The following is a 115,343-nucleotide window of genomic DNA, read 5'->3' as shown; positions in this document are numbered from 1 at the left end:
GTATCTACAATCGTGAATGCGATGCGATTAATCTTCCGTACCAGCACACGTGTTTTGCCATTGAGCTGATGCGGGCTATTGAAGTAGGAACCGACTCTATTGCGCAGATCTTTGGCCTTGCGACATAAATCAGTTGCTCGTCTTTATCAAAATACTGATAAACACCAGGCTTATGCGGTATGCGCGTTAATTCCTGCTTATAATCAAACACTCTAACACTCCTCTTTCTTAAAACCCTAATCGATCATCCTGCAAAGGAGTCTCTTCTGGCACACCAAAAAACTCAGTGTGCCTAGCACAATCTATTTCAAACCGGTGAATACCTCCTGGAGGCAATGGGAAATCCTCTTGCGAATAGTTCAATGCTTTATCGGCATACACTTTTCGCATAAATTTGCCGAATACCGGCATAGCCGATCGTGCACCTTGACCTAAGGCCGTACTGCTGAAGCTGATTCCACGATCTTCGGCACCGGTCCATACGCCTGTAACCAAGTCGGGTGTAATTCCCATAAACCAAGCATCCGCATTGTTATTAGTGGTACCGGTCTTTCCTCCAATCGGATTTTTGAGACCGCCAAAATCTGGATCCCAACGCAATCGGCTGGCTGTACCTCCATCGACCACACCTTTTAGGATATCTACCATTGCATAAGCCGTTTCACTATTAATGGCTTTCACTACTTGCGGTGCTTTCTCATATATCGGTGTACCATTTTTATCTTCTACGCGCAAGATCATCGTTGGTTCGATCCAAGTACCGTGATTTACAAATGCTGCATAGGCGCCCACCATATCAAAGATCGATGCATCGTAGGAACCTAAAGCAATCGAAAGATTATTAGGAATGTCAGAAGTGATACCCATTTTGTGGGTGAAAGATGCGACATTATTTGCACCGATCTCGTTGATGAGGTAAGCAGAAGCTTGATTTTGCGAATATTTGACCGCATTTTTTAAAGTAATTGGATCACCACCTCGTATTTCACCGCGCGGGCTCCATCCGCCAATGTTTTGTTGGTGATTTGGAATTGTGTTGCATGGTGTATAACCATTGTCGATAGCACATGCATACACAAAAGGTTTGGCTGTGGAACCAACTTGCCGGGTTCCTAACTTCACTTGATCGTATTTGAAATGTTCAAAATTAATCCCGCCTACCCATGCTTTGATATGACCTGTCTTGGGCTCCATAGACATCATCGCATTGCGGAGAATCAATTTCGTATAGCGAATAGAATCTAACGGGGTCATCACCGTATCGATATTTCCGTCCCAACTGAATAAGGTCATGGGCACTGGCTTATCAAACTCTTTCTCGATGTTGCTTTCTGACATTCCTTCGTCTTTTAGCATTCGATAGCGGTCAGATCGTTTCATTCCTCTGGCCAATATTTTTGCATTTTCGCCGGAGAAAGCATCTCGGCGACGCCATTCTTTGCTAAACTCGTTTTGCAACTTGCTCATCCATTCTTTCTGTGCATCTTCAGCATGCTGCTGCATTTGATAATTGATCGGCGTATAGACGCGCAATCCATCACGATCCAGATCATACGGCGTACCATCTGGCTTGGTAATGGCAAGTCGCTTGAATTCTTGGCGAATCTGTTCTTTGAGAACAGCACGAAAATATGGACCTATTCCTTCGGAGTAGCTAGAGATGCGAAGCTGTAGATCAAGCCCTTCTTGTTTGAAGGCGTCATAATCATTTTTTGAAAGATAGCCTTGCTCCACCATATTATACATTACCAGATTTCTCCTTTTGAGTGCATTTTCTGGATAGCGTACGGGCGAATAGATGCCAGGACCTTTAAGCATTCCTACTAGTAGTGCAGCTTGCGGTGGCGTAAGCTGATCGGGAGTGGTGTTGAAATACGTGCGCGCCGCAGACTTAATACCGAAGGTGTTGTATGCACCAAAATCTACGGTATTGAAATACATCATGATGATTTCGTCTTTCGTATAGTTTCGTTCCAATCGAACGGCGGTGATCCATTCTTGGAATTTCTGCATTACGCGTTTCAAGAAACTTTTCTCGCGTTTTTCTGAAAAGAGATTTAAAGCTAGCTGCTGAGTAATGGTACTTCCGCCCTGCTTGTTGCCAGCTAACGTGTGGAAGATCACACTGATGGTACGCGAATAATCGATTCCTGAGTGCTTGTAAAAGCGTTTGTCTTCTGTAGAAACTAAGGCATGCACCAGCGCGGGCGATAACTCGCTAAAGCGCACATTGGATCTATTATGTACGTAATAGGTTCCTAACACCCGATTATCGTCCGTAATGATTTCAGAAGCTAAATTGCTGTTGGGATTTTCTAAATCTTCGAAAGATGGCAACTGACCAAAGACTCCTATTCGTACACTGACCATAAACAGTATCGCAAAAAGAACAAGCCCGATGATAACCTTCCAAAAAAGGCTTGTATAGCTCTTTACGTCTTCGGGTGTAAGTTTGCTATTTTTCGATTCTCTCTTCATAAAACAATTTTATCAATACAGGCGGCTTTCGAATACACCTAAAGCATATCGACACTACCTATGTTTTTCATTTACAAAAATATCATAATTTTCGGGACGATTTGACATAATTTGCATAGTTCGCAATACAAATCAGCTCCTGCATAAAGCTACGCAAAATAGGAAAGATATAATGGGATGGATTTTTGCTAAATGGCAGTGCTAGCGGATCGAAATTCTTTTTATTACTGTTTCGCTACCCGTTGTTACGCGCACAAAATAAAAGCCTGCAGGCAGCTTACTGTTTGTATCAAAACTCAAGCTTTGTATACCTCCATCTAATTCTCCATTAAGAAGATTCATCGCTTCATTTCCAAGAGCATCCATCACACGAATGGAGACATGACTCAATTTCGCAAGCTTGAATGATACAGCGATTTGCTCGGCTACTGGATTATAAAAAACTTTTACATTGGTAATTGCCTTATCACTCGTTTCTGGATTAAACGTGTTTTTGCTCACCTCGATCGGCGATAAAGAAACATGATGTGATGAAAACGAAAAGGTATTAGCAGTACTCAATTTAGATAAAACAGACACAGTTGCATGAGACGTATTGGCACTCATCACCAGCACTACAGCGCTGATAATAAACCAATTACAAATATGCCGATGAAGTTTTATCATTAATTTCTATATGTATTAAATCTGGCGCTTAGGCTCAAAAAGTATTGTTAATTGGATGTTTTCCTTTGTACAAATATAACCTTTAATGTCTTATATTGTTTATGGCTAAGGGAATTTTTTTACCTCTTTAACAATTTTTAACCAAGATCATCGTTGCGCCGCATTGCTGCTACTAAAATCGTACATTTTGAGTAGTACATATTACCTTTCATTCTGCGCGCTATCAGCCCCAGCAGTGTCTTTGCTACTATTTAATTTTGAGTGCTTGTATCCATATGTAAAATAGAAAACTAAACCGATCAATAGCCATGCAATAAAAATAATCCAGTTACTTGCTCCTAATTCACTCATCAAGTAAAGGTTTATAAGAATACCAATAACTGGGAGCAGAGAAAAATTGTGTTTGAAGCTTAAGATACTCAGCACCAACCAAACTACCCAGAACACGACCAACAACGAATTGTGGAGCAAGGCTGTGCCCAAAACTTCACTCTTTTCTGTGCCTAAAGGAGCTCCATAAAAGAACACAAGCACAAGACCAATCACAAAACTCAGCCCTACAATATATTTACCATTAATGTACGGCACGCGAAATTTTGCTTTGGCGGTCAAGCCTGCGTAATCCATATATAATACACCGCCACAGACCATAATAAAGGCGAAGAAAGTTCCAACGCTGGTAAGATCTACAAAAAAATCCATCTTAAAGAACAGGGCCGGTACAGCTACTACCACACCTGTAACTATCGTCGCGAAGGAAGGGGTTTTGTATTTGGGATGAATGGTAGCAAACTTCTTCCATAGTAAACCATCTCGACTCATCGTCATCCAAATTCTTGGCTGAGCTAGTTGAAATACTAATAGTGCGCTCGTAATTGCAATAACAGAAGTGACAGATACTATGCCAGCCATATGATCAAAGCCAACATAAGAAAATACATACGCCAAAGGATCTTTTACATTCAAGGCACTGTAATTTACCATCCCTGTCAATACTAGCGTTATACACACATACAATATTGCGCAAATGAGTAAACAGTATATCATCGCGCGAGGTAAATCACGCTGGGGATTTTTGCTTTCTTCGGCAGTGGTAGAAATAGAATCGAACCCAATAAATGCAAAAAAAACGGCAGCTACGCCGCTAAGCACCCCTTCCATACCGTTGGGGGCAAAAGGAGTCCAATTTTCTGGTTTTATAAAAAACATTCCGCCGAAGATCACCGCTAGAATAACGCCGATCTTTACCAACACCATAAAATTACTGGCTCGACGTGATTCTTTGATCCCGATGTAGACGAGCCACGTAACAAACACGGTGATCAAACCAGCAGGCAAATCGAATATAATCGGAAAATCGCCGAAACGTGGTGCAGTTTCATACGCTTGCAAAGCGATACGATCTATGCCTTCCAAATTTTCGACGCCAACTGCCAACATTTTATTGTGCGCATCATAAGCATAAGCCGGAGCCATGGTCAACCATTTGGGCACTAAAATCCCGAAACCTTCTAACATTGACACAAAATACTGCGACCACGATATGGCTACAACCATATTTGAAACAGCGTATTCTAATACTAAAGCCCAGCCTATAATCCAGGCAAATAATTCTCCGAACGACACATAGGCATACGTATACGCGCTTCCTGACACAGGTACCGCACTTGCAAATTGTGCGTAAGACAATGCGGTAAATACACAGGCAAATGCGACAAACAAAAACAATAAAGATATTGCAGGTCCGCCGTTGTAACTGGCCAAGCCGATCGTACTAAAGATTCCCGCTCCTACTATTGCAGCGATTCCTAGGGAAACTAAATCTCGAACACCAAGGACGCGCGATAGACCAGAACTGCCCTTTTGTGAGTCGAGCATAATCTGATCGATACTTTTCTTACGGAAAAGCTTATTAATACTCATATAAAACTGTTATTCAACTTACGATCACTACCAACAATTGGCCTTAATTTGACTACAAATGTCTAAAAATAATCCTGTAATCAGGTATAATTATTTTCTTAAGCATCTTGGGCGAGGGGGATGTACTGAACAAACCTCTTTTAATTTTCAATATTCTCCCAAGACATTGGAAAATCGCGTGAACATCATTCAGGGAGCTAACTAATCGTCAGCTTATCGTTTACAAAGCGAAATATATCGCGAAAATCTGTCAATGAATCGGCCGCATATTCTTCCAGTGCATCGCTAAGCGCCTGGCGATCTAATGCTGACTCCTGAAAACTCCAGACACGTTTGGAAATATTGAATAACGGCTCGGACAAGCTCCGTAGATCGGCATATTCGTGAATATACTTCCACGATATAAATTGATCATAGAAATGGAAAAACTTATCTGTATTGGTTAAACCAATAATCTCCAAAAATTTCTTCAACATCGATCTGTTGACCTGAGTTAAGTGCTCATACAAACGGCTTACATTCGCCATTTCGTGCTGTATCAGCAGATGATCTAGTAACAGTTCTAAAGAAATATGCCCCATGAAGGAGGCGCGAATGGGTAAATGACTGAGTATGGGATCTAGCTTTTTGCGAAGCTGGTGGTTGTGCTCCAAAAAGAATGGACTACTATGAAATATTTTATCTACCTCAACATGCCGATACCAGCCTTGATAAATAGCGATCAATTGCGGATGCGCGAATAATTGCTCTTCAAAACGATTTGGGTGAAAGACATAATCCTTGTCGGCATTTTTTAATAAATCGGGCAATAAACATCCTACCACCCGAGCAGACTCAGAGGCATATCGTTCAAAATAAAAGTGTGACAGAAAGTTCACCGTGAGAATAGATTTATCTAACCGAATATAATAACTGTAAGATACACTTTAAGTTTTATCTTTGCAATCTTAGAATATATGTTAACAAAACGGTAGCTTATTAAACCATGAAGCGTAGCTAAATAAGCAAACGCGCACAGGAAACACATAACTGCCTAACAATCAAATCATTTTAAAGATGAATTTTGTAGAAGAATTGCGTTGGCGTGGCATGTTGCAGGATATTATGCCCGGTACAGAGGAGTTATTGAGTGACGAAAAAGTTGCTGGATATATTGGCTTCGATCCTACTGGAGATTCTCTGCATGTTGGGCATCTTACGCAGATCATGACGTTGATCCACTTTCAATCGGCTGGGCACAAACCGTTTGCATTGGTTGGTGGCGCAACTGGCATGATCGGAGATCCATCATTCAAGTCCGCAGAACGTAATCTACTGGACGAAAACACCTTGCAGCACAATCTCAATGGCTTAAAAGCACAGCTTTCTAAGTTCCTGTCTTTCGGAGATGGTGAGACAGATGCAAAAATGGTCAACAATTATGACTGGTTTAAGGAATTCAGTTTTTTGGATTTCATCCGTGACGTCGGTAAGTTAATTACCGTCAATTACATGATGTCCAAAGATTCTGTCAAAAAGAGATTAGAAGGCGAAAACGGTCTTTCGTTTACCGAATTCACCTACCAACTTATACAAGGTTACGATTTCTACTACTTGTGGAAACACCATAATTGTAAAATACAAATGGGTGGTTCAGATCAGTGGGGCAATATCGTGACTGGTAGCGAGATGATCCGCCGTATAGAACAAGGAAGTGCACATGCGCTGACTACGCAATTGATTAAGAAATCGGACGGACAGAAATTTGGGAAAACAGAATCTGGAGCGATATGGCTTGATCCGAAGAAAACCTCGCCCTACAAATACTACCAATTTTGGTTGAATGCGACTGACGATGATGCTAAAAGCTGGATCAAAATCTTCACTCTAAAAACCAAAGAAGAGATCGAGTCGATCATTGCAGAGCACGATCAGGCGCCGCACTTACGAGTTGTACAAAAAGCTTTGGCACAAGATATCACCATTCGTACACACTCAGTACATGCGTACGAGACGGCCATTAAAACTTCGGATTTCTTATTTAACAATGGTTCTTTGGACTTTTTATCTTCGCTCAGTGAAGAAGAGGTTCGCGAAGTGTTTGAAGGGCTGCCGCAATACGAGCTTAGCCGCACAACTTTGGAACAAGGTGTTCATATCTTAGATTTCCTTGCTGTAAATACGCAAATATTTCCGTCAAAAGGTGAAGCGCGCAAAATGCTTCAAGGTGGTGGTGTGTCGATCAACCGAGAAAAAATTTCCGATGGCGAACTTAGTGTATCACTTAGCCATCTGATCAACGATCAATATATCATTGCCCAGCGAGGCAAGAAAAACTATTACTTAATTATTGTTACTGATTAATTAAGGATGCTTGATCACCGCGTATAGCGTTGGTTGATCCGCCTTATCTTTATTTAGTAAAGAACCTGTCAGCCAAATGGTATAAACACCTTGGTTGGCAGGATTTAAATCAAAAGCATGATTAACAGCAGCACTGTTCTGCCCGGCGAATAGTAAAGAATACTCGTCTATATCTAATGTGGCGAAAGCCGACATCTTACCCGCTGCCAACGGCGGGAAAACATTGCTAGCTGTTGGGTTATTCCCAATCGATACCGCTAAGCCATCCGTATTAGTATTTAAAAACCGTACTTTAAACTGACCATTCCGAGGTAACAGCAAATCATCTTCTACTAAAGCTGTCTGCACCGGATTACCATTAGTCAATAGTAAGGAATAATTTCGACCAGCAGATAGATTAAGACTTTCTGCTGCGGTGGAGAGCGTTCGACTTCCAAAGCGAATATTCATCGAAAGCGTTCTGTTGCCTGGATATACTGTTCGATGACGCATAAACTCTCCATAACGCAACATTTCTAAATTAGTGTTTAGCCGTTCTCCGTTTAACAACACGTCTACTTGATCCGTATTAGATACAGCATTGAAAACCGCCAATACGGCCATTTGGTTTTCAGGCAAATTGACAAATTGGTCCGACAGCAAATCTTTGTTAGAACATGAGGCGAAAAGTAATGCTGTGGCGACTAAAATGGATATGAATTTTCTCATAATATTTTTTTTGAATGCCTACGTTCTGGCACTCATGTTATAACAAACGCAAAAAGAAATATACTCGCTACAATATACAACTTCAGCGCTTGCCAAAACTGTAGTTTTGTCTATTTTTAGTAAGTTTGTAAAAGGCATAAATTGTCATCTACATGGCTAAAGGAAATACATTTAAAAGTGGAAGTGCATCTGGCAGTGGAGTTAGGGGCTCGAAGAGCACTTCCTCGTACACACCTAAGAAGACCACTCGCGCTTTCCGTAAAATAAACTTTACGGAAGGGCAGCAAAAGGTGATGAAGGTATTGGGATTATTCTTACTGATCACCTCCGGACTTTTTGCGGTAGCTTTTTTTTCATACCTGTTTACATGGAAGGCAGATCAGAGCTACATATATATTACTAATGGCGGTTGGAGTACATTATTCAGCACGTCGGAAGAGGTAATGGATGATGCACTAGAAATACCAATTATCGAGAATAAACTTGGAAAGTTTGGTGCATTATTAGCCAATCAGTTTATTTTCGAATGGTTTGGTATTGCCTCATTTCTGTTTATTCTCATTTTGTTTATAGTTGGATACCGGCTACTGTATCTTCGGGCTTTATTGCCCGTCGGCAAGACAATCTTGTATTCGCTTATTGCGATCATTTTCACCTCTCTTACACTTGGTTTCTTGCAGGACTTCATCACAGATACGCCACATATTCTAGAAGGCAAATTTGGCTATTGGACCAATCAAATTCTTGCTTTACAGATCGGAACGGCCGGAGTTGCGGGTATTTTGCTCTTTGTACTATTAGCCGCACTCATCCTGATTTATAACTACGATCTTAAAATTTCTTTTCAAAGCACTCGATCTACCGAAGATGAAGAATATGAAGAAGCAAATGAGGAAGACGAATACGCTACTGGCGACCGGCTAGAGCGACCATCAGCCAGCAATAGCTTTATGGAAGATCGGGCAATGCCCAAGGAGCGAATTGTACAACAGCCCAATCGTGATACCGCTACAAAGAATAACTTAGAACAACACCAACAGGAAAACCCGACATGGGAACCCGACACAAGCGCACCGAAGGAGAAAAATACCTTACGATCTGATGAAGGGCGCACCGCGATTTCTTTTGATGTGGTTGACACGCATACGCCAGAGCCGCACATTCCAGCGGTTAGCGAAGACGAAGCAATTACTCTTTCTGTAGAACCTGATCTGTCGGTAGAAACCGAGGAACCTGCTGAAGAGGAGCTTGCACTTACTGTAGAAGCCGTCAAAGAAGAGAAGGCGGTAGAGGCTAGTGATCTGGTTAAGCAATTTGGCGAGTACGACCCAAAGCTGGATCTATCAGGCTACCAACATCCTCCACTCGATTTGTTGAAAGATTATGGCACCGGAAAGATTACAATTAATCAGCAGGAGCTAGAAGCTAATAAAAACAAAATCGTAGACACTCTTCGCAATTATAGTATTGAGATTGAGCATATTAAGGCAACTATCGGACCGACAGTCACGCTGTACGAAATCATCCCGAAACCCGGAGTTAGAATTTCGCGGATCAAAAATCTGGAAGACGATATCGCGCTAAGCTTGGCGGCTTTAGGAATTCGAATCATTGCTCCAATGCCAGGGAAAGGTACGATTGGTATTGAAGTGCCAAATAGTAATCCAGAAATGGTGTCCATGAGATCCGTGATTGCTACCGAAAAATTCCAAAAAACAGACATGGATCTGCCCATAGCATTGGGAAAAACCATTTCTAATGAGGTGTACATTGCCGATCTGGCAAAAATGCCACACTTACTAGTCGCAGGAGCTACCGGACAAGGTAAATCGGTCGGGATCAATGCAATTTTGACCTCTCTACTATACAAACGTCATCCAGCAGAGCTAAAATTTGTATTGGTGGATCCCAAAAAGGTAGAACTTTCGTTGTTCAAGAAGATTGAACGCCATTTCTTAGCCAAATTACCGGGCGAGGATGATGCCATCATCACCGATACAAAAAAGGTAATCAATACCTTGAACTCCTTGTGTATCGAAATGGATCAACGCTACGACTTGTTGAAAAATGCGCATGTCCGCAATCTAAAAGAATATAATGCAAAGTTTGTAGGACGGCGATTAAACCCTGAAGAGGGTCACCGATTCTTACCATTTATAGTACTCATTGTGGATGAGTTTGCGGATTTGATGATGACAGCCGGCAAAGAGGTAGAAACGCCCATTGCACGATTAGCACAGTTGGCCCGTGCCGTAGGAATACATTTGGTAATCGCTACGCAACGCCCTTCAGTGAATATCATTACAGGTACCATCAAAGCCAACTTTCCGGCGCGTCTGGCATTCCGCGTATTATCTAAGGTGGATTCCAGAACGATTCTGGATTCGGGCGGTGCTGATCAGTTAATCGGGCGTGGAGATATGTTGCTGGCTACAGGGAGTGAGCTGATTCGTATTCAGTGTGCATTTGTAGACACACCTGAGGTAGATCAAGTATCGGATTTTATTGGTGGACAGCGTGGCTATCCTTCGGCGCATTACTTGCCAGAATACGTGGATGAAAATGGTGAAGGAAGTGGGTTAGCCGATTTTGATCTTTCGGATCGCGATGCACTTTTTGAAGATGCAGCACGATTAATTGTTATGCACCAACAAGGTTCAACATCGCTGATCCAGCGCAAGCTGAAGCTGGGCTATAATCGAGCTGGGCGAATCATCGATCAGCTAGAGGCAGCAGGCATCGTCGGTCAATTTGAAGGTAGCAAAGCACGTGAAGTGCTGTACCCGGATGAGTACTCCTTAGAACAGTATTTGGAGACTTTAAGATAAGATAGCGAGTATGAAAATCACATTTATTGCACGAATCATAGTTTTAGCACTGCTGTGCCTACCAATGATCGTTACCAAAGCGCAGACTAAAACGACCGCAGCCAAAACTATTTTGGATCAGGTGTCGAAAAAATACGATAGCTATCGCACTATCATGGCCGACTTCTCCTTTGAAGCGGCACAAGCGGATGGGCAGAAATACAATGATGCAGGATCATTGAAATTGGACAAAGCGGGTAATAAATATCGCATTCAACTCAATGCGCAAGAGATCATTAGTGATGGCAAATCGGTCTGGTCTATCTTGCCGGAAGACAAGGAAGTGCAAGTCAGCGAGGTGGACAACAGTGCGGAAACACTCGGCCCGCAAAACTTGTTTACATTTTACCGTACAGGCTACGATTATACAGCATTGGCCGATGAGCGAGTTGGCAAACAAGCGCTAAAAGCTATTCAGCTTACGCCGACCGACAAATCATCAAGCTATGCTAAAATAAAGCTGCGCATCAACGCTAACAATCATATACATGACATTAAGGTATTTGACAAGGCTGGTTCCAGCTATACCTATACAGTAAACGCATTGTATGTTAATCAGGCCATTCCGACAAATATCTTTACTTTCCAAAAAAATCAATTTAAAGACTTTGAGTTGGTAGATTTACGTTGATCTATAGCTGCAAAATAAGAGTTCTACTAAAGGAAAAACATGGGCAATATCACGTTAAAAGAGTTGGCAAAGATGCTAGGGCTATCCGTCTCATCGGTATCGAAAGCCCTCAATGATAGCCATGAAATCAGTGTAGAAACCAAACGAAAGGTGCAAGAACTGGCAGCTGCGCACCATTACCGTCCTAATATGTTTGGCAAGAGCCTGAAGACGGGCCGCACCAATACGGTAGCGATCATCATCCCGTATTTGGCCAACCCATTTCAGGCTCAGATTTTGGAAGGCGCCCATCAAGCAGCTTATAGCAATAATTATAAGTTGCTATTTATGCAAAGCCGAGAGGATGCTGACAAAGAGATCGAACTATTACAGTCGCTCTTGAGTCAGAATATTGATGGTATACTCATATCGCCTTCTGCCAATACGAGTGTCGAATTTTTGCAGGAAGTACATCAAGAGGTACCTATTGTATTGATTGATCGTATTGATTTTGATCTGGAAACTCACAAGATCGGCATAGACAACGAAAGAGGAGCCTTTGCAGCTACGCAACATCTAATCGACATGGGTCGAAACAAGATATTAGTACTAAATGGAAAAGATTTGGGTGTGACTCAAAAACGTACTGCCGGGCATAGAAGTGCTTTGATGGCTAATCAGATCCCTTTTTCGGACGATAATATCATCGAAGTCGATTATCAATTGCCACGCCCAGTGCTCGTGAGCAGTTTAAGAGATGCGCTACAAACCAAACTGGGATCTACACCACGACCTTTAGGAATATTGGGCAATACCGACATGCTCACACTAAGTACGCTCGGTATTCTATCCGATATGGGTATTCGTGTGCCCGAGGAAGTCGCCGTCATTGGTTTCTCCAATACAGAAGCTGCTGATTCTCTCAATCCGGCTCTTTCTACTGTGGTACAGCCGGCACTGGAAATGGGAAAACTAGGAATAGAGAAATTAGTAGAGATTATCCAGTGTAAAAACCGTTTTCAATTAGCAATGACGACAACCAAACTCGACCCAACGTTGGTTTTTCGGAAATCAACTATAATTCAACCTGCTTCATCCTAGGCACTAAGGTTTTCATGACAACCCATGCCAGTAAATAAGCCACTGCGCAAAACGAAAAGATAATCAGGTAACCGGTATTGATACCATTGCTAACTGCATTACCCGTAGATGCCAATTGACCCAGAAACTCTTCGATACTGATCACGCCATGTTGTTCCAAAAAGATTTTTTCTGTTTCCGTATTCTGAAATTGTGGAAACGCTTCCTGTAGCGAAGTCCCGTTGATGGTACTCCAATGTCTTTCCGAATAATCGAAGAGCATTCCGGAAGCCTTATTGATTAGGAAAGCTCCGATACCACCTGCCAAACCGCCAATACCGGTAACCGTAGCGATTGCGCGCTTAGGAAACATATCGCCGACGACGGAATAAAGATTTGCAGACCAAGATTGATGTGCTGCTGCTCCAATACCAATCAGTACTACAGGATACCAAAACGAAAGTTCGCCTAATGGCTGAGCAAAAAGTACGACCAAAGGAAAGAAAGCAAAGATCAGCATCGCTCGCATACGACCTGCGTAAGGATCCAACCCTAACCTATCTACGAAATACGTAGGTAACCATCCGCCTATGATCGATAACATCGTAATACTGTACAATACAAAAAGTGCTATTTGCCCGATGAAATCGGAAGATTTAATACCGTACACCGAACTAAGATACGCCGGCATCCAGAATAATAAGAACCACCATACACCGTCCGTCATGAATTTGCCTAGCGCATAAGCCCATGTTTGCCGATGTTTAAGACAGTTTGTAATCGTTACCTTTCGCTCTTCTACGATGACTTCTGGTTGCAAAACGCGTGTATCAGGTATTTCGTCTTGTTGAATATATGCCAACTCTTCGGCACTCACGTGGATATTATTCTCAGGTTTGTCATACATAAATATCCAGAAGCCCATCCATATAAATCCTAACGCTCCAATTATAATAAAGGCCATCTCCCAACCCAATATCTTGGCGATGTAAGGAATGGTTAGCGGAGCAGCCAAAGCGCCGATAGTGGTACCCGCATTGAATATACTGGTGGACAATGCCCGATCTTTCTTTGGGAAATATTCGGCCACTGTCTTTATGGCAGCGGGAAAGTTACCGGCTTCTCCGACCGCTAATACAAAGCGTGCAAAAATAAATAGAACAACACTGACGTTGACGACCCGGGAAAAATCGTGCACACGGCCAATAGCTTCCTTCGCGCCTTCGAACCCCACAAACCACTCGCCTGCCGTAATCCCAGCGGTAGCGATGCCACAAAATGCATGTAATATCGCTCCTACCGACCATACACCGATGGCCCAAAGAAATCCTTTTTTTGTACCAACCAGATCGACAAATCTGCCAGCTACCAACATACTTATAGCATAAAAGATGGCGAACAAGGCGGTAATATTGCCATAATCATTATTCGTCCAGTGAAATTCGGGAGCAATGAAATCCTTCCAAGTCAGAGACAGTACTTGCCTATCCAAATAATTGATAGTCGTTGCAAAAAATAATAATCCGCAAATAACCCATCTGTAGTTTCCTTTTACTTTGCTCCCCATTTTTTGTATTTGGTTTATGTATTGGTGTTTTTCTGTAATCTGCCGTAAATCAGGCCTTCTTCGAGCCCGCGTAACTCAGCCAGTCCGCGCAATCGACCGATCGCGGAATAACCAGGATTCGTTACCTTATGTAGATCATCTAACATCTGATGACCATGGTCTGGTCGAAAAGGGATAGGATTTGATCGTAGCTGGTTTTCTTCGATAAAAATAGCTAGAACCTGCGCCATATCGACATCTCCGCCAAGATGATCTGCTTCGTAAAAATTCCCTATTTCATCCTTCTTGACATTGCGGAAGTGTGCAAAATGTACACGATGTTTGATAGCTCTTGCTATCGCGGGCACATCGTTTGTCATTCCTGCGCCAAGCGATCCTGTACAAAAGCACACGCCATTGAATTCTTCATTTACGCCTTCAATAATCTTGACATAATCTTCTAGTCCAGAAGCAATTCGTGGTAATCCTAAGATGGGATACGGTGGATCATCCGGATGGATGGCCATTTTAATCCCCTCTTCTTCGCATACAGACTGTATTTCGCGCAAAAACCAAAGTAGGTTGTGTAATAGACCTTCGCGTCCGATCTCTTTGTACCGTATTAGGCTGTTTTGCAAATCTTCCAGCGTGATATCTTTCTCACTAGGAATACCCATAAGGATTACCCTTTTCAATGCCTCAACATCTTCGCTGCTATAGCTGGCAAACCGTTGCTTTGCTTCTGAGATCACCTCTGCGGGATAATCACGCTCTGCATCTTCGCGTTGGAAGATATGTAAATCGAAAGCTGCCAAATCAGCCCAATCAAAATACAACGCTTTTGCACCATTGGGCAATTCTAGATCTAACTTGGTGCGTGTCCAGTCCAGCACGGGCATAAAATTGTACGTCACCACGCGGATATCACAGGCTGCCAGATGGCGCAGTGTTTGTTTATAATTTTCGATAAAGCGGGCTGCATCATCACGCTTGGTTTTGATCGCTTCATGTACGGGTACACTTTCTACCACAGACCAAACGAGTCCAGAAGCTTCAATAATTCGTTTACGTTCTTGAATATCTGCTAATGGCCATACCTCACCGTGCGCGATATGATGTAAAGCGGTGACAATACCTGTGGCACCAGCTTGTTTCACATCTTGTAAACTTACTGGATCTTGCGGGCCATACCAGCGCCATGTTTGTTCAAATTTTTGCATATTATTCTTCTAATTATACACCAGACCACGCATTGAAACCTCCATCTACATATACAGTTTCACCATTTACAAATGCCGAAGCATCACTTAAAAGATACACCAACGTGCCATTCAGCTCGTCGGGATCTCCAAGTCTAGAAAATGGGGTTCCATTCACAAATTTTTGTGCACGCTCGGTGTAAGATCCATCCGCATTAGTCAGCAATGTTCTATTCTGTTCGGTCAAAAATACGCCGGGTGCAATCGCATTGACACGCAGCTGATCACCATAACGCAGAGCCAATTCAGAAGCCATCCATTTGGTGTAGCCTACTACGCCATTTTTGGCGACAGTATACCCTAAAACTCGACTAATGGCTTGACTGGAAGACAATGAAGCAATGTTGATAATACTTCCTCGACCCTGCGCGGCCATTACTTTTCCAAACACGTGTGTAGGAATGATTGTACCAAAGAGATTTAGCTCCACGGCCTTCAGTGTGTCTTGTATATTTGCTTCGAAGATATCCTGATCAGGGCCAATGGTAGCTCCGGGAATGTTGCCACCTGCAGCATTAACTAATCCATCAATGGTATCCCACTGCTCCAAGATCGCGTCTTTGGCATGCTGCATAGATTTTTCGTCGAGCACGTCTGCTACGATCATCATGCCTTCGGCCCCAAAGCTTTTTACCAGCGCTACGCGCTCTGTAGCACGTGCTTCATTGCGGCCAATAATCACTACTTTGGCTCCGGCCTGAGCCAGTGCCGAAACAAAACTTTTCCCGAGAACTCCGGTCGCACCGGTTACGACAATAACTTTGCCCGCGAGGGAAAACTTATCCAATATGCTCATGTGGTTTATTTAGCGTTTATAACAAATTCAATATTATCAAATTAAGTCGGCTCTCGAAAGGATTAGTTACGCTAACGTTTGCGAGAAAATCCAATAACAATTCTGGCCTTTCTTAAAAAAGAAACTGTACATTAGAAGGATTACTACATAACCAATAAAGTAATTACTATTTCAATGAAGAAAGTGCTATGTTTTGGAGAGATTCTCTTACGCCTGCAAGCCGTAGGCAATAGTTTCTTTGAAAAAGACAATAATCAACTACAGGTATTTCCTGGTGGATCAGAAGCCAATGTAGCAAGCGGTTTATCGCAAATGGGTACACCTACAGCCTATTGTAGCGCATTTCCAGACCATTTACTAAGTCAGGAAATTCAAGAGCAGTTACAAGGATTGGGAATTGACACAAGCAAAAGTCTGCGCTTTGGCGATAGAATCGGCACTTACATCTTACTTTCAGCGAATGGATTGAGTAAAGGTGAGGTCATTTATGATCGACGCTACTCGAGCTTCAGTCAGCTCACCTTAGAAGATATCGATTTCGATCAGTTGTTTGAGGATATTGATTGGTTTCACTGGACGGCCTTGTCCCCAGCGCTAAATGAAAATGTAGCCGAACTTATCGAACCGATCCTTAAAGAAGCTAAAAAACGAAATATCATTATTTCCGTAGATCTTAACTATCGGAACAAACTGTGGCAGTATGGGAAAGATCCGATCGAGATCATGCCTGACTTGGTGGCTCACTGTGATGTGGTCATGGGCAATATCTGGGCAGCCAATAAAATGTTGGGAACGAGTGTAGATGATCAACTGGATAGGCAAACCTCTTCTGCTACATATTTCGAAGCCGCAAAACAATCTGCTTCTGAAATTTTCGCGCTATTCCCTTCAGTAAAGCATGTCGCCAATACTTTCCGCTTTATGGACAATCCGCAGCACAATCTTTTCTATGGTACGTATCACACGCGCACAGAAAATGTAGTATCGACGATCTATGAAACCAATGAGGTAGTAGATCGTATTGGTAGTGGCGATGCATTTATGGCTGGATTCATTCACGGCCTGAAAAGCCAATCCCCTGCTCAGCAAGTAGTGGATATAGCTACGGGAGCTGGTTATCATAAGTTGTTTGTATCTGGTGATCTTGGAAACGGAAAATATTAATTTTTACTACTTTATAAAATGAATAAGTTACTTACTCGTATACAACAGTCTCCTGCTATTCCAGTTTATTATCATGATGATGTACAGACTTGTATAGCGGTTTTGACCGCTTGTTATCAAGGTGGTATTCGCGTATTTGAATTTGTGAATCGTGGTACACAGGCAAAAGCAAACTTTGAAGAGATGCTAGCCTACAAGCAAGCGCATTTCCCAGATATGGCACTGGGTATTGGTACCATTAAGACAGCACAAGAAGCAAAAACTTTTTTGGCATTGGGCGCCGAATTTATTGTAAGTCCTATCGTATCGCCAGAGATCGCGCAAGAAACGATTGCCAAAGGTTATCCATGGATACCTGGTTGTATGACTCCCTCTGAGATTGCGTTAGCAGAGTCTTTGGGTGCTTCGCTCGTTAAACTTTTCCCGGGAGATGTGCTCGGTGCAAAATTCGTAAAAGCAATAAAACCATTATTCCCTAAATTGCATTTCATGCCGACCGGTGGTGTGGATGTGAGCCAAGAGAACATTGAAAATTGGTTTAATGCAGGCGTATTTTCGGTCGGCTTAGGTTCCAAACTATTTCAAAAACCTGATACGGATGAGGTAGGTTATCAATGGCTGACTGACCGCGTTCAAACTTTGATGACCTTTGTAAAAAGGTAGTAAGCTATCCGCCTATGAGCTGGCGAAAGGCTTGTTTAAAAAATAAAGGCCGTGCGAAGATTTCGCACGGCCTTACTAATTTATAATTACAAAATTCTAAAGAAGAAGACTAGTCTTCTTCTTTAGATGCTAATAGCTGATCGTATTCTTCGCGAGAACCGACGATGATATTGCTGTACTGACGTAAACCTGTACCGGAAGGGATTAAGTGACCTACGATAACATTTTCTTTCAATCCTAACAAATCATCGCGTTTACCTGCGATAGCTGCCTCATTCAACACTTTCGTAGTTTCCTGGAAGGAAGCTGCTGAGATGAATGATTTAGTACCCAAGGATGCACGCGTAATACCTTGCAACAATGGACTCGAAGTTGCTGGAATAGCGTCGCGCACTTCTACCAACTTCATATCCTGACGTTTCAATGATGAGTTTTCTTCACGTAGCTTACGCAACGTAACGATCTGCCCCGGACGTAAGCTCTTAGAATCACCAGCCTCAACGACTACCTTTTTATCATATAAGGAGTCATTTTCTTCCATGAAATCCCATTTGCTAACGGCTTCTTTTTCTAAGAAACGAGTATCTCCTGGATCTTCTATATTGACCTTCTGCATCATCTGGTGAACGATTGTCTCAAAGTGCTTATCGTTGATCTTCACCCCTTGCAAGCGGTAAACTTCTTGTATACCATTCACTATGTACTCTTGCACTGCAGATGGACCTTTGATTGACAAGATATCTCCAGGAGAGATCTGTCCATCAGAAAGTGGCATACCTGCTTTGATAAAGTCATTATCCTGTACCAAGATATGTTTAGACAATGGTACTAGATATTTCTTCACTTGACCGTCGCGTGATTCGATAGACACCTCGCGGTTACCACGTTTCACACCGCCCAATGTAACGACACCGTCGATCTCTGTTACAACAGCTGGATTAGATGGATTACGTGCTTCGAAAAGCTCAGTAACACGTGGAAGACCACCTGTAATATCTCGTGTTTTTCCGGTCGAACGAGGTATCTTTACTAAGATTGCTCCATCTTTCACTTTCTGTCCATTAGATACAGAAACGTGTGCGCCTACTGGAATGTTGTACGAACGAATGATTTCGCCTTTGGTATCTAAGATCTTGATCGTCGGGTTTTTCGTTTTATCACGAGTTTCGATGATCACTTTCTCTTTGTGTCCAGTTTGCTCGTCCGACTCTTCACGGAAAGTAACACCTTCTATGATTGCATCAAACTCTACTTTACCAGCAAACTCGGAGATAATAACCGCATTATATGGATCCCAGTCAACTAATTTCTGACCTTTCTCTACCGTGTCTCCTTCTTTTACAAATAAGCTAGATCCGTAAGGGATAACTTGTTGGTATACGACACGTCTTTCGGCATTCAAGATTTTAATCTCTCCTGAACGACCTAGTACGACATCGTATTTACCATCATCACCTTCTTTTTCAACGGTACGTAAGTTTTCAAATTCAACAATACCTTCGTACTTAGCTATGATTGCAGAGTCAGAAGCAATGTTGGAAGCTGTACCACCCACGTGGAATGTACGAAGTGTCAACTGTGTACCCGGCTCACCGATAGACTGCGCAGCAATAACTCCGACAGCTTCACCTTTTTGAACACGTTTACCAGAAGCCAAGTTACGACCATAACAACAAGCACAAACACCACGCTTAGCTTCACAAGTCAATACCGAACGGATTTCGATGCCTTCAATTCCAGCATTTTCAATCTCTTCTGCAATTTCTTCAGTGATATCCTCATTAGCGGCCACAATCACTTGATTCGTTTCAGGATGTATCACATCGTTTAATGGAGTACGACCTAAAATACGATCGAATAATGGCTCGATGATATCATCATTGTCTTTCAATGCTGTGGTATAGATACCGCGTAACGTTCCACAATCCTGATCTACGACGATCATATCTTGTGCTACGTCATGCAGACGACGTGTTAAGTAACCCGCATCGGCCGTTTTAAGGGCCGTATCCGCCAAACCTTTACGCGCACCGTGGGTAGAGATAAAGTATTCGAGTACGGATAGTCCTTCTTTGAAGTTAGACAAAATTGGGTTTTCGATGATTTCTCCTCCTGAAGTACCCGACTTCTGAGGTTTGGCCATCAAACCACGCATACCACATAACTGACGAATTTGCTCTTTGGAACCACGTGCACCAGAATCCAACATCATGTAAACAGAGTTGAAGCCTTGATTATCGTTAGACAAGATGTCCATCACGTGTGCCGTCAAGCGATTGTTGATACGAGTCCAAATATCAATGATTTGGTTATAACGTTCGTTGTTTGTAATGAAACCCATATTATAGTTGTTCATTACTTCTTCAACTTCATTAGTAGCTTGATCGATCAAATCGGTTTTCGCAGCAGGAATATTCAAATCCTGCAAGTTAAACGAAAGACCTCCTTTGAAGGCGGTTTGGAAACCGAGCTCCTTCATATCATCTAAGAATTTCGCAGCGCGAGCCATACCGGTGTTCTTTACGATTTCACCGATGACATTACGCAACGATTTCTTAGTCAACAAATCGTTGATATAACCTACTTCTTCTGGTACGATCTGGTTAAAGATGACACGACCAACTGTAGTTTCAATGACTTGTTGCTCGAAGTTTCCTTCTTTAGTTTTAACTTGTGTTTTCACCTTAATGAAAGAGTGCAAGTCAACCTGCTGCTCGTTCAAGGCAATGATCACCTCTTCAGCAGAATAGAATACGCTTCCCTCCCCTTTCATACGACGAGATTCGTCTGTTTTACGGCCTTTAGTAATGTAGTAAAGACCCAATACCATATCCTGAGATGGAACCGTCACCGGTGAACCATTCGCAGGGTTTAAGATATTGTGTGCTGCCAACATCAAGATTTGGGCTTCCAAAATTGCCGCATTACCTAGTGGTAAATGGACTGCCATCTGGTCACCATCAAAATCGGCGTTGAAAGCCGTACATACTAATGGGTGTAATTGAATCGCTTTACCTTCTACCAACGTTGGTTGGAATGCTTGGATACCCAAACGGTGAAGCGTAGGTGCACGGTTTAATAATACTGGGTGACCTTTCAATACATTCTCCAAGATATCCCAAACGACTGGATCTTTACGATCAACAATTTTCTTCGCAGATTTAACTGTTTTCACGATACCGCGCTCGATCATCTTACGGATGATAAACGGCTTGTATAGCTCCGCAGCCATGTCTTTAGGAAGACCACATTCGTGTAATTTCAAGTGTGGACCTACGACGATAACCGAACGAGCCGAATAATCCACACGCTTACCTAGTAAGTTTTGACGGAAACGACCTTGCTTACCTTTCAAGATATCTGAAAGAGATTTCAAGGCACGGTTACCTTCGGTTTTTACCGCGTTTACTTTACGAGAGTTATCGAACAAGGAATCTACCGCTTCTTGAAGCATACGCTTTTCGTTACGCAAGATCACCTCTGGCGCTTTGATCTCGATCAAGCGTTTCAAACGGTTGTTACGGATGATTACACGACGGTACAAGTCATTCAAATCGGAAGTCGCGAAACGACCTCCATCCAAAGGCACTAATGGGCGCAACTCTGGCGGAATGATAGGTACGATTTTCACGATCATCCATTCTGGACGATTTTCGATGCGTGTGTTTGCACCACGGAAAGCTTCTACTACGTGAAGGCGTTTCAAGGCCTCATTTTTACGTTGTTGAGAAGTTTCGTTAGCAGCTTGGTGACGTAAATCGTATGACAATTGATCAAGGTCAAGACGTTTTAGTAATTCTTCTAAAGCGTCAGCACCCATTTTAGCCACAAATTTTTGTGGATCATTGTCATCTAAATATTGGTTTTCTTTTGGTAAAGTATCTAGGATATCTAGGTACTCTTCTTCTGTTAAGAAATCCATGTAAGACAGACCATCATCTTCTTTGATACCGGCTTGGATCACCACATATCTTTCGTAGTAGATGATCATATCCAATTTCTTGGTTGGAAGACCTAATAGGTAACCGATTTTGTTTGGCAAAGAGCGGAAGTACCAAATGTGTGCCACAGGAACCACCAAGTTGATGTGGCCCATACGCTCACGACGTACTTTTTTCTCCGTTACTTCTACACCACAACGGTCACACACGATACCTTTGTAACGGATACGCTTGTACTTACCACAGTGACATTCGTAATCCTTTACCGGACCGAAGATACGCTCACAGAATAATCCATCGCGTTCCGGCTTGTAGGTACGATAGTTAATCGTTTCCGGCTTAGTTACTTCACCGCTAGAACGCTCCAAGATAGTTTCTGGAGAAGCTAAGCTGATCGTAATCGACGTGAAGTTACTTTTGATTTTATTATCTTTTTTATAAGACATACGTTGTATAACTTAAAAGCTGTATGTAAAGTTTGGGAAGCTCGCACCTCCCAAACTCAAATTACTTGATTAATCTAATGTGATATCCAAACCTAAACCACGTAGCTCATGAACCAATACGTTGAATGATTCTGGCACAGATGGTGTTGGTAAGTTGTTACCTTTTACGATCGCCTCATAGGTTTTCGCACGGCCAATCACATCATCGGATTTCACGGTTAAGATCTCTTGTAGGATATTAGATGCACCAAATGCCTCTAGTGCCCAAACCTCCATCTCACCAAAACGCTGACCACCGAACTGGGCTTTACCACCCAAAGGTTGTTGTGTAATCAACGAGTAAGGTCCGATCGAACGTGCGTGCATCTTATCGTCTACCATGTGACCTAATTTCAACATGTAAATCACACCTACCGTTGTTGGTTGGTCAAAGCGCTCACCTGTAAGACCGTTGTACAAGTACGTACGACCCGATGCAGGAAGATCTGCTTTTTGTACCCACTCTTCTACTTGTCCCATTTCGGCACCATCAAAGATTGGCGTGGCGAACTTCATGCCCAGTTTCTGACCTGCCCATCCAAGAACAGTTTCATAAATCTGACCCAAGTTCATACGAGAAGGTACACCTAATGGATTCAATACGATATCCACTGGAGTTCCGTCTGCCAAGAAAGGCATATCCTCATCACGTACGATACGTGCTACGATACCTTTGTTACCGTGACGACCAGCCATCTTATCACCGACTTTCAACTTACGTTTTTTAGCGACATAAACTTTGGCCATTTGAACGATACCTGATGGTAACTCATCACCAACAGATACGGCAAACTTATCGCGTTTGAACGCACCTAACTCTTCATTGAACTTGATGCCGTAGTTGTGCAATGCAATTTTGATCGCATCGTTTTTATCCTCATCAGTAGTCCAACCAGCTGGATTTACGTTTGCGTAATCCAGGTCGGTCAGGATTTTCTGCGTGAACTTCGCTCCTTTAGCAACTAATAGTTCCTTGTACACGTTGTAGATTCCTTGGCTAGTTTTACCATTCACGATTGTGAACAATTTATCGACCAAACGCTCTTTCAATACGCGAAGGTTTTTCTCGTGCGTCGTTTCCAATTTCTCCAATGCTTTTCTTTCCACGTCTTTCGACATTTTCTTCGCACGGGAGAACAACTTCGTATCAATTACCACACCTTTGATTGATGGTGGCGTTTTCAATGAAGCATCTTTCACGTCGCCAGCTTTATCACCGAAGATTGCACGAAGCAATTTCTCCTCAGGTGAAGGATCAGATTCTCCTTTTGGTGTAATCTTACCGATCAAGATATCGCCTTCTACTACTTCAGCACCGATACGGATGATACCGTTTTCGTCCAAATCTTTAGTAGCTTCTTCGGATACGTTAGGGATGTCTGAAGTTAATTCTTCTTCACCACGCTTGGTATCACGAACTTCTAATTCAAACTCTTCGATATGCAATGAGGTAAAGATATCCTGAGATACTACACGCTCTGAAATTACGATCGCATCCTCAAAGTTGTATCCCTGCCAAGGCATGAATGCTACTTTCAAGTTACGTCCTAATGCCAACTCACCATCTTCTGTTGCATAACCTTCACACAATACCTGTCCTTTTACGACTTTCTCGCCTTTAATAACGATAGGTTTTAAGTTGATACACGTATTTTGGTTGGTTTTCTTGAATTTGATTAATTTATATGTTTTGACATCGTCATCGAATGATACCAAACGATCTGCATCCGTACGTTCGTAACGGATCTGGATCTCTTGTGCATCTACGTATTCTACGACACCATTTCCTTCTGCATTGATCAATGTACGAGAATCAGAAGCCACACGGCCTTCTAGTCCTGTACCTACAATCGGTGCTTGCGGACGCAACAATGGCACCGCTTGGCGTTGCATGTTGGATCCCATTAAGGCACGGTTGGCATCATCATGCTCTAAGAAAGGAATCAAGGAAGCTGCAATCGATGTAATCTGATTTGGCGCAACGTCCATATAATCTAATTTCTCAGGCTCGATAATCGGGAAGTCACCCTCGTATCTTGCTTTTACTTTAGCATCTTCGAAGTTACCTTTATCGTCATAGATGGCATTCGCTTGTGCGATGGTTTTACCATCTTCATCTTCTGCAGATAAATAAACTACTGGTTTGTCAACAACGACTTTACCATCATCTACCTTACGATAAGGTGTTTCGATAAAACCAAGGTTATTGATTTTCGCGTGTACTGCTAAAGATGAAATCAAACCAATGTTTGGTCCCTCTGGAGTTTCGATTGTACACAGACGACCGTAGTGCGTATAGTGAACGTCACGAACCTCGAAACCTGCACGTTCACGAGATAGACCACCTGGACCTAACGCTGATAAACGACGCTTGTGTGTGATCTCTGCTAATGGATTGGTTTGATCCATGAACTGAGATAACTGGTTGGTTCCGAAGAAAGAATTGATTACGGACGATAAAGTACGTGCATTAATCAAATCTGTCGGTGTAAACACCTCGTTATCACGAATGTTCATACGCTCACGAATAGTACGTGCCATACGAGCCAAACCTACTCCAAATTGTGCGTACAATTGCTCACCGACGGTACGAACACGACGGTTAGACAAGTGGTCAATATCATCGACTTCTGCTTTGGAGTTGATCAAGTTGATCAAGTATTTAACGATCGCGATGATATCTTCGCGCGTCAATACTTTGGTATCTGATTCAGTAGATAAGCCTAACTTACGATTAATACGGTAGCGACCTACATCTCCTAAGTCATAACGCTTGTCTGAGAAGAATAAGCGATCGATAATACCACGCGCTGTTTCCTCATCAGGTGGTTCTGCGTTACGCAATTGGCGATAGATGTGCTCCACCGCTTCCTTCTCGGAGTTAGAGGTATCTTTCTGTAATGTGTTATATATAATAGAATAATCCGCATTGTTGGATTCATCGTCTTTCGCTAAGATAATCGACTTAACGCCAGCATCGATGATCATCTCAATGTGATCCTCTTCTAGTACGGTTTCACGTTCAAGGATGATTTCGTTACGATCGATAGATACTACTTCACCAGTATCTTCATCTACGAAATCTTCTATCCATTTCTTCAATACCCTAGCCGCCAAACGACGACCGACGTATTTTTTAAGACCCGACTTACTTACTTTAACTTCATCAGCCAAGTCGAACAATTCAAGGATATCTTTATCCGAATCGAATCCGATGGCCCGTAATAAAGTGGTAACCGGGAATTTTTTCTTCCGATCGATATAAGCATACATGACGTTGTTTACGTCCGTTGCGAATTCGATCCAAGATCCTTTAAAAGGAATTACCCTAGCAGAATAAAGTTTTGTTCCATTTGTGTGTCTACTCTGACCGAAGAATACGCCAGGTGAGCGGTGTAGTTGGGATACAATAACCCGTTCCGCACCATTGATTACGAAAGTACCTTTTGGTGTCATGTACGGAATAGTACCTAAGTACACGTCCTGTACAATTGTCTCGAAATCTTCGTGCTCTTCGTCGTTACAAGATAACTTTAGCTTTGCTTTTAGAGGTACACTGTACGTTAAGCCACGCTCGATACACTCTTGGATATCGTAACGCGGTGGATCTATGAAATAGTCCAAAAACTCTAGCACAAAAATGTTTCTTGAATCAGAAATAGGGAAGTTTTCGGCGAAAACCTGATAAAGCCCTTCCTGATGGCGGTCGTCAGAAGTAGTTTCTAGTTGAAAAAACTCCCTGAAAGATTCTAATTGCACGTCCAAGAAATCAGGATAATCAATTACCTTCTTACTTGTAGCAAAATTCACTCTTTCTTTTTGAATATTGTTGTTTGCCAAGGGAATAAGATTTTAGTTTTAATAAACTGCGCTAACATGCTTGTTGAAAACCTGAAAATCGATGCGTCAACAACACCACATCGAGGGGTAAATAGTATAAACAGGGAAAGACTCTGATAGAAAATCCATCAGAGTCTATACCTTAAAGGTGCTTTACGCAGGAGAGATTACTTAACCTCAACTACTGCTCCAGCTTCTTCTAATTGTTTTTTCAAAGCTTCAGCTTCGTCTTTAGAAACACCAGTTTTCAATTCTTTAGGTGCACCGTCAACTAGATCTTTTGCTTCTTTCAAACCTAGACCAGCTAAGTCTTTTACCAATTTAACTACTGCCAATTTTTGACCACCAGCTTCTTTCAAGATAACATCAAAAGATGTTTTCTCTTCAGCAGCAGCAGCACCACCGTCAGCAGAACCCGCAGCAACAGCAACTGCAGCAGCAGCTGGTTCGATACCGTACTCGTCTTTTAAGATATCAGCTAGTTCTTTAACTTCTTTTACCGTTAAGTTTACTAGTTGTTCAGCAAGTTGTTTTAAATCTGCCATTTTATTTTGATTTTTTGAATGTACTAAATGAATATTGTTAATTTAAATTTTAACGAACGTTTATTAGAGGGTTCGTTAGCCTCTTTCTTCTAAAGCTTTAAGCAATCCTGAAACTGTATTCCCGCCAGATTGTAGTGCAGAAATAACGTTTTTCGCTGGAGATTGAAGTAGAGCAATAACGTCTGCGATCAACTCGTCTTTCGATTTTAGGTTCACCAAAGCATCTAGCTGAGAGTCGCCAATGAAAGCTGTTTCTTGAATGTAAGCCGCTTTCAACAAGGGCTTATCACCTTCTTTACGCAATTGTTTGATCAATTTCGCAGGACCGTTACCAGTCTCTGAGAACATCATAGTAGATGCTCCTTTTAATACGCTAAAGATCTCTTCTGAATCTACTCCTGCTTCTAATAACGCTTTCTTGATCAAAGTATTTTTCACTACTTGAACCTCGATACCGCTTTCGAAACATTTGCGACGGATTTTACTCACTTTTTCTACAGACAAATCAGCTGTGTCAGCAATGTAAAAATTGCCGTAGGATTTAATCTGCTCTGCCAAAGCTTGAACAATTTCTTGTTTTTCTTCTTTTCTCATGATTAAATACCCGCTACTGATTTAGTCTCGATATGAATACCAGGACTCATAGTCGATGAAATGTGAATACTTTTGAAGTATGTACCTTTCGCTGCAGATGGTTTAAGGCGTGAAAGTGTTTGCAACACTTCTAACGCGTTATCATAAATCTTGTCTGCATCGAATGACACTTTTCCAACTGAAGTGTGGATAATACCTGTTTTGTCGACTTTGAAATCAATCTTACCGCCTTTTACGTCAGTTACTGCTTTACCTACTTCTGTAGTAACAGTACCTGTCTTAGGGTTAGGCATCAAGTTTCTCGGACCTAAAATACGGCCCAATTTACCCACTTTTGCCATTACACTAGGCATAGTAATAATGATGTCAACGTCTGTCCATCCACCTTCGATCTTGCTGATGTAATCATCAAGACCTACATAGTCTGCACCTGCTGCTTTAGCTTCTTCTTCCTTATCAGGAGTACACAATACTAAAACGCGAACAGTTTTACCTGTTCCGTGAGGTAACGTTGCAATACCACGAACCATTTGATTCGCTTTACGAGGATCTACGCCCAAACGAACGTCGATATCCACAGAAGCATCAAACTTAGTCGTTGTAATTTCTTTTACCAAAGCCGCAGCTTCTTTCAAAGAATACGCTTTACCAGCTTCAATTTTGGATAGTGCCGCTTTTTGATTTTTTGTTAATCTAGCCACTTTCTTAAACTGATTTCGTTAATTAATTGTTCCAAGGAGCGTCACCTGATACAGTGATACCCATACTGCGCGCCGTACCTGCAACCATTCTCATAGCTGACTCTACAGTAAACGCATTCAAATCTGGCATTTTATCTTCTGCAATCTGCTTTACCTGATCCCAAGTAACCGAAGCTACTTTTTTACGGTTAGGCTCACCAGATCCACTCTTGATTTTGGTAGCGTCTTTCAACTGTACCGCAACCGGAGGAGTTTTGATGATAAAATCAAAAGATTTGTCCGTGTAAACTGTAATGACAACTGGTAGAACTTGACCAGGCTTGTCTTGCGTACGAGCATTGAACTGCTTACAGAAATCCATAATGTTCACCCCTTTAGCACCTAAAGCAGGTCCTACTGGAGGTGATGGATTAGCCGCACCGCCCTTTACTTGTAATTTTACTAACGCACCGACTTCTTTTGCCATTTCGTTATAAATTTAATATTTGTAAATGTTTGTTAGTAAGTGGAAGCTATACTGTAACATTTATTCGTAAGGCACAAAACAAGTCTTGCAACCAAACGAGGTGCAAAGATATATAATATACCAACACAAACAAAATGAATTGTAAAAAATTGATTTGTAACCTATTGATTTAGAACTGCACTTCGACCTGATCGTCCCACTCTTCATTAATATCGATCTGAAAACCGGTATCAAAAGGCAGTGACCCGAGTAACTCTCCTCTAAAAACTATTTGTACATTATTTCTAGCGAGTGCCGCAACATCCAAAGTCCGTAACAATTCACCAGATGCCCCATAAATAAGTAACTGATAATCTAGATTCACAGGATTATCTACCCGACCTATAAATTGATTAAAATGCAACTCTTTGCTTAGACCAAAGTTGGGGTGCAGTTCAATTTCTGATTGATCTAGTACAGGATTCATCATTTGTAGATTAAAAGGCGCATAGAAAAATGGCTCACCTTTGCGAACTACAACTACACGATCTACGATAGATAAATCCTGAGCATCTGTGAATTGAAATTTTATTTGACTGAAATACCGATCAAGCCGCACAGATTCTTGCATATTCTGATTAATGAAAATAGAGCGCTCTGCACCAAAGACCTCGCCTTTGTAAGCAGAAAAACGATTACTCATAAAATAAGTACTGGCCGAAGACACAAGTGGGGGCAATATTAAATTAGAGTGAGTATTATTTCTGACGAATGAAAATTGGTATGTACCATGCGGTAAATCCATAGAAGCAACCAGCATGCCTGCACTATAATCTTGCACAACCGACGACACCAGATTACCATTTTCTTGATCAAAAGCATAAATGCGTAATTGTTCGCCTTCAGATGGTTCCGCATTTCTCAGTACTCCACGAAGTCGAAAATTATCTAATCTTAAAGCACCCGTATTTTCATTGTACGCACTACCCGACCCTCGCTCACCAGCAGCCATCTCTAAACGCAAACGGATATGCTCATGCCCATCCAATACCATGTCACTCAAATCATATGTAAAGGTATTACGAGCTTGACTTGTAAGAAAATTTGAAAATTGATTACCCATTTGCAGCACACGCCAATCCTCATTATCAAAGCTATAGTACAGATCAAAGGCTTTGGGTCCAGTGGCTGACGAGCTGACATCAAACCCCAACATTTCAAAGGAAGCAACTACTTGGACAGGCAATTCAAATACTATATCCTTAGCGCCTACAATTGATAATGCACGGCCACCAATATAATCGCCATACGGCCATCCTGCAGCAAAACCAGATGGAACTAGCCCGTCATTGTACGTGATCTGGGCACTAGGCTGAACGGCAATATCAGCTTGGAGCGTTTCATTGTTAAATGACCAAAAATAGAGATACTGCACATCAGCATTCAATTTTTGAATTTTCGTTGGCAAAACCGCGGCGGCGCCATTGGGTAGCGAGTTAGCCCACGCTGGATCTTGAACATTAAAATTGACCGTGAACACTTCACCGCTATCATCTCCATGCTGGCGCGGATCCTTCTGGCAGCAGGTAAGTAATAAAACCGTAAAAACGAAACTCCAATACCTAATTGAATGCAAAATTGACCTATAGTACATAATGTATAAGATTAATACGTATGCAAAATAGCCATCAATTTTCGTTAAAAGAAAATTGATGGCTATTTAAGTAAACAACGGTCTACAGAAGTAGGATATTATTTTATAAATCCTATTTCGCTAGCTGTAAAACCTTCACCCGCAGCCTCTACTGCTTCAAAGCGAATCTGTTGGTATTGCACATTCTTACTAAATCTAACGACTTGCTCAATTGGGTTTGACTTAATGTTCGAAAACTCTCCTTCATAAAAGATTTCCCAATTTTTATTGTCTTGACTACCAGCAAATCGATAACGCGTGACCATTCCATCCTTTTGGCCATCTTGCCTTGGCAAATAGAAGAAGCCAGCAACGGTTTTATCACCTAGTTCGAAAACCAAATTCTTCTCTTTCACCTGTACCCAAGTTTTTGGATCATTATCGGTTGCAGCCGATAAATCAGCTGTAGATACGATTTTATAATCAGCAGCTTTCAGACGGTCGATTTTCTTTGCCTCATCACTCACCTGATAATCTACATACGCTTCTTTGTACAGACCAAAATCACTGAGCGTAGGCGCTACTGGCGCAAACAGCTCAATACGCAATTTGGTCGCTTTCACGGGTTCGCTCAATTTAATGATACGATTAGCTCCGATGATAGTAGCCGATGCGATCTTTTGCCAATTTTGTCCATCCCAAGTAAAGATGCGTACACTATCCAAACGCTGTCCTAGCTTAATATTTTCACGCAAGCGAATCAAATCAAATTCTTGTTCACCGCTCAAATCTAATTCCAACCAAGGATCTAAAACATCATCATCAGAAGCGAAGTACGAATAGCGATCATCGTCCAAAATCTGCTCTGCCGCATAAGCTTTGTGATCGCCACGTGTATTAGAAGCTTTCAGTTTCGCCTTGCGCGCCAAATTGGTCGCAAAGGTTTTTTCTAATTTCTCTCCAAACCCTTTCAATGAAGCGACATCATTCGCATGTAACAAACCACTAGGCATAGGTGCCAATCCTAGATTCATGTTCGCTCCGCGACCTACAGATTTTAAATAAATATCAAATAAGGCATCCGGGCTTTTCACCTGCCCATCTTGCTCTGGATGGTAAAACCAACCTGACCGATGCGGCACATCACATTCGGCCGGAATCCAAGATTCTCCTCCGCGTGTTCCGGTTGATAAATTGCTGTCATCCATAAATCCAGGCATTGGCTCTTTCCCTTCTTTTCCTTTCAACGTGATCGTTGCCCAACTCGTTTCTGCTGCATGGCCATGTTCGTTACCGACCCAGCGCATATCAAGACCGATATCCGAAAAAATCATCGCCATCGGTTGATGCTTACGTACAATCGGCCAAGTTTTTTCTTTCCAACTATAATACGTGGTGCGATCGATCGTGCGCTTTTCATTTCTACCGCCGTAGTAACCATCACCACCATTTGCACCATCGTGCCAAGAAGTAAACAAATCTCCATATCCTGTCATCAACTCGGTCAATTGCTGACGATAAGCCTCGGGGTACGCGTCCGATCCGTACCGTTCATCATTGCGGTCCCAAGCCGACAGGTACACCCCGAACTTTAGATTATTATTTTTGGCCGCTTCCATAAATTCTTTGACCATATCGCCTTTACCGTCTCTCCAAGGAGAACTTGCTACGCTATATTTGGTCGTAGCAGTTGGCCACAGACAGAAACCGTCATGATGCTTGGCCACCGAAATTAATCCTTTAAATCCACCTGCGGCAGCGGCTTCTGCAATTTGGTTTGCATCGAATTCTGTTGGGTTAAAAATAGCCGGATCGGCATCGCCAAATCCCCATTCTTTATTCTGATAAGTAGTTGGAGTAAAATGGATCAATGCATAGGTTTCCATTTCATGCCAGCGAAGCTGACGTTCGGAAGGTAGTGCGCCATAAGGTTCTGGTGCTGGTGGAGTTTCCGTGTTACAAGCAGTCAACGTAGTTGCTAACATCCCTAACGCTACACCTATTTTTTTGGTAAATATCATCGGTAGTTTGTATTTGAGTGATGAATATACGCTTTTTATCACAAAAACAATCCCTACAGTGTTTAAAACCGGTAATCTGGAAGCCTAGTAGTCAATATTGACTTTCACATGAACGATATCTAACCCGAAATGGATAAATTCGCACATCAAAACAAAATTTTAGATGGCGAAGGTAGAAAAGGATATTTCTAGAGAAAAATCAGGTCAATTATTCGAAGAAGCAAAAGGTTATTTCCCAGGCGGCGTAAACTCACCGGTGCGCGCTTTCAAATCCGTGTATGGCACGCCCCTATTTATTGAACGTGGCGACAAAGCACATTTGTGGGATGCCGATGGCAATGAGTTTATTGATTATTGCTGCTCTTGGGGGCCGCTTATTTTGGGTCACAACAATGATGCTGTCCGTGAAGCTGTCACTGCGCAATTGCACAAAGGATTGAGCTTTGGCGCTCCTACAGCATTAGAGAATAAGTTAGCCAGCCTCATCATCAACAATAACAGATATCTCGATAAAATTCGTTTTGTAAGCTCAGGTACAGAAGCTGTGATGTCAGCGATTCGCTTGGCGAGAGGATATACAAAACGGGATAAAATCGTCAAGTTTGAAGGCTGCTACCATGGCCACTCCGATGCACTTCTGGTAAAAGCAGGATCTGGTTTGGTCACTTTCGGAGAAACATCTTCTGCCGGCGTACCAAAAGCATTTGCTGATGAAACGATTGTGATCGCGCTTAATGATTATGAAGCATTGAAACAGGTTTTCGTAGATTTTAAAGATCAAATCGCCACGGTAATTATAGAAGGTATTCCTGCCAACAATGGTTTGCTGATGCAAGACCGCGAATACATACAATTCTTGCGCGAGATCACGCAGGAGAACGGTGCTCTTTTGATCTTTGATGAAGTAATCACCGGATTCCGTCTGGGATTTGAAGGTGCAGCTCGCTATTACGATGTCAAACCGGATATCATCACTTACGGCAAAATCATTGGCGGCGGCATGCCTGTGGGCGCTTATGGTGCATCCAATGAATTGATGAGTCATATATCGCCAGATGGCGGTGTGTATCAAGCCGGCACATTATCAGGAAATCCGGTGGCCATGTCCGCAGGTATAGCCGCACTAAGCATCTTGGCGCAAGACGGATTTTACGAAAATCTGGAAGGAGTTACGCAAAAATTTGTACAGGAAATTCAGGCGCATATTGCGCAAAAAGAATATCGCGTCAAAATATTTACTATCGGATCGATATTTTGGTTCGCGTTCACCGATCAAGATAAAATTCAGCGTGCAGATGAGATCGTGCACGAATCAATGGAGCAGTACAAGGTAATGCACCGCGAATTGCTAAATCGCGGCATCTACTTCGGCCCTTCAGGTTACGAAGTTGGTTTTATTTCTGCAGCGCATACAAAAGATGATTTAAGCAAAACCATTGTCGCACTCCAAGAATCGCTAGATGTGGTTTTTGCCTCATAAAAGGTTTTAAATAGACATAAAATGGGCTGCGTTATTCGACGCAGCCCATTTTGTGTTTTAAGATCGCTATGCTTGCCCTTGAGCCGGGCGGGCATGATACTTTGATCGCAAAAGTATCCAAAACTCGCCGCTGACCGTATTGGCACAACGTTAGTGCATCCCACTGCTATTGCCAATCCGCTAAGGCGGCATTTGATGAATTAGAAGGATCGTGCTTAAGATGTTAATTAGTATGGAGTAGTTAGTATTAAGATAGTAGTATGTATATAGATATAAGTATTTAGATGACTTTCTGGCTTCTAATTAGCAACACTTGATTAATCCATAAGGTTTACAAGATGGACAAGTGTAGCTTTTGCTTCATCCGACCTAGCGTTCCGACTGCGTCAAGCCGTCCGAAAGTAAATCCGTGAATAACAAAAATCTGTTTGAGCGCAGCGAGTTTATTTTTGTTTAGGATTTCTGAGGTCGGATAGCAGAAAGGAATGCAGTCTTGATTTTTGCCAAGCTTTTTATCAAGAAAAAGTTTGAAGAAACTCTTGATTAAGGTGTTATTTAGTAATTCCCTCGATCGACACGTCTTTGCGAAGCCGAGGCCACGAGGCTGCGGCAATCTAAACTTAATTTGGAACTATGGCTATCAACTTTCTGAACTTTATTAACCTTATCAACTTAAAAAAAAACAGATCGCTTCGTGCCTCGCGATGACGCATAAAAAATGGCAGCAAGCTTCAACTCACTGCCATTTTCATATAATACTTTTATAGATCTAAAAACCAGCCGGTTTTAGATTCAAGCCCGCACGCTCGTCCAAGCCAAACATGAGGTTCATGTTCTGTACCGCTTGCCCAGAAGCTCCTTTTAACAAGTTATCTGTAGCATTCAGAATCAATAATTTATCGCCATGCTTTTCTAAGTGCATAATACTTTTATTGGTATTTACCACTTGCTTCAAATCGATATTTTCGTCACTTACGAAGGTAAATGGATGCGATTGATAATAATCTTCGTACAAAGCATATGCATCAGCCACTGAAATATCCGTATCCACATAGATCGCTGAGAAAATGCCACGTGCAAAATCACCGCGTTGCGGAATGAAATTGATCCGTTGCTGCGCACGAGCTAATAAGGATTCATCGCCCGTTGGCAAATAACCGTTTTGCAATTGATCTAACGATTCGGATATTTCTTGCAAATGCTGGTGCTCGAAAGATTTGTAAGCCGACAGGTTATTGTTGCGCCACGAGAAATGTGTCGTCGCACTAGGTTTTTGTCCTGCGCCAGTAGATCCTGTGGTAGCGTTGACATGAATCTGATTAGGCAATAATCCAGCCTTGGCCAGCGGCAACAGCGCCAATTGAATATTGGTTGCAAAACAGCCTGGATTCGCCACATAATGCGCTTGCTTAATCGCTTCCCTGTTCAGCTCCGGTAATCCATAAACAAATTGACCACTTGCAAACGCTTGATGATCGCGTAAACGGTAATCTTGCGATAGATCGATGATTTTGACTTTAGCATCTACTGGATTTTGATCCAGAAATTTGCGCGCATCGCCATGACCTAAGCAAAGAAAAAGCACATCGATATTAGCATGGAAGTCGGTAGAAAATTCGAGTTCGGTATCGCCCAGCAAGTCATTATGCACCGCATATACCTTTTTGCCGGCATTGGATCCGCTATTTGCAAACACAATCTCCACCTCAGGATGGTAGATCAACACTCTCAACAATTCACCTCCGGTATAGCCGGCTGAGCCTACTATTCCTGCTTTTATCTTCGTCATGTACTTTCTTATTAGTTGGCTGTCGCTGATTACGACTGCCCGTTCACTTTAAACCAGATTCCTACTTGATTACCAAATATTTTAGAAAATCCTTTCACATCGTCGCCGGTGTAGCCTTCATTCATTTCGCCGTAGCTTCCGAATTTGTTGTTCATCAAATCATGATCCGACTCCACGCCGATAATTACAAAACGGTGCGGATGTAGCTCTACAATTACACGACCAGTTACCGTAGCTTGCGCACTACTCAAAAACGCTTCGATATCGCGCATCACGGGATCGTGCATTTGCCCTTCGTGCATATAGTTTCCGTAGAAAGCAGCGATTTGGTCTTTCCAAGACAGTTGCCATTTCGTCAACGTATGTTTTTCCAACATGTGGTGCGCTTTGACCAAAATGATTGGCCCAGCAGCTTCAAAACCAACACGACCTTTGATACCGATGATGGTATCGCCCACATGAATATCACGACCAATGCCATAAGGTTGTGCCAACTCTTGCAATTGTTGGATCACTTTCACCGCTCCAATTTTCTCGCCATTCAAACCAACTGGTTCGCCTTTTTCAAAGTCGATCGTGATCTGACGCGGTTGATCTTGTGTAATTGGCGTTGGCCAAGCCGATTCGGGCAGGTATTGATTCGAAGTTAACGTTTCTGCGCCACCGACGGAAGTTCCCCAAAGGCCTTTGTTGATCGAGTATTTGGCTTTTTCTGCCGAATATTCTACACCGTGCTTGTTCAAGTATTCGATCTCTGCTTCGCGAGATAATTTAAGATCGCGTATTGGAGTAATGATTTCGATTCCTGGAATTAAGGTCTGAAAAATCATGTCAAAACGTACTTGATCATTTCCAGCACCAGTAGAACCGTGAGCTACACAAGTGGCCCCAATTTTCTTCGCATAATTCGCAATCGCAGTCGCCTGCGTTACACGTTCTGCTGATACCGATAATGGATAAGTGGCATTCTTGAGCACATTACCAAAGATCAAGTACTTGATCGTATCGCTATAATAATCTTCGGTTTCGTCGATTGTGGTATGCGATTTTACACCCAATTCGTACGCGCGCTTTTCTACTGTCTGCAATTCTTCGGCTGAGAAACCACCGGTATTGACTATAACCGAGTGTACTTCCAAACCCAAATCCTTGGACAGGTATATACAGCAAAACGAGGTATCCAAACCACCACTGAATGCTAAAACGACTTTCTTCATCTTATTGTTGTGATATATAAATTAAAATCCTTTGGCTGGCTTGACACCAACCGGGAATACAAAAGTGACCATTTTTTTTGTGGATTTCCAGAGTTTCGCTTCGATGCGCTTGAGTAGTGATTGCTTTTTAGCAATACGATTTAGCCTCAATTTGGCTTCTGCTTTGCGTTGGATCTTTTCTTTCAGCTCCCGTTCTTTCTCGACAGGATCCCAAAGCATAGCAGTACACATACAATTTTTTCGTTCTTTGGCCGTCAGAATGTCGAAATTAACGCAAGATTGGCATCCTTTCCAGAATTCTTCATCTTGGGTAAGCTCGCCATAAGTTACGGGTTCGTAACCAAGATCAGAGTTGATCTTCATCACGGCCAAACCGGTAGTCAATCCAAATATTTTGGCCTTGGGATACCGCTCTCTGGACAATTCGAAAACCTCCTTTTTGATGGCTTTTGCTAAGCCTTCTTTACGAAATACCGGATTCACGATCAAGCCTGAGTTGGCCACATAATCGCCGTGGCTCCAGGTTTCGATATAACAAAAACCAGCCCACCGACCATCTTTGTGCAAGGCAATCACGGCTTTACCTTCCTCCATTTTCTTGGCAATGTATTCGGGTTGCGACGGGCAATACCTGTTCCTCGCGCTTTGGCAGACTCAAACATTTCGTCACAAATCTGCTGAGCATAATCTTTATGCGAGGCATTAGCAGGAATAATCAAAAAATCTGAAAGTATCATTCTGAGACTTCGACCTAAAAAACACTCCACTCAACGTGGAATCTAAACATGAATTAACGATTGTAATAGCAGCACACGTCTGAGCGCTAAATAGCGGCTGCCTATCTGGAAATTTCCTGCCCCTTTATCAAGCCCGAGGCAGTATTGGTCGTCGAAATCGCAGAACGGGACAACAAAACGCATAACTATGACTCATAGCACGTACTGCTAGCATGCAATTTGCTCGCAAAACGACTTCCTTATTATAGTTATGACAGTGCATCCTTCTTTCTTCTTAAAATTCTGACAGACAAAAGTATAAAATATTTCCGTGTCAACAATGGTATTCAATTATTTTTACGAATACCTTAATAGTAACTGCAAAAACGTGACCAATTAGCAACATGGGTGCGGCCTATTCACATTAAATCATAGTTAAGAAATAAAACACAAGGACTTTGCTCGAAAAATAACGCCTTTTAACAGAAATCTTAATATTTCTAAATAATATAATATATATCTTAGGAGTAAAGTAAAAACAGCATACTAACCAAATTAATTATTAGAGTATTAGACCAAATTATGCCTTTAAAGATAGTTTCCAGCCCACTACTTCATGGCTTTCGGCTTGCTATGATACTTTTTTACGGAACACTAATAGCAATTCCAACAACTGCACAAACACAAACTAACACACTAAAGGGTACAGTCGTTACTTCAGAAGGCGAAGTTATTTCATTTGCCACAGTAACACTCAAACAAAATGGCAGCGAAGAAACGTTCACCAAATTCACGGACGAATCGGGGTTCTTTGGATTTGAAAGCTTACCCAAGGGTAAATATAATATCTTGATTGAGATCGTCGGCTATCAGACGCTAACGCAAGCGTTATCAATCGCAGAAAACACCAGTCTGGGTCAGCTAAAACTGGATCGAGATCAGAATGTATTGGAAGAAGTTTCGGTAACCGCTCGAAAACCTATGATCTCGCGCAAGCGCGATCGTTTGGTGCTGAATGTAGAGAATATGGTGTCAGCAGCCGGAAGATCATCCATGGAATTGCTAAGCATGGCTCCAGGTGTATTTATCATGCAGGGAAATATATCGATCAATGGCGTGTCAGGCACACGAGTCATGGTTGATGGACGCATGCTTAACATCAGCGGCGACGATTTGAGAGATTATCTCCGCAATCTCAAGGCTGAAGACATCGCTTCGATTGAAGTGATCGCTCGCCCGCCAGCAGAATATGAAGCTGCTGGCTCGGGCGGATTGATCAACATTATCATGAAAAAGCGCAGAGAAAGTGGTTTGCAAGCAAAAGTAGGACATGATTATTCTAAAGGATTGGGTAGATACTCTTCTTTTCGTCCCTTCGCTGGGGTTAATTATAATGCTGGTAAACTTACACTTTCTGCAGACTATTCATACTCAGCAGCTAAAGAATTTGAAGACATTACACAATCGCGCACATTGTCTGATCAAGGCAGATATACCGCAGCCAATAACAGCGTACAGCGTGATCAAAATCATCGTATTCGTCTTTCGGGTTTTTACGACATCTCAACAAATCACACCCTGTCAATAGATTACACCGGAAGGTTTACAAAATCGGTCGATAGTGTTTTTTCACACACAGAGATTAGTTATCTAAATCCTTCCAAAAATACAGTTTCTACAGGCCGCTTTCCTATGAACAGACCCGTTGATTATCACAACATCGGATTAAATTATCATTGGAAAACCGACACACTAGGATCTAATTTTCGGTTAGTAGCGGATTACACGAATAGCGATAAATCATTTAATAGCAGCACATTTAGTAACACATTCGATGTACAAGGTCAATTCCTTCAGGATACCTCTTTTATTTTTCGCTTTCCTAGTATATCGAAGATCACGACAGCCGAAGCAAAATATCAAAAAAAATGGATCAATGGTTGGGACGTACAAGCGGGTGCAAAACTATCTAACACGGATATTACGAATGAAAACGCTTATGATATAATGCGGCAAAATATTTGGTTCAATGATGAGCGAGCATTTGACTACCTCTACAAGGAGCAAATCGCGGCAGGTTTTGTAAGCTTAAGTGGAGAATTGTATGGAGCAGAATTTACCTTGGGGTTGCGAGGTGAAAACAGTCGTATCAGAGGTGAAGTCATCGGTGATGGACAGGACACTTTGATCCGTGCAGATTATTTTAATCTTTTCCCTTCATTACATCTACAAAAAAGCCTGGATCAAGAAGGCAAACACATCATGACACTCACCGCAAACAGACGGATACAAAGACCATCTTATAATGAGCTAAATCCTTATCGTTATTTTCTAGATAATTTTTCAGTGATTGCTGGCAATCCGTTACTCCGCCCACAAATCACAACTGGTAGCGAACTCTCCTATCTATTCCAACAAAAGTATTACTTAGGTTTCAGCTACAACAATACCAAAGACGTCATCTATCAGATCATCGAGACCGATCCGCAGTCAGACATGTTGTTGATATGGCGCAAGAACACGGGAAGAGAGGAAGTATACACGGCTACTATTAGTGCGCCGATACAATTTCGCCCTTGGTGGACTTCTACTAATAATCTATTACTCACATCCACCAGTTCTGTCGCGCCAGAGTTCGATCTGCATTTAACCTCATTTATCCTCCAGTCGGAGCATGAATTTTCCTTCAAAAAAGGGTGGACAGCTAGTCTGAGTGCTTTGTATACTCCACGAGTGCTACAAGGCAATATCATCACGGGTTTTATATCTAATGTAGATTTGGGGCTTCGCAAACGTTTTTTCAACGACCAGCTTACGACAGCTATATCAGTTAGTGATATCTTTTATCACACGAACTTTAATGCAAAAAGTTATTATAATGATGATGTTATTGCTGTGTCTACACGTCAACAAACCCGTGTCTTTACGCTTTCGGCGACATATAATATCAACGTAGGCAAGGCCTTTAAGATGAAATCTCTGTTCAAGAGTAATACGGAAGAGAGTGGGCGCTTGTAAAGCGGAACACGCGAGCTTTTGTTTATTGTAGAACTGTATAAGATTTCAAACTACAGCATTTAAAATCTCGACGATCAATTTTATGACGTTAAAATTTTAAACTATTATCGGCAAAAGCATACTTTTGCAGAATAAAATTTAGCATCATTATGGTTACTCCAAGTATCGTTTTCTATCTGTTTTTTGCGATTCCCTATATTGGAATCATGTATTGGCTTGTAAAGCAAGACAAGAAAAAGCATGCTTGGGGCGTTACAGTAATTACGGCGATCGCTATTGCTGGTTTTTTCGTTTCGCAAAGAGCAAGCAGAATTGCCGTGCAAAACTATAAACAGCACCAGATCGATGCCCGACAACAAGAATTGGAAGCCGACAGCATTTTGCGCACATTAAATCGGGATACTGCAGAATAGTTTTTGATCAATACAGAGACACTGAGATTAAGCGCTTCAGTCGACCTTCACAAGTCATAAAAAAGGAGTTTTCATGTACATGAAAACTCCTTTTTTATGACTGTTATTATGGTAGACAGTTTGGCTGTCTACGTATTTACTAATCTTCTCCTAAAAACGGGTAACGGTAATCCGTATCTGGGTTGAAGGTTTCTTTAATTGTTCTTGGTGATACCCAACGTAGCAAGTTGATCATTGATCCAGCTTTATCATTTGTGCCCGATCCGCGCGCACCGCCAAATGGCTGCTGGCCTACAACTGCACCTGTACATTTATCGTTGATATAAAAGTTACCAGCCGAATGACGCAAAGCATGACTTGCCTCTTCGATCGCGTAGCGATCTTGCGAAATCACAGCACCTGTCAATGCATAGATGGACGTCTGATCTATCGTTTTCAAAGTTTCAGACCATTTCTCATCTTCGTAGACAAAAATCGTCAGCACCGGACCGAACAATTCTTCTTGCATGGTCTCGTAGTCAGCATTTTTTGCAACGATAACGGTCGGACGGATAAAATATCCCGTCGACTTATCATAATGTCCTCCGAAAACTACTTCAGCATCTGCTGATTCTTTTGCACGATCAATGTATTTAGTGATTTTGTCGAATGCTTTTTCATCTATCACCGCATTGATGAAGTTGGTAAAATCTTCTGTACCACCCATTTTCAACGTATCCAAATCTTTACCTATAAGCTCTTTAACCGCTGGCCAAAGTGATTTTGGAATATACGCACGAGATGCTGCGGAACATTTTTGACCTTGGAATTCAAATGCACCACGTACTAGTGCTGTGCTCACGACTTTCGCTTCTGCGGTAGCATGTGCTAAAATGAAATCTTTACCACCAGTCTCCCCCACAATGCGTGGGTAAGTTTTATACACGTGAATATTTTCGCCAATTGTTTTCCAAATCTCTTGGAATACACCTGTAGATCCTGTGAAGTGGATACCGGCAAAATCTGGGTGTTTAAAAATAACATCACCTGCATCTGGGCCATGCACATATACTAAGTTGATCACGCCATCTGGAACGCCTGCTTCGCGGAAGACTTCCATCAGCACGTTGGCCGAATAAATCTGCGTTTCGGACGGTTTCCACACCACAACATTTCCCATCATTGCTACTGAAGTCGGTAAGTTACCCGCAATCGCCGTGAAATTAAATGGTGTCAATGCAAACACAAAGCCTTCTAAAGGACGTTGCTCCACACGATTCCACACGCCTTTTGGTGATACTGGCGGTTGCTGAGAATAAATCTCAGTCATGTATTTCACATTGAAGCGCAAGAAATCAGCAATTTCACATGCCGAGTCGATCTCCGCTTGAAATGCATTTTTTGATTGACCAAGCATGGTCGCAGCATTCAGCTTATAACGATATTTGGTCGAGATTAATTCGGCTGCTTTCAAAAAGATCGCTGCGCGATGCTCCCATGGCAAGTTTTCCCACGCATCTTTTGCAGAAAGCGCTGCATTGATAGCAGCGGTTACATGCTCTTTGGTGCCTTGGTGAAAATGACCTAAGATGTGCTTGTGATCGTGTGGAGGAGTGAGTGGTAATTTATTTCCAGTACGCACTTCTTCTGATCCGATGTACATCGGTATATCTACTTCCTGCGCCCGAGCTGTAGCAATCGCCTCTTGCAGCAGTGTTCTTTCTTTGGTTCCTGGCGCATACGAATTAATTGGTTCGTTTACTGGGTCTGGAACATTAAAAAATCCTTTAAGCATATTTTCCTTTTTATCTAATTCTTATCAGTAAAGATACGGCACTCTGTGCGTAACTCATAAACACTGATTGTCTGAATATAAACATATATTGTCATTATAAGAGTTAACGAAAAAAGGATAGAAATAGTATAATTATTATCATTATCAGTAGTATATAGCGACAATAAGAAAAATAGCAAAAGATATCAGCGGCAGGAATTTCGACAAATTTCGTCTATCTACTATATCCCATACTGTTGTAGATAATGGCGGGGTGATAGGCGCATGATCTGTTTGAAAACCCGATTGAAATGTACCGTGTTTTTGAAGCCAACCTGAAAGGCCGCCTCAGCGATAGATTCTGTACTGCGGTTTACTAACAGCTGACAAGCTTTCTCTATTCGGACTTCATTTAAAAAACCTACATATGTTTTGGTAGTATGTTTCTTAAAAAATTTGCAAAATGAACTGGGCGTCATATGCACCAAACTAGCCACATCTGCAATAGCCACATCATCCTGCAAGTGATCGAAGGTGTATTTATAGACCGCACTTATGCGAGCGCCGTCTTTATCAGAATAGCTGATCTTCCTTGCACCTGAATATAGCGACTCTGCATCGCGAGCATGCTGTGTGAGTGCGTGCAACAAACTGATGAATTCTATAAATTTTGGAATGCCGTTTTTTTCAGAAAGTGCTCGAAAATAAGATTGCAGGCTTTGAGCACGATCAGCTTGTACTTTCTTACTTGCATCTAATCCTATCAAATACGATCCCACTTGATCAAATTCTGGAATAACGAAAAGTTTTTCCATTCGCTCCAAATGCACGAATACGTGAACCAAATGCACAATTTCGCCGGATGACCCGCACTCTTCATATTCGGTGAACATATGAGGTTCATTGGGCCGAAGTACAAAAATGTCGCCCTGTTGGAAAGATTGCGCAATATTACCTACCACTATGGTACCATTGCCTTGCAAGACGCACGTAACTTGCAATTCGGAATGGCGGTGATAGTAATCATACAGCTTACCGGCTCTGTTTTCGAGGGTAGCAAATACACCTTCACCATAAACTGGCACAGTAAACTGAATGGGCTCCATTACTAGAGAACTATTTTAATTTATCTTCGAATACTTTTTTAAACTTCTCTAATTTGGGTTGCACAACGAATTGGCAATAGCTATTACTCGGGTTTTTATTGAAATAATCCTGATGATAATCTTCGGCCGGATAAAATACATCTGACTTTTCGATCGTCGTTACGATCGGTTTGTCATAGACTTTCTCTGCATTAAGTTGCGCGATATAATACGCTGCTTTTTCCTCTTGCTCAGCATTTAAAGGAAATAAGGCAGATCGGTATTGAGTACCGACGTCGTTACCTTGCCGATTAAGTTGCGTAGGATCGTGCAATTGGAAAAATGCCTTCAGCAGTTCATCATATGAAATTATCTTTGGATCATAAGTTATTTTAACCGCTTCAGCATATCCAGTTTGCCCTGTCGTCACTTGTTCATAAGTCGGATTAGCACCTTTGCCGCCAATATAGCCAGAAATCACCGTGTCCACTCCTTCTAGCAATCCTAAAGATGTCTCGATACACCAGAAACATCCTGCCGCCATAATGGCTTCTTGACGATCATCACTCACGGGCAAGGTTGCTAAAGAAACTGGTTTTGAAGTATTAGATGTTGCTTGGCAAGACGCCAAAACTAGCGTACACAAAGCGAATAAATACATTATTTTGTTGTTCATAATTCCTCCTATTATATATTACAAAATACGAAAGAAGCTGCCTTTTGGATTTCACCAAGGCAGCTTCTTAACATATTTAACACTATAGCGTCAGGATTAAAATTATCCTTTTGCTGCTGCGTATCTTTTTGCGACAGCATCCCAGTTTACTACCTCAAAGATAGCTTCTAAGTATGCGGGGCGCTTGTTTTGATATTTTAAATAGTAAGCGTGCTCCCATACATCGATACCAAAGATAGGTGTGCCTTTCACTTCTGCCACATCCATCAAAGGATTATCTTGGTTTGGTGTAGAAGTTACCGCTAATTTACCATCTTGACCAACAATTAACCAAGACCAACCTGAACCAAAGCGCGTAGCGCCTGCTTCTTGCAATTTCTTTTTCAGGTCAGCGAATGAACCAAATGTTTCGTTGATCGCGTCAGCCAACTCACCTGTCGGCTCGCCACCCGCATTCGGCCCTAATACAGACCAGAATAAATCGTGGTTGAAATGCCCACCTCCGTTATTGCGAACAGCTGCAGGATATTTGCTGATATTTTTGATCAACTCTTCTAAAGATGCTCCAGCGGCATCTGTATCTGCGATAGCTTTATTCAAGTTATCCACGTAAGCCTGATGGTGACGATCGTGATGGATTTCCATCGTATCTTTATCAATGTGTGGTTCTAATGCGTCGTTAGCGTATGGTAACGCTGCTAATTCGAATGCCATAATTATATAATTTTAGTATAAATTAATGCTGCTTATGCTGCGTCACGAATATAACAAATGTTTAGTTTTTATGTTTGAAAACATGCCATTCTGTGTGATCTTAATTTCTTTTATTACGAAAAAATGATTGTATCAAGTCACTACAATCAGTTTCTAACACACCTCCTTTAATTTCTGTCTTTGGGTGTATGATTCGATCATGAAAAGCGCTATATCCGCGCTTATCGTCTTTAGCTCCGTACACAATACGATCCACTTGTACCCAGTACGCCGCTCCAGCACACATCACACAAGGTTCTATTGTGACATATAATGTACAACCCTTAAGATATTTGCCTCCCAAATGATTGGCCGCCGCTGTGAATGCTTGCATCTCTGCATGCGCCGTGACGTCGTGAAGGCGTTCGGTTAAGTTATATCCTTTCGCAATGACTTGTCCGTTTGCGACGATCACTGCACCAATTGGTATTTCATCTGCTTCGTAAGCTATTTTGGCCAAGCGCAGTGCCTCCCGCATAAATAGTTCGTCTACAGATTCTGACGTATCACCCTCCGCACTAAAATATTTCATCTATTTTTTTTAATCCTTCCTTACATTAACCGTGTCCCGTTAGGAACTTCTTTATCCACAGCTGTCAGTACGATATCTCCATTTGCATCAGCGAAACCTGTCACCAAACATTCGGAAAAAAAATTTGCAATTTGCTTTCGCGGAAAATTTACCACAGCTACTACTTGCTTCCCGATTAGCTCATCGCGAGTATAATGCACAGTAATCTGCGCACTCGATTTGCGAATACCTATCTTCGCACCAAAATCGATCTGCAACTGGTAAGCTGGTTTTTTCACTTTCGGAAAGTCTTGCGCGTCTGTAATGGTTCCGACGCATAGCACTATCCGCTCAAAATCTGTCCAAGTGATCTCCTCCATCAGGTTATAGCCGGTTACTATTAAGATCCTGCAACTCCTTACCTAAGGTAAATCGTACGTAGTCGGTATTTCGTCTAATTCTCTTCGCTAAGCGCGCTATAAGCTCTTCTTCCTGTCCTTCCACATATGCTAGATCCTCGCTACGTAAAGTATTGTATTTTCTGGTCAACTTGAACCGAACAACTTCCCAGTCTTTCGATGATATTTTTAGGTTGGTCATGATTTATTCTGTTTCGTGGCTTAATTTTTGATATTCTCTCGTATCTTCGAAAAAGTTAAAATTAAAATAATAGTATGAAAAAACGAATACTTACATTAATCGTAGCAATTACCACCATTTTCTCTGCACAAGCACAGCTCTTCCCTTCATTTGATTTGGGTCTGAAAGCAGGTATGAACTTTTCTAGCTTACGTTCTGGCGGAAATTATTTTGATTCTAGTACTAGAGCAGGATTTTTGGCGGGTGCTTGGGGTCGTATCGGCGTCTTAGGCCTTCACCTTCAGCCTGAGGTGTATTATTCCATGAAAAACACCACCCTTACGTCGGAGGAAGGTCAATCTCAGGAACTACGCTTTTCAACCATTGATGTTCCGGTTTTGCTAGGCACTAAAATCGGTCTTGGCCCTGTGGGAGCACGTATTCAGGCCGGCCCCATCTTTTCGTTTATATTTGATAAAGATAATTTTAACAGACCGAATGCGAGTCAAACTACAAACTTTCGCGACAACTTTGCAGCGATCGCATTTGGAGCTGGGGTAGATATTTCTAAGCTTTCATTGGATTTACGTTATGAGCATGGTTTGGGCGATTTAAATCGTGGAGCCGGTGATAGACAACGACTAAATCTTTGGACACTAGCTTTAGGATTTAATTTCTTATAGAAGCTCACAGCTTAACAATCTTCAATTACCGCCTTTTTAAAGGCCAAAAAAATAGGGCTACCAAAAGATGGTAACCCTATTTTTTTTAGAATAATTCTAAATTGTTCTTTTTAGTCCTACCTGAAGGACTTCTTATTGTTTATATGATAAATTTGTGACTAAATTATATTAATTCAGAAGACTAATGAGTAAATCAAAGCCGGTGTTAACTTCTTCGCTTGGGAAGAAACTCGTGATGAGCTTAACAGGCCTATTCCTGTGTACATTTTTAATAGTCCATTTGATCGGTAACCTACAGCTATTTAGCGACGACCTTGGCTATTCATTCAACAACTATGCATACTTCATGACGCACTTTACCCCGATCAAAGTAGTGTCTTATTTGTTATATGCATCCATCATTATCCATGCTGTATATGCGTTGATCTTGACGATCAAAAACAAAGCTGCCCGCCCTATTGAATATAATAAAACGGATGGCAAAGCAAATAGCACTTGGAATTCCAGAAATATGGGTATCCTAGGTACTGTACTTTTAGTATTTATAGCTACCCACATGCAAAATTTTTGGTTTCAGTATAAGTTTGGAACCACGCCTTATGTGGAGTACCGTACTGATATTGCTACTGGTGATCGCCAGACTGACCAATTCGATAATGTTCCAGAAACGTACACGGGTTACCGTAGTTTTGTAGATAATGGTGTGGAGACAGTTCAATCTAAAGATCTTTATACGCAGGTGGCAGTTACTTTCAAAAATCCATTGATTGTACTGTTTTATGTGATAGCCATGGGTGCACTTTCTTTTCACTTGATCCACGGATTCCAGTCGGCCTTTCAAACCCTAGGGTTCAATCACCGTCGCTATATCGGCGTGATTCGTGCGATTGGCGTTTGGGGATTTGGCGTTATTATTCCGGTTCTGTTCGCTTTAATGCCTTTGTATTTTTACTTTTTAAAATAATGTTATTTACAGATGTTGCTCCGCAGCATCTTTTAAATATATAGATCGTTAACTATGTTAGATTCTAAAGTACCTGCTGGCCCATTAGCCGAAAAATGGTCCAAACATAAATTCAATATGAAGCTGGTAAACCCAGCCAACAAACGAAAATTCACTATCATCGTAGTGGGTACGGGTTTGGCGGGCGCTTCGGCAGCTGCTTCTTTAGCAGAACTGGGCTACAATGTGAAAACATTTTGCTACCAGGATTCACCTCGTCGTGCGCACTCTATCGCAGCACAAGGTGGTATCAATGCGGCAAAAAACTATCAGAATGATGGTGACTCGGTTTACCGTTTATTCTATGACACCATCAAAGGTGGAGATTACCGTGCTCGTGAAGCCAACGTACATCGCTTGGCAGAAGTATCGGTCAACATCATCGATCAATGTGTGGCGCAAGGCGTTCCATTTGCACGTGAATATGGTGGTCTTTTAGATAACCGCTCTTTTGGTGGTGCGCAGGTTTCACGTACGTTTTACGCACGTGGTCAAACTGGACAACAATTATTATTAGGTGCGTACTCGGCGCTTAACCGCCAAATCCAAAAAGGAAAAGTAACATCTTACACCCGTCATGAAATGCTTGACTTGGTGAAGATCGACGGACATGCGCGTGGTATCGTTACCCGTGATATGATTTCCGGAAAAATAGAAACACACGAAGGACATGCCGTATTGTTGTGTACTGGAGGTTATGGAAACGTATTCTTCTTGTCTACCAATGCAATGGGCTGTAACGTGACGGCAGCATGGCGTGCGCACAAACGTGGCGCATACTTTGCCAACCCTTGTTATACACAAATCCACCCAACTTGTATTCCAGTAACGGGCGATCACCAATCGAAACTGACTTTGATGTCGGAATCATTGCGTAACGATGGACGTGTATGGGTTCCTAAAACAAAAGAAACTGCTGCAAAATTGCGTAAAGGCGAATTGCACCCTGCCGATATCAAAGAAGAAGACAGAGATTACTTCTTAGAGCGTAAATATCCATCTTTTGGTAACTTGGTACCACGTGACGTAGCTTCTCGTAACGCCAAAGAAGCAGTAGATGATGAGCGCGGTGTTGGTAAATCTGGTGTGGCGGTATTCTTAGATTTCGCAGATGCGATTGCTCGTTTGGGCGAGGATACCGTACGTGCTAAATATGGTAACTTGTTTGACATGTACCATAAAATCACCGACGAAAACCCATACAAGCAACCAATGCGTATCTATCCGGCAGTTCACTACACCATGGGCGGTATTTGGGTAGATTACAACTTGATGACTACCGTACCAGGCTTGTATGCTTTGGGAGAATGTAATTTCTCGGATCACGGTGCTAATCGCCTAGGGGCATCTGCTTTAATGCAAGGTTTGTCAGACGGTTACTTCGTTATTCCTTTTACCGTGGGTGATTATTTGGCCAACTTAGGCTCATTTGCACCAGTAGACAAAAATCATCCTGCTTTCGAACAAACACGTAAAGAAGTGGAAGATAAGGTAACTGCATTACTGGCATTGCGCGGCACAAAAACAGTAGATGACATCCATAAAGAATTGGGTAAAATCATGTGGGAATACTGTGGAATGGCTCGTACGGCAGAGGGATTGACCAAAGCGAAAGGCATGATTCAGGAATTGCGCAAAGACTTCTGGACAAATGCTAATGTATTGGGTAATAATGACGAACTTAATATGTCTTTGGAGAAAGCTGGACGTGTAGCCGACTTCTTAGAACTGGGTGAACTGATGGTGGACGATGCGTTGAATCGCAACGAATCATGTGGTGGTCACTTCCGTTTGGAATCTCAGACAGAAGAAGGCGAAGCGCTACGTAATGACGAAGATTATACGTACGTAGCTGCATGGCAATATACTGCCGACAATCAGCCAGAAGTTCTTCACAAAGAAGACTTAGTGTTCGAGAATGTTAAATTAACCCAAAGAAGTTATAAATAAGATCCATTGAGCTTCGGCTCAATGTGTTACTCTATATAGAAGTTATGAGTGGACAGATGAATTTAACGCTAAAAGTTTGGCGTCAAACAAATATAAATGACAAGGGGCAATTTGTCACTTATCAAGCGAAAGATATCGCAGATGACATGTCTTTCTTAGAGATGTTGGATATCGTAAATGATGACCTTACGCGTAAAGGTGAAGATCCTATATATTTTGATCACGACTGTCGTGAAGGTATTTGTGGAATGTGCTCTTTGGTGATCAATGGTCGACCGCACGGACCAGAATATGGCACGACAACCTGTCAACTACATATGCGTTCGTTTCACGACGGGCAGACGATTGTCATCGAACCTTGGAGAGCTGCTGCTTTCCCTGTTTTGAAAGATTTAGCCGTAGATCGTACTTCATTCGAGCGCATACAACAAGCTGGTGGTTATGTAAACGTAAATACGGGTGGTGTACCTGATGCAAACGCTATCGCAATTCCTAAGCGTATTGCTGATGAAGCATTTGAATCGGCCACATGTATTGGTTGTGGCGCTTGTGTTGCCGCGTGTAAAAATGCATCGGCAATGCTATTCGTATCGGCCAAAATCTCTCAATTTGCCTTGTTGCCACAAGGACAAACAGAGCGCTACGAACGTGCGCAAAGCATGGTAGATCAAATGGATGCAGAAGGCTTTGGTAACTGTACCAATACTGGTGCATGCGAAGCAGAGTGTCCAGTTGGCATCAAGATGACGAACATTGCGCGAATGAACAGAGAATACTTTACCGCAAAATTGTTCCGCGAAGAAGACGTACACAACTAATATTATTCTTTTATATACGGTAAAGAGTCCGCGCTATTTAATTAGCGCGGACTTTTTTGTTTATATTTAAACTTCTTAACAATCTTCCGCATGGGAAATAGAGTGCTCCTTTTGTTGTCAATAATCATGTTCTTACTGTTTGCTACAGCATTGATTATCCACAACACGATTACTGAAGCAGATATGCTATCGATTAATACCGAAACGATCTCTAGTAATATTCATAAAAAGGAGAAAGTGGTAGAAGATTTATTTACGGATTCGTTAGCTTTAAAAACCTTTGCAAACGTCGAGCGCTACCCTACTCAAGCTTTACAACTGACAAAAAATCTGTCAAGCGATGATCAATTAACCTATTTCTACGTTTACAAAAACAATAAACCAATATTTTGGAGTTCTAATCTGCTTGTGCCACCAAGTGACAAAACATTTGTTCAAGAAACCACCTTTGTAGATGGTGAGCCGAGATCCTACATAGTGAAGAAGAAAAAGATAGATAGCGAGATGTCAGTCATCGCTGTAATTTTGATTCGGCGCGCATTTAACCACTCCAATAGCTACTTATCCAACCGATTTTACAAGAACATCATTCCTTCAGATAATCTAGAAATTGCACGTTATAGCGATGATGATATTGTTCGAAATGTTTATAGTAGATCTGGGACCTATCTATTCTCCGTCAAGTTCAAACAGGGTAAGTACCACAATGTGTACCTAACTATGCAACTTCTTGCTTGGGTATTAGGATCCATTATTTTGCTTTCTATTATCAATCGCGGTTGTTTCATGTTGGCAAAAAAAGGATATGCGTGGTCGTCTATCTTGGCAATGATTGCCGTGTTGGCCATCATAAAATGGATTTCTCTACATGCGGATTGGCTTTCTGCAACATCAAGTATGGAATTGTTCAATCCTCGTTATTATGCCTACAATCCACTACTGCCCAATCTTTGGGAATTTATTGTAACAACCGTAAGTGCGACCTGGTTGATCTTTTACATACGCAGTATTCAAATATTTCTGGCTGCTCAAAATCCTTTTAATCGTAACATCCAGGGAATCATTCTGTCAGGAATTGTCTTGTCGAGCATTTATCTGCTTAGTAACCTTTTGCTAGAGCATCTCAGCACCTTAATAACACATACGCCTAGTGTGAACATGGACTTCACGAATATATTAGGTTTTAGCACCTATAGTTGGGTAAATGTCACTCTATTTTGTGTGAATATTGTACTTCTACTATTGTACATAGATTTTGCCATAGGCCAGGTACGAACTATGCTACAGAATATGACGATTGAGATTAACATGCAATTAATCACGCTGATTCTCTTTTTGCTCATTAGCGCACTATTCTTCGAGCAGGCCGTCTACTACAATCTGTTGGTAGGTATAGTTTTGTTAGTTCGATCATATACTCGACATAAAAATACACAGCATTCTTTTTTCAATATTGTTATTGTACTGCTATCCATCTCACTTCTGTCATCTTTTATCTACCATAAAAGCATAAGGGCAGTCAAACAAAAGCAGATGGATCTGACACTCAAATACCTTGAAGCCGAAAACGACATGAATGCCATCTCCATATTTGCTGAGATGGAAAAGAATTTTAATGCTGACTCTGTACTTATCAGAGAAATGCTGACAGATGCCGAGCTGAATAAGCAGCCAAAAATGCTCAACAACTACATAAAAACAAAATATTTAGAAGGATATCTATCTCGGTATGAGCATCAATTTTATTATTACATAGACGACGTAGCTATTGAAAATTATGGTAACGACAAGATGGCTGAATACCGCGAGAAGGTGATAAACCAAGCCGTACGAGTTCCCAATACCGATCACTTTTACCGTGTGCGTAGTGAGCTTGGTACCCACGAATATTTTTTTCAAATAGATGTAGCAATTGATGATACTCGGACTGGGCAGATTTTCGTGAATCTACGAAATTATGCCTATAGCCCGTCCCTGCCATATCCAGAATTTCTGGTTGATAGTAAAGTCGATATCATTCGAGAACACTATGCCAGCGACGCAGCATTTGCACTTTATAAGGATAGAATATTGCTAACTCAGAATGGTAATTATGTATATCCGGCGCAGGATACAGAATTTCCGATGGACTTAAACAAAACAATTGAACTGCCTGATGATAAAGGTTTTTATCATATGTTGTTTCGTCCGGATGTGCATACGACTATCATCGTGAGTAAACCTAAATTTGACATTTGGCAATCTTTGGCCATCGTTTCATTTTTGTTTATATCCTTATTTATTGTGTACCTACTTGCCCTAATGATACAGTACCTCACGACGGTGATATTTCAAAGATCATTTACATGGCGCACGTTACAGTATCAATTTATTTTATTGCAGAACAAATTTCGCTACAGCACAAGAATACAAACGATCGTAATATGTACTGTAATCCTTGCAATTTTCATTTCAGGTACTATCGCATTTTTCACCATCCGAAAGCAATTAGAAACGAGCAACCTGGCCTTACAAGAAAGCTATAGCAAAGAAGTCTCGCACAAACTTGAAAATCTGTTGTCCAATTCGGAAAAAAAAGCATGGAATGATGATGCCTTACAGCGCATCAGGGAGATAAATGAGTTTTCAAATCTAGATGCAAATATATATGACAAGCGCGGCATTTTGATTTACTCTTCTCAGCCTCGCATCTTTGAGACAAGATTAGTATCTCAATACATTAACCCGGACGCATATAATGAACTGAACGTCATTAAGAAAACGAACGTAACGCTGACAGAGCGAATTGGCGATTTTGATTTTAATTCCAGTTATTCGACCATAAAAAATGAGGATAGCAGCTCCGCAGCTTTCGTAAATATTCCGAATTATGCTGCTAAGAAAGAAGAAATAAGAAATAGCAATTTGCTACTCAATTCTTTGTTGAATATCTACACGGTGATCATCCTAATCGCAGGGTTTATTGCAGTATGGGTATCGCGTCTTATAACCAAACCGCTACTGATGATTGGCGAAAAGATGGTAGAAACAACCATCAGTGGCAAAGATAATGAACCACTTTATTGGGAGCGAGACGATGAGATTGGCGCGTTAGTGAAGGCTTATAATCTGATGCTCGTCAAGATGGAGCACAACACCAAACAGTTGATGAATGCAGAGCGTGAATACGCTTGGCGCGAAATGGCGAGACAGGTAGCGCACGAAATCAAAAATCCGCTTACTCCTATGAAGCTAGGTATACAGCAGCTCATGCGTTCATTCAACGAAAATGACCCTAGGTTTGAAGATCGTTTTAAGAAGTTTTCGGACTCGTTTATCGAGCAGATTGATAGTTTATCCAAGATTGCGGTTGAGTTTTCCAATTTTGCCAAATTACCTAACACTGAATTGGTAACTATTGATCTATTAGATAAGATTCGAGAAGTAGTTACATTTTTTAATAGTTCGCTAAATACAAACATTCTCATCGCAAATAAAACTGGCCGAGATAAACTTTTTGTTTTAAGTGATAAAGATCAAATTTTGCGCAGCTTTAATAACTTGATTAAAAATGCCATAGAAGCATCCAGAGGTCGTCGAAAAAATACAATCAAAATTACTATGTCTTTAGTAGAAGAGGGCATGTTGCAAATAGACATTGCCGACAAAGGATTGGGCATAGCTGCGGAAGTTATACCAAAAATTTTCCAACCTAATTTTACCACCAAAAGCTCTGGTACTGGATTGGGATTGGCATTTGTAAAGAAAACTGTGGAATCTATGCAAGGACAGATCACTTTTACCACCGCTGAAAACTTAGGGACTACGTTTACTTTGATACTGCCTATGACTGACGCTCCAGCGAATACGTAGTACTTAGCGATTCAATAATTATATACCATCAGATCGATTGATTACCTGCAGTTCTATGCTTTGCGTCTTCGCACCAGAAATTTTTTTCGAACTTGGTAACGGGTAACTTTGGGAGGCAATATTTATTTTAAAACGACACTTGCACGACCCATTATAGCATTATCCGCATACAAGAGTACGGTATATGCACCCTTCTTGAATCCTGAATCTTCGTCAGACCAGAAAAACTGATACTCTTCTCCGTTATTAGTGAATGAAATTGCTTCTTTAAATGTGTATTGCAACTTCTCGCCGTGTACGTAAAAAAGATCATCCGAATTGGCAATAAGATTTCCGCTGGGATTGATTATCCTTACGAATATATCTTTCTTACCTATTTCGGCAATAGGGTTATCGGCAATTGTGAAAGCGATCTGAAGCTGATCGACTCTTTTTGCCCGGGTGTTGGTCGTGTTAGAACCGTCCCGCTTAGTGCTAATTCCATTAATGGTTACATTGGATACTTTGACAGATGATGCTTTAGACATTTTGGTTGTCATCGCAGATTGTCGCTCTCTCAAAGTTGCAATTTGACGCTCGTTTTCATCCAATTCACTTTGCAGAATACTATTTTCCTGAGCCAGTAATTCAGTCTTGACGCGAAGACCTACGACCTCATCGCGAAATTGCGAAACTCTATCCTTAAGGCCCAGTACCTCATTACGAACATTTTTAAGATCAGATTCTGAAATATTATTATTACTCAAATCTTGACGCAAATTGCTGATCACCATTCGAGCTTCACTCTCCGTAACTTCTAAATCGTCTGTAAATACGATACCTTGATTGCTGGCATTATCTAGTTCAGCTTCTATCCGATCTATATCAGTTTGTAGGTTTTCACGTTGTAACGTGACTGTATATAATTTCTCTCCGGATGATTTAAATTTTATATAAAAATAGACATTAGTTGCTATTAAAGCAGCTATGGCTATGATAAAGAAGTATATATTTTTGCTGACACCAGATTGCGCTGTCTTTTTTTCTTCTTCTTCCCTTTTTAATTCCACTCGATCAACATTCATCGTTTGTATATCCAAAAGCCGATAAAATTAAAACTATGCGATGTTCAAATTTTAACGCTTATTTATTAAGTAAACAAAAACTATTCCAAGGTAGATCTATTCGAAATAGTTCAAAGTATCGAAACCGCCAGCTTTGAGGTATGCATCTTTTCGCATCAATTGCAAATCGGCTCGTACCATCTCATTTATTAGATCGTTCAGCTCGTATTTAGGTTGCCAATTTAGTTGCTGCTTTGCTTTACTCGGATCGCCAACCAGTAAATCTACCTCCGTCGGACGGAAATATGACGCATCTACCTTAACGACTGTTTGCCCCAATTTGACCGTGTTGGGATCGATTCCTAGTTCGTTCATTCGATCTTGATCACGATCGATCACGACTCCCTTTTCGGAAATTCCTTTTCCACTAAATTCGATCTCCATGCCAAGTTCTGCAAAACTCAATCGCACAAATTCGCGAACGCTGGTCGTTACTCCAGTAGCGATCACGTAATCCTCTGCTTTTTCCTGCTGCAAGATAAGCCACATAGCCTCAACATAGTCTTTTGCGTGGCCCCAATCGCGCTGTGCCGATAAGTTTCCTAAAAACAATTTGTCTTGCAATCCCAACGCAATTTTTGCTACTGCACGTGTAATCTTACGTGTTACGAAAGTTTCTCCTCTTACCGGACTTTCATGATTAAATAGAATACCGTTGCAGGCAAACATGTTGTACGCTTCTCGATAATTTACGGTGATCCAATACGCGTACATCTTAGCGACCGCATATGGGCTTCTAGGATAGAATGGTGTCGTTTCGCGCTGTGGCACCTCTTGTACCAAACCATACAGTTCTGAAGTGGAAGCCTGATATATCTTCGTCTTCTCCACTAATCCTAATAAACGCACCGCCTCCATAATACGTAGCACGCCGATGCCATCGGCATTTGCTGTATATTCTGGCGTATCAAAGCTCACCTTTACGTGCGATTGTGCGGCAAGATTATAAATTTCATCAGGTTGTGTTTCCTGTATTATGCGAATAAGGTTGGTCGAATCTGTCAAGTCACCATAATGCAGGATAAGATTGCGATGTGGTGCATGCGGATCTTGATACAGGTGGTCGATGCGATCGGTATTAAATAGTGAGCTTCGTCGCTTTAGTCCATGTACGATATACCCTTTCTTCAGCAAAAATTCAGAAAGGTAAGCGCCGTCTTGGCCCGTTATACCTGTGATTAACGCTACTTTTTGTTGCATTGCGATCTTATAATTTGTCCAAAAATATAAAAAAACCTCCTAAAGTGTGCTACACTTTAGGAGGTTTAAACTTGTTAGCCAAGGCTTATGCCCTTATTTACCTAATCTAAGCGAGTGAAATTGAATACTAAATTTCCCTCACCTTGCTCTAAAGGTATAGGCATACGCATCACTAGAGTTTCGCCGTCGGCATACGAAAGATCTAAGCGATATCCGGTGGTTACGTTTGATGCTTTATCACCGGCGTATAATTTCTTAAATTGAAACTGTGGCTCGCCCATTCCTTTTCCAGGATTGAAGATAGACCATACAATATTGCGAACAGCTCCGTTAGCACATAAAGTACCTTCACTTCGAAACTCAATGCTACCACGATAATTGCCGGTAGGCAAATCCCACACACTGCCCACAAAACATTCGACTGGTGCTTCATCAAAAATATTCTTAACGGTGTATGCCGCAGGAATATCTTCGCGATCTACTGTATTCAACACCCATTTGCCTTTTACACCGGCACGCCACTGCGACGCACTTGGTCCAGATTCTGCTCCTGCAGCAGCAGAACCGGCAGTTTTTCGTGGTGCTCCACAAGAGCCCATCACCAAGACAATCGCTAAAAGCGATAATATCGACATTACCTGTTTACGCATAATACTAAATTTGATATTTTTGATCATTCTAAATTTATTCATTGCTATGAAGAGTTCGTCTTCCAAAAATCATACCACTAGCAAGATCGTCGCAAAGTCAATATTACGATTATTTTTTGTTTTGTTTGCGATGTTGTTGGCATTTTATGTAACACAGGATGCCACTCAACTGAGTCGCATCAATTTATACTTTACCAACAGATGGTTCTTGCTGTTTCCGGTCACTTTATTTGTTATTTTTGTTGGACTTTTGATTTTAGTATTGAAAACTAAGTATGCTCGTGACGAGTATAATTGGTTGATGTCTTTGAGCGGTGGTTTCTTGATTGCTTATACCCTACTCTTATTTGCACGGATTTATCCTTTGGTTTTTGGATAAGCGGCGCCTAAGGAAATGCGTGAGGATTTCTCATTAGTAGCGATCATTAGGGCAAACGGTAAGCACCATTGATCTATTAGAATCATAGTTTTTATCCTATATAAAATAAATAAGCATGGCAAATATCATTATCACGGGAGCAAGTAGTGGAGTCGGTTTTGAAGCAGTGTTGGATCTTACCGCGAAAAAAGAAAATAACGTAATTGCGTTAGCAAGATCAGCAGATAAATTGCGAAAATTACATGAGATCGCGACCTCACTCAATCCCGATGGCGGCACCCTGTATCCCGCGCAATTTGATATAGTCAATGACAACTACACGGACTCGCTCGTCCCCTTTATAGCATCTAAATTTGAACAAGTTGATATCTTGATCAATAATGCCGGTGTATTGGTCAATAAACCATTTATGGAAACTACCACGCAAGATTTTGCACAGGTATTACAAACTAATTTGCTAGGACATAGCATGATGATCCGGCATATCGTACCGATGATGAAGGCAGGTGCTCATATCGTAAATATCGGAAGTATGGGCGGTGTACAGGGTTCTTCTAAGTTTTCTGGATTATCAGCTTACTCGGCAAGCAAAGGAGCCTTGGCTATCTTGACAGAATGTTTGGCAGAGGAATTTAAGCCACTAGGTATTTCGGTAAATTGCTTGGCACTAGGATCTTCGCAAACAGAAATGTTTGAGCAGGCTTTTCCAGGTGTACAAGCGGGCACTCTTGCTTTTGAAATGGGTAGGTATATCGCGGAATTTGCGCAAACAGGACATAAGTATTTTAACGGAAAAGTTTTGCCCGTAGCCAATACAACGCCATAATTTTTTGCTCTCGTCTGTTACAATCCTTTAATCCAATCGGCAATATCCTTCAGTAGAGTTGGATCGATGGTGGTCTCAATTGTATAATATTCTTGTAGGCTGCCAGTTTTGGCCGGCTGAAGCAGATGATTAAGGGGAGCATACGTTTTTATTCTGCTTTGCGGATTGCCGGGCAAATGATCCGCCAGCGATTGCTGATTTTCTTTAGCAGGCACCTGCACATCTTTACCTCCAAACGCGGCAAAAAGCGGAATATTGATCTGTTGGATGAAAGGAACGGGATCTATCCGCATAAAATAACGGTAGGGTTCCAAGAGCATCACTTGCAATTCCTTTTGGAGCGCGCCAGATGCGCCACCAACGGATTTCATATTGTTCAATAATTGGCTCATGGCCTGTGAAGCAGGAAGATCACTTTTTACCGTTGCAAAGTTTTTGCGATTTACGGGACGCACCTTGGCTAATTGCGCTTCGCTCATTCCTTGGCTTTTGCCACGTGATAAAGTTGTAGCACCATAAGCGAATCGATTGGCAACGCTGGCCCTGCCAGTGACACTGCAAATTTGAGATCCGGAGCATGCTGCCCTGCAAGCAATAGGGAGATCAAGCCGCCTTCGCTGTGTCCGATCATACCAACTCGTGCTGAATCGACTTTTGGTTGCGATTTAAGAAACTTCAGTCCAGCTAAGGCATCTCGCTAAAGTCGGCAATGTTGCTTTGCAAAAAATTGCCTGTGGACTGCGCCACGCCTCGGTCATCGTACCGTAGCACGACCACACCTTTGCGAGTTAGATAATCTGCAATAACCTCAAAAGGTTTATGGTCTTCTAACTCCGAATTTCGGTTTTGTGGGCCCGATCCACTAACCAAGATCACTGCAGGATATTTCCCTGGTTCTGTCGGTTGCGTCATGGTACCAGCTAAGGTCACATCGTTGTTATCAAAATACACTTCCTTACTATCGTAGGGAAATGGCGCAATAGGTTGCTGAGGTCTTTTAACCGTTTGTGTACTATCGTATCTGCCTAATCGCAGTGCGGATGTGTAATTACCTTGTTGAAAGTTGCCTTCGATATGTTGGCCATCTGCGGAAAGGCGTCCGCGATACGAAATGCCTAATGCTGCAGATTTCATGCGGATTGAGTCGCCCGCTACTTCAATCTGATCAAGTTTGAAATCTAATCGGGTTTGCGAAGGGCTGCGCATTGTACCCGTCCATCGATCTCCCTTTTGCAAAGAAAACTGAAGGGGCAATGTACCAGTTGGCACAGCCAAATCACCTTTCCATCCTCCTTCGAACGACTGTGAAACTCCACGGCAGGAGTAAAAAAAGGTTATTAATATTATGAATACTATTCTCATTTGAGCTATTTAATATAAGGCGACCAAAGGTGCAATAATGTATCGGTCATCAAGACAACCAGTACGATCCATACTGCGTGAACCCTTTTCTTGGAATTCATGGCTATCTTCATGCCAACAACCAATAAATAGAAAAAATAAACGAGCATAGCTAATCCGATTATTCCCGCGCTGACTGTAACAAACATATCAAAAGGGGCAACTGTCGTTAGACTCATATCGCCTGCTTTGACCGCATCTAGCATCACTTCGCTTTTAGATGTTGAATAGGGATTCATCAGCAAAAATCCTGTTATGTAATTGACGATCTGTGAAAATAAAACGACCTCCAACACATCTTGCCAACGCGTCTTATTGTACAATATTTTGGCTAACAACCAAAGGAACATAGTTGGAAACAGAATATTGATACCGACATTGACAAAGCCTGCGTACCAGGAAATCTTATTAACTAAATGCTGCTGAAAAACACCATCTGGTACATAACGAAATAAAACGACCTGCACCGAAGCCCATAGATATGCTATAGACCCCACGAAAAGCATGGTACGGTCAGATAGATTAGCAAAAGGATTAATGAGAATTTGGCTATATCTGCTCATGCTGAATATGATCTAAAAATTGTTGAATTTCTTCTGGTTTTTGTGTGCCAACCAGTATCTTATCGCCATTTTTAAACTGAATTTGCACGCCATACTTTCCCTGTACTGTATATGCTGTGCCATTGGGTCCGATGCGATACCCCCAACCACCATAATCGAGCAAGCTATATTTTTTTATTTGCACAGCAGCGATTTTGTCCCAAGACCATAACTTATTCCAAAGAAAGGGTTTGAAATCTACCGTTATTCCCGTGCTATCAACAGTGGTGCGCAAGCGAATGAAAATAAAAAATATGATCGTAATAAAAAGAATAGACAAACCAATAATCGGCTCGGCGCCCCATTCCTTTTCTCGAACTGCCCCATAAATACCAACTCCAAGTAGTAGCAGGATGAGAAGAATGAACCATCGTGACCAAAAGCTTTGTACTTCTACGTACTTATTATTTTTCATGGGATACTGCTATTAAAGGTGAATAGATATATTATTTGGCTATTTTTTACTTTTCAACTTCGCTATGAGATCATCCAGCTTATTTCTCACCGTTGGATAGCTTTTGCCCATCTGGCTGGCCATCTCTTTCAAGCTGCCAGAGTTTTCTAAGAACCGGATCACAAATTCCTGTTCTTCCCGATCTAGCAACATCAATGGCGGTAAATCGTAATGGCCGATCACGGCTGTGCCACAAGCAAGGCACTCCAACTTTGCTACACGCAGATCGGCATCGCAACTGGGACAAATAGTGGGCAGTTTCATATAAAAACTAAACTTTATTAAAAATAACATAAATTATATTAAAACACAACTTAACATAATGGATTTTACCATATAATATTCAAATTGCTACATTTTGTATCTTTGTACGTTTTATAAATTATGAGAAAAATTATTGGTTATCTACTATCACCGCTATTCTATGCTGCATTTGGCGTACTGCTTGTGATCTTTCATCCTGTACAATGGCTATGTTTGAAATTGGGTGGTTATTCTGCACATAAGTGGAGTGTAGATATCTTAAACGGCGGCTTAGTAGCGTGCAACTATTTATTATTTAATCATGCCCGTTTCGTAAATACCGCACCATTGCCTACTGATCGGCCGATTATTTTCGTGGCAAATCATCAGAGTATGTTTGATATACCACCGCTTATCTTCTTTTTGCGTCGGTTTCATGGTAAATTTATATCGAAAAAGGAATTGGCCAATGCCGGAATTCCCAGCATCTCGTTTAATCTAAAACATGGTGGAGCTGCCAATATTGATCGTACCGATCCTAAACAATCTATTGCGGAAATTTTGAAGCTAGCCAACAATATGCATCAGCGACAATGGTCTGCATTTATTTTCCCAGAAGGAACACGTACGAAAACCGGAAAAATGAAAGTTTTCTCGGTTGGCGGCATTGCGACGCTTCTGAAAAAAAATCCTGACGCACTAGTGATACCAATCGCGATCAATGGTTCTTATAAAATGGTACAATGGGGCATGTTTCCATTACGCCCTTTCACAGCACTGACTTGGGAAGTATTACCTGCTATCGAAAAAGGGGAGTTACTAGTCGACGAAATCGTATTGGCTGCAGAGAAAGCTATCCGTGCAAAAGTGGAAGCGTAATATCAATTGACGGTTCGCCCTTTCCAATCGTATTTGCCGATATTGCCGGCTACGCCAATATACACCAGATAGAGTGCGTGTGCGAAAGACAAGAAGGGCAGATAGCGCAATAATTCGGTACGACGTACAAATTGCGTAATAGGTAGTAGAAATATGAATTCTACCGCTACTTTGAGCACTACGCAGAGAGCAAACAGCCAATCAAACGCGGGCAACATATAGAAGAATTGTATCGTGCCCCAAATCAAAGCCAAATTGAAGAGCCAGATTACGACACCCAGTAATACAATGCGTTTGTCTTTATATTTCGTACTCTTTGAAGCCCAGCGTTTACGTTGGCTGATGAAGGAAGCAAGTGTTGGTTTGGCCTCGGTATATACGATCGCTTCTGTTGCTCTGCAAAATCCAATGCGCTGCGCCGCGCCCTCAGACACTTTGTGCAATAGTAGTTCATCATCACCTGAGGCCAAGTCATCAATTCCTTTGAAGCCGCCCACTCGATAGAATGTTTCTTTGCGATAGGCCAGGTTGGCTCCATTACACGTTGTTGGTATGCCATTGCCAATGCCAGAAGCACCTAATCCGATGAGATATAGAAACTCTAAAGTTTGCAATCGTTCAAACAGGGATTTTTCTTCGTGGTAGGCCACAGGCGAAGATACCATTTCTAAGCTACCACGTTCCATATAATTGACCACAGTGGACACCCAATTAGGTCCCATCCGGCAATCGGCATCAGTGGTCATGATGATATCGCCGGAAGACAGATCAATTGCTTTGGCAATCGCCAGTTTCTTGTACGAGTTGAGCTTGTCGCCTTCATCCAATTGCAACAAACGCACTCCTCGATCCTGATAAAGATTTACGATTTCGGCAGTACGGTCAGTAGAGTGATCATCAATTACAATAACCTCCAGTAAATGCTTAGGATAAGATTGTGCGACCAAACAATCCAACGTTCGACCAATGTTATCTTCCTCATTACGAGCCGCAATTAATACAGATACTTTCTGCATATTACCTCCATTGGTGCGTGCGATGGACAAACCAGTGCGATACCAGCCAAAACGCATGTATAGTACTAGAGCCACATATACCAACGTGGCGATCAATAAGCAACCATTAAGACTTCCCATTAGCTCCTACATAGTTAACTTGAAAGACAAAGAAAGTACCTATAATCGCAGGCAGTATCAGGTTGACAAACCATACAAAAGATACAATGGCCATTACTGCAATCTCTTGAGTTGTGATGTAAGCATATAGGTTACTAGCAACGAAACTGCGAACGCTAAAATCAAAAAGATCCAGCGAAGGCACTGCTGCCTGTACAAAAAACAAAATAAAGATCATTAAAATCATCGATAACATAGGGAGCTCGGGCAAAAAGAAAAGCATAAGCACCATATACTGCGATGTGAAGATAGTGAAGCGTGCAAAGGAAATCAATAGCACGTGCGATAATTCTCTTGATGTGAAGTTTTCTAAGATCGCAAAAAAAGGTTTTACCTTGGTCAAAAATTTCACTTTCCCAACCAATGCATCGATCCACTGTACATTAAAATACAACACTAAAAATGCACTTGCATAAATACTCGCTATCATCCAGACAGCTAACTTAACAAAGACGGGAGTAGGAAGAAACGTTTGTACAAACCATGCAATGCTCAAAGCGCCGAAGACACTCGTAAGCACGAGTTGCGCAAATAATCCAACGCCCATAGCAACTGCGCCAGAAGCCCGATTCTCTGGATGTAGTAGAAGTACGCGGCCGCCGTATTCGCCAATGCGATTTGGCGTAAAAATTGCCCAAGTCAATCCACAAAAAACCGATCGAATAGCAGTCCACCAGCTTAGTGGTTCTATTTTTTTGCTCAAATGCCGCCACTTGACAACTTCAAGAAACCAGTTGGCTAGCATCATCACGACCACCAAACTTAAAATCAACCAAATGGAAGCTCCGTCAAATTCGCTTATCAACGCATTGAACTGCTTCAGGTTTTGTTGATGACTGATCTTGCTATATACAAACCACGATGTCAATGCTACGATGAGCACTTTGATGAATATATTGAGATATGTCTTCTGCGTTTTATTCAAGTTGATTTTGAAAGCACAATGTTAAGAATTTTTTGACAGATAAAGCGGCATACCGTTCGGTAATTTAACGCTCTTGTTAAGGGTATCTTTCGGCAACGCCAGCTCCTCAAGACTATAAATATAATTTTGTAATATTGCTTCATGCAAAGGGAGAAGGCAAAGGAGCGAATTATATTAGGCATTGACCCTGGTACGGTTGTATTGGGTTATGGCGTCATCAAAGAAGTTGGCAATAAAATCACACTGGTGAGCATGGGCGTCATTAAGATGGGACATTTGGACGATCACGCTTTGAAGCTACAGCGAATCTTCAAAAAAACCACTTCGCTCATTGAGCAATATAAACCTGATTGCATGGCGTTAGAAGCTCCCTTTTACGGCAAAAATGTACAGGTAATGCTTAAGCTCGGTCGGGCTCAAGGTGTAGCCATGGCGGCAGGATTGAATTATGATTTACCTATCGTCGAATATGCTCCGCGCAAAATCAAACAATCGGTCACAGGAAATGGAAATGCGACCAAAGAGCAGGTAGCTGCTATGCTAAAGAGTTTGCTAAAATTTGAGGAAAGTCCACAGTTTTTGGATGCCACGGATGGTTTGGCAGTAGCCGTATGTCATTCATTTCAAAAGGTCGGCTCTTCGGGCAAAAGCACAAGCTACTCTGGCTGGGAGTCTTTTGTTAAAGACAATACATCTCGCGTCAAATAAAAAACCTACAATCGCACTTGGCGAATTATATTCTTCACATTTAACTCTACAATATCCACCATCGTCTTACACCTTTCGTATGCGTTGTTTTTATAAAAGTCAGCGTATCCAGATTTGAGTTGTTGGATATTCTCGGGCGTAGATACTGCCTGCGTACGTGAGGCGTCGCGCAAGTCCTTTATGCGGTGGCGCTCACTTCGAACACGATGTACTATGGATGAATGTTCTTCTTGCTGATACTGCAATACAGTACGCTCGGTAAGGTACTCCATGGAAAGCTTTACATATGGAAAATTTTCTTTGAAGAATTGAGGCATATATACTTTAGGATTTCCTTCATAGAATTGCTGATCGAAATCAATCGCCCTAATCCTAAATTGATAATCATCAAAATCGGGCGTGATCTGCATCACGAAATTATAGGCTCGCATATCGCCTAATAGCGAAATTATACAACGCTCATTAAATTTTACAAATTCTTTGGCAATCCTAGTCTGATTAAACTCTTCGCGATGCATACTCGTTTTAGAAAACACATCGCCAGGAATACCTACAATATGCTCCTCCACTAGCGTATCTCGGTCATAAATATAATTCACCTGATTGGGGGATACAATCTCCTCTAGTTCCAAACCCAATATCCGCGAAGCATCTGCTTGTTTGATATAGAAATAATCGTACACATCGTTCAAGCGATTGATAATCCTAACTCGAAAAGGTTTGGTATTACCAAATGCACAATACTCAATCCGATCCACAATCTTGTGCTCTACAATCTTGGTATTACCCGATGCTTTCAGACTAGCATATACCACTTTGAGCTTAGCATGCAACTGCGCCAGCGTATGTTGCGGATACAACGGCGACTCCCAATAAGTATCTTCTCCATGCTTGTCATACACGGGTACAGATTCATCAAACTCCAGCAAATCGGTATAGCTGACCGGCAATCGTGCATCGCGTTGATAAAACTTGAGATACTTAGACAAGCTAGCATCGACCGGAAAGCGTGGTTTCTTTCTAGAAATAGTTACATCATCTTGCATCTGTATCGATATTAATTTTAGTATTATTGTTTGCCGGCTAGTGAAATATCAAAACTGCACTAAATGCATCATTATTGAAAGAATTACGATTTGCTAATTCATTTGCTCGCCACGCACCTACTTACATTATTATAGTAAAGTTACTGATTGTCTGCGATCAACTCACCTATTCGACTCATGATAATATCATAAAAAATACCCCTGAATATTACAAACAAAACATAATTATACGGTTAAATCTTATTATTTTTGAAAAAGTTTAATCTACTGACATAACTGATTAATATATGGAAAAGAAATATGCGAATTATGATCTAGATAATTTGGATGTTCAAATCTTGTCGATTCTGATGGAGGATGCATCTATCCCCTACACAGAAATTGCAAAAAAGCTGATCGTATCGGGCGGAACGATACACGTACGCATGAAAAAAATGGAAGAGCTAGGCATTATCCGCGGTTCGCATTTAATGATCAACCCTCAAAAAGTGGGCTTCGATATCACTGCTTTTCTTGGTATTTATTTAGAAAAGGGATCTCAGTATTCGGATGCGGTGAGCCAGTTAAAGGAAATTAAGGAGGTCGTGGAATTGCACTATTGTACCGGACAGTATAGTATGTTTGCCAAGATCGTTTGCCGGGATACTGCTCATCTTAGAAAAGTACTCAACGAAGATATACAGGCTTTGAAAGGCATACAACGTACCGAAACGATTATCTCGCTAGAGGAAAGTATTAAAAGACAGATTACGTTATAGTATCTCTTTTAAAAGCTCTATGTAGAATAAGACGGCGTCTTGTACCTCTGCTACATAAATGAATTCGTCTGCGGAATGGGACCGCGCAGAATGGCCTGGTCCTATTTTCAAAGAAGGAATTGGAAGCAAGGCCTGATCACTCATCGTAGGGCTTCCATAGGTCTTCTTGCCCAACTTCACTCCTGCTTTCACGATAGGATGATCCATGGCTATTGTTGACGAATTTAGTCGTGTAGAACGCGGCGTAACTTCTGATTTTACCTCCGATCGAATGATATCTAAAACTTCGACATTGCTGTACACATCCGTTGTGCGCACATCTACCACATAACGACATTCGGCCGGCACGACATTATGTTGCGAACCCGAATTCACCATCGTTACCGACATTTTGACCGGGCCTAAATAGGCTGATTCTTTTGGAAATTGATATGAGCGAAACCAGTTTATATCTTCTATCGCTTGGTAAATGGCATTGATACCTTCTTCTCTTGCGGCATGGCCGGATTCGCCATGTGCTACACAATCTAGTACCATTAGTCCCTTTTCTGCAACTGCCAAATCCAGTTGAGTTGGTTCGCCAACTATTGCAAACTCACACGCGCAAATTTTCGCGTAAGCGGCCTCAATACCGTTTTTACCCGATATTTCTTCTTCCGCTGAGGCGATGAGGCATATATTATAGGCTAAATCAGGTTTTGTATAATAATAACAGAAAGCAGCTATTAAAGAGACCAAGCATCCCCCTGCGTCATTAGATCCCAAGCCATACAATTTGCCGTCGACGATCTCGGCATCAAAAGGATCGCGGGTATATCCTGGATTTGCCTTTACGGTATCGTGATGCGAATTGAGCAAAAGCGTGGGGTTTTCTGAGTCAAAGAAAAAATTATATGCAATTACGTTATTGCCTACGCGTTCGCAACTAATGCCCTTTCGTGTCAGATAATGTTCAATCACGCAAGCAGTCTGCTCTTCTTCTCTACTTATCGATGGTGTACGAATCAGCTCTTGTAAGAGTGTGATGCATTCTTCTTGCAGCTGGTCAACGGTTGGTTGTTTACTCATCGTACAGCCCTCCTGCTTTTTGGGCAGACAGCTTGATGCCTTTGATGAACGCAGAACTAAAACCATGGTGTTCCATCTCATTAAGTCCAGCGATCGTACAACCTTTGGGAGAAGTCACTTTGTCAATCTCGCTCTCCGGATGCGATTGCATCTGCAATAATAGATCGGCTGCACCCTTAGCGGTTTGTACCGCCATTTTGAGGGCGTCGTGAGCATGAAACCCAATTTCTACGCCACCTTGCGATGCGGCGCGAATACTACGCAAGAAAAACGCGATACCACACGCACATAAAGCTGTGGCTGCAGTCATCAATTCTTCTTGTATTACCACCACAGAACCCACCGTATTGAATAGCTTTTCGACAATAGCTACTTCATCTTGGGTTGCACGATCTGTCGTGACGCACGTCATTGATTGCCCAATGGCAATAGCTGTATTAGGCATGGCGCGGACGATAGTGGTTTGCTCGCCCAGCACAGCACGCATATCAACACACGATACGCCAGAGATTACCGAAACGACGATTTGCTCCGGTCTTAGTGCGCTGCGAATTTCTTGCATTACTAGTTTTGCTTGCTGCGGTAAAATGGCGAGTACTACAATCTCTGCTCCCAGCACGGCTGTGACATTATCTGCACTAACTGAAAAACCAGCGGCAGACTCGCGCTCAAGCGATTGAAGTGAGCGCCTAGTTAAGGTAATGTCTGCAGCAGAATAGATGCCCGCTTGCGCGATCCCTTTAGCTAGAGAAAAACCAATATTCCCACTTCCTATGATAGTAATTCTAGCCATAACGTGACGTGTCTGGATTTTTTTGTGTATGCTTTTACGCGGATAAGCGCGTACCGAACTTCTGGTGATGATAGTGATGCAGTTTATCGGCATTTCCGATATATACATCCATTACGCCTTTCGCGATAGCATCAAAAGCGTTTTGTAGTTTTGGTATCATACCTGCGTGTACTATATGACTTGCTTTAAGAGATTCAAATTCGCTACTCTTTATGGCTTCAATGACAGAATTGTCATCATTGACATCTCTCAATACACCGTCTTTCTCAAAACAATACAATAAAGAAACATTGTATGACGTGGCTAAGCCTATCGCTAAGGCAGAGGCAATGGTGTCGGCATTGGTATTTAACAATTGTCCGGTACCGTTGTGCGTAATGGCCGAAAATACTGGCGTAAAACCTGATTCTAGAAACCGTTTGATGGTGTGTTCGTTGACCGAATCTGCTAAAATATCGCCTGCATAGCCATAGTCTATCTTCCCGACTGGTCGTTTTACGGCTTTGATGGCATTACCATCTGCGCCGCTCAAACCAATAGCATCACAAGAATACTTTTGCAGGTGCGCGACAATAGATTTGTTAGTGAGTCCTGCGTATACCATCGTCACTACTTTCAGCATCTCAGCATCGGTGATGCGTCGGCCGTCTACCATCTGGGCTTCCAAACCCAAATCTGCCGCTAAGCGCGTAGCAATCTTTCCGCCGCCATGTACTAGTATCTTTTTGCCTGGTAGTGCGGCAAACTTTTCGAGAAAAGCGTCCAACTTGGCTGGATCATCAATGATATTACCACCGATTTTTATGATGCTTAAATCCGAATGATTCGACATGATGGTACTATTTAAGATTCTCTAACATACGTTTCAACACTAATTGTGCTGCCCACACTCGGTTGCTAGCTTCCTTGATGACCAAAGAGTGCGGGCCGTCCAGTACTTCGGCAGATAATTCTAAATCCCGACGTACCGGCAGACAGTGCATTACTTTGGCCACATTGGTTTGTTCTAACCTTTTGTTGGTAATCAACCAATCTTCTTCGACAGGATAAACCTTGCCATAATCTTGGAATGAAGACCAGTTTTTGACATACACAAAATCAGCTCCTGCTAATGCTTCGTTTAGATCATGAGTAATAGTTACCCCTTCTGTAAACTCTTCTGATAATTCGTAGCCTTTTGGATGTGCAATCACAAAATCGACCAAACCTTGTCTTTGTGCTTTTCCCATCCATTCGCTGAAAGAGTTAGGGACTGCCTGCGGCAATGCTTTCACATGTGGTGCCCAAGCTAACACGACTTTTGGTTTTTCTACTGTTTTATGTTCGGTGATCGTGATGAGATCGGTCAAGCTTTGTAAAGGATGACGTGTAGCACTTTCTAACGAAACTACGGGCACACCACAGAATTTGATAAATTTATTAAACAAATCTTCGGTGTAGTCGGCTTCTTTATCCTTCAGTGAAGGGAAAGATCTTAAACCGAGGATATCACAGTATTCGCCCATTACGGCAGCGGCTTCGCGAATATGCTCTACCGTGGTGCCATTCATTACTACGCCATCTTGCGTTTCTAATGCCCAGCCGTCCTTATCCATATTCATCACCATCACGTCCATCCCAAGATGGGTAGCTGCCTTTTGAGTACTTAGGCGCGTGCGTAAACTGGGGTTCAAGAATACCAGACCTAAAGTTTTGTGCTTACCCAACTCAGCATGTGCTCTTGGGTTAGCTTTTAATGTTAGTGCTTCCTGTACAGCATAAGACAAATTATCGATGTCTTCTGCTGAAAAAAATTTTTGCATGCTTATATCCCGCTAAAATGGTTGTCTCGTCCTTACTCGAACAGATCGTACTTAAATAATATTATGCTGTAACCTGTTGTGCCTGCAACTGCTCAGCAAATGCTTCCAAAAATTGCTTGGCATGTGCCATACTAAGATTCAAGGCTGGTAATAATCGAATCACATTTGGCTTCGCCTCGCCAGTGAAGATTTTATTCTTCATTAATAGGTCTTTTTTCACAGACGACAACTCAGTTGGTAATTCTATACCAATCATCAACCCACGACCACGAACTTCTAATACTTGATCAAAGGTGCGCAGTTGCTCAATGAGATAATTTCCCACCGCACTGGCATTGCTCATGAGATCCTCTTGCTCCATCACGTCCAATACCGCAATTGCGGCGGCACACGCTAGATGATTACCACCGAAGGTGGTACCTAGCATACCGTAAGATGCTTTGAACTTCGGAGATACAGATATAGCTCCGATTGGAAAGCCATTTCCCATTCCTTTGGCCATGGTATAGATATCGGCTTCTACGCCTGCATAATCGTGTGAATAGAATAATCCGGTACGGCCATAGCCACATTGCACAGAATCTGCTATATATATAGCATTATACTGATCACAAAGGCGTCTGATAGCTTTTAGAAAGGTAACAGAAGCTTCACGAATACCACCTACGCCTTGTATGCCTTCAATGATAACAGCAGCAATATCGTTGCCTTGTGAAGCAAATACTTGTTCAAGAGCTTGCTCGTCGTTAAACTCACTAAAAATAACATTATCCGTTTCATTTACCGGAGCGACGATTGCAGGATTGTCGGTGGCTGCTACAGCCAATGAAGTACGACCATGGAATGCTTTAGAAAACGCTACTATTTTCTTTCTTCCGGTGTGAAACGAAGCTAATTTTAACGCATTTTCATTCGCCTCTGCACCTGAGTTACACAGAAATAATTCGAAGTTTTCCTTGCCAGATACGCGACCTAATTTTTCAGCCAACTCTCGCTGTAATGGCATTTCTACCGAGTTAGAATAAAAACCAATACGATCTAGCTGCTGTTTTAGCATACCGACATAATGCGGATGTGTATGACCGATAGAGATCACGGCGTGTCCGCCATATAAATCAAGGTACTCATTGCCTTTATCATCCCATACGGATGAACCCATTGCCTTTGTAATGCTAATCGGATTAATAGGATAAACGTCAAATAGTTTCATTGCATTAATAATTTGCCAGCTATACTAAGTTGTAAACATCTGTACTAGCAAATATAGCTAAGCAGAATTGAAAAATTCGTCTTAACTATAGCTTTTTTGAAACATCACAAAACTTATGATCAAAGTAATAACTAAAAAAACTTACTATTGATTATTGAACATATTTCTATTAACGACCCATATCCCTGTAGGACTAATAGCATACACAAATTTTGCATCTTCTGTGGAGTACAACGATTGAAAAAACGTAGGCCGCTCACCATCGAAGCTCAAAGGATTAACAGAAAACTTACCATTACTAAAATCAAGTATTGACAAAAGACCAAAACTACCAGCTAGATATCGCTGATTGTCAAACTCAAATGGATGACCTTGCACCATGTAGTAAAAACTACCATAATCATCATTGTTAGTGTATGGCTGCCAAGTTTCGCCTGAATCATTGGAAAAAAGCAAAGGATGGTCAAAAATACCTGAACTGTTACAGACAGCAAAAAGTGTCTTTCCAATCTGAAACATATTTCCTGGATAAATATCCTGCCCTTGCCAATCCATCCGCTTATATGATCCATCCCGATCTATGCGGTAAAAATGATTACCGACGGATACATATAACATGTTATCAAAAGACCAAAAATTATTGATATAACCGTGCGCGCGCACAAAAGAAGGTAACGGAATCTGAATTTCATTCTTTGATAAGTCTATCGATCCGAGAGGAGACTGAGGAAAATCTGTTAAATCGAGATACCGAATTTTCCATATTGACGTATCGCCATCACCTGCTGCAAGATCGTGTTGGTAGTATAACCTATCTCCTTGCAAAGAAGTAATCGTATAACCAAGATATGATTCTGTATCTATGTAAACAAAATGTTGTTTTCCCAGTGTACTATTATCGTGCACTATGATTCGATTATCTTTTACATAAACAGTGGCATATTCATTAATAATTGAACTATATGGCCATGCAAAACCACTGTAAAGACCAAGCTGCTTATCAACAATTTTGGTTCTAGTATTAAAATAACTTACCCCTTGGGCAGTGGAGTACATGATAATCGAGTCGGATGAACGATAAGATGACAAAATTATACTATCATGATCTTTATATATACCGTCGAGATGAGTCCACACGGGATACTCTTCTAATACTGGTGGTTCTTCAAAACCTATATCAACACTGTCTTTACAAGAGCTAAATAATACTACAAAAATGGCAATTAGATGTAACGGAAATAGCTTGGTGGCAAAAAAATTCATAAAGATTGTATTTTCAACAGATGTTAGTTCTTAAAAATACATTTTTTTGTGGAATATCATCACTAATTGCCTTATAATACGGGCGAAAATTCATTATATGACGAAAAAAAGCCTGTTGCACATACGCGCAACAGGCTTTTAGTAATCTATGACTAATAAATAGTATTAGTCTTTCTTTTCTTCTGTAGCAGGAGCTTCTTCTACAGCTGGTGTAGTTTCTACTTCTTCTACTGCAGTTGCTTCTTCAGCTACTACTGTTTCTTCAACAGGAGCTGCTTCAGCAGTTGCTTTCTTCTTCGCACCACCACGACGACGAGTAGTTTTCTTCTCAGCTTGTACGGTTTTACCGTATACTTCGTTGTAATCTACTAGTTCTATGAATGCCATTTCAGCATTATCACCTAAACGGTTTTCCATCTTGATGATACGCGTATAACCACCTGGACGATTTGCTACTTTCTCAGAAATCTCGCGGAAAAGCAAACTAACAGCATCTTTATCTTTAAGATAAGCAAATACTGTACGACGAGAGTGAGTCGTATCGTTTTTAGATTTAGTGATTAATGGCTCCACATACTGACGTAATGCTTTCGCTTTCGCCAAAGTAGTAATAATGCGTTTGTGCTTGATCAATGAAGTCGCCATATTCGCTAGCATAGCCTTACGGTGACTGTCAGTGCGGCCTAAGTGATTTACTTTTTTTCCGTGTCTCATTTTAATTTTGATTTTGTGCGCACCGTCCTTTTTGTTTTAACGATCACTCATCTGAGCACCTCGTGTATTTACTAGGGGAATTGCGCAACAGGTCGCTTATTATTATTAATATTTGTTAATCTTCTTCCAATTTGTACTTAGACAAATTCATACCGAAAGAAAGACCTTTCGCTTTTACCAGCTCTTGGATCTCGCTCAATGATTTCTTACCGAAGTTGCGGAATTTCAACATATCTGCTACATCGTAAGTAACCAATTCAGCTAAAGTGCGAATGTCTGCTGCTTTCAAACAGTTAAGAGCACGAACAGAAAGATCTAGATCTACTAATTCCGTTTTCAAGATTTTACGCATGTGCAAGATTTCCTCGTCAACTACTTTAGTTTCTTCTTTAGTTTGTGACTCTAATAACATGTTTTCATCAGAGAACAACATGAAGTGCTGAATCAAGATACGAGCAGCTTCTTTCAATGCATCTTCTGGATGAATAGATCCATCAGTAGAGATGTCCAACAACAATTTCTCGTAATCGGTCTTTTGTTCTACACGATAGTTCTCAATGGTATATTTCACATTTTTGATCGGCGTGTAGATAGAATCAATAGCGATGACACCTACTGGACCATCAGTTACTTTGTTTTCTTCTGCATTGACATAACCACGACCTTTAGAAACAGAAAGTTCTACTTCGATAGTCACAGCTGGATCCATATTGCATACCACAAAATCAGGGTTCAATACCTCGAAGTTGTTAGAAAACTTAGAAATATCACCTGCTTTGAACTGATCTTGACCGTTCAGCACGATAAATATTTTCTCTGAATCACCTTGATCTCCTGTTTTCTTGAAACGTACTTGTTTCAAGTTTAAGATGATATCGGTAACGTCTTCAACAACGCCTTTGATAGTCGAAAATTCGTGCGAAACGCCTGAAAATCTTATTGACGTAATTGCATATCCTTCTAATGAGGACAATAAAATACGGCGCAAAGCATTACCAATAGTTACACCAAAACCTGGTTCAAGTGGACGAAACTCAAAAGTACCATCAAAATCAGTCGATTTCTGCATGATTACCTTATCCGGTCTTTGAAATGCTAAAATTGCCATTTATCTGCTTTTAATTTTGTTACAAATTATATACTTATACAATAGCATTAGGATAGTGAATATCACTATCCTAATGCTATCATTTCTTATTTAGAGTACAACTCTACGATTAAGTTCTCTTTAATATTCTCTGGAATATCAGATCTCTCTGGGTAAGATACGAATGTACCTTGTAAATCGTTTGCGTTCCACTCTAACCAACTAAATTTGTTGATTTTGTGACTAGCTACTGAATCTGTGATTGCTTCAACTGATTTTGAACGCTCACGAACAGCTACTACATCACCTGGACGTAAACTGTATGATGGAATGTTAACGACTTCGCCATTAACAGTAATGTGCTTGTGCGATACGAATTGACGAGCAGAAGAACGAGTCGGCGCGATGCCTAAACGGTATACTACATTGTCTAAACGCGCTTCTAGCAATTTCAAGAAGTTTTCACCTGTAACCCCTTGTTTTGAAGAAGCTTTAACGAAAAGGTTAGAGAACTGACGCTCCAAAATTCCGTATGTGTATTTTGCTTTTTGTTTTTCTAACAACTGAATAGCGTATTCAGATTGTTTTCCTCTTCTTTTAGATGGTCCGTGCTGACCAGGAGGATAATTCTTTTTATCTAACGCTTTATCCGGGCCAAAAATTGGCTCTCTGAATTTACGTGCAATCTTGGACTTAGGTCCTGTATATCTTGCCATTTTCTTATCTGTTTGAAGTATCAATCAGCCTGTAGCTGATGAATCTTATCTTAAACAATTCTATTAATTAAACTCTTCTACGTTTTGGAGGACGACAACCATTGTGTGGAAGTGGAGTAACGTCTTTAATAAGCGTTACATCGATACCAATCGTTTGTAGCGTGCGGATAGCAGACTCGCGACCTGATCCAGGACCTTTCACGAAAACTTCTACTTTACGCAATCCCAAATCGTGTGCGACTTTACCGCAATCTTGAGCTGCTTGTGATGCCGCGTAAGGTGTGTTCTTTTTAGAACCTCTGAAACCCATTTTACCGGCAGACGACCAAGAGATAGTTTGTCCTTGGTTGTTAGTTAAAGTTACGATAATGTTGTTAAAAGTAGCGCTGATATGGGCTTGACCCACTGGCTCCACGACAACAATGCGCTTTTTAGTAACTTTTTTAGTTTTAGCCATTTCTTAATTCTTATTTAGTAGCTTTTTTCTTGTTTGCAACAGTCTTACGTTTACCTTTACGGGTACGAGAGTTGTTTTTAGTACGCTGACCACGAAGTGGTAAGTGTTTACGGTGACGAAGACCACGGTAACAACCGATATCCATCAAACGTTTGATGTTCAACTGTACTTCAGAACGTAATGCACCTTCTACTTTGATCTCCTCGTTGATGATCGTACGAATAGCAGTCAATTGCTCATCATCCCACTCTTGTACTTTCACATCGTGGCTGATACCTGCTTTATCCAAGATATACGCAGATGTCGAACGACCGATCCCGAAAATGTACGTAAGGCCGATAACTCCTCTTTTGTTTTTAGGTAAATCTATACCTGATATCCTTGCCATATAATACTTTAGCGATTATGTTAATACTACCCTTGGCGTTGCTTGAACTTAGGGTTCTTTTTGTTGATTACAAATAGTTTTCCTTTGCGGCGGATAACTTTACAGTCCGCACTGCGCTTTTTAATTGATGCTCTAACTTTCATGTCTAATAATATTTTTAAAAGCTGTAAACCAAATGGAAATTACCCGCTATTTGTAACGGTAGGTAATTCTTCCTTTGGTTAAATCGTATGGGGACATCTCCAACTTCACCTTATCCCCGGGTAAAATTTTGATATAATGCATACGCATCTTACCAGAAATATGAGCGATGATCTCATGCCCATTCTCCAATTCTACACGAAACATCGCGTTGGAAAGTGCTTCCCGAATAATTCCGTCTTGTTCTATTGAGGCTTGCTTAGCCATATATCCCTTGTAATTTACGTGTTAAAAGCCTGCACAAACAGGAGTGCAAAGATAAACAAAATAATTGAAAACCAATTACTTTTTACTCAAAACCTCTTCAATCTCTTGGAAGTCCAAAAGTACATCCGGCCGACCTTTTCGGATCGCTACCATTTGCTCAAAGTGAGCAGATAACTTTCCATCAATCGTACTGACTGTCCATCCATCATCCCAAAATTTGACGCCAGCTTTTCCCGCATTAATCATGGGTTCGATACAAATCACTACGCCTTCCTCCAACTTGGTACCTGACCCACGCTTACCATAGTTCGGCACTTCTGGTTTTTCATGCAACTCAAAGCCTACACCATGCCCAACTAGCTCACGTACGATTCCATATTTATAAGGAATTACATGATCTTGCACGGCCGAAGATATATCACCAACACGCTTACCAGCAACTGCCTGTTCTACTCCTTTTACCAAAGCTGCTTTGGTTACATCAAGTAACTGCTGCGCTTCGGCAGAAATAGTACCGACTGCAAATGTATAAGCCGAATCGCTGATGAAACCATTCAAATTTACGCCACCGTCAACCGATACGATATCACCTTCTTTCAATACGTAGTCGCTCGGAAAACCGTGCACGATCTGATCGTTAACAGAAATACATAAAGAATAAGGGAAACCTTGGTAGTTTAAGAAAGCAGGCGTACCTCCGTGGTCTTTAATAAATTCAAAAGCAAATTGATCTAGCGACAACGTGGTGATACCAGGTTCGACACGTTCGGCAATCTGGGCTAATAAATGCGAGAGTACCTTAGCGGACTCTCGCACTTGTTCGATTTCTTCGTCTGATTTCAGAAAGATTTTCGACATCGATTGAACTTATAATGCCGATTGATCTACGCCTTCTACTGCAGCAGCCGAACGGCCTTTCACACGACCAGTTTTCATCAAACCGTCGTAATGACGCATCAATAGATGACTTTCAATCTGTTGCAACGTATCTAATACTACACCCACCAAGATCAGTAATGACGTACCTCCGAAGAAGTGTGCAAACTGATTGTTGACGCCAAATAGCGCCGCAATGGCTGGCAAGATCGCAATGATTGCGACAAAAACAGCACCTGGGAAAGTGATATGTGAAATGACATTGTCAATAAAAAGATTGGTGTCGTGCCCTGGCTTGATACCTGGGATAAAACCGCCATTCTTCTTCATATCTTCCGACATTTGCTGCGGATTAACCATGATGGCTGTATAAAAGAATGTAAATGCAATGATCAGGATGGCAAACACCATGTTGTACGTGAATGACGTATAGTTACTCAACGACCGAAGGAATTCGGATTGAATATCTGGAAAGAACTGAATCAAGGACATTGGTAGAAACATGATCGCTTGCGCGAAGATGATTGGCATTACACCCGCTGCATTCACTTTCAACGGAATGTATTGTCTTACACCACCCACTTGCTTGTTTCCAACGATTTTCTTTGCATACTGAACCGGGATCTTGCGCACACCTTGTACCACCAAGATGGTAAAGATAACCACGAACAATAATGCGACAAACTCGACCAATAAGGCAATCGGACCACCTTGGCCACCCATACGGGAAACCGTTTCTGCTGAAATACCAGCAGGAAGTTGTGCGATAATACCCGACATAATGATCAAGGAAATACCGTTTCCTATTCCTTTATCTGTAATTCGTTCACCTAACCACATGACAAATAACGTACCCGCTGTCAAAACAATCGCTGCCAGAATAGTAAACATCGGATCAGCAATCAATTTGGCATCAGGAGTAATTTGCGTTCTGACGTAAGCAATCGCCTGTACCACCGTAATCGCTACCGTTAGGTAACGTGTGATTTGGGTCAATTTCTTACGACCGGATTCGCCTTCTTTCTGCATTTTCTGAAAAGAAGGCACTGCTATTCCTAAAAGCTGCACAACAATGGATGCGGAGATATACGGCATTACACCTAAGGCGAAGATAGCCGCACTCGAGAATGCTCCCCCAGCAAACATGTTGATGATATCAAGTATGTCTGTCCCGTCTCTACCACTTCCAATCATCAATTGAGCCGGATTTACTCCAGGCAAAACAACGTGACATCCTACACGGTAGATAAAAAGCAACAGGAACGTATACAAGATACGTTTACGAAGCTCTTCAATCTTCCATATATTGGTTAATGTTGTGATTAGTTTATTCATGAATTAAATTTTAACGATAGAACCTCCAGCTGCTTCAATTGCTTTCTGAGCTGTTGCTGAGAAGGCATGAGCTTGTACATCTACTTTAGCGCTTAATTCGCCACGACCTAGTACTTTTACTAAATCATTTTTAGATGCAAGACCATGAGTTCTTAAAGTTTCGAAATCTACCGTAGTTAAATTGTGTTTAGTAACTAATTCTTGTAATACATCAAGGTTTACACCTACGTATTCTACACGGTTGATGTTTTTGAAACCGACCTTAGGAACGCGACGTTGCAAAGGCATCTGTCCACCTTCGAAACCAATTTTCGTTTTGTGACCAGAACGAGAACCAGCACCTTTGTGACCACGAGTGGAAGTACCACCACGTCCAGAACCTTGACCACGACCAATACGTTTTTTGTTTTTTGTTGATCCTTTAGCTGGTCTTAAATTACTTAAATTCATTGTTGTTAAAGTTGTGTTATGCCTTCGCTCTCACTAAACAGGCCATAACGATAAATACTAGATAATAAACTATAAATGGAAAGAACAGTGAGTCGTTCTTTCCATAGATGTAATTACTTAGACGGTCTCTACTTTTACTAAGTGGTTGACCTTTCTTACCATACCAATAATAGCTGGTGTGGCTTCAACTTCTACTGCGTGATTGATTTTACGCAATCCCAAAGCTTCGATTGTTTTCTTTTGGCGCTCGCTTCTATCGATAACGCTCTTTATCTGGGTGATTTTAATTTTTGCCATGATATTAACCGTTAAATACTTTATTCAAATCGATTCCGCGTTGTTGCGCTACTGTATAGGCATCTCTCATGCTACCCAATGCTTCGATAGTTGCTTTAACTACGTTGTGTGGGTTTGATGAACCTAATGATTTTGCTAATACGTCTGTAATACCAGCGCTCTCCAATACGGCACGCATTGCACCGCCGGCAAGTACTCCAGTACCACTTACTGCAGGCTTGATCAAAACAGATCCACCTGAGTATTTACCTAACTGCTCGTGAGGCACTGTACCATGAATGATAGGAACTTTTACCAAGTTCTTTTTCGCGTCATCGATTCCTTTAGTGATCGCCTCAGTAACTTCTTTAGCTTTTCCTAGGCCAAAACCTACGATACCATTTTCGTCACCTACAACAACGATAGCCGAGAAACTGAAGGTACGACCACCTTTAGTAACTTTCGCTACACGCTGAATGCTTACTAAGCGATCTTTCAATTCCATCTCGCTTGATTTTACTCTTTTAATATTGCTTGTTGACATCTCTTCGTTTGATTAAAAGTCTAAACCGCCTTCGCGAGCACCTTCAGCCAATGACTTGATACGGCCATGGTACAAATACCCATTACGGTCAAACACTACTTTTTCTACACCTGCAGCTTTTGCTTTCTCAGCAACCATAGTACCTACGGCTTTCGATTGATCTACTTTATTGCCTGTTGCAGCAAATTCTTTCGAAATGCTAGAAGCAGACGCTAATGTTTTACCAGTAGTATCGTCAATTACTTGCGCGTAGATTGCTTTATTACTTCTGAATACGGTCAAACGTGGACGTGCAGTTGTTCCGGTCAGGTGTTTTCTAATTCCTTTTTTGATTCTCGCTCTGCGAGATAATTTACTTCCTGCCATCGTTATTATTTTTTAGCTGATTTACCTGCTTTTCTTCTTAACACTTCGCCAGCAAACTTGATACCTTTACCTTTGTATGGTTCTGGTTTGCGTAGGCTACGGATCTTAGCCGCTACTTGACCGATCAATTGCTTGTCAGTAGATTCCAACGTGATCGTTGGGTTCTTACCTTTATCGGCAGTAGTTGTAACGGTGATCTCTTTTGGCAGTACGAAAACGATCTGGTGCGAGAAACCTAAAGTTAACTCTAGTGTATTACCATTGGCAGCGGCACGGTAACCCACACCTACCAATTCTTGCGTAGTTTTGTACCCTTCTGTAACACCAACAACCATGTTGTTGATCAATGCGCGGTAAAGACCGTGCAAAGCTTTGTGTCTTTTTTGTTCAGTAGGACGTGTTACGACGATATTACCATCTTCTTGACTAACGGTAATGTCGCTATCTACCTGCTGTAGTAATTCTCCTTTTGGCCCTTTTACTGTTACCAGATTCTTGTCTGATACAGTCACCGTCACTCCCGCAGGGATGGCGATAGGCGCTTTTCCAATTCTTGACATTTCTTCGTGTTTTTCCTAGATTAATAAACGTAACATAAAACCTCACCACCAACGTTCTGAACGCGGGCTTCTTTATCTGTCATCACTCCTTTAGAAGTGGACAAGATGGCGATACCCAAACCGTTCAACACGCGAGGCATGTTTTCAACACTTGCATACTTTCTTAAACCAGGTTTACTCACACGTGTCAAGGTGCGAATAGCCGAGATTTTGCTAACTGGATGGTACTTCAAAGCTACTTTGATCGCGCCTTGAGGACCTTCCTCTACGAATTTGTAATTAGCAATGTAACCTTTGTCAAAAAGAACTTTAGTAATTTCTTTTTTAAGGTTCGATGCAGGAATTTCAACAACCCTGTGGTTGGCCTTGATGGCATTCCTTACTCGTGTAAGGTAATCCGCTATTGGATCTGTATTCATTATATAAATAAAATTGTGACAACGGTTTCCACTAGCTAACCATAGCTGCAGACCTGCTATCTGTAAATAAAATTGCAAAGCAAATGCCCTGATAAGCTAGTAATAAGCTTATCGGGGCAAAAGTAAAGATTTTTTTTAAATTACCAAGAGGCTTTTCTCACTCCCGGGATTTTGCCATCAAGAGCCATCTCACGGAAAGTTACACGAGAGATACCAAATTGACGCATATATCCTCTAGGACGACCAGTCAATTTACAACGATTGTGCAAACGTACTGGAGAAGCATTCTTAGGCAATTTGTCCAAAGCAGCATAATCACCGGCAGCTTTTAATTCTGCACGTTTGTCTGCATACTTTGCAACTAATTTTTGACGCTTAATTTCGCGTGCTTTTACACCTTCTCTAGCCATTGTTGTTGGTATTTTGATTTTTGAATGGTAAACCGAATTGTTTCAATAACTCCAATGCTTCAATATCATTGTTAGCAGAAGTCACGAAAGTGATATCCATACCTTGGATCTTATTGATCTTATCAATGTTGATCTCAGGGAAGATGATCTGCTCAGTAACACCTAAGTTGTAGTTACCACGACCGTCAAAACCTTTATCATTGATACCGCGGAAATCGCGAATACGTGGCAATGATACTGCGATCAAACGATCAAGGAATTCATACATATTGTTGTCGCGTAATGTTACACGAGCACCAACAGGCATACCTTTACGCAATTTGAAGTTGGAGATATCTTTTTTAGATTTAGTAGCTACCGCTTGCTGACCTGTAATCATTGTCAACTCTGCTACTGCATTGTCGATCAATTTCTTGTCTGCTGTGGCAGCTCCTACACCTTGAGATACAACAATCTTCTGCAGTTTAGGAACTTGCATCACGCTTTTGTACTGAAATTTTTCTTTCAGCGAATTACGAATTTCATCCGCATATTTCGCTTTTAATCTTGGTGCGTAAGTCATTATTTAATTTCCTCCCCTGATTTTTTTGCGTAACGAACAATTTTACCATCTTCATTAACTTTACGTCCTACGCGAGTAGGCTCGCCTGTTTTAGGATCGATCAACGTCAAGTTAGAGATATTGATAGCAGCTTCCTTCTCGATGATACCACCGTTAGGGTTTGCTGCACTTGGTTTAGTGTGTTTTTTTACGATGTTAGCGCCTTCTACCACGGCTCTGTTTGCATCCGTAAGGATTTGCAAAACTTTACCTTGTACACCTTTAGAGTTACCAGCGATAACTTTCACTAAATCTCCTTTTTTCAGTTTGATTTTGTGCGTAGTTGTTTTTTTCTTTTGTGCCATAATTATAAAACCTCCGGTGCTAGTGATACAATCTTCATGAACTGCTTCTCACGTAACTCTCTAGCTACTGGGCCGAAGATACGTGTGCCGCGTGGCTCATCGTTGTTGTTTAACAATACTGCAGCATTGTCATCGAAACGAATGTAAGAACCATCTTTACGACGGATTTCTTTTTTCGTACGAACTACTACAGCTTTAGATACTGAACCCTTCTTCACGTTTCCAGAAGGCATCGCGCTTTTTACGGTAACAACAACTTTATCACCGATAGATGCATAACGCTTGCGCGTACCGCCTAATACACGGATTACTAAAACTTCTTTAGCTCCAGAGTTGTCGGCTACATTTAATCTTGATTCCTGTTGTACCATTATTTAGCTCTTTCTAAAATTTCTACCAATCTCCAGTTCTTTGTTTTACTCAGCGGACGAGTTTCCATGATTAATACCGTGTCGCCGATACCGCAGGTATTTGTTTCGTCATGAGCTTTAAATTTAGTAGTTTTTTTAACGAACTTACCGTAGATAGGGTGTTTCACTTTACGCTCAACCGTTACTACGATAGACTTGTCCATTTTGTTGCTAACTACTAAGCCGATTCTTGTTTTTCTTAAATTTCTTTCCATTTCGACTTTTAATTTATGCCTCAGAGGCTGTTTCTTGTGCTTTCGCTTCGTTTTTGCGCTTAGAGATCTCTGTTGAGAGACGCGCAATGTTTTTGCGAGCTGCTTTGATCACGTTAGGGTTTTCAATAGCAGAAACAGCATGTGCAAATTTCAATTTGTTAAGGGCAGCTTTCTCCTCTTTGAGTTGAGCTGCTAAATCCTCTTTTGATAATTCTACGATTTCTGAATTTTTCATCATGTCTAATTTTACCGGGTTATCGCTGATTTATAGAGTGGCTTGTGGGTAACGGCCACAAGCCTAAATCGTTGACATTACCGATGATTATTATGCTTCAACGTAATCTCTACGTATCACAAACTTGGTTTGAACCGGTAATTTCTGAGCAGCTAGGCGCAATGCTTCTTTGGCAACTTCCAAAGGCACACCTTCTGCTTCGAATAACATCCGGCCTGGGCGTACAACTGCCACCCAATACTCAGGAGCACCCTTACCTTTACCCATACGCACCTCTGCAGGTTTTTTGGTAACAGGTTTGTCAGGAAATATGCGGATCCATACTTGACCCTCACGTTTCATGAAACGAGTAACCGCGATACGCGCTGCCTCGATCTGACGACTGGTGATCCATGCTGGTTCCAATGATTTGATACCGAAAGATCCGAAAGCCAACTCTGCTCCACGAGTAGCGTTGCCTTTCATGCGGCCTTTCTGCATCTTTCTGAACTTCGTTCTTTTTGGCTGTAACATGTTCGTATTCTGTTTAAGTCTGCATCACGCAGACACTTACTTTAATCTAAATCAAATTATTAATTATCCTCTTTTCGCACCTGCGCCACCGCGGTTGTTGTTGCCACCACGTCCGCCATCACGACGTCCGCCACGAGCACCACCACGATTGTCACGACGATCGCCAGCACCTTCGTTGCCGCCACGTGTTTTGGTGTTAGCGCCTTGTCCGATGTTCGGAGAAAGATCGCGTTTACCATACACTTCGCCTTTACAGATCCACACTTTTACACCGATCTTACCGTAAGTAGTCAAGGCTTCAGCTAATGCATAATCAATATCTGCACGAAGCGTGTGTAGAGGAGTTCTTCCTTCTTTGTACTGCTCGGTACGTGCCATCTCAGCACCACCTAAACGACCAGAACACATAATCTTGATACCTTCGGCACCCATACGCATCGTAGCTGCAATAGTTGTCTTCATGGCGCGACGGAAAGAAATCCTTGCTTCCAATTGTTTAGCGACACCTTCTGCTACCAATTTAGCGTCAAGCTCTGGGCGTTTGATCTCAAAAATGTTGATTTGAACATCCTTTTTAGTCAGTTTTTTCAACTCTTCTTTGATCTTATCCACTTCCTGACCACCTTTACCGATAACGATACCTGGACGTGCTGTATGGATCGTAACTGTGATGCGCTTAAGTGTTCTTTCGATAACTACTTTTGCTACGCCACCTTTAGCGATACGTACAGAAAGATATTTTCTGATTTTTTCGTCTTCAACTAATTTATCGGAATAGTTGTTGCCTCCGAACCAATTAGAATCCCATCCTTTGATGATTCCTAATCTGCTACCTATTGGATTTGCTTTTTGTCCCATTCTTGTTTATAAATTAGTTGTTAACGTTTTTTAAACTATCTACTACCAAAGTCACGTGATTCGAACGTTTACGAATTCTATAGCCACGACCTTGTGGAGCTGGGCGCAATCTTTTCAATTGACGACCACCACCTACAGATACTTCTTTTACATACAAAGTGCTATCTTCTACTGAAGCGCCTTCATTGCTGGTTTCCCAGTTTTTGATCGCCGACAATAATAGTTTTTCAACACGAATAGCAGCTTCTTTACCTGTATGTTTCAAGATGTAAAGAGCGTTTTCTACTTTTTCACCACGGATCAGATCCACTACCAAACGCATTTTGCGCGGAGAGGTAGGGCAGTTCAACAATTTGGCAGTAGAAGCTCCTCCTACTTGAGCTTTTTCCTGCTCTTTGCGCTGTCTAATTAAGACAGATTTTTTGAGTTTTTTTGTTGCTTCCATTACCTATTATTTTTTCTTTTCTGCGTGGCCTCTGAATGTACGCGTAGGTGCAAACTCACCAAGCTTGTGACCAACCATATTTTCCGTTACATAAACAGGGATAAATTTATTCCCGTTGTGCACTGCGAAGGTATGGCCCACAAAATCAGGTGAAATCATAGATCTACGAGACCAAGTTTTGATAACTGATTTTTTGTTTGTTTCATTCATAGAAAGAACTTTTCTTTCTAAGTTGTGATCGATATAAGGACCTTTTTTAATTGAACGAGCCATTATTTTTTCCTTCTTTCAATGATGTAACGATTCGATGTTTTCTTCTTGTAGCGAGTTTTGTAACCTTTCGCTAACACACCCGTACGAGAGCGTGGATGACCTCCAGATGAACGGCCTTCACCACCACCCATAGGGTGATCGACAGGGTTCATAGCTACACCACGAACGCGAGGACGACGACCTAACCAACGTTTACGACCTGCCTTACCTAATACTTCGTTAGAACGCTCGGCATTAGAAACCGAACCTACCGTAGCAACACAAGTAGCAAGGATCATACGTGTCTCGCCAGAAGGCAATTTGATAATTGCGTATTTGCCGTCACGTGCAGATAATTGTGCATATGTACCAGCAGAACGAGCGATCGAACCACCTTGACCTGGGTTCAATTCAATGTTGTGAATGATCGAACCCAAAGGAATTTTTGCCAATGGCAATGTATTTCCAATTTCTGGGGCAACTGATTCGCCTGCTACTACAGTCATGCCTACTGTTAAACCAGCTGGAGCAAGGATGTAGCGTTTTTCACCATCTGCGTAGTGCAACAAGGCAATACGTGCTGTACGATTTGGATCGTACTCGATAGTAGCAACATTTGCAGGGATATCTTTTTTATCGCGTTTGAAATCTATTAATCGGTACACTTTTTTGTGTCCCCCACCGATATAACGCATAGTCATTTTACCGGATTTATTACGACCGCCTGATCTTTTGTTAGATCCTACTGTCAACGACTTTTCAGGGACGTTAGTAGTCACATCAGAGTAGTCTGCACCAACTCTGAAACGTGTACCAGGGGTTACCGGTTTGAATCTTTTAACTGCCATTTCTTATTATAGTGTAGTGTAAAAGTCAATAGTATCGCCATCTTTCACAGTGATGACGGCTTTTTTGTACTTAGGAGCTCTACCAGATACGTTTCCAGCTTTCGTGAAACGGCTTTTAGCTTTACCTGCTACGACCATGGTATTCACGCCCACAACAGTTACACCAAACATCGCTTCGATAGCTTCTTTGATCTGGATTTTATTAGCTCTATGATCTACTTTGAAAGCATAACGGTTTTGTTTTTCCGTCAAGATTGAAGCTTTCTCAGTTAAGACTGGTTTTTTGATAATTTCCATAATTACTTAGCGAATGCCTCCTCCAAAGTTTTAACAGAATCTGTCGTCAACAATAATTTAGTTGCGTTCAATACATCGTATGTATTCAACTCAGAAGCAACGATTACTTTTGCTTTCTTCAAGTTTCTGCTAGATAAATAAACATTGTTATTGTATGCTGGCAATACCAATAAGGTTTTGTCATCAGCAATGTTCAACGCGTTTACTAAAGCCAAGTAGTTTTTAGTTTTGATGGTATCGAAGTTAATTTCGTCCAACACTACTACATTATTTTCTTGTGCTTTGTAGCTCAACGCTGATTTACGTGCCAATTGTTTCAATTTTTTATTCAATTTGAAAGAATAGTCACGTGGTTGCGGACCGAATACACGACCACCACCATTGAACAAAGGAGATTTGATAGAGCCCGCACGAGCACCACCTGTACCTTTTTGCTTGTGTAATTTACGCGTAGAACCAGCGATCTCATTACGTTGTTTTGATTTGTGTGTTCCCTGGCGTTGGTTCGCTAAGTACTGTTTCACATCCAAATAGATCGCATGGTCGCTTGGCTTAACACCGAATACCGACTCAGGAAGCTGCACCTTGGCACCTGTTTCTTTTCCTGATAAATTAAATACGTTAATTTCCATCTCTCTCTACTTGTCTACGATTACATAAGAACCTTTGGCTCCAGGAATGGAACCACTAACCACGATTAGGTTTTGCTCAGGGTAAACTTTCAACACCTGAAGGTTTTGAACTTTTACTCTCTCACCACCTGTACGACCCGCCATACGCATCCCTTTGAATACGCGTGAAGGCCAAGATGAAGCACCTAATGAACCAGGTGCACGTAGTCTGTTGTGCTGACCGTGAGTCGCACCACCTACACCACCAAAGCCATGACGCTTCATTACACCTTGAAAACCTTTACCTTTAGAAGTACCGACTACGTCGACAAACTCGCCTTCTTCGAATAAAGTTACATCTACAGTGTCTCCTAGTGCTTTCTCATCTTCGAAAGTTTTGAATTCCACTAGTTTACGCTTAGGAGCCACTCCCGCTTTTGCGAAGTGTCCTTTTAGAGGAGCTGACGTATTCTTTTCCTTAGCATCATCATAGCCAAGTTGAATAGCAGAATAGCCATCTTTCTCTACCGTACGTATCTGCGTTACCACGCACGGCCCAGCCTCGATTACTGTACATGGGATATTCTTTCCCTCTGTACTGAACAGGCTGGTCATTCCTACTTTTTTACCAATAATTCCTGACATGTTATAAAATAAATTAATTAAACGTCCATCGAAGCAGTAGGGCTTCGCTCAAGACACACTTCTCCCATTTAGGGATTGCAAAGGTATACAATTAGTTATAACTATCAAATAGTTAGTGCATTATTTTTTAAAAGTTATTCATAGATCCATGCATCAGAACTCGATGACTATGTAGTAGATCCATCAGCTATTTTGAATTAAATAGAAATTTCAATTATACTACTGACAGACAGCTGTCATCGACCATCGGTATGTTTGCACCATACATTTATCTATAACATATCATTTAAAACAGCATTATGAACACAGCAATTCTTTCAAAACACGATTTACTGAATCATTGGTTAGAACATCGCAATTTGACGCGACGCACTTTAGAAAAATTTCCTGAAGACCATCTGTTTACCTTTAAAGTGGATCAAATGCGTACTTTTGCCGATCTGATCAAGGAGCTACTCAGCCTAGCTGTACCGGGGTTGCATGGCATTGTGCATCACGAAAGCAAACCTTACGACCACGATTTGCCATATACTAACAAGGAAGAATTACTAAAAGCTTGGGACGAAGCTACGCCGCAGATCGAGAAGTTGTTTTTGCAGATTCCTGAAGAAAGATTTGCAGATGACTACAATCTATTTGGTCAGTACAATTTCCCGATTATACATAACATCTTATATTTCATTGATAATGAAATACACCATCGCGGCCAAGGTTTTGTATACCTAAGGCTACTAGGTATCGAACCACCTTTTTTCTGGGATCGTAGCAAATAGGCGATTTTGTTCTTCCGCATAACACCAAAGCAGGAGTCACACTATAGTGTGACTCCTGCTTTGGTGTTATGCGGATTCTTGATCAAGCTTTTTTAAATTATCTTCTAATAACTTCCGAATGCGGAGTTTAAGTTGAGGAGGCTCGATGATACGAGCCTGATCGCCAAACATCATAAACCAACGTGCAAATTGTTCTTCTACATTATCGGTCTGAAAATGCATTTCGACTTCACCATCTAAAACTACTTCGTGCGTAAAACCATAATGTAGCCTATCCCAATTTAAAAAACGAGCTATTGCGTGATCTACACGGATAATCACTGTAATTTTAGGGCTTGGATTTTTCTTCTCTAGGTAGAATGCGAGATTTTGATGCACTTGTGAATGGGAGTCTGTAGTAAGTCGAATATAGTGCATCCGATCCATACGAAACTGCCGATAATCTTGCCGAAGCTGGCAATAAGCCATGACATACCAAAAACGGCCTTCAATAAAGACACCTACCGGTTCTATAATCCGGTCATCGGGCGTAGAGCTATCTGGTTTTTGATATCGGAGATGCACACATCGTTTGGATACAATACTTTCTATTAATACACTTAGACCATCTGGTAATTCTTGGTTAAAAACATGCTCCATACCATGCACCAGCACCTGTGCATTTGCATCTTCAAGATGCTGCTTTTCGGAGTAGCGTAGCAAGGCTTTCATCTTGCTGATTGCCGTTGTAAAATTGTGGGATAGTTGCTTGTCTGTATATTGTCCAACCAGTTTTTCTGCCGCCAGAAAGCTCAATGCTTCTTCGCGGGTGAAAGGAATTGCTGGCAGCCGATATTCAGGCATTATTGAATATCCGGCACCAGCTTCGCCGTAGACAGGAACACCGGCTTGCAACAAGGACTGAACATCGCGATAGATTGTACGAACACTAACCTGAAATTGAGTAGATAGATCGGCCGCAGTGACGACACGCTTTGTCTGTAAATAAATATAAATTGATAATATTCTATCAAATCTTTTCTTGATATCCGACATACTACTCAAAGATACATAATCGCTGTTCATACGCTAGTTGTTAAAACATTGTTAAACCTATTTTCTACATTTCAAATGGCACAGATATTGATGGTTTGATTGTATTCATAATTTAGGTTAATAATTGGTTAGTTAGTGAAACACCTGAGGTTCCCCGCTTCAGGTGTTTCTTTTTTTGAGACTATCATCTACCATTTAGCACTTATTGTACTTTCTTCACAAAGTCTATCACCTTCTGGAGCATATCACAAAACAGAAAAAGGCGACATCTCATAGATACCGCCTTTACAAATGATTATTGGCTTGACTACGTACTAAAATTGGCCTGTATTGAGCATGACAAGCGTACATGCTTCTACCACCTCAATACCCGCTGCTGATGCTTTTTCACGCAACTCTGGATTCTCTGTACCAGGATTCATGATCAAGCGCTTTGGTTTTGTATTTATAATATAGTCATAATATACTGCTTGATTTCTCGGGCCTACATATAATGTGATCGTATCGATATCTGTATGTACTTGCTCTGCAGGCTCGATCTCTACTCCTGCTACGGATCCTTGTTTCAATCCGACGTTGACGATAGTGTGCCCTTTGCGTGTCAGTTTATTCGCTACTAAGTATGAGTATCTCGCTGGGTTTGTGCTCGCGCCCAATATCAATGTCTTTTTCATATCGTATTCAAGTTTATTTAATTTACCAAATCGCCATTTGAGTTGTAAGCGTTCTGTCTCAAAATAGGCATTTTTAAGATTTTATACAAGTCGTCTAGCTGATTTAAACTACCGTTTGCCATATTAGTTAACAAAACTATGGTGATATCGTTTTGAAGATCGCGTACATATAAACTTTTGAATCCATGCCACCAACCTGTATGGTATACGATCGGATTATTGGGCGGAGTAAATGTGCGCCAACCATATCCATAACTGAATAAACTACGACGTGCATCGCTGCGTGCTACATAACTAGAATCTTGGGTTTGTTGCTTCAGCAAACGGCCATCTCGCAACGCTCGATCAAAGAGAAATAGATCTTGCACGGTACTATAAGCTCCTTTATCTCCTACCGGCCCATCCAAATAATTTTGCACAACCGATCTTCGCCAAGTTTTGTCATGCCCGATCACATCCGTAGGAATCTTTTCGTAAACGGCACGTGAAAGTATGGCTGTATTTTTCATCCCGGCAGGCCTAAATACGTTTTCTTTCATATAAACGGCAAAATCTTGTCCTGTTACTTTCTCAACGATCGAAGCCAAGACCATAAAATTGGAATTGTTATAATGAAATCGACCGTCTGGCGCACCATAACGATTAGGCTTATGTTCGGCCAATAAAGCCATGGCATCCATATTACTCATTCCCTTTTTGCGATCTTTCCAATGGTCTTCCGAAAAGTAAACATAATTGGGCAATCCCGAGCGATGTGATAAGAGCTGTTGAATCGTAACACCGGGAAACGGAAAATCGGGAAAAAACTCCGTGACGGTCTGATCCAGTCTCAACTTTCCGGCTTCTACCAATTGCATCACACCTACACCAGTCAACGGCTTGGATACGGATGCTAACTCAAAACGCGAATCAATATGCAAACTATCTTTTAACAAGTAGTTGGCCCAGCCAAATGCATTTTGATAGATTATTTTGCCCTTTTTGGCCACTAGAACGTTGCCATTGAAACCTTTGCGATGCAAGTTGCGCATAAACTGATCAATCTCCGCATCCGCATTAGCCGGATCGTATACGAGCGCAATACTATCGAGGTTTGCTTGCTTCTGCTCGGCCTGCTCTTGCTTCTCTTCTGAAGAGGCACAGGACATAAAAAAACAAGCACTAATTAATAGGGAAAATAGGGTAAAATTCACGTTGTAATTGTAATTAAAAATTCGCTATAATAAAAAAGCCACTTCTAATGAAGTGGCCTTAAATATAAGAAATCGGGTTACGCCAACAAACGAATTGGCGATTCGATCAAACTTTTTACAGTCTGTAAGAATGCAGCACCCGTTGCGCCATCCACGACACGGTGGTCACATCCCAATGTCACTTTCATCACATTGCCTGGTACTACTGCGCCGTTCTTTACGACAGGTACTTGCTGGATTGCTCCAACAGATAAGATAGCTCCGTCTGGCGAGTTGATGATCGACGTAAATTCGTCAATACCAAACATACCTAAGTTGGATACGGTGAAGGTAGAACCTTCCCAATCCGATGGCTGAAGCTTTTTCGCTTTCGCTTTACCGGCGAAATCTTTTACTTCGGCAGAAATGTGTGATAATGATTTGCCATCTGCAAAACGTACTACTGGTACCAGAAGTCCATCTTCTACTGCGATCGCTACACCAATATTGGTATGCTCATTATATCTCACTTTGTCACCTTGCCATGAAGAATTCACGTTTGGATGCTTTTTCAAAGCTACTGCTACCGCTTTGATCACGATATCGTTGAAGGAAACTTTTACTGGAGCTACTTCGTTGATCTGAGCACGAGCAGCCATCGCATTATCCATATCCAGACTGATAGTAAGGTAGAAATGTGGCGCAGTAAAGAGTGATTCTGACAATCGACGCGCAATTGTTTTACGCATTTGATTTACTGGTTTCTCAGTATATCGCTCTTCGCCGATGTATTGTGGAATGCTGATCGTAGTTTTTTCTGAAGATGCCGCTGTAGACGAGGCTTCTTTAGCAGGAGCAGATTCCTTCGCCGAAGGCGTAAAGTCTTCTACATCTTTCTTCACGATACGGCCGCCTTCGGCAGAGCCTTTCACCTGAGTTAGATCAATTCCTTTATCTTTTGCAATCTTGCGAGCTAAAGGAGAAGCTTTTACACGTGCATCATCAGATGATGATGACGTATTTTCTTCTTTCGCAGAAGTATCTTCTTTTTTCTCTGCTGATTTTTCTTCTTTCTTATCTTCTGATGAAGATTTTGATGGCGAAGATTTCTTGTTCAACAATGGTTTGATATCGGTACCTTCTGGCCCTACGATCGCAATGATTTCGTTCACTTGGGCAGCATCACCAGCCTCGACTCCGATGTACAACAATGTACCGTCTGCATATGCAGTTACTTCCATTGTTGCTTTATCGGTCTCCACATCAGCGATTGCATCATCAGATTTGATTTCATCACCGACTTTGAAATTCCATTGTGCAATGACGCCTTCTTTCATGGTATCACTCAACAACGGCATTGTAATTACTGTGACACCAAGATCTTCGGCCGAAACATCATCTCCTGCCGCATCGTCTTCTTCCGCTTCTTCTTTTTTATCGGATGATGCTGTTTTTTGTTCTTCTTTATCTTCCGATTTGCTTTCGCTAGAAGATGAGCCACCGTCTTTCAGTAAGGATTCGTATTCTTCACCTTCTTCACCAAGCACGGCGATGACAGCATCAATTTCTACTGCTTCACCTTCTTTCGGACCTATATAAAGGATGGTACCTTCTTGATAGGACTCAAAGTCCATCGTTGCTTTATCGGTCTCGACCTCTGCGATCAAATCGCCAGAGCTTACTTTGTCGCCAACTTTTTTGTGCCATTTTGCGATAACCCCTTCGGTCATGGTATCGCTCATTTTGGGCATTTTTACTACTTCAGCCATTTGGTAGGATTCTAATCTATTTAGTTAAAGTAATTCTCTTATTATTAATCCATAATGAATGGATAGTCTTCCTGCACGTATACATCCTTATAGATTTCAGATGCATCTGGGTATTCGGACTCTTCAGCAAATTTCACCGATTGCTCGACTTCCTTCTTTACGCCATCTTCGATCTCTTTGAACCATGCTTCATCCGCATACTTGTTTTCCAAGATAGCGTGCTTTACATTGATTAGTGGATCTCTGCCCTTGTACTCTTCTAATTCGTCTTTGGTACGGTATTTAGCGGGGTCAGACATGGAGTGCCCTTTATAACGGTAAGTGCGAATTTCTAAAAATGTCGGTCCTTCACCAGCGCGTGCGCGTTGCACTGCTTCATCCATCGCATTGTGTACCGCTACGACATCCATTCCATCCACAGGTGCGCTTGGCATATCGAAGCCCAATCCCATTTTGTAGATATCTTGCATGTTTGTGGTACGTTTTACAGAAGTTCCCATGGCATAGCCGTTGTTTTCACAAACGAATACTACTGGTAATTTCCATAACATTGCCATGTTCAATGTTTCGTTGAACGCACCTTGGCGAACAGCGCCATCACCCATATAGCAAATATTGACGTTATTGGTTCCTAGATATTTCTCCGCAAATGCGATACCCGCACCTAATGGAATTTGCCCACCAACGATACCATGGCCACCCATGAATTTGTGTTCTTTTGAGAAGAAGTGCATCGATCCGCCTTTACCTTTGGAACAGCCCGTAGCTTTACCAAATAGCTCAGCCATACATGCATCTGCAGATATACCTTTTGCCAACGCATGAGCGTGGTCGCGGTATGCCGTAATCATAGAATCTTCTGGATTGATCACCGACATAGTACCTGCAACTACGGCTTCTTGACCGATGTACAAGTGACAAAAACCACGAATTTTCTGCTGTCCATATAGCTGGCCTGCTTTCTCTTCAAATTTACGCATGAGTAGCATGGACTTGTACCACTCTAGATAAGTTTCTTTCGTTATAGGTGTTGAACTCATTTCTAAGTATTGAATTTCTTATTATTCTGACTACAAATCTAATAATTAATCGCGACATATGTGCCATGGCTTTAGCCGATCGCACGATATTATGCCTGAGAAAGTGACGAACGTATTTTTTCGACTGCTGCTGATTCGTCGAGGGTCACTTGCTCACCTGTTTTCATGTCTTTAACGGCGATGGTATTTGTATTTACTTCTTCTTCTCCTACCAACCAGACAAAAGGTATGCCTTTACCATTCGCGTAGCTCATTTGCTTTTTTAATTTTGAAGGCTCGGGATACATTTCGGCTGCGACACCTTGTTCACGAAGACGATTCACCATCGGCAAGGTATGGCGTTCCAAATTTTTCTCGAAGTTACAGATGAGTACTTGTGTAGTGGCAGAAGACTGTTCAGGAAACAAGCCTAACTCTTCGAGCACATCGTAGATACGATCTGCTCCAAAAGACACTCCTACACCTGTTAGATTTTTGAGACCAAACATTCCTGTCAGATCATCGTAACGGCCGCCACCGCCTATACTTCCCATTTGCACTTCATTGGTCTTCACCTCAAAAATACAGCCAGTGTAATAGTTGAGACCACGTGCCAGTGTAATATCTACTTCTACAGCGTTGGAAAGTACTTCACCGGTGGTATCTAATGCGGCGATATACGCAAAAACTTCTTCTAGTTCTGCTACGCCGGCCAAACCAACGGATGAGGAAGCCAATACTGTTTTTAAGGCTTCTAACTTCTCTGTATTCGTACCGGATAATAGGATAATTGGCTCCAAGACTGTCAAATCCTGATCCGTAAAACCACGCTCTAAAAGTTCTTTATTAACGCCTTCTAAGCCAATTTTATCCAATTTATCGATGGCCACTGTCATATCTACGATCAGCTCGGGCTTGCCAAGAACTTCTGCGATGCCAGATAGGATCTTGCGATTGTTGATCTTAATATCGAAATCCTGTAACCCCAACGCGCGCAGCGCTTCGTGATAAATGAGCACAAACTCCGCTTCGTTGAGCAAAGACGTGGAGCCGACCACATCTACATCACATTGATAAAACTCGCGATAGCGACCACGCTGTGGTCGATCGGCACGCCATACCGGCTGAATTTGAAAACGCTTAAATGGCAGGCTAATATCATTCTGATGCATCACGACATAACGCGCGAATGGCACGGTAAGATCATAGCGAAGTGCTTTTTCTGAAATTTGTGGAACAAGCTTAAGCGAATTCTTATCGGCTAGTAACGATTCGGATGCTTTGGCCAAATAATCGCCAGAATTCAAAATTTTAAAGATCAATCGATCTCCCTCTTCACCATACTTACCGGTCAGTGTTGCTAGGTTTTCGAACGAAGGTGTCTGTATTTCGTTATATCCGTATTTACGGAAGATCACGCGCAGCGTATTGAAGATATGATTACGCTTCTCCATCTCTATCGGAGAAAAATCGCGCGTACCCTTTGCCAGAGTAGGTTTTACTTGTGCCATGTGGCAAAGGTAATAGAAGAAAGTGATATGTAAAAAGGTTTACGCATCGAAGGATGATCGTTTATTCTACATCTATAATTTTGAGGTATTCGCAGGCTTTTTCGGCAGCTAATTTTTCTGCGCTTTTCTTGTTGAAGTCACGACCAATTCCACACTCTTCACCATCTACCATCACTCGTACCGAAAACATTTTTGCCGTCTCGCCTTCTGGATTTGCGATAGGTTCAAAGACGATTTCCTTATTATTATGCTGACACCATTCTATTAAACGACTCTTGAAGTTAGTCTCTGTGATTTCTAAGGTATGAATATCTACGTGTGCCTTTACGATGCGCTCCAATAGCAATTCGCGCGTAAATACATAACCTTTATCCAGATATACAGCACCTATAAGTGCTTCAAAAGCATCGCCAAGTAATGAACCTTGCTTCGCCGAAAAATGAATTAAACGTTTATCGTATTCGATCAATTCATTTAGCCCAAGCTTACGTGATAATTGGTTGAGGTTGGCACGAGAAACAATTTTGGAACGCATCTCCGTCAAAAAACCCTCTCCTTTGTAAGGGTATAGTTTGAATAGAAGCTCTGCAATAACGGAACCTAGAACAGCATCTCCTAAAAACTCTAATCTTTCATTGCTGTTTTTTACCCCTTCTTTAATAGCAACAGCAACGGACTTATGCCGAAAAGCCATTTGGTACAACTTGATATTGCCAGGTACAAATCCCAGTATATTCTTCAGCTTTTTATAATATTTCCGTTTGGGAGAAAGGTATAACTTGTAAACGTTTAGCGCCATGCACGATCCTTAAAAAGAAATAGGTAGCCTCTTCATGAAGACTACCTACCAAATTTTTTATTACTTGTATAATACGATAACCATTACGCTTTATACTTTTTGACAATTACGGTCGCGTTGTGCCCGCCAAAGCCAAATGTATTGCTCAGTGCGGCATTCACCACACGTTTCTGCGCTTTGTTGAAAGTAAAATTCAATTTACTATCGATTTGTGGGTCGTCGGTAAAGTGATTGATCGTCGGTGGGACGATATCATTCTTTACGGCAAGAATAGAGGCAATAGATTCGATCGCGCCTGCTGCTCCCAACAAATGTCCAGTCATCGACTTCGTTGAACTAATATTTAAATTGTATGCATGTTCGCCGAACAGATCTACAATCGCTTTGGTTTCACTGATATCTCCTACTGGAGTAGAAGTGCCGTGTACATTGATGTAATCAATATCAGAAAAATCCATCTCTGCATCTTGAATAGCCATAGTCATGGCCAATTTAGCACCAAGTCCTTCTGGGTGCGAAGCAGTGATATGATAAGCATCAGCACTCATGCCGCCACCTACTACCTCTGCATATATTTTTGCTCCACGAGCTAAAGCGTGCTCTAAACTCTCTAAAACAATCGCGCCAGATCCCTCTCCAGAAACGAAACCATCGCGGTCTTTGTCGAATGGACGGGAAGCCGTTGCTGGATCATCATTACGTGTAGACAAGGCATGCATGGCATTGAATCCGCCGATACCTGCTTCATTTACTGTCGCCTCAGAGCCTCCAGTGATAATGACATCCGCTCTGCCCATTCTGATATACGTAAATGCATCGATTAAAGCATTCGTAGATGAAGCACAAGCAGAAACCGCAGAGAAATTAGGACCACGCAAACCATATCTCATTGAAATATGACCTGGTGCAATATCCACTAGCATCTTAGGAATAAAGAAAGGATTGAATCGCGGTGTACCATCTCCTTTGGAGTAATTGACCACTTCTTCCGTAAAAGTGGTAAGCCCACCAATACCTGATCCCCAGATTACGCCGATTCGATTTCTGTTTAAATTGTCAAAATCAAGATTCGCATCTTTGACAGCTTCATCGGTAGACGCGATGGCATACTGCACAAACGGATCTACCTTGCGTGCCTCTTTCCGATCCATAAACTCGTGCGGATCGAAGCCCTTTACTTCACAAGCAAATTGGGTCTTGAATTTTGATGCATCGAAATGTGTAATAGGAGCAGCGCCACTTACACCATTTATCAAACCATCCCAATATGCTGAGACGGTATTGCCAATAGGTGTAAGTGCGCCTAATCCTGTAACAACTACTCTTTTAAGCTCCATTAAATATGCTTGGCCTAATAAAAATGTTAGTTAACGTTCTTTTCTAAATAAGTGATAGCTTGACCAACTGTACTGATGTTTTCTGCTTGATCGTCTGGAATAGCAACGTTGAATTCTTTTTCAAATTCCATGATCAATTCTACAGTGTCAAGTGAGTCTGCACCTAAATCGTTTGTGAAAGAAGCTTCAGGTGTAACTTCGTTTTCATCAACACCTAATTTTTCAACGATAATAGCTTTTACTCTTGATGCGATATCTGACATGATTCTCTAATTTAATTGTTTAATAAATCTGTGCAAAGAAAAATAAATTTACTCAAAAATCAAACTCTGATTTTGAGAAATACAAATAAAGAACAATTCAGCTGCGCTGTTGTTTTGCAGGATGTGTCTTTCACAGACTATAGACACTCAATAATAGGCATTAATCTACGAATGCACAACTTTAAATTGCCGAAACAATTTAAAAATATAAATATAAACTGGCAACACCAAGTTGTTCACCTCGAAAATACTACCTTTGTGTGTCCACCAAATGGAGACAGCGTGTGAGTAAAATTACGTTTAAACTGGAAACGGACTTTGATCTCGAGTTGGATTTTGTGCTAATCGGGATTAGTTCTTCACTTCGAGATTATCGACTTTGCCATTTTGTAAATAAGCATACAAATCTAGAGCTTACACATGGCAAAGAAGACTACCTTGACCATAAGGGAATACCCAAAGAAAAATCGCGCAATGAGATGGATTACCATATCATTTACGATCAAAGACGCGGAAAAACACCTACGACACAGCATTTCAAAACGTTTAGATACATCAATAACACATACGACCACGAGTATTACCTCATAAGCAATCGAGGTGAAGAAGGTGGATTACTCATCCCGGAGGCTGCTAACTTCGACTACTTTATTCTGATCAAGCATTTTATCGATCAAGACGATTTAAAAAAATTAATCGAGAGCTTAAAGAGTGTCGCAGATATACTTCTGGTAAAAGAAATAGATCCAATAATATTGAAATCCAAAGAAAATCTGATATTTTAGCGATTTATTAAAGTGTAATTGATACACTTATATGGCAAGCGATTGCAAGACTTCTACCTTACAATCACTGCTATAACTACAAGAATTGATTTAAAGAAACATAAATAATAAAGTAAATGGAAAAGCTCAAAAAGCGCACCAAGATCGTCGCCACAATAGGCCCTGCTTCTGCCAATAAGGAAGTTTTGACTCGTTTGATTGCTAAAGGTGTCGATGTATGTCGTCTAAACTTCTCTCACGGTGCGCAAGAGGATCATTTGAAAGTGATCAACACAATCAATGAGATCAATCAGGAAAATCCATTTAATGTTGGTATCCTAGCCGACCTTCAAGGTCCGAAAATCCGGATCGGAAAAATGAAAGAAGGTGGTGCTATTTTGGTGAATGGTAGCCGTGTAGAAATCACGACTCAGGAAAAAATCGGAGACGAAAACAGCATTTATATCACTTACCAGAACTTCCCGAACGATGTTAAGGAAAATGAGGTTATCTTGTTGGATGATGGGAAATTACAACTTCGTGTTATTTCTACTAATCGCAAAGATACCGTTACGTGTACGGTAGTACATGGTGGTATCTTGACTTCTCGTAAAGGTGTGAACCTTCCAAACACGAAAGTATCTATCCCTTCTCTAACAGAAGAGGATTTAGACAATTTGGACTTTGCTTTGGATCATGGTGCAGACTGGATCGCGATGTCATTCGTACGTTCGGCAGATGACATTATTCAATGCAAAGAAATCATCGCTAAAAAAGGATCACAAGCTAAAATAATTGCCAAAATCGAGAAACCAGAGGCCATCGAAAATATTGATGCAATCATCGCAGAAACTGACGCGATCATGGTAGCTCGTGGTGACTTGGGAGTCGAACTTCCGATGGAAGAGGTACCGGGCTTACAGAAAATCATCGTACAAAAATGTCGTGATCTATCTAAACCAGTGATCATCGCGACACAAATGTTGGAAACGATGACAACTACGCCACGTCCTACACGTGCCGAAGTAAATGATGTCGCCAACTCCGTATTGGATGGTGCTGATGCCGTGATGTTAAGTGGTGAAACTTCAGTAGGTGAATTCCCAGAGATCGTGATCGAAACCATGGCAAAAATCATTACGCACGTAGAATCTACTTCTTATCCATATTATAGTGATAAAGAAAACGGCGAATCAGTCAACATCACAAAAGTAGCTGACGCGATTTGCAATAGTTCGATCTTCTTGGCAGAAAAAACAAATGCTTCCGCTATTGTAGCCATGACATCTTCTGGATACACAGCTCTAGAAATCGCTAGTTTCCGCCCGAATGCAGACATCTATGTATTTACTGGTAACAAAAAATTATTAACCATGCTAAGTTTAGTATGGGGCGTACAGACATTTATCTATGATAAATTTGAAAGTACAGACGGTACTATTCAGGATGTCAACGAATTACTTAAAATGCACAAATTGGTAAATCCTGGACAGATCGTCATCAATACGGCTTCTACTCCATTACATGCCAAAGGTAGAACGAATACAATCCGTGTTTCTGAAGTACAGTAATTCACGATATTAGTTTTATAAATATTATATTTAAACAGTCACCAAGGCGAGCCTTGGTGACTGTTTTGCTTTACTACGATTTGCTTCTCACGCCAAATAACTGTACTAAACGCTGTTAAATTGTGTTAAAGTCCCTACAGACCGCATTTGCCTAATTATTTTTGCAACTATGAAGAAGAGAAGTATTACCTTAATTATTTGGTTCATGTCTATTGCGCTACTAGGTGTGATGGCCATGCAATACTACTTCATTCGACAATCCTATATTCAGAAATCTCAGATATTTGACGAAAGCGTGAATGCCTCATTATCGGTGGTAGCCAACAAAATAGAGCGCCATGAAGTGTATGAATTCACCAAAAAACAAGCCAAGCTCAACCAAGCAAAGTTCGCAGAAGATCAAAAAATACAACGTGAAAAAGAGATTATCTTGGCCGAACAAATTGCGCTACAAGACGAAATCAACAAACTACGAGTAAAGAATTTTGATGCCCGGGATCGCTACAGAAACGAAGAAGAAGATCTCAAAAGAAACTTCCCGAATGCAGCGTATGTAAGCAACACCTTCTTCGAAACCTACGTACGAAGGAAAGATTTTCATCACCTCATCACGTTTTCTATTGAGAAGAGTTACGACATTTTGGATCCGACTCTTCCAACGATATCCACCGTAGTAGGTGCTAGCAAACGTATTGCTGAAGTCGCTGCGCGAGATGATAGCACCCGTTTTATCATTCCAATTGTCAATGACGCAACACTACAAGTGCACTCCTTTGCTTGGGCTACTCTCCCGCCCACCGAAGATGCAGCTACGCGTTTGCGATTGCAAGAAGCAGAGCAAGAATTAAAGAAACTAAACTACAGAAAGCTATCCGTTGCGACAGATTTGTACGACACAGTGGCCATTCTTGGCGGTAAAGACAATAAAGTTATCGAAGATATCACAACAAGTATTGCGATGTCCAAGCGCCCATTAAAAGAAAGAATCAAGACAGATTTGGCCATGCACTATTTACAAGAAGAGTTGTACAATCGCGGGATCGTATCGCCATTCTTGATGGAGATCCGATCAAACCCCAAAGCACCACTGATTATACAAGCTGCTTCTCAGGTAGATGATGGTGATTTAATGCGACTGAAAGACGCGGTTGAATACAGCACACAACTTTTTCAAGGTGATCAGGGAAAATCCCCCGGCTTATTGTCTATCTATTTCCCATACAAGGAGAGTCACATCGCCAGCAACATGGCCTTTATGGTCATTGCTGTACTAGCTTTACTTTCCTTATTAGTAGGATGTTTTGCATACACTTTGACGATTATTTTTAGACAGAAAAAGATCTCAGAGATGAAAACGGACTTCATTAATAACATGACTCACGAGTTTAAGACACCCGTAGCCACCATCATGATTGCCAGCGAGTCGCTCCGCGACAAAGAGATCGCTTCCAACGAAAGTCGGGTAGCCAAGCTAGCCAACATCATTTATGATGAAAATGTACGCTTGGGATCACATATTGAACGCGTACTCAATATTGCTAGGCTGGAGAAAGAAAACCTCAATATTGAACGCACAAAGGTGCATATGAATGCGCTCGTTGCCAACGTATTGGAGAGTATGCACCTGCAAATGGATAAAGCGGATGGTACATTACAAGTGGATCTGGCTGCTACACATGACGTCGTCATTGGCGATGAGCTTCACCTTTCGAACGTGATCTTTAATCTCTTGGATAATGCCATCAAATACAGCAAAGATACGCCACAAATCACCGTGAAATCGTACAATACAAAGAATAGCATCACCATTTCGGTAGCGGATAAAGGTGTAGGTATGTCCAAGGAGCATCAAGAGAAAATTTTTGACCAATTCTACCGCATACCTACAGGTAATATTCACAATGTAAAAGGCTTCGGGCTAGGGCTAAGCTACGTCAATAACATTATCAAGATACTAAACGGCAAGATCTCTGTAAAAAGCGAACGGGATAAAGGCACACAATTTGAGGTAACATTACCACTCCAAGCTACCGACAGTACAAGCAGGGCTTGATTATCAATATTTATTAAAACAAACTTATGTCTCAAAAAATACTACTAGCAGAAGACGATCCCAATCTAGGCGATCTCTTAAAAGATTACCTCGAACTCAAGGGAAAGTTTGATGTTGTACTGTGCAAAGACGGTGTAGAAGCATTGGAAGCATTTCGAAAAGACGAATTCGATCTATGCATCTTCGATGTGATGATGCCCAAAAAAGATGGTTTCTCTTTAGGAAAAGACATCCGAAAAGTAGATCAGACGGTGCCCATCATTTATGCCACAGCCAAAGGCATGATGGAAGACAAAACACAAGCCTTTGAACTAGGCGGAGATGATTATATCACCAAACCATTTCGCGTAGAAGAACTATTGCTTCGCATTAACGCCTTATTGAAGCGCTCTTCGCGGGACAAGGAGGACGAAACGCCCGATAAATTCGAAATTGGTGGTTATTTCTTCGACTATACCAATCAGGTGATCTCGTACAAGGGACAACAGCAAAAACTATCGACCAAAGAAGCCGAATTACTACGCTTACTTTGCCTGAAAAAGAATGATGTATTGACACGAGAAGAAGCTTTGGTAAAAATTTGGCACGACGACAATTATTTTACCGGCCGAAGCATGGATGTATTCTTAAGTAAGCTTCGAAAATACCTGAAAGAAGATCCTAATGTAGAAATTGTTAACGTTCACGGCAAAGGATACAAGTTATTGGTGAGTTAGGATAGCAATTTTCTGCTCTTTTTGCTAGAAATTTGGAATTTATACATTTGTTACATAAGTTTGTGATGCTTATAGAGAAAGGCAGAGGGAATAGACCCGTTGAAGCCTTGGCAACCTGTCGCTTGGACAAGGTGCTACATTCTACTCTTACCCTTGTACGGGAGCAATAAGAGAAAGATAAGCTGAAGTCACTGTTTCTGGTGCCATTCTCTAATAGCAAGTAATACATCTGAAAAAAAATTAGAGAAATAAAACTATGTTAACTACAAACAACTTAGGTTACCCAAGAGTAGGACCTTTCCGCGAATTGAAAAAAGCGAACGAGGCATATTGGGCAAAAAAAATTAGCCAAGAAGAACTTCTACATACCGCAAAAAGCATTCGTGAAGCCAACTGGAAATTGCAACAAGATAATGGCTTTACCTTGATCCCTTCGAATGATTTTTCATTCTACGATCAAGTATTGGATTTGTCACTTACCATTGGCGCTATTCCAGCGCGTTACCAATCGCTTTTAAACAAGATCGATGGCGACTACAGCTTGGATTTATATTTTGCCTTAGCAAGAGGTTTCCAAGCGGAAGGCGTAGATGTTACGGCGATGGAGATGACCAAATGGTTTGATACCAACTACCACTACATGGTGCCTGAATTCACGAAGAATCAAGAATTCAAATTGACTTCTGAAAAATTCTTAAAAGAATACAACGAAGCCAAATCATTAGGCATCGAAACTAAGCCTGTATTGATCGGGCCTATTACTTACCTATTGTTGGGTAAAGAGAAAGAGGCTGGATTTGACCGTATCGATTTAATCGATCGCCTGTTGCCAGTGTATGAGGAGATCATCTCCAAATTGGCTGCTGCCGGCGCACAATACATACAGATAGACGAGCCGTACTTGGCATTGGATATCGACGAAAAAGTAAAAGGATTGTACAAAACAGTATTCGAAAAATTGAATGCTGCAGCGGGCAATACCAAATTGATCGCGACTACTTACTTCGAGGCTCTAAAAGACAACGAAGATTTGGCGCTAAACCTTCCAGTTCACGCATTACATATCGACTTGGTACGTGGTGAAGATCAATTAGACACGATCTTAGCAAAAGTTCCTGCTACGTTAACGCTTTCATTAGGCGTGGTAGAAGGACGTAACATTTGGAAAAACGATTACGAAAAATCGTTAACTAAGATCCAACAAGCAGTTGATGCATTAGGCAAAGACCGCGTTTGGATAGCACCTGCTTCTTCCCTATTGCACGTACCATTTGATTTGGACAGCGAGACAAACGAAGAATCACTTCCTGCTGAGGTTAAAAACTGGTTGGCTTTTGCGAAACAAAAATTAGCCGAAGTCAAAGATTTAGCTATCCTGGCTGATGGTGAAGTGGATGCTGAAACACAGAAACGTTTCGAAAGCAACAAAGCAGCAGCAGAAAGCCGTCGTACTTCGCCATTGATCCACAGACCAGAGGTAAAAACACGCACCAGCAACATCACCGATGATGATGCGAAACGTACTTCAGTATTTGCTAACCGTAAAGCTGCCCAACAAGAGAAATTCAATCTTCCAGCTTTTGCAACCACGACAATTGGTTCATTTCCACAAACCAAAGATGTCCGTAAATGGCGTGCTGATTTGAAAAAGGGCGCTATCTCGCAGGAGGAATACGATAAAGCGATTGCAGAAGAAACAGAAAACACGATTCGCTTGCAAGAGCAGTTGGATATCGATGTATTAGTACATGGCGAATTCGAACGCAATGATATGGTAGAATATTTCGGCGAGCAATTGGCGGGATATGCTTTCACACAGTACGGTTGGGTACAATCATACGGTTCTCGTTGTGTAAAACCCCCGATCATTTATGGTGATGTATATCGCCCAGAAGATATGACTGTGCGCTGGTCGGCATATGCACAATCATTGACAGACCGTCCAGTAAAAGGAATGTTGACCGGACCGGTTACGATCTTGCAATGGTCATTCGTTCGTAATGATCAACCACGTTCTACCACGACTTACCAAATCGCGTTAGCGATCTTGGACGAGGTACAAGCGTTGGAAAAGGCAGGTATCAAAATCATCCAAATCGACGAGCCAGCTATCCGTGAAGGATTGCCGTTGCGCAAAGCCGATCAAAAAGATTACCTGAACTGGGCAGTACGTGCTTTCCGCGTGTCTTCTTCGAATGTAGCTGATGATACACAGATCCACACGCACATGTGCTACTCGGAGTTCAATAATGTGATTGAAGATATCGCAGCGATGGATGCAGACGTCATCACGATTGAGACTTCTCGTTCGCAAATGAAATTGTTGAATGCATTTGCTGGAGATTTCAAATATCCGAACGATATCGGCCCAGGTGTATACGATATTCACTCACCACGTGTGCCTAGCACTGAGGAGATGGTCGAGCTATTGCGTAAAGCAAAAGCCGTAGTACCAGCAGCACAGCTGTGGGTAAACCCTGACTGTGGATTGAAAACTCGTGCTTGGCCTGAAACCAAAGCGGCGTTGGAATCGATGGTAGAAGCTGCCAAAATTTTACGTGCAGAGTAATCCTCCGCTCGTTAAAATATAAATTACAAAAATAACCCCCGAGACGGCTCGCCGTCTCGGGGGTTATTTTTGTAATTTAAAACCGTATTTCGCGCAACAACGTCAAACATTATGCTTTGCATCTTGTTCTTAATCGTAAACAAAACTATTATGAAAAGATTTATACCAATGGCGTTGCTATTTACGTTAGTCGCCAATCTAATGACAAGCTGTCAAGCCATCGAAGGAATCTTCAAAGCAGGCATGTGGACCGGGGTGATTGTTGTGGTTGCTATTGTAGCATTGATCATTTGGATTATATCCAAAGTAGCTGGCGGGAAGAAATAATTATCAGCCATCGAGGCATTTTATTAATAAGAGCGGCCTGATCAACATTGTTGATCAGGCCGCTCTTGATTTATGTCGGTGTATTAGGCGGTTTGCTCCTCTTTTTTAGAAAGTACAAATTTGCGCACGATCCATTTCTCGATTTCAACAATCACAAAAACCACAACACCTAAGTATACCGGATATTGCCAAAATGATAAAGCTAAAGGTTTCGTGTCAAACACTTCATTCATGAATGGCAAATAGGTAATAGCCGCCTGCAACACAAATAGAATGACAGCGACAATATAGATGGCCTTATTCGTAAAGAATTTGCTATCGAACGCGGTACCATGAATGCTACGACAGTTGAATAGGTGAAACAACTGCGCAATCACGATCGTCTGCATAGTAATGGTTCGGATCGTGCCATTCTCCACTCCCTGAGCTGATAAATGCTGCACCAAATATAACGTACCACCACCAATCAGCACCGACACAAATAGAATTCTCCAGATGAAATAACCACTCAGTAGCGGCTCTTTTTCTTTTCTGGGCGGTCGTTTCATCGTGCCAATCTCCATGTCTTCAAATGCTAATGCGAGAGAAACAGTTACCGAGGTAACCATATTTACCCAAAGGATTTGTAGCGGAGTCATTGGCATAATATAGCCAAAAAGAATACTCGCCATGATCAACAGACTTTCCGCGCCGTTGGTCGGCAAAATGAAGAGAATAGTTTTCTTCAAGTTATCGTAGATGCGTCTTCCTTCTTCTACCGCGTCGACTATTGTGCGGAAGTTATCGTCGGCCAGTACCATTTGCGAAGCATCTTTGGTCACTTCCGTACCTTTAATGCCCATCGCAATGCCGACGTCCGCTTTCTTTAAAGCAGGCGCATCATTTACGCCGTCGCCGGTCATCGCGCAAATCCGTCCTTCGGCTTGCAACGCTTCCACCAAACGCAGTTTGTGCTCTGGACTGGTGCGCGCAAAGATATCGTATTCTTTCACGGCGTTGCGCATTTCTTCGTCGTTCATCTTTTCCAGATCGGCACCACGACAGGCTTTTTCACCGTCGCCAATGCCCATCTCTTTACCAATTGCTTTTGCGGTATCCACATGATCTCCTGTAATCATCTTAACGCGTATACCGGCATCGCTACAAACTTTGATCGCTTCGATGGCTTCATCACGTGGTGGATCGATGATGCCCGCCAAGCCAATCATCACCAAGCCATCTTCCACCTCATCGTGATCAATTTTAGATCCGCTTGATGGCATTTTTTTATACGCTGCTGCAATGAGGCGCTTGCCTTCTTTGGCTAATGCCGATACTTGTTTTTCCCAATAGCTGGCATCCATGTCGATTTCTTCGCCATCCTTTCCCAGCTGTTTGTTGGCCATTTCGATTAGCCGATCCGGAGCTCCTTTTACGTACACCACGCCTTCGCCATCCTGTTCAATGAGCGTGGCCATGTATTTGTAATCTGAATCAAATGGTATAGTAGATTCCCGTTTTGGTTTCTCTTTTTCCAATCCACTCTTCTCATATACGGTAACTAGTGCTCCTTCGGTTGGGTCACCTTTTATCGACCATTCACCGTTTTTATCTTGATCTAATGATGCTTCGTTGCAAATGTAAATGCAGCGCAATAATTCTTGCAGATTGTCTTCCTCCTCTACTTTCACAGTTTTTTCATTTTGCTGTATTTCGCCTTCTTCAGGTGAATATCCGATGCCTGTGACTTCGTATTGCTCATCGGTCAACACAAGATTTTTCACGGTCATTTCATTCCGCGTTAGCGTACCTGTTTTGTCGGAACAGATCACAGAGACAGATCCTAAAGTTTCGACTGAAGGAAGGTTTCGAACAATCGCATTTCGCTTCGCGAGGTTTTGCACACCAATAGCCAAAATAATGGAAAGGATAGCCGGCAAACCTTCGGGAATGGCAGCTACCGCCAAGCCAATGACCGACATCAGCAATTCTTCGGTGTCATAATCTCGGAGATAATAGCCGTAGGCGAATGTCGCGGCAGCTAATACAAGCGTAGCTAGTGCAATGGTTTTCCCAAACTGAGCTGTTTGCCGTAGTAGCGGTGTCGTTAGCTGTGTCACATCCGACATCATCTGATTGATCTTCCCAATCTCTGTATTTTTGCCAATCGCTGTCACCACTCCTTTTCCGGTTCCGTTAGTCACCGTTGTACTGGTGTAGGCCATATTGTTACGATCGCCCAGATCTATATCTTCTTCCAATGGCTCTGTATTTTTTTCCGACGATTCGGATTCACCTGTGAGAGCAGATTCTTCAATCTTAAGGTTATCCGATTCGAATAATCGTAAATCGGCAGGAACTTTATCACCAGCAGACAATAATACAATATCACCGAGCACGACTTCTGTCGCGTCAATTTCTTCCCTTTTGCCATCGCGCAGCACCGTCGCTTTGAGGGATAAGATGCCTTTAATACTTTCAAGTGCCTTTTCTGCTTTCCCCTCTTGTACAAAACCGATTGCGGCATTGATAATAGCCACTAAGATGATGACGATGGTGTCGGTATAGTGTCCTAGGATAGTGGTGACGACCGCAGCAGCGAGTAGGACATAGATCAATACATCGTGAAAATGTTTGATGAACCGTATAAACGTACTTTCTTTTTTCTTTTGTGGAAGTTCATTTCGACCATGCTTTTCCAGTAATTTATCTACTGTCGCTTTCTTTAATCCTTCTAAGGAATCTGCTCCCAGTTTGGTTAATACAGTATCTACATCCTGCGCATGCCAATACTCCGACTTAGCCTTTCCCTCTTGGGTAGAATTTGCCATTTCAAGTAATTATTGGGTGTATGTATAAATTTGATTACTGACTAAACAAGTAAATCTACCCATCTGTTTTAGTATTTTTCTTTCAGCTTTTGGGAGAGTATGGCTTTATCGAAATGAAAAGTGATTAGGAAATATCTCTGCTTTGGTTGTAGCTTTGCATTTTTATTGGGATCATACCAGCACCATGGCGATTAAGCGGACGACAAAAAATAACAGAAAGAGAAAGGTAAAAAAGAAGCAAAATAAGATCCTTTGGTGGATCGGCCGTATTTTGCTTGGCTTGATTGCATTCAGCTTGCTTTGGGTGATTGCATTGCGATTTATTAATCCACCGATCACGTATTTGATGATCAAGCGCGGATTTGAATGGCAATCGAAGGGCAAAGGTTTTAAGGTTGACAAAACTTGGTTGCCATACGAGGATTTGTCCGACAATCTCAAGAAAGCAGCCTTGGCTGGTGAAGATGCTTTCTTCATGACGCATCACGGTTTTGATACCAAAGCCATCGAGCAAGCTCTAAAACGTAATCAATCGGGCGATGCACTGCGTGGCGGCAGTACAATCAGTCAACAAGTGGCCAAAAATGTGTTTTTATGGCCCGCGCGATCTTGGTTTCGCAAAGGTTTGGAAACCTATTTCACGGTATTGATTGAATTGTTCTGGTCGAAGAAGCGAATTTTGGAGGTGTATCTCAATGTCATTGAGATGGGACAAGGTGTGTATGGTGCAGAGGCCGCATCACATTATTACTATGGCAAATCGGGCAAAAGTTTGAGTCGCAAAGAAGCGGCACTGATCATTGCCATATTACCCAACCCACGTAAATGGGATGCACGCAGACCGTCTGCCTACGTGAACCGACGGGCGAACAGCATTGTCCGCTACCTGAATCACTACAAAATTCCGGAATAAAGAAAAAGCCAGCTGTTGCCTGATTTAAAGATCAGTCAACAGCTGGCTAGCTATCTTAGTTTGTGTTGGCTGAGTTATTTTAGCGTTTTTCTACGATAAGCACGGCAGCTTCATTACCGGCACTCACATCTACCGTCAGCACATACGTACTACCCGCTTCTAATGCCGATCCGGTTGTGATTCCTAAGTTGCCAGAATCCCTACCATTAGTTCCATCACCGATAAAAATCAATTCGCTTTCGGTCGTGATGTGTGCACCAGCAAATTCTCCACCCCAACCTTTCTGGTGGAAAAATTTGAAGTTGATGTTATCAGCCCGCATGGATTCGCCACCCACTACCGTTACGCGATAGCGCTTATTGCCGATTGGCGCCATACATAATGCTTTTTCCGTTGTCCAACCGACTTGATTAGCCAAGTTTGGTTTTCCGATGCCTTCTCCGATAATCCAGATCGCACCCGTTCCATCGGTATTTAGCTTCGCTAATTGGCCAGCTTGCATGGCTTCGATAACAAAGTATTTACGCACAAAATCAGCCGTAATACGATAAGTTCCATTGATCGCATCAAAACGATATTCGCCATTCTCCTGACGGATATAATCCGCATCGATCGACCAATCTGCTAAATCTGCAATGCCATCAATGCGCAATACTTGATCTTTCTGCAATGATAAGTCGGCCGTATACAATTCTTCTCCTGATAACAGCAAATCCACATCGTTGATGCTATAGCTCAAGAATGGTCCTGCTGCATAGTTCATCGTGTTGAAGGTGATCGGATAAACTCCATCAGAAAGGTACGAGAAGGAGATCAGGCTGTTGGTACCTTGTGTGATTTTATCACCGCTGTAGCCAAATTGCAGCACATTACCATGCTCTCCAAAAGCTGGTGCTTCGATGTAGCCTTTCAATTTCATTGGAAATTCTTTCTCCGCCATATACTGATAAAGTCCAGTTCTACTCATCTCATGCCGCGTTCCATCTTCTGCCACTAAAGTAAGGTGCGGATAATCCGGACGCTGCAGTGGCACCGCAATCTGCTCTTCGCTTGTTCCTTTGTTGATGTTTTGCAACACCAACTTGATGGTAGCGGCGCCATTCGGGATTTCGGCATAATATGGCGCAAATAGCTTGCCTTCGTAGCGTCCGTATTCTTTCGTACGGATCGTCGTTTCCGACACGATTTCGTCCCCGTAGTACAAATACGCTTTCAGCGTGGATAAAGGAATGCCACTGCCATCGCTGACGTCTACACTAAACTGTAGACTGTCTGCGAAAAAGGCATTATCATAGGTGGTATGTAGGGTCATTTCTGGACTGCCGTCCATCGCAGATTGCTCTTTCTGGCAGCTTGTGGTCGCCACGAAAGCGATCACGCATCCGATCAAAAAATGATATCTTTTCATACGAATTCTTATTTACCCCACTGATAAGAAACAACTGAATTGGCCGGCACGATGTGTGTAAAATGCTTATCACCATCACTAAATGTGACCGATGTATCTACCGAGTTGCTGTTGGCCAATACAATCGCAAAGCTATTATCCGGATTGCGGAATGCACTATGAATAATTCCATCTGGTGTTTTTCCTTTTGAACCAATGCGAACCGCACCTGATTTCACTACGGCCGATAGATGACCTACAACGAAGTAATGCGAGTTTTTCTTGATAGTACGGTAATCCGAGTCAATATCTACTGCACCATAACAAGTAAGGCAACCGCCTTCACGCGTCGGGCCGCGATCGGCATCCAACATCAAGTTCCACACGATAACACCGCGGCTCCAGTTATTGATCGTTCCTAAGCCAACTTCACGCATATCGGCGATTAATTGCGTACTCAACACATTTCCGTTGTTCCACGTACCGATCGATGTTTCAGAAAAGATCAATTCTTTATCTGGTGCTTTGGCATGAATATCCAACAACTCACTACGATCGCCACCATAGTTATGATACGCTGCTCCCGCAATGTATTGCGACGCTTCAGCATCTTCATAGATGCGGACTGGGTAACTTTGCTGATCGGCCATATTATCATAGTTGTAGTTATGATCGTAAGCATAGATCTTCGTTTGCAAGCCTGCACCGCGCAATTTAGGGCCTAAAGCTTGCTTGATGAAATCGCGCTGCTCTTCCCACTTCATCACCATCGAAGCAGAATTCAGGTGATTCAATGGCTCATTTTGTGGCGTGATGGAATGGATACGAATTCCTTGCGCTTCCATGGCTTGAATCCATTTGACGAAGTATGTTCCATAATCTTGGTAATGCGCTGGATTAAGGTGTCCGCCAGTCCAAGATGTATACGGAGCACGCTCTTGTAGATTATTGACCTTCATCCAAAGCGGCGCTGTCCATGGCGAACCCATCACTTTAATATCTGGGTTGATCGCCAAGATCTCCTTCATCACGGGGATTACATATTCCAGTTCTTCTTTTTGCAAAGCAAAATTCTCGATGCCCGGTTTGTCATTCAGCGTGTATTCGCTTAGGGAAAAATCCGAACAGCCAATCGCGATACGCACATAGCTCTGTCCCATTCCTTCGGTAGTCGAGAAGGTTTCTTTCAAGAACTTCGCACGATCTGCCGCCGACATTTTTAACAGGTTGTACGCCGAAGATCCGGTGATGGCTGCACCAAAACCATCCATGGTCTGGTAAGTTTGCTGCGGATCTAAGAATAAGGTATTAGGCGATAGATTGTCATTCGCACTAAAATTGAGGTACGTTTTCTTGAATTCCTGAATACGGTATCCAGAGGTTATGTATAAGGTCACATCGCCAGAAGTGGGCTCGAGCTCGGGCATCATTTCGGTGAATGAACTCTCCGAACCACAGGAAAGCATCAGCAGAAATCCTAAAGAAAATTGTAGCATCATATGTCGTTTTATCATGGTTATCATTATTAATGGGTTAATAGCCTGGGTTTTGGTTTAGCTTTAAATTCTGATCCAATACGCCTTGTGGAATAGGCAACAAGTAGGAATCGCTACCGAAAGAATATACCTGCGGACGGCGACCCGTATCGCGACCGTATACGCTATTCATCACTTCCTCTACCTTTTCCCAGCGTACGAGGTCAAACCAACGTTCGCCTTCAAAAGCCAATTCTAGGCGTCTTTCTTTCATCAAAGCTTGCAGCAATTGATCGCGATTGTTTCGTACCGCCGCTGGTAATACCGGCAAATCAACCCGTTGTCTTACTTGATCGATGATCGCTGCGGCTTCGGTCAGGTTTGTGGACGGCCCGAGTAACAATGCTTCTGCTTTCAGCAACAAGATATCCGCATAGCGGTATTTGATAATGCTATTAAAAGCCGAACGCGTTTTGAACATGAATGGGTAATTGTTGGATGGGTAATAGTTGCTCCAACCGGCTGCATAATACACTACCGATTCGCGAAAGCGTACTTCATCATTCTCCGCTTGGAATACGCGAATCAAATCGCGTGATGGCGTGATCCATTTTGCCCAAGAGAATTGATTATTGTAGTTGGACAAATCGCGACCCAACATCCAAGTGACCCAATTGCCGCTACCGGCAAAGAATTGTGCTTCTAAGATCGATTCGCGTGTGTTGCGCATCTTCGCATCGGTATTATTGGCATTCATGCCAAATAGGTTGCTAAAATCTTCTTCCAAACCGAAGCCATCTGCGGCAAGCTGATCCGCATATTGTACCACTTTTGCATAATCGCGCAATGGTTTTTCGGCGTACACTTTTGCTAATAATGCTCTAGCAACTGATTTGGTGAAGAGCGTTTTGTTGGCCGGGTTATTTGCAGGGGCATACGCTACGGCTTCCAGCAAATCCTTTTCAATTTGCTGATAGACTTCTTCGGTCGTATTTTGATCAGGGAAGTAATCATTGTACACATCCGTGATATTTTCGGAAGTAATATCCCGACCTTCGATCGTGACGACAGGCACATTGCCCCAAATCCGCACCATATCAAAGTACACCATGGCACGGAAGATCTGTGCTTCGGCTTTGTATTGCCTGCGTTCTGCGCTAGTAAGTGATGCATCCGTCACCGAATCGATATTTACGATCAATCGGTTGGCTCTCGCCACATCGACCATATAACGATCCCAATCTCTGCCCAATACCGAGTTGGCACCATCAATAGCATTGTTTTCAAACGGCAAAACCTCTGCGCCCGTCGTGCCGGCATACGCATTATCCGAATGACTTTCGGCAATAAGTAGTAGATCCAAATACCAATGTTCTTGTCGGTCGCGCATTTGCTGATAGATGGTTTGCAAATGACTAAGCACTGCGGCTTTGTCTCTGAACACCACTTCGTTTCCTTTTTCGTCGATTCCCTCAGTCACATCAGAATAGCTATCCAACGGATCAAGTCCTAGAGAACAGCTGCTGGTTACCAACACACATGCTAATAGGATTATCGTATATATTTTCTGTATCATCAGATTTATGTTTTATTCCAATTAAAAATCAATGTTTACACCAAGCACGTACGACTTCGTCTGTGGATACGTTCCCCAGTCAATTCCTTGTACCGCCCCACTATTTCCCCACTGGTTTACTTCCGGATCCATGCCGCTATAGTTGGTCCAAGTCAATAAGTTGGTTGCCGAGATAAAAGGCTGCAAGCGCGTGATACCCATACGTGTCAATTTATCTGCCTGAATATTGTACGAGAAGGATAGGTTTTTCAGACGTAGGAAACTGCCATTTTCGATAAAGTAGGTCGAGTTACGCATGGTATAGTTTGCCCGTGGCACATCCGTAATTTGGCCTGGCACTTGCCACCTGTCTAATACGCGCGTAGACTGGTTTTTACCATCGTACATACCTTCCATCTCCATACGAGAAGCGTTGAAGATATCATTGCCATACGATCCTTGTAAGAATACTGATAAATTGAAACCTTTGTAGCTGAAATTGTTGGTCAAGCCAAACGTAA

The 115,343-nt window shown here is 41.8% G+C and carries 113 protein-coding genes, 2 pseudogenes and 1 riboswitch (2 of these 116 running past the window's edge); of the genes and pseudogenes, 27 read left to right on the top strand and 88 right to left on the bottom strand.

Annotated features, from left to right (window positions below):
• The 5 genes and pseudogenes from uvrC to A0125_RS09285 form a co-directional block, all read right to left on the bottom strand.
• Window positions 1–211, bottom strand: a pseudogene (uvrC, locus tag A0125_RS09305) (excinuclease ABC subunit UvrC) (it extends 1,588 nt beyond the left edge of the window).
• Window positions 212–228: 17 nt separating this feature from the next.
• The gene (locus tag A0125_RS09300; protein WP_066754906.1) at window positions 229–2,478 is read right to left on the bottom strand and encodes a penicillin-binding protein 1A; all 2,250 of its coding nucleotides are present in this window, start codon (window positions 2,476–2,478) and stop codon (window positions 229–231) included.
• Window positions 2,479–2,679: 201 nt separating this feature from the next.
• On the bottom strand, window positions 2,680–3,144 hold the full coding sequence (locus tag A0125_RS09295; protein ID WP_082784990.1) for a T9SS type A sorting domain-containing protein: 465 nt from the start codon (window positions 3,142–3,144) through the stop codon (window positions 2,680–2,682).
• 201 nt (window positions 3,145–3,345) lie between these two features.
• Complete coding sequence (locus tag A0125_RS09290) at window positions 3,346–5,067, bottom strand: amino acid permease (RefSeq protein WP_066754902.1); 1,722 nt, start codon at window positions 5,065–5,067, stop codon at window positions 3,346–3,348.
• 197 nt (window positions 5,068–5,264) lie between these two features.
• A complete protein-coding gene (locus A0125_RS09285) occupies window positions 5,265–5,945 on the bottom strand; it encodes an ACP phosphodiesterase (protein ID WP_156472496.1) in 681 nt (226 codons plus the stop codon).
• Window positions 5,946–6,123: 178 nt separating this feature from the next.
• Between A0125_RS09285 and tyrS the strand changes: the two genes are divergently transcribed.
• A complete protein-coding gene (tyrS, locus tag A0125_RS09280; protein WP_066754898.1) occupies window positions 6,124–7,410 on the top strand; it encodes a tyrosine--tRNA ligase in 1,287 nt (428 codons plus the stop codon).
• Here the strand turns inward: tyrS and A0125_RS09275 are convergent, their stop codons facing one another.
• The gene (locus A0125_RS09275) at window positions 7,411–8,118 is read right to left on the bottom strand and encodes a DUF4397 domain-containing protein (RefSeq protein WP_082784989.1); all 708 of its coding nucleotides are present in this window, start codon (window positions 8,116–8,118) and stop codon (window positions 7,411–7,413) included.
• A 152-nt stretch (window positions 8,119–8,270) separates the two neighbouring features.
• On the opposite strand from A0125_RS09275, the gene A0125_RS09270 reads away from it, so the two are divergent.
• From A0125_RS09270 to A0125_RS09260, 3 genes are read left to right on the top strand one after another with little or no spacing between them, the layout of a single operon-like run.
• Window positions 8,271–10,946: an FtsK/SpoIIIE family DNA translocase gene (locus A0125_RS09270; protein ID WP_066754895.1), complete on the top strand. Its 2,676-nt coding sequence runs from the start codon at window positions 8,271–8,273 to the stop codon at window positions 10,944–10,946.
• 10 nt (window positions 10,947–10,956) lie between these two features.
• Window positions 10,957–11,616 carry a LolA family protein gene (locus A0125_RS09265; RefSeq protein WP_082784988.1) on the top strand — a complete coding sequence of 220 codons (660 nt, stop codon included), beginning with the start codon at window positions 10,957–10,959 and terminating at the stop codon, window positions 11,614–11,616.
• A 39-nt stretch (window positions 11,617–11,655) separates the two neighbouring features.
• Window positions 11,656–12,696 (top strand): LacI family DNA-binding transcriptional regulator, encoded by a 1,041-nt coding sequence (locus tag A0125_RS09260; protein WP_066754891.1) that lies wholly within the window; start codon window positions 11,656–11,658, stop codon window positions 12,694–12,696.
• On the opposite strand, the gene A0125_RS09255 is transcribed toward A0125_RS09260, so the two are convergent.
• Genes A0125_RS09255 through A0125_RS09245 form a run of 3 tightly spaced genes read right to left on the bottom strand, consistent with a single transcriptional unit; the run spans window position 12,671 to window position 16,276 of the window.
• Window positions 12,671–14,242, bottom strand: a complete 1,572-nt coding sequence (locus A0125_RS09255; RefSeq protein ID WP_156472495.1) for an MFS transporter — start codon at window positions 14,240–14,242, stop codon at window positions 12,671–12,673. The genes A0125_RS09260 and A0125_RS09255 overlap by 26 nt on opposite strands.
• A gap of 14 nt (window positions 14,243–14,256) precedes the next feature.
• Window positions 14,257–15,441 (bottom strand): mannonate dehydratase, encoded by a 1,185-nt coding sequence (uxuA, locus tag A0125_RS09250; protein WP_066754882.1) that lies wholly within the window; start codon window positions 15,439–15,441, stop codon window positions 14,257–14,259.
• Window positions 15,442–15,454: 13 nt separating this feature from the next.
• Window positions 15,455–16,276: an SDR family oxidoreductase gene (locus tag A0125_RS09245; protein WP_066754881.1), complete on the bottom strand. Its 822-nt coding sequence runs from the start codon at window positions 16,274–16,276 to the stop codon at window positions 15,455–15,457.
• Between the two features lie 174 nt (window positions 16,277–16,450).
• Between A0125_RS09245 and A0125_RS09240 the strand changes: the two genes are divergently transcribed.
• Both A0125_RS09240 and A0125_RS09235 read left to right on the top strand, forming a co-directional pair.
• Complete coding sequence (locus tag A0125_RS09240) at window positions 16,451–17,440, top strand: sugar kinase (protein WP_066754879.1); 990 nt, start codon at window positions 16,451–16,453, stop codon at window positions 17,438–17,440.
• 18 nt (window positions 17,441–17,458) lie between these two features.
• On the top strand, window positions 17,459–18,103 hold the full coding sequence (locus tag A0125_RS09235; RefSeq protein ID WP_066754877.1) for a beta/alpha barrel domain-containing protein: 645 nt from the start codon (window positions 17,459–17,461) through the stop codon (window positions 18,101–18,103).
• Window positions 18,104–18,212: 109 nt separating this feature from the next.
• On the opposite strand, the gene rpoC is transcribed toward A0125_RS09235, so the two are convergent.
• The 8 genes from rpoC to A0125_RS09195 all read right to left on the bottom strand — a co-directional run bounded on the left by rpoC (window position 18,213) and on the right by A0125_RS09195 (window position 32,308).
• The gene (gene rpoC / locus A0125_RS09230; protein WP_066754875.1) at window positions 18,213–22,490 is read right to left on the bottom strand and encodes a DNA-directed RNA polymerase subunit beta'; all 4,278 of its coding nucleotides are present in this window, start codon (window positions 22,488–22,490) and stop codon (window positions 18,213–18,215) included.
• Window positions 22,491–22,559: 69 nt separating this feature from the next.
• Window positions 22,560–26,369 (bottom strand): DNA-directed RNA polymerase subunit beta, encoded by a 3,810-nt coding sequence (gene rpoB / locus A0125_RS09225; RefSeq protein ID WP_066754873.1) that lies wholly within the window; start codon window positions 26,367–26,369, stop codon window positions 22,560–22,562.
• Between the two features lie 167 nt (window positions 26,370–26,536).
• The gene (gene rplL / locus A0125_RS09220; RefSeq protein ID WP_066754872.1) at window positions 26,537–26,914 is read right to left on the bottom strand and encodes a 50S ribosomal protein L7/L12; all 378 of its coding nucleotides are present in this window, start codon (window positions 26,912–26,914) and stop codon (window positions 26,537–26,539) included.
• Between the two features lie 75 nt (window positions 26,915–26,989).
• Window positions 26,990–27,508, bottom strand: coding sequence for a 50S ribosomal protein L10 (gene rplJ, locus A0125_RS09215; protein WP_066754871.1), 519 nt, complete (start codon window positions 27,506–27,508; stop codon window positions 26,990–26,992).
• 2 nt (window positions 27,509–27,510) lie between these two features.
• A complete protein-coding gene (gene rplA / locus A0125_RS09210) occupies window positions 27,511–28,209 on the bottom strand; it encodes a 50S ribosomal protein L1 (protein WP_066754870.1) in 699 nt (232 codons plus the stop codon).
• 22 nt (window positions 28,210–28,231) lie between these two features.
• A complete protein-coding gene (gene rplK, locus A0125_RS09205; protein WP_066754869.1) occupies window positions 28,232–28,675 on the bottom strand; it encodes a 50S ribosomal protein L11 in 444 nt (147 codons plus the stop codon).
• Between the two features lie 169 nt (window positions 28,676–28,844).
• Entirely contained in the window at window positions 28,845–30,308 is a 1,464-nt protein-coding gene (locus tag A0125_RS09200) for a hypothetical protein (protein ID WP_066754868.1), read from the bottom strand.
• A gap of 98 nt (window positions 30,309–30,406) precedes the next feature.
• A complete protein-coding gene (locus A0125_RS09195; protein WP_066754865.1) occupies window positions 30,407–32,308 on the bottom strand; it encodes an alpha-L-fucosidase in 1,902 nt (633 codons plus the stop codon).
• 163 nt (window positions 32,309–32,471) lie between these two features.
• On the opposite strand from A0125_RS09195, the gene hemL reads away from it, so the two are divergent.
• On the top strand, window positions 32,472–33,788 hold the full coding sequence (hemL, locus tag A0125_RS09190) for a glutamate-1-semialdehyde 2,1-aminomutase (protein ID WP_066754863.1): 1,317 nt from the start codon (window positions 32,472–32,474) through the stop codon (window positions 33,786–33,788).
• Between the two features lie 769 nt (window positions 33,789–34,557).
• Here hemL and argC read toward each other — a convergent pair.
• The 3 genes and pseudogenes from argC to A0125_RS09175 all read right to left on the bottom strand — a co-directional run bounded on the left by argC (window position 34,558) and on the right by A0125_RS09175 (window position 37,531).
• On the bottom strand, window positions 34,558–35,577 hold the full coding sequence (argC, locus tag A0125_RS09185) for an N-acetyl-gamma-glutamyl-phosphate reductase (RefSeq protein ID WP_066754860.1): 1,020 nt from the start codon (window positions 35,575–35,577) through the stop codon (window positions 34,558–34,560).
• Window positions 35,578–35,606: 29 nt separating this feature from the next.
• The gene (argG, locus tag A0125_RS09180) at window positions 35,607–36,794 is read right to left on the bottom strand and encodes an argininosuccinate synthase (protein WP_066754858.1); all 1,188 of its coding nucleotides are present in this window, start codon (window positions 36,792–36,794) and stop codon (window positions 35,607–35,609) included.
• Between the two features lie 21 nt (window positions 36,795–36,815).
• A pseudogene (locus A0125_RS09175) lies at window positions 36,816–37,531 on the bottom strand (GNAT family N-acetyltransferase).
• 561 nt (window positions 37,532–38,092) lie between these two features.
• Between A0125_RS09175 and A0125_RS09170 the strand changes: the two are divergent.
• Together A0125_RS09170 and A0125_RS09165 are read left to right on the top strand one after the other, a co-directional pair.
• The gene (locus A0125_RS09170; protein WP_082784987.1) at window positions 38,093–40,528 is read left to right on the top strand and encodes a TonB-dependent receptor; all 2,436 of its coding nucleotides are present in this window, start codon (window positions 38,093–38,095) and stop codon (window positions 40,526–40,528) included.
• Between the two features lie 206 nt (window positions 40,529–40,734).
• Window positions 40,735–40,941 (top strand): hypothetical protein, encoded by a 207-nt coding sequence (locus tag A0125_RS09165; RefSeq protein ID WP_231863190.1) that lies wholly within the window; start codon window positions 40,735–40,737, stop codon window positions 40,939–40,941.
• A 139-nt stretch (window positions 40,942–41,080) separates the two neighbouring features.
• Here A0125_RS09165 and pruA read toward each other — a convergent pair whose 3' ends face one another.
• The 7 genes from pruA to A0125_RS15400 form a co-directional block, all read right to left on the bottom strand.
• Window positions 41,081–42,715, bottom strand: coding sequence for an L-glutamate gamma-semialdehyde dehydrogenase (pruA, locus tag A0125_RS09160; RefSeq protein ID WP_066754853.1), 1,635 nt, complete (start codon window positions 42,713–42,715; stop codon window positions 41,081–41,083).
• A 221-nt stretch (window positions 42,716–42,936) separates the two neighbouring features.
• Complete coding sequence (locus tag A0125_RS09155) at window positions 42,937–43,800, bottom strand: AraC family transcriptional regulator (RefSeq protein ID WP_066754851.1); 864 nt, start codon at window positions 43,798–43,800, stop codon at window positions 42,937–42,939.
• Between the two features lie 10 nt (window positions 43,801–43,810).
• Window positions 43,811–44,455 carry a peptide-methionine (S)-S-oxide reductase MsrA gene (gene msrA / locus A0125_RS09150; RefSeq protein WP_082784986.1) on the bottom strand — a complete coding sequence of 215 codons (645 nt, stop codon included), beginning with the start codon at window positions 44,453–44,455 and terminating at the stop codon, window positions 43,811–43,813.
• 102 nt (window positions 44,456–44,557) lie between these two features.
• Window positions 44,558–45,169, bottom strand: a complete 612-nt coding sequence (locus A0125_RS09145) for a superoxide dismutase (protein ID WP_066754849.1) — start codon at window positions 45,167–45,169, stop codon at window positions 44,558–44,560.
• Between the two features lie 100 nt (window positions 45,170–45,269).
• Window positions 45,270–45,740 (bottom strand): nucleoside deaminase, encoded by a 471-nt coding sequence (locus tag A0125_RS09140; protein ID WP_066754847.1) that lies wholly within the window; start codon window positions 45,738–45,740, stop codon window positions 45,270–45,272.
• 20 nt (window positions 45,741–45,760) lie between these two features.
• On the bottom strand, window positions 45,761–46,099 hold the full coding sequence (locus A0125_RS09135; RefSeq protein ID WP_066754844.1) for a tRNA-binding protein: 339 nt from the start codon (window positions 46,097–46,099) through the stop codon (window positions 45,761–45,763).
• A 4-nt stretch (window positions 46,100–46,103) separates the two neighbouring features.
• Window positions 46,104–46,319 (bottom strand): hypothetical protein, encoded by a 216-nt coding sequence (locus tag A0125_RS15400; RefSeq protein ID WP_082784985.1) that lies wholly within the window; start codon window positions 46,317–46,319, stop codon window positions 46,104–46,106.
• 74 nt (window positions 46,320–46,393) lie between these two features.
• Between A0125_RS15400 and A0125_RS09130 the strand changes: the two genes are divergently transcribed.
• From A0125_RS09130 to A0125_RS09110, 5 genes are all read left to right on the top strand, one after another.
• Entirely contained in the window at window positions 46,394–46,981 is a 588-nt protein-coding gene (locus tag A0125_RS09130) for a porin family protein (RefSeq protein ID WP_066754842.1), read from the top strand.
• Between the two features lie 184 nt (window positions 46,982–47,165).
• On the top strand, window positions 47,166–47,945 hold the full coding sequence (locus tag A0125_RS09125) for a succinate dehydrogenase cytochrome b subunit (RefSeq protein WP_066754839.1): 780 nt from the start codon (window positions 47,166–47,168) through the stop codon (window positions 47,943–47,945).
• Window positions 47,946–47,999: 54 nt separating this feature from the next.
• Window positions 48,000–49,934: a fumarate reductase/succinate dehydrogenase flavoprotein subunit gene (locus tag A0125_RS09120; protein ID WP_066754837.1), complete on the top strand. Its 1,935-nt coding sequence runs from the start codon at window positions 48,000–48,002 to the stop codon at window positions 49,932–49,934.
• A 44-nt stretch (window positions 49,935–49,978) separates the two neighbouring features.
• Window positions 49,979–50,752 (top strand): succinate dehydrogenase/fumarate reductase iron-sulfur subunit, encoded by a 774-nt coding sequence (locus A0125_RS09115; protein ID WP_197464839.1) that lies wholly within the window; start codon window positions 49,979–49,981, stop codon window positions 50,750–50,752.
• Between the two features lie 90 nt (window positions 50,753–50,842).
• Window positions 50,843–54,604 (top strand): sensor histidine kinase, encoded by a 3,762-nt coding sequence (locus tag A0125_RS09110; protein ID WP_082784984.1) that lies wholly within the window; start codon window positions 50,843–50,845, stop codon window positions 54,602–54,604.
• Between the two features lie 122 nt (window positions 54,605–54,726).
• Here A0125_RS09110 and A0125_RS09105 read toward each other — a convergent pair whose 3' ends face one another.
• From A0125_RS09105 to A0125_RS09095, 3 genes are all read right to left on the bottom strand, one after another.
• Entirely contained in the window at window positions 54,727–55,668 is a 942-nt protein-coding gene (locus tag A0125_RS09105; protein WP_066754833.1) for a hypothetical protein, read from the bottom strand.
• A 96-nt stretch (window positions 55,669–55,764) separates the two neighbouring features.
• Window positions 55,765–56,907, bottom strand: a complete 1,143-nt coding sequence (gene gmd / locus A0125_RS09100; RefSeq protein ID WP_066754830.1) for a GDP-mannose 4,6-dehydratase — start codon at window positions 56,905–56,907, stop codon at window positions 55,765–55,767.
• A 101-nt stretch (window positions 56,908–57,008) separates the two neighbouring features.
• Complete coding sequence (locus A0125_RS09095; RefSeq protein WP_231863189.1) at window positions 57,009–57,599, bottom strand: hypothetical protein; 591 nt, start codon at window positions 57,597–57,599, stop codon at window positions 57,009–57,011.
• Between the two features lie 4 nt (window positions 57,600–57,603).
• Between A0125_RS09095 and A0125_RS09090 the strand changes: the two genes are divergently transcribed.
• Together A0125_RS09090 and A0125_RS09085 are read left to right on the top strand one after the other, a co-directional pair.
• On the top strand, window positions 57,604–57,936 hold the full coding sequence (locus A0125_RS09090; RefSeq protein ID WP_066754828.1) for a hypothetical protein: 333 nt from the start codon (window positions 57,604–57,606) through the stop codon (window positions 57,934–57,936).
• A 115-nt stretch (window positions 57,937–58,051) separates the two neighbouring features.
• Entirely contained in the window at window positions 58,052–58,762 is a 711-nt protein-coding gene (locus tag A0125_RS09085; protein ID WP_066754825.1) for an SDR family NAD(P)-dependent oxidoreductase, read from the top strand.
• 17 nt (window positions 58,763–58,779) lie between these two features.
• Here the strand turns inward: A0125_RS09085 and A0125_RS15395 are convergent, their stop codons facing one another.
• From A0125_RS15395 to A0125_RS09065, 6 genes are read right to left on the bottom strand one after another with little or no spacing between them, the layout of a single operon-like run.
• Window positions 58,780–59,241, bottom strand: coding sequence for an alpha/beta hydrolase (locus A0125_RS15395; RefSeq protein WP_082784983.1), 462 nt, complete (start codon window positions 59,239–59,241; stop codon window positions 58,780–58,782).
• On the bottom strand, window positions 59,238–59,441 hold the full coding sequence (locus A0125_RS15390) for an alpha/beta hydrolase family protein (RefSeq protein ID WP_082784982.1): 204 nt from the start codon (window positions 59,439–59,441) through the stop codon (window positions 59,238–59,240). Before A0125_RS15390 ends, A0125_RS15395 begins: the two co-directional genes overlap by 4 nt.
• A gap of 5 nt (window positions 59,442–59,446) precedes the next feature.
• On the bottom strand, window positions 59,447–60,124 hold the full coding sequence (locus A0125_RS15385) for an alpha/beta hydrolase family protein (protein ID WP_156472493.1): 678 nt from the start codon (window positions 60,122–60,124) through the stop codon (window positions 59,447–59,449).
• 5 nt (window positions 60,125–60,129) lie between these two features.
• Window positions 60,130–60,726, bottom strand: a complete 597-nt coding sequence (locus A0125_RS09075; protein ID WP_156472492.1) for a YIP1 family protein — start codon at window positions 60,724–60,726, stop codon at window positions 60,130–60,132.
• Window positions 60,713–61,180, bottom strand: coding sequence for a hypothetical protein (locus A0125_RS09070; RefSeq protein WP_066754820.1), 468 nt, complete (start codon window positions 61,178–61,180; stop codon window positions 60,713–60,715). The genes A0125_RS09075 and A0125_RS09070 overlap by 14 nt, the downstream gene beginning before the upstream one ends.
• A 39-nt stretch (window positions 61,181–61,219) precedes the next feature.
• Window positions 61,220–61,483, bottom strand: coding sequence for a DUF2089 family protein (locus A0125_RS09065; protein WP_066754817.1), 264 nt, complete (start codon window positions 61,481–61,483; stop codon window positions 61,220–61,222).
• Window positions 61,484–61,603: 120 nt separating this feature from the next.
• On the opposite strand from A0125_RS09065, the gene A0125_RS09060 reads away from it, so the two are divergent.
• Window positions 61,604–62,341: a lysophospholipid acyltransferase family protein gene (locus A0125_RS09060; RefSeq protein ID WP_066754815.1), complete on the top strand. Its 738-nt coding sequence runs from the start codon at window positions 61,604–61,606 to the stop codon at window positions 62,339–62,341.
• Between the two features lie 2 nt (window positions 62,342–62,343).
• Here A0125_RS09060 and A0125_RS09055 read toward each other — a convergent pair whose 3' ends face one another.
• Both A0125_RS09055 and A0125_RS09050 read right to left on the bottom strand, forming a co-directional pair.
• Entirely contained in the window at window positions 62,344–63,477 is a 1,134-nt protein-coding gene (locus A0125_RS09055; protein WP_066754814.1) for a glycosyltransferase family 2 protein, read from the bottom strand.
• Window positions 63,464–64,441, bottom strand: a complete 978-nt coding sequence (locus A0125_RS09050) for a lysylphosphatidylglycerol synthase transmembrane domain-containing protein (RefSeq protein ID WP_066754813.1) — start codon at window positions 64,439–64,441, stop codon at window positions 63,464–63,466. Before A0125_RS09050 ends, A0125_RS09055 begins: the two co-directional genes overlap by 14 nt.
• Window positions 64,442–64,582: 141 nt before the next feature.
• On the opposite strand from A0125_RS09050, the gene ruvC reads away from it, so the two are divergent.
• A complete protein-coding gene (gene ruvC / locus A0125_RS09045) occupies window positions 64,583–65,149 on the top strand; it encodes a crossover junction endodeoxyribonuclease RuvC (protein WP_066754810.1) in 567 nt (188 codons plus the stop codon).
• Between the two features lie 5 nt (window positions 65,150–65,154).
• Here the strand turns inward: ruvC and A0125_RS09040 are convergent, their stop codons facing one another.
• Window positions 65,155–66,195 (bottom strand): hypothetical protein, encoded by a 1,041-nt coding sequence (locus A0125_RS09040; protein WP_066754808.1) that lies wholly within the window; start codon window positions 66,193–66,195, stop codon window positions 65,155–65,157.
• Window positions 66,196–66,482: 287 nt separating this feature from the next.
• Between A0125_RS09040 and A0125_RS09035 the strand changes: the two genes are divergently transcribed.
• A complete protein-coding gene (locus A0125_RS09035) occupies window positions 66,483–66,953 on the top strand; it encodes an Lrp/AsnC ligand binding domain-containing protein (RefSeq protein WP_066754805.1) in 471 nt (156 codons plus the stop codon).
• Here the strand turns inward: A0125_RS09035 and A0125_RS09030 are convergent.
• The 35 genes from A0125_RS09030 to rplC all read right to left on the bottom strand — a co-directional run bounded on the left by A0125_RS09030 (window position 66,948) and on the right by rplC (window position 88,330).
• Window positions 66,948–68,021 (bottom strand): M20 family metallo-hydrolase, encoded by a 1,074-nt coding sequence (locus tag A0125_RS09030; RefSeq protein ID WP_066754803.1) that lies wholly within the window; start codon window positions 68,019–68,021, stop codon window positions 66,948–66,950. The two genes, A0125_RS09035 and A0125_RS09030, sit on opposite strands and share 6 nt — an antisense overlap.
• Window positions 68,014–68,814, bottom strand: coding sequence for a pyrroline-5-carboxylate reductase (proC, locus tag A0125_RS09025; protein ID WP_066754801.1), 801 nt, complete (start codon window positions 68,812–68,814; stop codon window positions 68,014–68,016). The genes A0125_RS09030 and proC overlap by 8 nt, the downstream gene beginning before the upstream one ends.
• Window positions 68,815–68,848: 34 nt before the next feature.
• A complete protein-coding gene (gene argB, locus A0125_RS09020; RefSeq protein WP_066754798.1) occupies window positions 68,849–69,646 on the bottom strand; it encodes an acetylglutamate kinase in 798 nt (265 codons plus the stop codon).
• Between the two features lie 7 nt (window positions 69,647–69,653).
• Complete coding sequence (locus A0125_RS09015) at window positions 69,654–70,616, bottom strand: Rossmann-fold NAD(P)-binding domain-containing protein (protein WP_066754796.1); 963 nt, start codon at window positions 70,614–70,616, stop codon at window positions 69,654–69,656.
• A 61-nt stretch (window positions 70,617–70,677) separates the two neighbouring features.
• Window positions 70,678–71,826, bottom strand: coding sequence for an aspartate aminotransferase family protein (locus tag A0125_RS09010; RefSeq protein WP_066754794.1), 1,149 nt, complete (start codon window positions 71,824–71,826; stop codon window positions 70,678–70,680).
• Between the two features lie 144 nt (window positions 71,827–71,970).
• On the bottom strand, window positions 71,971–73,089 hold the full coding sequence (locus A0125_RS09005; RefSeq protein ID WP_066754791.1) for a hypothetical protein: 1,119 nt from the start codon (window positions 73,087–73,089) through the stop codon (window positions 71,971–71,973).
• 165 nt (window positions 73,090–73,254) lie between these two features.
• Entirely contained in the window at window positions 73,255–73,803 is a 549-nt protein-coding gene (rplQ, locus tag A0125_RS09000; RefSeq protein ID WP_066754789.1) for a 50S ribosomal protein L17, read from the bottom strand.
• Window positions 73,804–73,918: 115 nt separating this feature from the next.
• Window positions 73,919–74,911 (bottom strand): DNA-directed RNA polymerase subunit alpha, encoded by a 993-nt coding sequence (locus A0125_RS08995; RefSeq protein WP_066754787.1) that lies wholly within the window; start codon window positions 74,909–74,911, stop codon window positions 73,919–73,921.
• Window positions 74,912–74,997: 86 nt separating this feature from the next.
• Complete coding sequence (gene rpsD, locus A0125_RS08990; RefSeq protein WP_066755695.1) at window positions 74,998–75,606, bottom strand: 30S ribosomal protein S4; 609 nt, start codon at window positions 75,604–75,606, stop codon at window positions 74,998–75,000.
• A gap of 67 nt (window positions 75,607–75,673) precedes the next feature.
• A complete protein-coding gene (rpsK, locus tag A0125_RS08985; protein WP_066754785.1) occupies window positions 75,674–76,063 on the bottom strand; it encodes a 30S ribosomal protein S11 in 390 nt (129 codons plus the stop codon).
• Between the two features lie 10 nt (window positions 76,064–76,073).
• Window positions 76,074–76,451 (bottom strand): 30S ribosomal protein S13, encoded by a 378-nt coding sequence (gene rpsM / locus A0125_RS08980; protein ID WP_066754783.1) that lies wholly within the window; start codon window positions 76,449–76,451, stop codon window positions 76,074–76,076.
• A 26-nt stretch (window positions 76,452–76,477) separates the two neighbouring features.
• A complete protein-coding gene (gene ykgO / locus A0125_RS15380) occupies window positions 76,478–76,594 on the bottom strand; it encodes a type B 50S ribosomal protein L36 (RefSeq protein WP_082784980.1) in 117 nt (38 codons plus the stop codon).
• Window positions 76,595–76,640: 46 nt separating this feature from the next.
• Entirely contained in the window at window positions 76,641–76,859 is a 219-nt protein-coding gene (infA, locus tag A0125_RS08975) for a translation initiation factor IF-1 (RefSeq protein ID WP_002997456.1), read from the bottom strand.
• A gap of 75 nt (window positions 76,860–76,934) precedes the next feature.
• Window positions 76,935–77,717, bottom strand: coding sequence for a type I methionyl aminopeptidase (gene map, locus A0125_RS08970; protein ID WP_066754782.1), 783 nt, complete (start codon window positions 77,715–77,717; stop codon window positions 76,935–76,937).
• Window positions 77,718–77,726: 9 nt separating this feature from the next.
• A complete protein-coding gene (gene secY / locus A0125_RS08965) occupies window positions 77,727–79,070 on the bottom strand; it encodes a preprotein translocase subunit SecY (RefSeq protein ID WP_066754781.1) in 1,344 nt (447 codons plus the stop codon).
• Window positions 79,071–79,073: 3 nt separating this feature from the next.
• Window positions 79,074–79,520 (bottom strand): 50S ribosomal protein L15, encoded by a 447-nt coding sequence (gene rplO / locus A0125_RS08960; RefSeq protein WP_066754780.1) that lies wholly within the window; start codon window positions 79,518–79,520, stop codon window positions 79,074–79,076.
• Window positions 79,521–79,637: 117 nt separating this feature from the next.
• Window positions 79,638–79,817 carry a 50S ribosomal protein L30 gene (gene rpmD / locus A0125_RS08955; protein ID WP_066754777.1) on the bottom strand — a complete coding sequence of 60 codons (180 nt, stop codon included), beginning with the start codon at window positions 79,815–79,817 and terminating at the stop codon, window positions 79,638–79,640.
• Between the two features lie 4 nt (window positions 79,818–79,821).
• Window positions 79,822–80,340 (bottom strand): 30S ribosomal protein S5, encoded by a 519-nt coding sequence (gene rpsE / locus A0125_RS08950; RefSeq protein ID WP_066754775.1) that lies wholly within the window; start codon window positions 80,338–80,340, stop codon window positions 79,822–79,824.
• 12 nt (window positions 80,341–80,352) lie between these two features.
• The gene (gene rplR / locus A0125_RS08945; protein ID WP_066754773.1) at window positions 80,353–80,706 is read right to left on the bottom strand and encodes a 50S ribosomal protein L18; all 354 of its coding nucleotides are present in this window, start codon (window positions 80,704–80,706) and stop codon (window positions 80,353–80,355) included.
• Between the two features lie 5 nt (window positions 80,707–80,711).
• Window positions 80,712–81,266, bottom strand: coding sequence for a 50S ribosomal protein L6 (gene rplF / locus A0125_RS08940; RefSeq protein ID WP_066754770.1), 555 nt, complete (start codon window positions 81,264–81,266; stop codon window positions 80,712–80,714).
• Window positions 81,267–81,286: 20 nt separating this feature from the next.
• On the bottom strand, window positions 81,287–81,685 hold the full coding sequence (gene rpsH / locus A0125_RS08935; protein ID WP_066754768.1) for a 30S ribosomal protein S8: 399 nt from the start codon (window positions 81,683–81,685) through the stop codon (window positions 81,287–81,289).
• A gap of 140 nt (window positions 81,686–81,825) precedes the next feature.
• Window positions 81,826–82,095, bottom strand: a complete 270-nt coding sequence (gene rpsN, locus A0125_RS08930; RefSeq protein WP_066754762.1) for a 30S ribosomal protein S14 — start codon at window positions 82,093–82,095, stop codon at window positions 81,826–81,828.
• Entirely contained in the window at window positions 82,088–82,657 is a 570-nt protein-coding gene (gene rplE / locus A0125_RS08925; protein ID WP_066754760.1) for a 50S ribosomal protein L5, read from the bottom strand. Before rplE ends, rpsN begins: the two co-directional genes overlap by 8 nt.
• Window positions 82,657–83,001, bottom strand: a complete 345-nt coding sequence (rplX, locus tag A0125_RS08920; protein WP_066754758.1) for a 50S ribosomal protein L24 — start codon at window positions 82,999–83,001, stop codon at window positions 82,657–82,659. The genes rplE and rplX overlap by 1 nt, the downstream gene beginning before the upstream one ends.
• A 2-nt stretch (window positions 83,002–83,003) precedes the next feature.
• Window positions 83,004–83,372, bottom strand: coding sequence for a 50S ribosomal protein L14 (gene rplN, locus A0125_RS08915; RefSeq protein ID WP_066754756.1), 369 nt, complete (start codon window positions 83,370–83,372; stop codon window positions 83,004–83,006).
• Window positions 83,372–83,626 carry a 30S ribosomal protein S17 gene (gene rpsQ / locus A0125_RS08910; RefSeq protein ID WP_066754754.1) on the bottom strand — a complete coding sequence of 85 codons (255 nt, stop codon included), beginning with the start codon at window positions 83,624–83,626 and terminating at the stop codon, window positions 83,372–83,374. Before rpsQ ends, rplN begins: the two co-directional genes overlap by 1 nt.
• A gap of 13 nt (window positions 83,627–83,639) precedes the next feature.
• Window positions 83,640–83,861: a 50S ribosomal protein L29 gene (rpmC, locus tag A0125_RS08905; RefSeq protein ID WP_066754752.1), complete on the bottom strand. Its 222-nt coding sequence runs from the start codon at window positions 83,859–83,861 to the stop codon at window positions 83,640–83,642.
• Between the two features lie 90 nt (window positions 83,862–83,951).
• Window positions 83,952–84,374: a 50S ribosomal protein L16 gene (gene rplP / locus A0125_RS08900; protein WP_066754750.1), complete on the bottom strand. Its 423-nt coding sequence runs from the start codon at window positions 84,372–84,374 to the stop codon at window positions 83,952–83,954.
• Window positions 84,375–84,437: 63 nt separating this feature from the next.
• Window positions 84,438–85,232, bottom strand: coding sequence for a 30S ribosomal protein S3 (rpsC, locus tag A0125_RS08895; RefSeq protein ID WP_066754748.1), 795 nt, complete (start codon window positions 85,230–85,232; stop codon window positions 84,438–84,440).
• Between the two features lie 13 nt (window positions 85,233–85,245).
• Window positions 85,246–85,677, bottom strand: a complete 432-nt coding sequence (gene rplV, locus A0125_RS08890) for a 50S ribosomal protein L22 (RefSeq protein ID WP_066754747.1) — start codon at window positions 85,675–85,677, stop codon at window positions 85,246–85,248.
• Between the two features lie 6 nt (window positions 85,678–85,683).
• Window positions 85,684–85,950, bottom strand: coding sequence for a 30S ribosomal protein S19 (rpsS, locus tag A0125_RS08885; RefSeq protein WP_002997495.1), 267 nt, complete (start codon window positions 85,948–85,950; stop codon window positions 85,684–85,686).
• Window positions 85,950–86,777 (bottom strand): 50S ribosomal protein L2, encoded by an 828-nt coding sequence (gene rplB / locus A0125_RS08880; RefSeq protein ID WP_066754746.1) that lies wholly within the window; start codon window positions 86,775–86,777, stop codon window positions 85,950–85,952. The genes rpsS and rplB overlap by 1 nt, the downstream gene beginning before the upstream one ends.
• Before the next feature lie 6 nt (window positions 86,778–86,783).
• Window positions 86,784–87,074, bottom strand: a complete 291-nt coding sequence (gene rplW / locus A0125_RS08875) for a 50S ribosomal protein L23 (protein ID WP_066754744.1) — start codon at window positions 87,072–87,074, stop codon at window positions 86,784–86,786.
• A gap of 2 nt (window positions 87,075–87,076) precedes the next feature.
• Window positions 87,077–87,706: a 50S ribosomal protein L4 gene (gene rplD / locus A0125_RS08870; protein WP_066754742.1), complete on the bottom strand. Its 630-nt coding sequence runs from the start codon at window positions 87,704–87,706 to the stop codon at window positions 87,077–87,079.
• Between the two features lie 6 nt (window positions 87,707–87,712).
• On the bottom strand, window positions 87,713–88,330 hold the full coding sequence (rplC, locus tag A0125_RS08865; protein ID WP_066754740.1) for a 50S ribosomal protein L3: 618 nt from the start codon (window positions 88,328–88,330) through the stop codon (window positions 87,713–87,715).
• Window positions 88,331–88,629: 299 nt separating this feature from the next.
• On the opposite strand from rplC, the gene A0125_RS08860 reads away from it, so the two are divergent.
• The gene (locus tag A0125_RS08860; RefSeq protein ID WP_066754738.1) at window positions 88,630–89,103 is read left to right on the top strand and encodes a DinB family protein; all 474 of its coding nucleotides are present in this window, start codon (window positions 88,630–88,632) and stop codon (window positions 89,101–89,103) included.
• 66 nt (window positions 89,104–89,169) lie between these two features.
• Here A0125_RS08860 and A0125_RS08855 read toward each other — a convergent pair whose 3' ends face one another.
• The 9 genes from A0125_RS08855 to A0125_RS08815 all read right to left on the bottom strand — a co-directional run bounded on the left by A0125_RS08855 (window position 89,170) and on the right by A0125_RS08815 (window position 98,682).
• Window positions 89,170–90,168 (bottom strand): helix-turn-helix transcriptional regulator, encoded by a 999-nt coding sequence (locus tag A0125_RS08855; protein ID WP_082784979.1) that lies wholly within the window; start codon window positions 90,166–90,168, stop codon window positions 89,170–89,172.
• 284 nt (window positions 90,169–90,452) lie between these two features.
• Window positions 90,453–90,812 carry a CoA-binding protein gene (locus A0125_RS08850; protein WP_066754734.1) on the bottom strand — a complete coding sequence of 120 codons (360 nt, stop codon included), beginning with the start codon at window positions 90,810–90,812 and terminating at the stop codon, window positions 90,453–90,455.
• Window positions 90,813–90,829: 17 nt separating this feature from the next.
• Window positions 90,830–91,960 carry a serine hydrolase domain-containing protein gene (locus A0125_RS08845; protein ID WP_066754732.1) on the bottom strand — a complete coding sequence of 377 codons (1,131 nt, stop codon included), beginning with the start codon at window positions 91,958–91,960 and terminating at the stop codon, window positions 90,830–90,832.
• A 122-nt stretch (window positions 91,961–92,082) separates the two neighbouring features.
• The gene (locus A0125_RS08840; protein ID WP_066754730.1) at window positions 92,083–93,753 is read right to left on the bottom strand and encodes a 2-oxo acid dehydrogenase subunit E2; all 1,671 of its coding nucleotides are present in this window, start codon (window positions 93,751–93,753) and stop codon (window positions 92,083–92,085) included.
• A gap of 44 nt (window positions 93,754–93,797) precedes the next feature.
• A complete protein-coding gene (gene pdhA, locus A0125_RS08835; RefSeq protein WP_066754728.1) occupies window positions 93,798–94,793 on the bottom strand; it encodes a pyruvate dehydrogenase (acetyl-transferring) E1 component subunit alpha in 996 nt (331 codons plus the stop codon).
• Between the two features lie 89 nt (window positions 94,794–94,882).
• Entirely contained in the window at window positions 94,883–96,283 is a 1,401-nt protein-coding gene (gene hisS / locus A0125_RS08830; RefSeq protein WP_066754726.1) for a histidine--tRNA ligase, read from the bottom strand.
• Between the two features lie 61 nt (window positions 96,284–96,344).
• Complete coding sequence (rnc, locus tag A0125_RS08825) at window positions 96,345–97,082, bottom strand: ribonuclease III (RefSeq protein WP_066754724.1); 738 nt, start codon at window positions 97,080–97,082, stop codon at window positions 96,345–96,347.
• A gap of 83 nt (window positions 97,083–97,165) precedes the next feature.
• Window positions 97,166–98,419 (bottom strand): beta-ketoacyl-ACP synthase II, encoded by a 1,254-nt coding sequence (gene fabF, locus A0125_RS08820; RefSeq protein ID WP_066754722.1) that lies wholly within the window; start codon window positions 98,417–98,419, stop codon window positions 97,166–97,168.
• Between the two features lie 26 nt (window positions 98,420–98,445).
• On the bottom strand, window positions 98,446–98,682 hold the full coding sequence (locus A0125_RS08815) for an acyl carrier protein (RefSeq protein ID WP_066754720.1): 237 nt from the start codon (window positions 98,680–98,682) through the stop codon (window positions 98,446–98,448).
• A gap of 284 nt (window positions 98,683–98,966) precedes the next feature.
• Here A0125_RS08815 and A0125_RS08805 point away from each other — a divergent pair, with 284 nt between their 5' ends.
• From A0125_RS08805 to A0125_RS15860, 6 genes are all read left to right on the top strand, one after another.
• A complete protein-coding gene (locus A0125_RS08805) occupies window positions 98,967–99,467 on the top strand; it encodes an IPExxxVDY family protein (RefSeq protein ID WP_066754716.1) in 501 nt (166 codons plus the stop codon).
• Between the two features lie 116 nt (window positions 99,468–99,583).
• The gene (pyk, locus tag A0125_RS08800; protein ID WP_066754714.1) at window positions 99,584–101,017 is read left to right on the top strand and encodes a pyruvate kinase; all 1,434 of its coding nucleotides are present in this window, start codon (window positions 99,584–99,586) and stop codon (window positions 101,015–101,017) included.
• A 169-nt stretch (window positions 101,018–101,186) separates the two neighbouring features.
• Window positions 101,187–103,070: a sensor histidine kinase gene (locus A0125_RS08795; protein ID WP_066754712.1), complete on the top strand. Its 1,884-nt coding sequence runs from the start codon at window positions 101,187–101,189 to the stop codon at window positions 103,068–103,070.
• Window positions 103,071–103,096: 26 nt separating this feature from the next.
• Entirely contained in the window at window positions 103,097–103,786 is a 690-nt protein-coding gene (locus A0125_RS08790; protein ID WP_066754710.1) for a response regulator transcription factor, read from the top strand.
• A 66-nt stretch (window positions 103,787–103,852) separates the two neighbouring features.
• A riboswitch (SAM riboswitch) is annotated at window positions 103,853–103,970 on the top strand.
• A gap of 72 nt (window positions 103,971–104,042) precedes the next feature.
• On the top strand, window positions 104,043–106,355 hold the full coding sequence (gene metE, locus A0125_RS08785) for a 5-methyltetrahydropteroyltriglutamate--homocysteine S-methyltransferase (RefSeq protein WP_066754706.1): 2,313 nt from the start codon (window positions 104,043–104,045) through the stop codon (window positions 106,353–106,355).
• 150 nt (window positions 106,356–106,505) lie between these two features.
• The gene (locus A0125_RS15860) at window positions 106,506–106,682 is read left to right on the top strand and encodes a hypothetical protein (RefSeq protein ID WP_197464838.1); all 177 of its coding nucleotides are present in this window, start codon (window positions 106,506–106,508) and stop codon (window positions 106,680–106,682) included.
• 83 nt (window positions 106,683–106,765) lie between these two features.
• Here A0125_RS15860 and A0125_RS08780 read toward each other — a convergent pair whose 3' ends face one another.
• Window positions 106,766–109,492: a cation-transporting P-type ATPase gene (locus tag A0125_RS08780; protein WP_066754704.1), complete on the bottom strand. Its 2,727-nt coding sequence runs from the start codon at window positions 109,490–109,492 to the stop codon at window positions 106,766–106,768.
• A 184-nt stretch (window positions 109,493–109,676) separates the two neighbouring features.
• On the opposite strand from A0125_RS08780, the gene mtgA reads away from it, so the two are divergent.
• Window positions 109,677–110,405 (top strand): monofunctional biosynthetic peptidoglycan transglycosylase, encoded by a 729-nt coding sequence (gene mtgA, locus A0125_RS08775; RefSeq protein ID WP_066754702.1) that lies wholly within the window; start codon window positions 109,677–109,679, stop codon window positions 110,403–110,405.
• Between the two features lie 79 nt (window positions 110,406–110,484).
• Here mtgA and A0125_RS08770 read toward each other — a convergent pair whose 3' ends face one another.
• The 4 genes in view from A0125_RS08770 to A0125_RS08755 are tightly spaced (at most 21 nt apart) and all read right to left on the bottom strand, a layout consistent with a single transcriptional unit that may run on beyond the window.
• Window positions 110,485–111,813, bottom strand: coding sequence for a DUF5125 domain-containing protein (locus tag A0125_RS08770; RefSeq protein ID WP_066754700.1), 1,329 nt, complete (start codon window positions 111,811–111,813; stop codon window positions 110,485–110,487).
• An 8-nt stretch (window positions 111,814–111,821) separates the two neighbouring features.
• Window positions 111,822–113,306, bottom strand: a complete 1,485-nt coding sequence (locus A0125_RS08765; RefSeq protein WP_231863188.1) for a glycoside hydrolase family 30 protein — start codon at window positions 113,304–113,306, stop codon at window positions 111,822–111,824.
• A 19-nt stretch (window positions 113,307–113,325) separates the two neighbouring features.
• A complete protein-coding gene (locus tag A0125_RS08760; protein ID WP_066754695.1) occupies window positions 113,326–114,843 on the bottom strand; it encodes a RagB/SusD family nutrient uptake outer membrane protein in 1,518 nt (505 codons plus the stop codon).
• Window positions 114,844–114,864: 21 nt separating this feature from the next.
• Window positions 114,865–115,343 carry the 3' end of a SusC/RagA family TonB-linked outer membrane protein gene (locus A0125_RS08755; RefSeq protein ID WP_066754693.1) on the bottom strand. 2,494 nt of this gene lie beyond the right edge of the window, so the window shows 479 of its 2,973 coding nt (coding positions 2,495–2,973); the start codon falls outside the window, past its right edge; it ends in the stop codon at window positions 114,865–114,867.

It is taken from the genome of Sphingobacterium populi (assembly GCF_001586775.1).
Classification (GTDB): domain Bacteria; phylum Bacteroidota; class Bacteroidia; order Sphingobacteriales; family Sphingobacteriaceae; genus Sphingobacterium; species Sphingobacterium populi.
Note: the sequence above shows the minus strand (reverse complement) of the source record. Positions and strands in the feature narration are given on the sequence as shown.

Bases quoted from the DNA above. Each gene is read 5' to 3' on its own strand.
- hisS (WP_066754726.1), bottom strand. From the start codon at position 96,283: ATGGCACAAGTAAAACCTACTCTGGCAAAGGGTACGCGCGATTTTTCT.
- A0125_RS09255 (WP_156472495.1), bottom strand. From the start codon at position 14,242: ATGGGGAGCAAAGTAAAAGGAAACTACAGATGGGTTATTTGCGGATTA.
- A0125_RS09110 (WP_082784984.1), top strand. From the start codon at position 50,843: ATGGGAAATAGAGTGCTCCTTTTGTTGTCAATAATCATGTTCTTACTG.
- A0125_RS08760 (WP_066754695.1), bottom strand. From the start codon at position 114,843: ATGATACAGAAAATATATACGATAATCCTATTAGCATGTGTGTTGGTA.
- A0125_RS08770 (WP_066754700.1), bottom strand. From the start codon at position 111,813: ATGAAAAGATATCATTTTTTGATCGGATGCGTGATCGCTTTCGTGGCG.
- rpmD (WP_066754777.1), bottom strand. From the start codon at position 79,817: ATGGCAAAAATTAAAATCACCCAGATAAAGAGCGTTATCGATAGAAGC.
- argC (WP_066754860.1), bottom strand. From the start codon at position 35,577: ATGACGAAGATAAAAGCAGGAATAGTAGGCTCAGCCGGCTATACCGGA.
- gmd (WP_066754830.1), bottom strand. From the start codon at position 56,907: ATGCAACAAAAAGTAGCGTTAATCACAGGTATAACGGGCCAAGACGGC.
- A0125_RS09105 (WP_066754833.1), bottom strand. From the start codon at position 55,668: ATGAATGTTGATCGAGTGGAATTAAAAAGGGAAGAAGAAGAAAAAAAG.
- A0125_RS09070 (WP_066754820.1), bottom strand. From the start codon at position 61,180: ATGAAAAATAATAAGTACGTAGAAGTACAAAGCTTTTGGTCACGATGG.
- A0125_RS09165 (WP_231863190.1), top strand. From the start codon at position 40,735: ATGTATTGGCTTGTAAAGCAAGACAAGAAAAAGCATGCTTGGGGCGTT.
- A0125_RS09270 (WP_066754895.1), top strand. From the start codon at position 8,271: ATGGCTAAAGGAAATACATTTAAAAGTGGAAGTGCATCTGGCAGTGGA.
- A0125_RS08855 (WP_082784979.1), bottom strand. From the start codon at position 90,168: ATGAACAGCGATTATGTATCTTTGAGTAGTATGTCGGATATCAAGAAA.
- rplV (WP_066754747.1), bottom strand. From the start codon at position 85,677: ATGGAAGCAACAAAAAAACTCAAAAAATCTGTCTTAATTAGACAGCGC.
- A0125_RS09085 (WP_066754825.1), top strand. From the start codon at position 58,052: ATGGCAAATATCATTATCACGGGAGCAAGTAGTGGAGTCGGTTTTGAA.
- map (WP_066754782.1), bottom strand. From the start codon at position 77,717: ATGTCGAAAATCTTTCTGAAATCAGACGAAGAAATCGAACAAGTGCGA.
- pruA (WP_066754853.1), bottom strand. From the start codon at position 42,715: ATGCTTAAAGGATTTTTTAATGTTCCAGACCCAGTAAACGAACCAATT.
- rplJ (WP_066754871.1), bottom strand. From the start codon at position 27,508: ATGAGAAAAGAAGAAAAACAAGAAATTGTTCAAGCTTTGGCAGAGCAG.
- rpsE (WP_066754775.1), bottom strand. From the start codon at position 80,340: ATGTCAACAAGCAATATTAAAAGAGTAAAATCAAGCGAGATGGAATTG.
- A0125_RS09055 (WP_066754814.1), bottom strand. From the start codon at position 63,477: ATGGGAAGTCTTAATGGTTGCTTATTGATCGCCACGTTGGTATATGTG.
- A0125_RS09090 (WP_066754828.1), top strand. From the start codon at position 57,604: ATGAAGAGTTCGTCTTCCAAAAATCATACCACTAGCAAGATCGTCGCA.
- A0125_RS09035 (WP_066754805.1), top strand. From the start codon at position 66,483: ATGGAAAAGAAATATGCGAATTATGATCTAGATAATTTGGATGTTCAA.
- infA (WP_002997456.1), bottom strand. From the start codon at position 76,859: ATGGCTAAGCAAGCCTCAATAGAACAAGACGGAATTATTCGGGAAGCA.
- metE (WP_066754706.1), top strand. From the start codon at position 104,043: ATGTTAACTACAAACAACTTAGGTTACCCAAGAGTAGGACCTTTCCGC.
- A0125_RS09115 (WP_197464839.1), top strand. From the start codon at position 49,979: ATGAGTGGACAGATGAATTTAACGCTAAAAGTTTGGCGTCAAACAAAT.
- A0125_RS09300 (WP_066754906.1), bottom strand. From the start codon at position 2,478: ATGAAGAGAGAATCGAAAAATAGCAAACTTACACCCGAAGACGTAAAG.
- A0125_RS15385 (WP_156472493.1), bottom strand. From the start codon at position 60,124: ATGAGAATAGTATTCATAATATTAATAACCTTTTTTTACTCCTGCCGT.
- rpmC (WP_066754752.1), bottom strand. From the start codon at position 83,861: ATGAAAAATTCAGAAATCGTAGAATTATCAAAAGAGGATTTAGCAGCT.
- A0125_RS09170 (WP_082784987.1), top strand. From the start codon at position 38,093: ATGCCTTTAAAGATAGTTTCCAGCCCACTACTTCATGGCTTTCGGCTT.
- pdhA (WP_066754728.1), bottom strand. From the start codon at position 94,793: ATGAGTTCAACACCTATAACGAAAGAAACTTATCTAGAGTGGTACAAG.
- A0125_RS09245 (WP_066754881.1), bottom strand. From the start codon at position 16,276: ATGAGCATATTGGATAAGTTTTCCCTCGCGGGCAAAGTTATTGTCGTA.
- A0125_RS09005 (WP_066754791.1), bottom strand. From the start codon at position 73,089: ATGAATTTTTTTGCCACCAAGCTATTTCCGTTACATCTAATTGCCATT.
- A0125_RS09260 (WP_066754891.1), top strand. From the start codon at position 11,656: ATGGGCAATATCACGTTAAAAGAGTTGGCAAAGATGCTAGGGCTATCC.
- rpsC (WP_066754748.1), bottom strand. From the start codon at position 85,232: ATGGGACAAAAAGCAAATCCAATAGGTAGCAGATTAGGAATCATCAAA.
- rplE (WP_066754760.1), bottom strand. From the start codon at position 82,657: ATGACTTACGCACCAAGATTAAAAGCGAAATATGCGGATGAAATTCGT.
- A0125_RS09065 (WP_066754817.1), bottom strand. From the start codon at position 61,483: ATGAAACTGCCCACTATTTGTCCCAGTTGCGATGCCGATCTGCGTGTA.
- uxuA (WP_066754882.1), bottom strand. From the start codon at position 15,441: ATGCAAAAATTTGAACAAACATGGCGCTGGTATGGCCCGCAAGATCCA.
- A0125_RS09195 (WP_066754865.1), bottom strand. From the start codon at position 32,308: ATGATATTTACCAAAAAAATAGGTGTAGCGTTAGGGATGTTAGCAACT.
- A0125_RS15400 (WP_082784985.1), bottom strand. From the start codon at position 46,319: ATGACCAACCTAAAAATATCATCGAAAGACTGGGAAGTTGTTCGGTTC.
- A0125_RS09095 (WP_231863189.1), bottom strand. From the start codon at position 57,599: ATGAATAAATTTAGAATGATCAAAAATATCAAATTTAGTATTATGCGT.
- ykgO (WP_082784980.1), bottom strand. From the start codon at position 76,594: ATGAAAGTTAGAGCATCAATTAAAAAGCGCAGTGCGGACTGTAAAGTT.
- argB (WP_066754798.1), bottom strand. From the start codon at position 69,646: ATGTCGAATCATTCGGATTTAAGCATCATAAAAATCGGTGGTAATATC.
- A0125_RS09075 (WP_156472492.1), bottom strand. From the start codon at position 60,726: ATGAGCAGATATAGCCAAATTCTCATTAATCCTTTTGCTAATCTATCT.
- A0125_RS08995 (WP_066754787.1), bottom strand. From the start codon at position 74,911: ATGGCAATTTTAGCATTTCAAAGACCGGATAAGGTAATCATGCAGAAA.
- rplO (WP_066754780.1), bottom strand. From the start codon at position 79,520: ATGAATTTAAGTAATTTAAGACCAGCTAAAGGATCAACAAAAAACAAA.
- A0125_RS08860 (WP_066754738.1), top strand. From the start codon at position 88,630: ATGAACACAGCAATTCTTTCAAAACACGATTTACTGAATCATTGGTTA.
- msrA (WP_082784986.1), bottom strand. From the start codon at position 44,455: ATGAACAACAAAATAATGTATTTATTCGCTTTGTGTACGCTAGTTTTG.
- rplW (WP_066754744.1), bottom strand. From the start codon at position 87,074: ATGGAAATTATCAAAAAACCAGTCTTAACTGAGAAAGCTTCAATCTTG.
- A0125_RS09140 (WP_066754847.1), bottom strand. From the start codon at position 45,740: ATGAAATATTTTAGTGCGGAGGGTGATACGTCAGAATCTGTAGACGAA.
- A0125_RS08795 (WP_066754712.1), top strand. From the start codon at position 101,187: ATGAAGAAGAGAAGTATTACCTTAATTATTTGGTTCATGTCTATTGCG.
- rnc (WP_066754724.1), bottom strand. From the start codon at position 97,082: ATGGCGCTAAACGTTTACAAGTTATACCTTTCTCCCAAACGGAAATAT.
- A0125_RS08790 (WP_066754710.1), top strand. From the start codon at position 103,097: ATGTCTCAAAAAATACTACTAGCAGAAGACGATCCCAATCTAGGCGAT.
- A0125_RS09265 (WP_082784988.1), top strand. From the start codon at position 10,957: ATGAAAATCACATTTATTGCACGAATCATAGTTTTAGCACTGCTGTGC.
- A0125_RS09240 (WP_066754879.1), top strand. From the start codon at position 16,451: ATGAAGAAAGTGCTATGTTTTGGAGAGATTCTCTTACGCCTGCAAGCC.
- A0125_RS09060 (WP_066754815.1), top strand. From the start codon at position 61,604: ATGAGAAAAATTATTGGTTATCTACTATCACCGCTATTCTATGCTGCA.
- rplK (WP_066754869.1), bottom strand. From the start codon at position 28,675: ATGGCAAAAGAAGTCGGTGCGTTAGTAAAATTACAAGTAAAGGGCGGT.
- A0125_RS15395 (WP_082784983.1), bottom strand. From the start codon at position 59,241: ATGAGCGAAGCGCAATTAGCCAAGGTGCGTCCCGTAAATCGCAAAAAC.
- A0125_RS09130 (WP_066754842.1), top strand. From the start codon at position 46,394: ATGAAAAAACGAATACTTACATTAATCGTAGCAATTACCACCATTTTC.
- A0125_RS15860 (WP_197464838.1), top strand. From the start codon at position 106,506: ATGAAAAGATTTATACCAATGGCGTTGCTATTTACGTTAGTCGCCAAT.
- A0125_RS09295 (WP_082784990.1), bottom strand. From the start codon at position 3,144: ATGATAAAACTTCATCGGCATATTTGTAATTGGTTTATTATCAGCGCT.
- mtgA (WP_066754702.1), top strand. From the start codon at position 109,677: ATGGCGATTAAGCGGACGACAAAAAATAACAGAAAGAGAAAGGTAAAA.
- A0125_RS08780 (WP_066754704.1), bottom strand. From the start codon at position 109,492: ATGGCAAATTCTACCCAAGAGGGAAAGGCTAAGTCGGAGTATTGGCAT.
- rplR (WP_066754773.1), bottom strand. From the start codon at position 80,706: ATGGCAGGAAGTAAATTATCTCGCAGAGCGAGAATCAAAAAAGGAATT.
- A0125_RS09010 (WP_066754794.1), bottom strand. From the start codon at position 71,826: ATGAAACTATTTGACGTTTATCCTATTAATCCGATTAGCATTACAAAG.
- A0125_RS08845 (WP_066754732.1), bottom strand. From the start codon at position 91,960: ATGTCCTGTGCCTCTTCAGAAGAGAAGCAAGAGCAGGCCGAGCAGAAG.
- rplP (WP_066754750.1), bottom strand. From the start codon at position 84,374: ATGTTACAGCCAAAAAGAACGAAGTTCAGAAAGATGCAGAAAGGCCGC.
- rpsQ (WP_066754754.1), bottom strand. From the start codon at position 83,626: ATGGAAAGAAATTTAAGAAAAACAAGAATCGGCTTAGTAGTTAGCAAC.
- rplD (WP_066754742.1), bottom strand. From the start codon at position 87,706: ATGGAAATTAACGTATTTAATTTATCAGGAAAAGAAACAGGTGCCAAG.
- rpsK (WP_066754785.1), bottom strand. From the start codon at position 76,063: ATGGCTAAAACTAAAAAAGTTACTAAAAAGCGCATTGTTGTCGTGGAG.
- rpsN (WP_066754762.1), bottom strand. From the start codon at position 82,095: ATGGCTAGAGAAGGTGTAAAAGCACGCGAAATTAAGCGTCAAAAATTA.
- A0125_RS09030 (WP_066754803.1), bottom strand. From the start codon at position 68,021: ATGAGTAAACAACCAACCGTTGACCAGCTGCAAGAAGAATGCATCACA.
- rpsD (WP_066755695.1), bottom strand. From the start codon at position 75,606: ATGGCAAGATATACAGGACCTAAGTCCAAGATTGCACGTAAATTCAGA.
- secY (WP_066754781.1), bottom strand. From the start codon at position 79,070: ATGAATAAACTAATCACAACATTAACCAATATATGGAAGATTGAAGAG.
- rplQ (WP_066754789.1), bottom strand. From the start codon at position 73,803: ATGAGACACGGAAAAAAAGTAAATCACTTAGGCCGCACTGACAGTCAC.
- pyk (WP_066754714.1), top strand. From the start codon at position 99,584: ATGGAAAAGCTCAAAAAGCGCACCAAGATCGTCGCCACAATAGGCCCT.
- A0125_RS08815 (WP_066754720.1), bottom strand. From the start codon at position 98,682: ATGTCAGATATCGCATCAAGAGTAAAAGCTATTATCGTTGAAAAATTA.
- rplN (WP_066754756.1), bottom strand. From the start codon at position 83,372: ATGGTACAACAGGAATCAAGATTAAATGTAGCCGACAACTCTGGAGCT.
- rplC (WP_066754740.1), bottom strand. From the start codon at position 88,330: ATGTCAGGAATTATTGGTAAAAAAGTAGGAATGACCAGCCTGTTCAGT.
- A0125_RS09235 (WP_066754877.1), top strand. From the start codon at position 17,459: ATGAATAAGTTACTTACTCGTATACAACAGTCTCCTGCTATTCCAGTT.
- A0125_RS09015 (WP_066754796.1), bottom strand. From the start codon at position 70,616: ATGCAAAAATTTTTTTCAGCAGAAGACATCGATAATTTGTCTTATGCT.
- A0125_RS09120 (WP_066754837.1), top strand. From the start codon at position 48,000: ATGTTAGATTCTAAAGTACCTGCTGGCCCATTAGCCGAAAAATGGTCC.
- hemL (WP_066754863.1), top strand. From the start codon at position 32,472: ATGGCGAAGGTAGAAAAGGATATTTCTAGAGAAAAATCAGGTCAATTA.
- rpsM (WP_066754783.1), bottom strand. From the start codon at position 76,451: ATGGCAAGGATATCAGGTATAGATTTACCTAAAAACAAAAGAGGAGTT.
- A0125_RS08850 (WP_066754734.1), bottom strand. From the start codon at position 90,812: ATGAAAAAGACATTGATATTGGGCGCGAGCACAAACCCAGCGAGATAC.
- proC (WP_066754801.1), bottom strand. From the start codon at position 68,814: ATGGCTAGAATTACTATCATAGGAAGTGGGAATATTGGTTTTTCTCTA.
- A0125_RS09145 (WP_066754849.1), bottom strand. From the start codon at position 45,169: ATGGCATTCGAATTAGCAGCGTTACCATACGCTAACGACGCATTAGAA.
- argG (WP_066754858.1), bottom strand. From the start codon at position 36,794: ATGAAGAAAGTCGTTTTAGCATTCAGTGGTGGTTTGGATACCTCGTTT.
- rpsH (WP_066754768.1), bottom strand. From the start codon at position 81,685: ATGAATACAGATCCAATAGCGGATTACCTTACACGAGTAAGGAATGCC.
- rplL (WP_066754872.1), bottom strand. From the start codon at position 26,914: ATGGCAGATTTAAAACAACTTGCTGAACAACTAGTAAACTTAACGGTA.
- A0125_RS09040 (WP_066754808.1), bottom strand. From the start codon at position 66,195: ATGCAAGATGATGTAACTATTTCTAGAAAGAAACCACGCTTTCCGGTC.
- A0125_RS09275 (WP_082784989.1), bottom strand. From the start codon at position 8,118: ATGAGAAAATTCATATCCATTTTAGTCGCCACAGCATTACTTTTCGCC.
- A0125_RS09290 (WP_066754902.1), bottom strand. From the start codon at position 5,067: ATGAGTATTAATAAGCTTTTCCGTAAGAAAAGTATCGATCAGATTATG.
- ruvC (WP_066754810.1), top strand. From the start codon at position 64,583: ATGCAAAGGGAGAAGGCAAAGGAGCGAATTATATTAGGCATTGACCCT.
- A0125_RS09135 (WP_066754844.1), bottom strand. From the start codon at position 46,099: ATGGAGGAGATCACTTGGACAGATTTTGAGCGGATAGTGCTATGCGTC.
- rpsS (WP_002997495.1), bottom strand. From the start codon at position 85,950: ATGGCTCGTTCAATTAAAAAAGGTCCTTATATCGATCACAACTTAGAA.
- rpoC (WP_066754875.1), bottom strand. From the start codon at position 22,490: ATGTCTTATAAAAAAGATAATAAAATCAAAAGTAACTTCACGTCGATT.
- A0125_RS08840 (WP_066754730.1), bottom strand. From the start codon at position 93,753: ATGGCTGAAGTAGTAAAAATGCCCAAAATGAGCGATACCATGACCGAA.
- fabF (WP_066754722.1), bottom strand. From the start codon at position 98,419: ATGGAGCTTAAAAGAGTAGTTGTTACAGGATTAGGCGCACTTACACCT.
- rplX (WP_066754758.1), bottom strand. From the start codon at position 83,001: ATGGCACAAAAGAAAAAAACAACTACGCACAAAATCAAACTGAAAAAA.
- A0125_RS09125 (WP_066754839.1), top strand. From the start codon at position 47,166: ATGAGTAAATCAAAGCCGGTGTTAACTTCTTCGCTTGGGAAGAAACTC.
- A0125_RS09155 (WP_066754851.1), bottom strand. From the start codon at position 43,800: ATGGAGCCCATTCAGTTTACTGTGCCAGTTTATGGTGAAGGTGTATTT.
- tyrS (WP_066754898.1), top strand. From the start codon at position 6,124: ATGAATTTTGTAGAAGAATTGCGTTGGCGTGGCATGTTGCAGGATATT.
- rplF (WP_066754770.1), bottom strand. From the start codon at position 81,266: ATGTCAAGAATTGGAAAAGCGCCTATCGCCATCCCTGCGGGAGTGACG.
- A0125_RS08765 (WP_231863188.1), bottom strand. From the start codon at position 113,306: ATGATAAAACGACATATGATGCTACAATTTTCTTTAGGATTTCTGCTG.
- A0125_RS09200 (WP_066754868.1), bottom strand. From the start codon at position 30,308: ATGTACTATAGGTCAATTTTGCATTCAATTAGGTATTGGAGTTTCGTT.
- rplB (WP_066754746.1), bottom strand. From the start codon at position 86,777: ATGGCAGTTAAAAGATTCAAACCGGTAACCCCTGGTACACGTTTCAGA.